Consider the following 115343-nt stretch of genomic DNA (forward strand, 5'->3'; position numbering starts at 1 on the left):
GTATTTCTAAGAAGGGTAGACTTATCAGGAGCCTTAAATAAATCTATAGTGGCCTGATTAACATCTAAAATTAAAATATCTTCTATACATTGGCGGACAAATTCAGGATGAACATCTAGAAAAGTTCTAAAATCTTCAATTCCTAATAGCCTAAGTTGATCAATTCTATTTTTTATACGACTGAAATCTTCGACCCAAAGAGAAGTCGGTGAGTAGATAAACATTGATTCAGCTAAGCGACGATTTTTTTCTTCCTGACGAAGTGCATTTTGATAGGGCGTAATATCTTCAGTAGTAATTAATACACGTTCAAAATTAGATTCAAAGCCAGGTAAAATAGAACCTCTGAGCTGAACATCAATGCGTTTGCCTGATAAAGTGTAATTCACTGTAGTACTTGAAAAATGAGTTTTACCATTCCAAAGTTCTTCTAGCTCATAAATATGTGATTCAAACATTTCTTTTTTGAAAATCAAATTTAAACTGGAGCATAATTCTTCTTGTGTTTCTGCTTCAAAAAGTTCTAATGTTTTTTGATTAACGCGAATTATTTTAATTTTATGGGCACATTCAGTAATTAAATTTTGATTTTGATTTAAAAATTCATGCAGGTTTTCAATGCCTTGATTTCTCCATAAATCAAATTGTTTTTTAACTTCACTGAAATCTTCAATCCACATTGGAATTGGGCTAAGGTCAAAAATCGAAGAATCTAAAGTTTCCATATGTTTCTTTAAGTATTCAGTTTGCCTTAAAGTATAATGAGAAAAATTAATATTTGGGAGGGTAAAGAGTTTAAATCTATTAGAATAATTAAAAATAAAAAGATTAAACGTAAGTAAAAATAAAATAATGAGAAAGCAGATTTGACCTGCTTAACTCATAATTTATAAGAAAACTTAACGATTAATCGGGTGATCAATATTTTTTTCGCCACGCCATAGTTTGATAAAATCTTGTTCATCAAAATCGTAAAGTTCCATAAGTGCAACAACAGCACTGACAAAAATCATGGCGCCTTCAGAATTTCCGTGAAGATTAAAAATTTTACCATTGAGCTTACCTAAAATATCACTAAGCTCATGATCACGGCCTCGTCCATAACGATCTCGTGGATACAACTCTTCATTTAAAACAATAAGAGCAATCGCTTTTTCAGCATCAGATAAATCAGTTTTATCTAAGGCTTCTTCAAAAGATTCACTGCCATGGTTAAAGTAAAAAATAACTTCATCGTTAATGAAACTTTGTACCATCTTTTGAGTTAAAGTCGGAAATTGAGATATCGCATTATCTTCAACATAAGGTTTAAAAGATTCCGGAAAAATAACGTTGTGATAAATACCTTTAAAAAGAGGAGCAATTTCCGAAACTTTGTAACCTGCAATACCACAACCTAAAGCAGTAACAAAATATTTCATTTTAGGATGGTTTTTTGCATAAATTTTGAAGTCTTCAACATAGTGCTCAATTTGGGAAAGTGGCATTTGTTGAATGTGTTCATTTAAAGTTGGAATTGCAAAGCTCTGTCCAGCCCAGCCACGACCTACACCTTCAACTGCTCCGAAGTGCTGACTTGCCACACGTGCTGCACCGCTACCGTGTTGTCCAGCAAGATTACTTCCAAATACAAAAACTGTATCTTCAGGAAGTTCGGTTACAATACTTTCATCATGATATTGATAGGTCATGGTTATACTTTTTGTTTAATGGATAGCTTCATGTTGCAACCGATTAGGGTATTGGTCAAGTGTTAAGATGCTTAATCTTTTACATTGAATTTCCAGCCCAATTTAGACTTTAAATTAAGATAAAAATCCCCATTAAAGGGTAAGACGTTAAATTAAATTTTTTCATAAAGAGAGATAACTTTGAACGAAAATCAACCTTTTGATTTGGTCACTCATTATCAGCCAGCAGGTGATCAGCCACAGGCCATTGAAAAGCTGGTAAATGGTATCGAGCATGGTTTTCGTAATCAGTTATTACTGGGTGTAACTGGCTCGGGTAAAACCTATACCATGGCAAATGTAATCGCTCAAACACAGCGACCTACAATTGTGATGGCCCATAACAAAACATTGGCTGCCCAGCTTTATGGAGAATTTAAAGCGTTCTTTCCCAATAATGCGGTTGAGTATTTCGTAAGTTATTATGATTACTACCAACCAGAGGCTTATGTCCCATCTTCAGATACTTTTATTGAAAAAGATGCGGCCATTAATGATCACATTGACCAGATGCGACTATCGGCAACACGAGCTTTATTAGAGCGTCGTGATGCAATTATTGTGGCTTCGGTATCTGCAATTTATGGTTTGGGCGACCCAAATGCCTATATGCAAATGTTATTGCATGTGGTTGAGGGCGACCGCGTAAGTCGTGATGAAATTATTCGTCGTTTGGTTGAAATGCAATATACGCGTAATGAACTTGAGTTCTTACGTGGTACCTATCGAATTCGTGGTGAAATTATTGACATTTTCCCTGCTGAATCTGATCAACATGCGATTCGTATTGAGCTATTCGATGATGAGGTTGATTCCATTCGTTGGTTTGACCCGCTAACAGGTAAAATGGTTCGTAAAGTTCCGCGCGTGACGATTTATCCAAAAAGCCATTATGTAACACCAAAAGACCATTTAACTCGTGCCATTGATACGATTAAAGATGAGTTACAAGATCAACTTAAATTCTTCCGTGAACATGACAAATTGTTAGAAGCTCAGCGTATTGAGCAGCGCACCCGCTATGATTTGGAAATGATGCAACAGTTGGGTTATACCAACGGTATCGAAAACTATTCACGACATTTGTCTGGTCGTCCGGCTGGTGAAGCACCTCCGACTTTATTTGATTATGTACCAGAAGATGCGCTACTGATTATTGATGAGTCACACGTTACTGTTCCGCAAATTGGAGCAATGTATAAAGGCGATCGATCACGTAAAGAAAATTTAGTGAATTATGGTTTCCGTTTACCAAGTGCACTTGATAATCGACCAATGAAATTTGAAGAGTGGGAGCGCATTGTACCAACGACCATTTTTGTAAGTGCGACACCAGCTAGATATGAGCTAGAAAAGTCTGAGCAAGTGGTTGAGCAAGTGGTACGTCCAACAGGATTAATCGACCCTGAAATTGAAGTTCGTCCTGTATTAACTCAAGTTGATGATGTTCTTTCTGAGATCAATATTCGTAAGAACCTAAATGAACGTGTATTGGTGACTACTTTAACAAAACGTATGGCAGAAGATCTGACTTCTTATTTAAAAGAATATGGGGTTAAAGTCGCTTACTTACACTCAGATATTGATACGGTTGAACGTGTCAAAATTATTCATGAGTTACGTACAGGTGTGTTCGATGTATTGGTCGGTATTAACTTGCTGCGTGAAGGTCTCGACATGCCAGAAGTTTCTTTAGTTGCTATTTTAGATGCAGATAAAGAAGGCTTTTTACGTTCAGAGCGTTCACTCATTCAAACGATTGGTCGTGCTGCGCGTAACGTGAAAGGTAAAGCAATTTTATATGCTGACCGAATCACTGATTCTATGCAAAAAGCAATAGATGAGACTGAGCGTCGTAGAGCTAAACAAATCGAGTTTAACGAGTTACATGGTATTACCCCACGTAGTGCTGTTCGTCAGGTCATCAAAGAAATTGATTCAGGTGAAGTACTTTCAGATGATGAGATTGATGAGAAGGTTCTTGAACAGGCACAAGCTTTAAGTGCGGATGAAAGACATATTCTCTCAGATCCAAAATTGTTTAGTAAGCATATTACTAAACTGGAAAAAGAGATGTTAAAGGCATCGAAAGATTTACAGTTTGAACAGGCAGCGCGAATACGTGATGAAATCCTTCGGTTAAAAGCGCAAATGTTGCAATAAACGAATACATAACGCTACATAATGTGTTTAAAAAACAAGCTAGTGTAGATAATTGAGTTCTTTGTATTCACAACTAATCGTTGAGGGCAACAATGGCATTTCAAAATAATGTTCCGCAAGCCAGCTGGCGTTTGGCTAAAATTGCGTTGGGCGGTGTCGTTTTGGCTGGTTTAGCTGTTGGAACCTATGTCTATGCTCAGCCGAAACCCTTGCAAACTGTCTATAAAGTTGAACTAGACCGATATTTAGGTGTTTGGTATGAAGTCGCCCGTAAACCGGCATTTTTCCAAAAAAAATGTGCTTACAACGTGTCTGCAACTTACACCTTAAATGAAAATGGAAATATAGTTGTAGATAACCGCTGCTACGATAACAGAAAACAATTACAGCAATCTGTTGGGGAAGCCTTTGTGGTTAACCCGCCATATAACACCAAATTGAAGGTAAGTTTTTTACCTGAAGCGGTAAGATGGATTCCAGTCATCCGTGGGGATTACTGGATTTTAAAAATTGATGAAGACTATCAGACGGTTTTAGTCGGGGAACCTTCACGTAAATATCTTTGGGTTCTATCAAGAACTCCTCATCCTGAGCAAGAAGTGGTAGATGAATATCTAAATTATGCAAAAACATTAGGTTTTGATATTCGAGATATTATCCGTACAGAACATAAAGAATAATGATGTATACCTGCTTAAGAAAAAACCATGTTTTTGCATGGTTTTTTCTTTTTTATAGTGGATAAATCAAGTATTGTAGTGAGCTATTTTTACTAAAGTCTAAGAGGTTGATGATGTTTAAGGGCGTGATCTTGTCTGTCATGGCATCATTCACTTTTGGTGTACTTTATTTTTATACTCAATTATTAAGTCAGCTTGATAGCGAACAAACTTTTGGATGGCGAATTATTGCAACACTACCATTCTTAACTTTGTTTATGTGGTGGAGTGGTGATTTAGCTTATATCAAAAATATCTATCAACGTATTCTGGCTAAACCTTCTTTATTATTGCTGCTCATCACGACCTCTATTTTAACCTCAGTACAGCTTTGGCTTTTTTTATGGGGGCCAATGCATGGGCGTGGACTACAAGTATCTTTAGGATATTTCCTATTACCGCTAGTTCTGGTCTTAGCTGGAAGTGTGTTGTATGGCGAAAAAATATCAAAATTTCAATGGGTGGCGATTGTTCTCGCAGTCATTGGGGTTAGCCATGAAATATGGCGTTTAGGAAGTATTGCTTGGGAAACAGCATTGGTTGCAGTTGGTTACTCTGCCTACTTTTTATTACGCAAGAAAATTAAAACAGACAACTTAGGTGGCTTCTGGTGGGATTTGGTCATTATCATGCCTGTTGCAATTTATTTAACGCATACAGGTTTACTGCCATATAGTAAGTTTTTTGATCAGCCGACGCTGAGTTTGGTGATTATAGGACTTGGAATTTTAAGTGCTATTGGGCTAGGAAGTTATATTTTAGCAAGCCGTTTTTTACCTTTAGTCGTATTTGGTTTATTAGGATATTTAGAACCAGTATTACTTGCTTTAGCTTCTTTAGTTTTAGGGGAGAGCATTGGTCAAGAAGAATGGTTCACTTATATTCCGATTTGGTGTGCTGTATTCGTACTCGTTTTAGAAGGGGCAATTCATCTTTATCAACAACAACAAAAGGCCAAAAATTTGCAGCTCAACATCGAGAAATATCAAAAAAGATTAAAAAATGATGAGTTTGATTAGGCCGTTAGAATCTAAAAAGTAAGAAAAAGCAAAAATTTAGCTGATTTAAACAATAAGATAATAAAAAATAATTATAGGTATTTTATGAATTTATGATGAATTTTAGGAAAATCTGGTCACTAACGTCAGCTTTTGATTCATTCTTGTCAATAATTCCATTACAATTACGGGGTTTTAAAAATCACGCCTAGATATAATTAATTAGAGGACGTATCTGTGAGCAAAGACACTATCATCGCCCTGCACGCTGAACACCAAGGCCGTTGGAAAAACCGTGAAGAAATCGCGGAACGTATGATTGCATTAATCGGTCAATTATACCGTGAAAAAAATATTGTCGTATCTGTTTACGGTCGCTCTTTAATTAACCGTTCTGTTATCCAAATTTTGAAAACTCACCGCCGTACACGTGTTGTAGACGTTGAGCTTTCTGTTGTAAATACTTTCCCAATTTTAGAAGCTTTAGCAAAAGTTGAAAACATTGGTTCTGCAGAAGTTGATATTGGTAAACTTGCTGTTGAATATAAAGAAAAAGGCGGTGATATTGATGCTTTTGTTGCTCAAGCTGTTGAGTCAATTCAAGGAAGCGCAACTTCTGAACAACCTAAAGATGTAGTTCTTTACGGTTTCGGTCGTATTGGTCGTATTTTGGCTCGTTTAATCATTAGCCAATCAGGTTTAGGTCGTGGTTTAAGCCTTAAAGCAATTGTTGTACGTAAGTCTTCTGACGGTGACTTGGCAAAACGTGCTTCTTTACTTCGTCGTGACTCTATTCACGGTACTTTCGCTGGTACAATTTCTGTTGATGAAGAAAACGAAGCAATCATTGCTAACGGTAACTTCATTAAAGTGATTTATGCATCTAGCCCAAGCGAAGTTGACTATACTGAATACGGTATTGAAAACGCACTTTTAATCGACAATACTGGTAAATGGCGTGATGCTGAAGGTCTAAGCCAACACTTGAAATGCCCAGGCGTTGCACGTGTTGTATTGACTGCACCAAGTAAAGGCGAAATGAAAAACGTTGTATTTGGCGTAAACAACTCAGATATCTTAGATGAAGATAAAATCATCTCTGCTGCAAGCTGTACAACCAATGCAATTACTCCAATTCTTAAAGTGTTGGATGACAAATATAAAGTTCTTAACGGTCATGTTGAAACTGTTCACTCATTTACAAATGACCAGAACTTAATCGATAACTACCATAAAGCAGATCGTCGTGGCCGTGCTGCTACTTTGAACATGGTAATTACAGAAACTGGTGCTGCTAAAGCAGTTGCTAAAGCATTACCTGCATTGAAAGGTAAGTTAACTGGTAACTCTGTACGTGTTCCTACACCAAACGTATCTCTTGCAATCTTGAACTTAACACTTGATAAAGAAGTTGATCGTGAAGAAGTGAACGAATACATTCGTCAAATCTCGATTAACTCTAGCCTTCAAGGTCAAATTGGTTATACCAACTCGACTGAAGTTGTATCGAGTGACTTTATCGGTTCTCGTACAGCAGGTGTATACGATGCTCAAGCAACGATTACTTCTGGTAACCGTTTAACTGCGTATGTTTGGTACGATAATGAAGTTGGTTATAGCTGTCAGGTATTACGTATTGCAGAACAAATGTGCGGCGTAAGCTACAAAAAAATTCCAGCAGAATTGAATGCTTAAGATCATTTAACGATCTATAAAAGTTCTTCACAAAAAGACCCAGTTTAGACTGGGTTTTTTTACAACCGTACAAAATATATGCTGACTAATCTTTATAAATAAATGAGAATACAAATTAAGGAAAAAAAGAAAATAGTAAGGGATAGGAATTGTCGCAGTTTAAACGTTTATTGGTCGTTTTTATATTCATCATTATTGCCAATTTATGTGGTGTTCTGATTGCAATATGGGTATTTAAGCATTTTAATATTTATATTCCATTGAAAAATCAAGCTGTTGCTATTGATTTACAAGAGCCTCTACAAGTTAAAGTTAAAGTACAAGATGCTTTAAATGTGGATGTAAAAGGTCGGGTAAATGCCAGTATTCCAATTGATGAGCAACTGAATATTCCATTAACACAAACATTAACTCCACGTGTTTATTTCGATAATATGGTGCCGATTAGCACCACTATTCCTGTCAAAGAAACATTAAAAGTTGAGCAAAATTTACCAATCGATACCAAGGTTCAGGTGAGAGTTTTGGGACGTGATATTACGTTACCATTAAAAGGCACAATTCCATTAAAACTTGATGTGCCAATTGATATTAAGGTTCCGCTTGAGCAAAAGGTTCATTTAAAATTTGATGCCCCAGTACGCACGGTATTAAAAGAAAATCTACATATTCCTTTAAAAGCGAGATTAGATACGAATATCCCAATTGAAGGTAATTTAAACGTACCTGTCAAAACAGCATTAAATGCTTCGGTTGATGTAAAAAATACTTTACCTGTTAAGATTGCAAATGGTGAGTTAAAAATTCCTCTGTCCACTATGCGATTAAATCGAGTAATAGGTTCAGAAACATCACAGAAAACAGCTGATCAATAGGGTGGATGCCAATGTTTCGTTCACTCAAGAGTATGGTAATCAGTTTCTTTTTAATGATGATTCTTGCGGCTATTATGTTTTGGGTGTATCTCAACATTCAGGCAAATTTAGTCGTTTCAGCTCATAATGCCGATATTAGTTTACCTGATTCTCTAGAAACAAAAATCCAAGTTGGCAATACTTTGCAAGTCCAGTCTATTGGTAAACTTGATACAACATTAGATATAGACCGCCAATTAACTTTACCTTTAAAAGGCAAATATTTAGCAGATTTAAATTTTGCTGTAGAAACACCAATTACGGTAAGTGTGGACTATTCAACAACTCTAAAAATTGATCAGGTTATGCCTTTGGAAACCACTACGGATTTGGTCTATCAAAGTAAATTTTTACCAAAATTTCCACTTAAATTAGATATTCCTATTAAGTTGGATGTACCTTTTAATTTAAAACGTAGTTATACCGTTCCCGTTAAAATTGTTTTTGATGGTCCTGTTTATTTTGAATTCGATGAGCCTGTAAATTTATCGGTGAAACATCAGTTTAAACCGAGCTTAAACGTGAATGACCCTATGGAAATGGGTAATGTCTCGTCATTTAATGCCATCATGTATAATTCTGTGCCAAAAACAAAAGCAAATCTTGATATGCAAATGACCTTACCTCTGCGTAATGTGCATCCTTGATAATTAAATAAATTGACTAAATTTTATTTTTTATGAAGATCCTATTTGCAAATCTAAAAGTATCTACTGGATTAAAGATAAAACAGCTCGTTATAAATGGAATAGTTCCATTTTCTATTCGAGAATTTTATGAAAATATGGCAGAATAGGCGGTTTTAGAGTTTTTAGAGGATTGGCAGATGCGCTTTGTTGATGAAGCAGTCATTACCGTAGAGGCTGGCGACGGTGGCAATGGCGTAGCCAGTTTTCGCCGTGAAAAATTTGTACCATTTGGTGGCCCAGATGGTGGTGATGGCGGACGTGGTGGAAGTATCTATATTCAAGCTGATGACGATACAAGTACGCTAGTCGATTACCGTTACACACGTAAATTCCGTGCTGAGCGCGGGAAGAACGGTGCAGGTGCTAACTGTACTGGACGTGGTGGTGAAGATGTGGTTTTAAAAGTACCCGTTGGTACAACAATTGTTGATACAGATTCAGGCGATATTATTGGCGATTTGGTTGAAGACGGCCAAAGAATTCTGGTTGCTGGTGGTGGCGAAGGTGGTTTGGGGAATACTCACTTTAAATCATCAACTAACCGAGCGCCGCGTAAATGTACGACTGGTACAAAAGGTGAGTTCCGCGAAATTCGCCTTGAATTAAAAGTATTGGCAGATGTTGGTCTATTGGGTATGCCAAATGCCGGTAAATCTACTTTCATTCGTGCTGTAAGTGCTGCAAAACCAAAAGTGGCAGATTATCCATTTACAACCATGGTTCCAAACTTGGGTGTAGTCGATGCTGACCGCCATCGTTCATTTGTAATGGCTGATATTCCTGGATTGATTGAAGGTGCAGCAGAAGGTGCAGGTTTAGGAATTCGCTTCCTTAAGCATTTGGCTCGTACGCGTATTCTTTTACACATTATTGATGTACAACCAATTGATGGTTCAGATCCAGCGCATAATGCAAAAGCAATTATGAATGAACTGGTTAAGTTTTCACCTACGTTGGCGAAATTACCAGTTGTTTTAGTACTTAATAAACTTGACCAGATTGCTGAAGAAAGTCGTGAAGAGTGGTGCCAGCATATTCTAGATGAACTGGAGTGGACTGGGCCTGTCTTTAAAACCTCAGGCTTATTAAGCGAAGGTACAAAAGAAGTTGTGTATTACTTAATGGATCAAATCGAACAACAACGTGAACGCGAAGTTGAAGATCCTGAATACGCAGCAGAAGTAAGAGCTTTCCGTGAACAGCTAGAAGTTGAAACACGTGAACAAACCATTGCGGCAAAAGAAGCATATCGTGCAATGCGTCGAGCACAACGTCTCGAAAGCATGATGGATGATGATGACGATTTTGACGATGATGAAGACGACAATGATGTAGAAGTCATCTACGTTCGTGACTAGAAAACCGAGGGAAACATGATAGAAGTGGTCGATGGGCAACGTCAGCTCAGTGAGTGTAAACGAATCGTTGTTAAAATCGGATCATCTTTACTTACAGCTAATGGGCAAGGTTTAGATCTGGACGCTATTTCGCATTGGGCGAAACAGATTGCAGATCTGCACAATGCCGGACACGAAATTATTTTAGTGTCTTCAGGAGCTGTAGCAGAAGGTATGGTTCGTATGAAGCTTGCGAGTCGACCCACCGATCTACCCAGTCTACAAGCCTGTGCTGCAATTGGGCAGATGGGCTTAATTCATACTTGGTCTAGTGTGCTTGAAAACCATGGTATTCGTACTGCTCAGGTTTTATTGACTCATGATGATTTGGCAGATCGTCGTCGTTATCTGAACTCGTGTGATGCTTTGCAAAACTTGATTGATTGGCGTGTGATTCCGGTCATTAATGAAAATGACACGGTGTCTACCGATGAGATCCGTTTTGGAGATAACGATACCTTAGCTGCGATGGTGGCAGGTCAGGTTCACGCAGAATTACTGATCATTTTAACGGATCAGCAAGGTATGTTTGACTCAGATCCGCGTCATAATCCTGAAGCTAAATTACTGTCTACCGTTCGTGCTATGGATGATGATTTATTCGATATGGCCGGTGGTGGTGGTGTACTCGGGCGAGGTGGAATGGTCACTAAAGTTCGTGCTGCACGTTTAGCTGCTAAATCGGGCTGTCCAACGCTCATCGCGAGTGGTGAAAGTGATAATGTTTTATCACGTGCGATGGCAGGTGAGATGCTAGGTACTTTGTTTACTACAGATAAAGATCGTATGACAGCTCATCAACAGTGGCTTGCTGCTCATTTACAAACAGCAGGGCGTCTTGTGATTGATGATGGTGCCGTTGAAGCGATTAAATTGAAGCATCGCAGTTTGCTCCCTGTTGGGGTTAAAAATGTTGAAGGGCATTTTGATCGTGGTGATGTGGTTGAATGTGTTGATAAACAAGGTAAACGTATTGCAGTAGGTCGAGTGAACTTTAGCTCACGCTCTGCTGAAATTATTAAAGGCTTAGCCTCAGATAAGGTTTATCAAGTATTAGGTGAGGCTCGTTCACTTGAAATGATTCATCGTGATCATATGGCAATTTATTAAGTTTTATTCAAATAAAAAAGCTCGCTTTATGCGAGCTTTTTTTCTGGGGTTAAACGGGGTAAAACACGATCTTCACCAACCATATAGGGATGCGTGGCAAGGCTCAGCATATCTAGGTCTTCTGAGCTATTACCATACGCATAAATCTGATGGTAATGTTGTAGCGTATATTGCTGATGTATTCTTAACTTCTTTTGTTCACTACTACAATCCGGAGTGGAATAGTAACCCGTCATCCTACCGTTTTTAATTTGAGTCTCGGTACAAATCAACTCGATATCTAGTAATTTACAAAGTGGAGCAAGATAGACATCAATTGAAGCTGAAACTAATACGACCTGATCACCACGCAATTGATGGTGTTGTAACTGAGTAAAAATTTCAGGTGAAAGTGCAGAGACTAACTCTTGTGCGTATTCTTCACCTAATCTTTGCAATTCAATTGCAGGGGTGTCTTTAAACATGCTACGGAATAACTTGGCACGCATAGCATGGGCCGGATAAAAGTTAAGATAGTAGGCTTGAATCCATGGCAGAATTTTCAAGCCTTGCTTAACAATGTGACGCTTAGATAAAGCATAAAAGATGAACCCTGTAAAACTATCTTTACTACACAAGGTTCCATCAAAATCGAACAGGGCGAGACTTTTTATAGTCTTATTCGTTTCGCTCGTTGCATACATGTTTCATATCGTCCGTTTACGCGGGTTGCATACCAATTGGTATTATAATCACGACTTAATTTAGGCCCAGAAATCACCACTTGAGGCATTATTGCATAGAGCGGCTCTTTACCAGTTTTTGATTTATAAAGTTTAGTCAGCGCAATATAAGTTTGAGTACTTTCAAACTTTTTCTCTTTTTCTAATTTAAGATCATCACGTATCTGTCTTGGTGTAACTAAGATATTATTTTTTGCAAATACTGTAATCAGTTCTTTTTCAGACTGGCTTTGAGCTGCACGCGGATCGCCATCTTTTGTGTAAAGAAGTAGATCACCATCCAGACTAATTTCGGTATCTGTTAGAGCTTTCAGCATACTTTGGAAAGCAGCATTACGGCTAGAATACATGCCTGAGTTATAGTCTGCAAATCGATAAATAGCTTTATCATAATTTGCTGGATAAACCATTAAACGATGTATGCCGTAATATAAACCGCCATATTCTGTGTATAAGTCATCACGAAGTGCAGCGGTGTTCATGCTTGAACGTTTATTGGCTTTCGCATAGTTAATATGAACTTGCATAGAACCCAGTGTGGTAATAGGGTTCATTTTCTCGCCAATATCTTGACCAACCAATTTGGCTGCACCTGTTAATGCGCTCACATGATAATGTTTAGCCATGAAATCGAAGATTTCTCGGTAAAGTAAGTCGAGTTCTTTCTCGGTTTTAACCTTACGCATTTGACTCATATAGTTGTTATCAGGAGAGGGCTGAGTTCTTAGCACTTCTTCAAAATAACCGGCAATTGTTCCGCCAATGGTTTTGCCCAGCTTATCTTCAAACTTTTCATTTAAGCGTGTGCTAACTTCTTCAACCGCCTTTTGACCTAATCCCGGCACTTGAGGGTTGGCAACAAAGTTAGATTCTTGATCAACTACAGCCACAATACTACAGACATTTTTCTTGGTTTTAGCAATATCCAAGTCTTTCATAATGTCATCAATATCTTTAGCCCATGACTCACGGTCATGCACACGCGATGGAATTAGACGTTTAATCTGTTGGCTTTCTAGTTCGGGCTCATCATCGTTTGACCACCAAGCTTTATCACCACAAGCAGCTAAACTCATGCATACGGCGACCATACCGAATGATTTTAATAAAAAACGGGAAGACAACGGTTTGTTCATGGCGAGGAAAGCACCTGCATAAAAAGATGAGCCGATTAAGCGGATGAAGTATACTATGTTGATCATCAATTGTATGAATATATATGTATATTGGTCCCTATCAACTGTCAAATAATTTAATTGTTGCTCCTATGGCCGGAGTCACAGACCGTCCATTTAGAACACTCTGCAAGTATTTTGGCGCAGGTCATGCAGTCAGTGAAATGATGACTGCTGATAAAACTTTGCGGATGAGCAAGAAAAGCCTTTACCGTGCGAACTTTGATGGCGAACTCGCTCCGATCTCTGCTCAAATTGCAGGTTCTGATCCTGAGCAATTAGCAGAGGCGGCACGCTATCAAGTCGCAAATGGTGCACAAATTGTTGATATCAATATGGGATGTCCTGCTAAGAAAGTATGTAACAAACTTGCTGGTTCAGCATTACTACAAGATGAAGACTTAGTGGCTCGTATTCTTGATGCAGTTGTCGCGGCTGTTGATGTTCCCGTGACTTTAAAAACCCGTTTGGGCTTTTTAAATGGTCAAGAAAATATTTTAAGAGTCGCAAAAAGGGCAGAAGAAGCGGGAATTGCTGCACTAGCCTTACATGGTCGTACCCGTGAAGACATGTATTTAAATACAGCACGTTATGATTTGATTAAACATGTCAAAGAATTAATAAATATTCCACTTATTGCGAACGGTGATATTGATAGTCCTGAAAAGGCGAAATATGTGCTCGACTATACTGGTGCCGATGCAATCATGATTGGTCGTGCTGCTCAAGGTCGACCCTGGATTTTTCGTGAAATTGCGCATTATTTAAAAACTGGAGAGCACTTAGCTGCGCCTAATATTGAAGAAGTCAAAGATGTACTTTTAGGACATTTGTCTGAGCTATATCAATTTTATGGCGAATACTCTGGATGTCGTATTGCCCGTAAACATATTGCTTGGTACACAAAAGGCTTACGTTCAAGTAACGAATTCCGCCAAAATATGTATAAAGTTGAAAGCACTGCTGAACAAGCATTAGTGGTCGAAAACTATTTTAATGAGTTATTGGCTGAAGGTAATTTAATGAGTGATGTGCAAGTTGAGCAGGTTAACTTATTGCAGACTCATTAAATAAAAAGCCAGTAAAAGTTTACTGGCTTTTTTAAATTTACTCATCTTCTAGCATTTCTACGACCAGTTGGTTAACCAGATCAGCAGCAGCTAATTCACGTATTTGTGAGACATTACTACCCGCCCAAAAAGCACCAAAGCCATAGTCTTTATTTTTGCTTGCAATTGCATTGAGCTGCTTAGCCAAATCATAGGTATATGGATATTCGGGTTGAAGAGGGCGACTAGGTAAATCAATTTGTGTGTGCCAATGGTTGAGCAGGCCGCGGGCAGGACGTCCAGAAAGACTGGCACTGATTTGCGTTACAGACTCATTAAATAAAGCTTTACGGTATTCGACAGATGCATTTGAAGATGGGCATTGAACGAAGGCAGTTCCGAGTTGAACAGCAGTAGCTCCTAAGCTCAACATATGTCGTGCTTGTGCTCCATTCATAATACCGCCAGCGGCTACCACAGGTCGTTTGCAATGTTGGACAATCAGATGTACTAAATCACTGGTTTTAATTGCTGCATCAAAGGTTTTATTAAAGATTCCACGATGTCCACCAGCTTCAATCCCTTGAGCAATAATAATATCAATACCAGCCGCTTCAATGGCTTGTGCTTCAACTAAATTGGTAGCAGATACCATAGTGATAATTCCGGCATCTTTTAACGCCTGAATTTGATGAGGATGGGGAATACCAAAATGAAAACTGACAGCTTTAGGTTTGGTTTCTAATACGACATTTAAAAAATCATCGTTATCAAGAAAACTTGGATAAATACAGTTTAAGTTTTGAGGAGGCTGTTCTCCGAACTTTTCAAATTGTGGACGTAAATATTCAATCCACTGTACTGATGTTTGAGGATTAAGTTGTTCGGGCTGATGGCAGAAAAAATTAACCTGAAATGATTTTTCTGTAAGTGTTTGGGTTTTTAAAATCTGTTCTCGAGCACTTTGCGCTGTATTGGCACCTAGACCTAAGGACCCCAGACCACCCTGATTAGAAACTTCTGCGGCAAGTTCAGGTGTAGATACACCTGCCATAGGAGCAAGAAAAATCGGATGTTTAATTTCAAGTTGTTGTAATAGGGTCATTTTATTCACCTCATTTCTTTATCTTCACCATAGCGTGAAAACCGAACCAAGCGCAAATAATATTGGGCATTTAGTTTTTAAATATTTATTTCTTAAATATTTAAAAGTTCTGATTTTTTAAAGTGGAGAAACATGAAATAAAGACCCGATCCAGCTTGAAAAAGCCATCGCTAAAATTCCCCACAAGGTAATGCGTAAACTTCCTTTAAGTTTAGACGTACCTGCGAAATGACTGGATAGCGCCCCTAAAAAAGCTAATGAAATAATGCCAAATATTAAAACTGTTTTTTCAACCCAAATTTCTGGACTGAGTAAAATAGCCAGCATGGGAAACAACGCCCCAAATGAAAATGAGCCAGCTGAGGCTAATGCGGCTTGGATAGGATTTGCTGCGGTATTTTCATGAATACCAATTTCATCGCGTGCGTGAGCACCTAAGGCATCATGATGTGTAAGTTGTGTAGCAACTTGTCGAGCTAAATCAGGCTCTAAACCTCGGGCTACATAAATTTGAGTGAGTTCATCCAGTTCACGTTGCGGATGCTTTTTAAGTTCTTGTGCTTCAAACTTTAAGTCCGCTTTTTCAATATCTTCTTGTGATTTTACTGAAATATACTCTCCGGCAGCCATAGAAGTTGCACCGGAAATTAAACCCGCAATGCAGGTAATAAGAAGCGTATGAGCAGTGGCTCCACTTGCAGCCATTCCCATGATTAGACTTGTAACAGAAATGATCCCGTCATTTGCACCTAAAACGGCTGCCCTTAACCAACCTGAGCGGTGAATAAAGTGATGTTCTGAGTGTTGGGAAAAGGACATGACTTTACCTTTTTTAGTTATAAATTTTTATCTTATCCTATAAGATTATTTACAATAATACGATTAAAAAATGTGTCATGATAGGAAAAACAAACAGATAAGTACTTTTTAAAACATAATATAAAAGGAGATAAAATGAACAACTTATGGAAGGCTTCTATAGACTTAAATAGTGCAATTTATGAGTTTAATTATAATACTTATTGATTAAATTTTAATTCTATTTCTACGCAAACATTCTATCTACTTTCAACTAGAGGTCTCAATGAATAGCAAAACAATAAAATCTCTAACCCGTTCCTTTATCGTTATAGGTTCGATCTGTCCAGCTTTAGGCCTCTTAAGTGTTGAGACTACCTTTGCCCAAGAGATTGTTACTCAAGAATATAAACCGGGTAATCCGATTTATGATAAGTGGGACCAATTTTATAAAATTGAAAAGACTCAACCTGAAAATGCCGAGAAGTTATTATTAGAACTTGGAGAGATGACACCGCAAGATATTAAAGTCTGGAAAAGCTTAACTTATTTACAGATTCAGCTAGGGAAACAAGAAGCTGCTTTGCAAAGTTTGAGAAAAGCAGAAGCATTGGACCCAGCAGATGATAATTTAAAATTACAAGAAGCCTATTTGCTCAATTCTCAAAAAAATAATAAAGAGGCTTTAGTGGTTTTTAAGGAGCTTACACAATCAAAAGATGCTGATATTGCCACCAAAGCGACACAGGCCGTAAAAAATCTAAGTGGAGGGGAAGCCAAAACTTATTTCCGAGATGTTTATTTTGCGCCTTCATATGAGTCACGTTATGACGATGTGATTTTCCCACTTAAAGCTCGCTATGGTAAGAACCTCGATAATGGTCGAGCACAGGTTTATGGTTTTTTAAATCTAAACCGTGATACTCAATCTCAAGGTGGTGTACGACCTGAAATTATTGATGAAAATGCAGTAACTCTAGGTGTGGGCGCTAATTATCAACCTTGGACTTCTATACCTGTGCGCATGTATTTAGAAGTGGGGGGAAGCTACGATCTGATTGATCGAAATAGAGATAAGTTTCGTGAAAGTGTTGTCGGTGGGGTGACAGGTTATCAAGAGTGGTATTCTCAAAATAGTTGTAATCAGTCACTTTGCTTTAATGATTACTTCACTGATTTATATGGCAATGCAGCGACTTATTCTAGAGAAGATTATAACGTTATTGGTGATTTGAGATTACGTACGGGTCTGAATGTCTATAAAGGCGAGAACGGAACTGTACAGGCTTATATGAAATTGCATGGCTTAGCTGACAGTAAAGATGAATATTACAATAATTTATTTGAATATGGCCCCGGCATTTCATGGCAGCCTTTTAATTATCAACCTATAAAATTACGTGTAGAACGATTATATGGCAATTACTTTAAAGATGTGCCAGTAAATACGAAAGATCATTACAACAATACTCGAGTAGAACTCGTTTTTTATAAGGATTTTTAAAATGAAGAAAGTTTTTATATCTATTGTATTTGGAACCCGTCCTGAATTAATCAAACTTGCTCCTGTTATTTTATTGGCAAAACAAGATCCTCGCTTTCAAGTTGAGGTAATTTTTACTGGACAACATGATGAATTGGTCAGAGATGCGATAGATTTCTTTGGGGTTGAAATTGACCACCGTCTTAAAATTATGAATGCTGGACAAAGTTTAAACCAGCTATTAATTCATGGTTTGAGTCAAATCGAGAATGTATACGCTGACGGACAAAAAAGAGATGCAATTGTTATTCAGGGGGATACAACAACTGTGTTAGCCGCTGGATTAGTCGCGTTTTCAATGAAAGTTCCTGTTGCGCATGTTGAAGCTGGTTTGCGTTCTTATGATTTGGATCATCCCTTTCCTGAAGAGGGAAATCGTCAGTTAGTTTCACGTATTACCAAATGGCATTTTGCCCCGACTGAACAATCAAAAAGAAATCTACTTAATGAACAAATTCCGCCAGAACTCATTACTGTTACAGGTAATACAGTTGTTGATGCGGTGTATTTAGGACGTAAGTTAATTTCCGAAAAATCGGATTTGAAGAATCAGCTTGAACCTTATGGAATTCAATTAAAGCAGGATGACAAAGTTGTACTTATTACTGCTCATCGTCGTGAAAACTTTGGTGGTGGAATTCAAAATATTTGCAATGCGGTTGAGCATTTAGCCCAAGACCATCCTGATTTACATTTTATTTGGCCAGTCCATTTAAACCCAGCAGTACATGATGTGGTTCATGATAAGTTTAAAAATCATTCGCAGATCCATCTGGTTAAACCATTAGACTATCCTAGTTTATTGGCAGTCATAGACCGATCTACTTTTATTTTGACGGACTCAGGTGGCTTACAAGAAGAGAGTCCATCATTTAATAAGCCAGTTTTAATCTTACGAGACACCACAGAGCGGCCTGAAGTTGTTGAAGTTGGGGCAGGTGTTTTAGTCGGTACAAACCAACAAAAAATTATTGAAGAAGCTGAAAAGCTGCTCACTGATCAACAGCACTATGAGAAAATGGCGCATGTAGAAAACCCATTTGGTGATGGGCAAGCTGCTCAACGTATTCTCGATCAAATTGCCAAATCTTATGAATTGGCGTAATGGTGAGTTAAGAATTCTTCTCACTTATGGATTTATTAACACCACCATAAGTGAGTCGGTACCATAAGCTCACAATATTAACGCACCAATGGCTCATGTAATGAGGACCATCAAAAATATAAACAGTTTTGCCTTCATACGCTTTTAGCTGAGAAATAATTTCCCAAGGATACGCGGCTCTAAATTGCCCATTCTTTTTTACCCTAAAAGCTTCTAACACTATAATTACTCTATCTTTCCCAAGCTTCTGTTCAAGTTGTTCTAAAATATGTTTGGCTTGTTGAGGGGAGCGGACACCCACGCCAACACCATCTTGAAAAAAAACTCCAGTATGGTCAGGTAGCCAGCTTTTAACCCATAAATCATAATGTTCAGGTTCGCTTTCGCCACTATAAATACTTACCCAGACTGGTGAGGGGAGTTTAGATAATACATGACCCAAAGCACTTACTCTTAGCCAAGTTGGATCTGCTTCTACTGGAAAATAATAACCTTTAGGTGCTATTTTTTGTTCTTTTATAATTTGGGTAGATTTTTCACCTAACTCAATGACATTAGCTCGAGCTTTAGGTTCATTATATTCACCTGCTAAGCCCAATATGATGTTTTTTGCCCAAGGTTCTTGTTTAATTTTTTCTAAATTAATAGCTTTTTCCCATTGTGGAAAATTTGATTCTTTCCACCATGATTTAGATTCAACCACAGACCATTGGGGAACAAAGGTATCCACACCTAAATAGTGCCAATTTCCCTCTGGTGGAGTTGTATCATTGTCGGGCTGCCAAAAAATGCCTTCAATATGAGGGGCTTGACCTTGATGTTTGAAAAGCCCCGCATATGCGATGACACTACATATAATTAAAATAATAAATGCAGCTATTTTAATTGGTATCTGTTTTCTCATTATTTCGTCTTAACCAGTACCACAAGAAGATAATTATTATCATAATTGCAGAGATAATCACAACTAATAAGAAGAAAGAAGACTGTTGGACTAAAGGAGCCTTTTGATTACCGACGATGAGTTTTTGTAAAACATAAATATTTCCATTTTCCGAAACTAACATTTTGGTCACGTTATTTGGAATTTTATGTTGGATCTTTTCCCAAAGGTGCATAAACGTTTGTGCACCACCTTCGGAATCAGTAATCACATCAAAGCGATTATTGTTATAACTAACAATGAAGCCATTCTGCGCAGCAGGTGCATAAATAATATCCTGATGCATTAATACCTGTTGCTGATAAATATCTTTATTCACACGGACATTTACGGATTGTGGCGCGTTCGGTGAATAACGGACTAGATTGAGAGGCATTGGTGCTTCTGTCAAAAGCATTTTTTTCGCCGTTTGACCTAATACAATAGCAATATTTAACGCACCTGATTGATCATCAATCGCAATAGTCGGAGTCGTTGCTAAAGTCATTGAAATTGCCGCTACCCCATTTTTGAGTTTATGAGGAAGCTTTACAGTAGATTTGGCTGTGTCAATCCAAAGTGAACCATGTGCATTAGGTAAACACTGAGAATTGGCAATGACCGAGTTTTCTAGCTTTAGACTAAAATTTGTTGTATTAGAAATGGCTTTTGCAAAAATATTGAACTGACGGTTTACCGGGTCGGAAGCCAGATCCGCCGTTTTCATACTTCCTGCAAGCCCGCCATCAATCCAAGCCGTAATATTAGAACCTTGTAATAAACCACTTTGAATACGAAGCGCAATTTGTCCTTGCAAAATATCAGTTGGTTGCCATACCGCAGGGAAATCAAGGAACAAGTTTTTTTCGGCGTGATTTAATCTGAAATCTTGAATGCCTAAATCAGCGAGTGTATCGATTTTTTTAAATTGAGCCCAAGTTGGATGGGATATCGTATTTGGGAAAAGTGCACTTCCTGTACTCAATTGTTGTACATAAGAAGGATTAATTAACCCATTTATTGCACTCGTTAAGTCTTGTTGCGTGTGGTAAGTAATGGAGAGTGTAGACACACCATCTACAGGTTTCGTAATTTGTACTAATGCTCCGCCTTTTAGTGGGGCTGGTGAGCGAATAATTTCAATAATAAAGTTTGTTTCCGGATTTAAATTTGTTTGACCTGAATCGACCCATTCAATAGGGGTTATTGAAGTCCATGAACTTGCCAATCTAGCGAGCATGGAAGCTTCTGTAATCTCATTACGATTATATTTTAAAATCCCCACAAAGGGAGTTGGACGTCTCGCTTGTGGGTTAAATAAAGCATCTGGCAAGTCTTTTAAACGGTATTCATTACGAATAGGTGTAAAGTCGAGTTGGGAATTGCTTAAATAAGTTAGGTGATCAATATCTTCTGTACAGAATGTTTCTCTGGTTTGATTAAGCGTAGATGGTTTCGCATATTGTTGAATAATAAAATCCAAACGATGAAAGCCACTCTGACTTGCGGGGATATCAAATTTGAATTGACCATCACCGCTCAACGTAGTGTTATAAATCAGTTTATCATCATATTTTACGAGTAAAGTTGTATCACTTTCCGTGGAATAATCACTTGAAAATTGAATGCTTTGCCACTGGGCACCTTTTCCAATATAGAAAAAATGTGGCTCGACTGTATATTTGGTTGAGGTACTAATATCGTCGAGTTTCCATGTGTACGCATGAGCAGACATGGCGAGTATAAGACTGGTGCTGGCAAGGAGCACTTGAGCTGTTTTATAAAGATCAAAAGTCTTTTTCATTTATTTTTTCTCCTTGCTACGTTCCGTTTTGTACCATTGAAGGGAATTACCCTGTATTTTATTTTTAAGCATGTCATATGCGGCTTTAAATACAATAAAAAGAAAGATTTGTGAGTAACTTACATAAGATATAACAGAGTAAAAGTAGAGTTCTGGTTTAACTTTTTCGAGCGAAAGGGTAAACCACATTTGTGCGACATATAGGCAAAATGAAAGCCCCCACAAAGTGGTAAATGGCCCCGGAACTGAAATACCTGCAATATCAAGCAACCCAAGAGTTAAAGTGATATGACTCCAGAATAAAGCGGGTACAAAAAGTATGTAGCACATAATGTTATTTAGAATTTCAATTCCGATAGGAAAAGGCGTTCTTAACGCTACGGGTAAATATTTACGAGTTACATAAAAATTACCTTGAGTCCAACGGGAGCGCTGTTTAACAAATACACTTAAAGAGGGTGGGTCTTGCTGCCAACCAATTGCATAAGGCACCCATTTAATCCGTTTTTGGCCGATAAAAATCCTAAAACTCATTTCCGTATCATCGACTAATGATTTTTCATCAAAACCACCCAAGGTTTCTAAAGCATCACGCCAAATGACATAGTTTGTGCCCATTAATGTCGATAATTCAAAACGTTGCCAACGCCCGCCTTGGAAAATCCATTGAAAAAAGATGAATTCGATTGCGATAAATCGGGTCAAAATACTATCTTGCCAGTTGCGCGTTCTTACTTTGCCATTCACAGCGACTAGCTTTTTATCGGCAAGAAGGGTTTGAGCGAGCAGGCGAACACAATCGGGTTCTGGTGTACTGTCCGCATCATAGACAACAATCAATTCGCCTTTGGCATGGGGAAGGCCATTATTCAGCGTTCTAGATTTACCTTTGCCCCCCATTCCTTTAGGAACATTGACAATTTTTATGCAAGGATAAATCTGTGCCAAATTTTCGGCAATTTCTAAGGTGTTATCTTTAGATCCATCATTAATCAGTAGAACTTCATATGCTTCGGCTGGGTAATCTTGTTGAGCAATTGCATGCAAAGTATCTTCAATCACAACGCCTTCATTGTAAGCAGGGATCAAGACACTCAGAACGGGCCACTTCTCTGGTATAGGAAGGTTTTGTAATTCTTTTTCCGCTGTTTTTGAATATTTCCAAGCTTGATAACTTAACCATGCCCAAAATGCTTGTGGAATCCAAATCCCTAAAAAACCAAATAAAAAGAGAATATCAATTGGAGCCATTTGTTCGTACCCTCCTGATAATAGAAGAGATGAGCAACAATAGTAAAATTAGCCCGACTACCAGTGAAAACCAAGATATATAACTACCAAATGTACCGAGAAGGTTTGGATAACTACTTGTTAAAATAAGGTCAAGCGGAACTACAACAGTGCTTAGCCCAATGAAAATATAGCCAAGAAGGCTTGTTTTTACTTCTTCGGGTGTACTTACATAATTGATATTATTAAATTTCCAAGAGATACCGAGTTGAGGGTATCGGATATTTGTTGTTGGTAAATCAGCAGGAGGATTAATAATAATTTCATAACCAGACATATGGTTATTAAAACTTTTAGCTGAGTAGAATAAATGTTGGCCTTGCAAGATTTCTCGTGAAGGTAGGGGAAGCTGTGCCGGATTAAATTGAATAATATAGCTACCCGCAGGTTGTGAAATTAAATTTTCATCCCAACCTGTTGAAACAAAAGCAGCCATGGGCCGTAAACCAATAGCAGTGGAAAATGTGGCTTTGGCCGCAAAATATTGAGGTTGCTCTGATTTATAGAGTGCAATCGGAATCGCGCCTTGGCTTACTGCTTCTTTGAGCAAGAAATAATGAGGAAATCCGAATACTTCATCCGGTAATATAATGCCAGGCTTAATTCCTTTGTGAATCAGCTGTTGAAAACTATCTGAACTGATTTGGTCAATTGTAAAAACAGGCCACCATGTATCTTGATATGGGAAAAACATAGAAAGATCATCTGTACTCTGAACTTCTTTTTTATTTTGTTCTGCTTTAATTTCACAATGATAATATTGGCGGTAGAACTGTTGTAAAGTAGCGTCTGGATATTGGCTAGAAGCAATAATAATTCCACAAATATTAAGAAGATTGGACATTAGTTCATCTCCTCAGGCGGAATAGGAATAACTTTATATTCCACCTCAAGACGTAGTGTCATAATTTCTCTTAATTTTTTAATAAAATCAGGTTCTTCATCCGTTTTTTGGTTGCGAATTACAATACTGTATATTTTTTCAAGATCATCATCGGCAAATTGGAAAATAATTTCTTGCGGCTGATGTTGGCTCAAAATTTTGATCATTTCATTTTGAGTGGTTTTCCATACATCATCACCTAACATTTCTTTAATTAAGCTTCGGTTGAGAATTTTGATTTCAAATACTTCATAGTCTTGTATTTGATGATGATCGAGAAGTTTAAAGAAACTACGTTGAAAGTACTTGAGTGCACTTAGCGGGAAAATATCACGTCGGTAATTACGGTCATAGCTTTGAATGTCACGGTACTTTTGGACATTAATTTCAATATTATGGCGTATAGCGCTAAGAAAAAGAGGAATAAGAGGGATAATAAAAAGTAAAAGAAGCTGCCTTTCAATATGGGTTTGTGCACTTAAATCAAGCAAGAAATATACAGCAACCCCTACGAAAGCGATTAGCCCAACGATTAAAGATGCACCAACTTGTAAAAAAGCTCCAGAAATTAAAAGAATAAGGATGAAAATCCAGCTTCCTCTAAAACTTACAGGCAACCACTCATACGCTACTATGCCCATAAATAGATGAGCTGCGATAATCCATAAGACGAGTGTTCTTCCAGGGTTCTTTTGTTGTTGTTGCATGTGAGCTATGGTTACCTTCTGGTAATGATAGTTTTTATACTTTTATTACTAAATGTGAGGTATTACGAAGTTATTGTTGTTTATGACCTTTTTAAGTATCTATTATGTTTATTTTTAGATCAAAGTCACCATTTAGTCAAATACTGTTATTATTTTTTAATTAAAAATAAACAGATAAGACCTAACTCTTATTTAAATACTCTTGAAAGTTTCAATTGCTTTAAGACGGGTTTCCTTTAAATCAACTATTGGTTTTGGATAATTTAACTGAGTATTCGTTTTGGTTGAGTAGGGCTCATGAATGGCTTTATTGTCTAGATGAGCTAATTCTTCAACCCATTGACGAATATAATCCCCATTTGGATCAAATTTCTTTGATTGAGCAATAGGATTAAAAATTCTAAAGTAAGGTACAGCATCGGTTCCTGTAGAAGCGCACCATTGCCAACCACCATTGTTTGCTGCTAAATCACCATCGATTAAATGCTCCATAAACCATTGTTCACCAATACGCCAATCTATCAGTAAGTTTTTACATAAAAACATGGCAGTAATCATGCGAACACGATTATGCATCCATCCTGTTTTGAGAAGTTGGCGCATTCCAGCATCAATAATCGGTATACCCGTCTGGCCAGTTTGCCATGCGGTGAGGTGCTCGGGATTATAATTCCATTTGATTTTCTGAGTATCCTTTTTAAATGGAATGTGTTTAGAAACATGGGGGAAATCAAATAAAATATGTTGATAAAATTCTCGCCAAAGCAGTTCATCTAGCCAAGTCTGCTGGCCTACATTCGTCAAATGAAAGTTGCCATGTTCAGTTCTAAAAAGGGCCTGTAAACACTGATGAATAGACAAAATTCCAAGGTTTAAATAGGGAGAAAGTTGACTAGTTCCTTTTACATGGGGAAAGTCACGCTCTAATTTATAGTCAGATAAATGATCTTTAATAAATACGTCGAGCTGCTCTAGAGCAAATCTCTCTCCAACTGGCCATAGGTCTTCTTGTTCTTTAGAAACAGATGAGTCAAAAAAAGCTTCGATATCTTCTAGAGTTAAGCTGTTTATTTTTGAAAAAGAAGTGGGGTAGTCATTTTGTTTTTCAGGAATCGGATAGCATTGAGGTAAACCGCTAATATCCAATTTTGAATAACAGGCTTTTTTGAATGCACCGAAAACCTGATAGGGCTGTTGTGACTGATTGCGAATAGAACGTAAAGGAAAAATTGTACGGTCATGGAATAAAAATAGTTCTTTACCTTGCTGATTTAAAACTTCCTGTACAGTTTTATCTCTTTTTAATTCATTAAAGCCGATCTCTATATTTGAATAGACGTTTTCAATATTGAGCTGATTTGTCAGTTTACCTATTAAGTCAGCAATACCTTTCCAGTAAGGAGTGACTTGGATAATAAGTGGAATATTAAGCTGTTCTAATTCTTTTTTGAGCTGTTGAAGCTGACGTAAATAGAAATTAATTTTTATAGGTGCGTCGTGGTGCGTTTGCCATTGTTCAGGCGATAAAATAATTAATCCAATACAAGGTCCTTGTTGAGAAGCATGCCATAAAGCAGCATGGTCTCGAACTCTTAAATCCTGACGAAACCAAACCAGCTGATTTACGTTTGACATGAAAAACGACCTTTATAAATTTAAGGGAGCGAGAGAATTATTATTAAAATAGTATATAAAAATAAAAATATAAAAAAAGCAAAGCCGAAGCTTTGCTCTTATTCATCTTTAAAGATGAATTAGTGGTGATGACCACCAGCACCGTGTACGTGACCGTGATCTAATTCTTCTTGAGAAGCATCACGGATTTCTACGATTTCAACTTCAAAAGTTAAATCTTGACCAGCAAGTGGGAAGTTAGCATCAACAACAACGTTGTCGCCTTCAACCGCTTTAACAGTAACGATCTGAACGCCGTCATCTGTTTGAGCTTGGAATTGCATACCAGGTTGGATGTTCTCAACACCTTGGAACATTTGAGCTGGAACTTCTTGCACTAGGTCTGGGTTGTATTCGCCATAACCTTCAGCAGCAGGTACGTTAACAGTAAATTTTTCACCAACAGTTTTACCTGTTAATGCATTTTCTAAACCAGGAATGATATTGCCTGCACCGTGCAAATAGGCAAGTGGTTCACCTTGAGATTGATCAAGTGTTTCACCCTCAGCGTTTGTTAATTTGTAGTGGAATGAAACCACGTGGTTATTTGCAATAGCAGTCATGTTTTTGATCCATTCAATCAATTGAAGCGTACATCATAAAGTGAAAAATAAATTTTGTAGACTACAAAATCTTAATCTTTGGCACTTTTTCTGATGCGTTTTTATATAAATAGGGACGAACTTAAAAAATTCAACTTAATACAGCTTAATTTTTGGACGTACACGTCTTGTAAGTAAATCTTTCATTGTGAGTATTCCAGCCTGAGTGTATCCGTGAATCGTTGCTTGATGTAAACGATATAAAGAGACATACATGGTTTTTGCAATGTAGCCTTGCACACTGACATCACCAAGTAATTCTCCAACGGCCTTATGACGACTTAAAGACACGAGAGAACCTTTGTCGTTAAATGTAAACATCGGCTGTGATCGGCCATTTAATCGAGCAGCCATAGCATCGACTAAGAAACTCGCTTGTTGACTTGCAACTTGAGCACGTGGGCCAAGTGGAGGTTGTCTTGCATCCAGTTGGCAATGAGCACAGTCACCAAACGCAAATACATTTGGATCGGAGTAGGTTTGCAACGTTGCATAGACCATCAGACGGTTAATATTATCACGTTTAAAATCGGTAAAACTTTCTAGAACCTTAGGTGCTTTTACGCCTGCCGCCCAAACAGTAATATCACTTTTTAATTGATTACTATTGCTAAAGTAGATGCAATGCTTATCAATTTTTTCAACGCGGTGTTGAGTTAAAATTTCAACGCCCATTTTTTTGAGCTGCTCAGCACTGTGGTCGGCAGTTTTATCACTTAGAGCAGGTAAAATACGTTCAGAAGCTTCAATCAGTGTAATTTTGACTTGGTTGGGATGAATTTTCTTTAGACCATATTTATAAAAGTTTTTAGTTGTTTCAATTAACTCAGCTGCAAGCTCTACACCTGTCGCTCCAGCTCCCACAATTCCAATATTTAAAGTTCGCTGATTAGGTTGATTTTGAGCCTCAATATAAAGATGTAATAAATCTTGCTGGAAAACATCGGCTTGTTTTCTGCTGTCGAGGAAATGGCAGTTTTCACGCACACCTGTTGTATTAAAGTCATTGGATACTGAACCAAGCGCTAAAATAAGCGTATCATAACTTAATTCTTGCGGATGATTTTGTTGTTCCTTAGACAGCTGAGGAGGAATTAACTCAATTAATTTTTTGTCTTTATTAACGCCAACTAATGTTCCGAGCACAAATTCATAATGATGTTTTTCTGAGTGTGCAAAATAGTTTGTTTGTTCTTCGTGCGGATTTAAAGAACCAGCAGCAATTTCGTGAAGTAAAGGTTTCCAAATATGGGTGAGGTTTTGGTCAACCAATGTAATCTTTGCTTTACGGTTTTTCCCAAAAGTTTCACCGAGTTGTGTGGCCAGTTCTAAGCCACCAGCTCCACCACCAACAATTACAATATGATGTAAATTTTGGGTCATTTTTTTCACCTAATTATTTTTCTATAAAAAAAGATGGCTAAATTATGCCATCTTTTATTTATAAAATTTATTGTGCGTCTGTGCACAATTTGATGTTTTTAGTGCGAATCTACAGGGTAGAGTTTTGCCGCGCTATGTTCACTTGATGAAAAAATAGAGAAGAGGCTAGAAAACCACATTGCGATTTTTTGGAAAATATTGGCTTCTTCAATATGTACGTTATCTTCAATTTGAAGACTACGGATCAGTTGATTATTTTGATAAATCGATACTGTTGCCAAGCTCATGACTTTCATTAACGGCGCAGTTAATTGTTTTTCATTCAGCTCAATGTTTACACGGGTTTGAGTCGTTTCGAGTGGAGCAATAATTTTTGGTTGCATGTTGCTGTCGAGGACTTGGACACGTTGAGTCACATTGTCAAAAGTATTTAAATCAATTGGTGTCGGGTCTGCATATAAAGACGTCGTTACAATGGTCGGTTGCTTTGTTTCTACCTTAAACATTTTTAAAGTCGATTTTACAACAGGCAGTTCAGCAATTAATTTTTGTTCAGGAATAATCACTTCATCACGTGTATAGGCATACGCAAGATTCATTAATTTATCTGCAATCTCAGCACGTTTTACTGCACTTGGCGTACCTAAAACGATTACTAATAAACGTCTTTGATTTAGGTTAGATGAGAATGAAGGACGTGAAGCCGTTAAAGCCAAGTTGTAACCTGCTGCCTTGGTATATCCCGTTTTTAAGCCATCTACAGATAGATCATATTTCAAAGCAAGATTAGTCGCGTGGTGGAAACGTTGGTTATAGCTAAAGCTTGGCATTTTTGAATAGTGTAAATATTCAGGGGTCTGCTTAATGACAGCCTGACTTAATAAGCTAAGGTCGTGTGCTGTAGTGAAATGATCAGGCATCGTAATTCCGGCAGGATTACTAAAGTGAGTATCTTTCATACCTAATGCCTGAGCTTCCTGATTCATACGTTGTACAAAGTGAGGAACATCACCAGAAATTTTTTCAGCTAAAGTCACGGCTGCATCATTCGCAGACATCACGATTAAACCTGCCAATAACTGATCAACCGAAATTTGTTCACCAGCTTTAAGATACATTTGTGATTCATCCCACTGCACAACACTAACCACTGGAGTCGCAGTAATGATTTCTTCTTTTTTCAATTTGCCAGCTTTAATCTCTTTTAAGGCAATATAGGCAACCATCATTTTGGTTAAAGATGCTGGTGCACGTTGCACATGGCTATTATGCTCAGCAATAATTTGACCCGATTGAGTATCTACAATAGTCCATGCAGCAGCTTCAACACTTTCAGGTGCAATATTGAGTAATGCAGCATGGGTTAGGGTAGTACAGAAAATACTAAAGAGGGTAAAAAGAGATAGAAAAAATTTCACGGATGACCTTAACTTTCACTGGCAAATACGGGACACAGATGCACAGCATGCTATGCCTTTTTTTCATGGAAGGCTAGTGGGAATTGTTGCCAAAAAATACATCTACGCAAGACGATACAAAAAAGTGATAATCTAATGTGAAGCCGTTCTTATTTTAAATTGAAGAATTTATGTTGCATTATCAAATTGAGTTCGATGATTACAAACAACACCTTGTTCACGTGACAATTCGTTTTTTAGCCAACCCGAATCAGGAACTTTGGTTACCAACGTGGATTCCGGGTAGTTATCTAATTCGAGAATTCTCAAAACATATTGAATCCGTTAAAGCTTATGATGAAGCTGGTCGTCTGCTAGACATTAAAAAAACGAGCAAGAATCGCTGGCGTTTATTTAATACAGACCACGAATTAATGACGATTGAATATGATGTGTATGCATATGATTTGTCGGTACGTGGTGCGTATGTCGATCAGACTCGTCTATATATCAATCCAGCATGTGTATGTTTGGCTTTAGAAGGGCAAGAGCAATCTGCATGTGAAGTGGAAGTTTTCTTGCCGGATGAATTAAAGCATTTTCAGTTAGCAACAGGCTTAGCTTCAAAAAGTTTAGTTAAAGGTCGATTTACTTTAAAAGCAGATCATTATGATCAACTGATCGATAGCCCATTTGAATTAGCTGACCAAACACGCTTTAGTTTTGAAACCCATGGCATTGAACATGAGTTCGTAATTTCTGGTTCGCATAATACGAATATTGATCGTCTAAAGGCAGATATTGAAAAGATTTGTGCAGCTGAAATAAATATGTTCGGTTCAGCACCATTTAAAAACTATACCTTCATGACCATGGCAACAGGGAATAGTTATGGTGGGTTAGAACATTGTAATAGTACAAGTTTGATCACACCACGTGACGATTTGCCAAAGTCGAATGAACCAACTGAACCTTCTAAAGACTATCAACGTTTTTTAGGCTTATGTAGTCATGAATATTTTCATTCATGGTTAGTCAAGTTCATCCGTCCAGAAAACTTTGCAAACTATAATTTGCATCAAGAAGGCTACACGTCTTTATTGTGGATATTTGAGGGTTTTACTTCATATTACGATGACTTGATTTTATTACGTAGCGGCGTGATTTCTCAAAAGTCTTATCTTGATTTACTCAAAGCACAAATTGATCGCTATTTACAAAACCCAGGCCGTTTTGTTCAAACAGTGGCCGAATCAAGTTTTGATGCTTGGATTAAATTTTATCGTCAAGATGAAAACTCAAATAACGCAGGTACGAGTTACTACAATAAAGGTTCATTGGTAGCATTATGCCTAGATTTAGGTTTACGCCTACGTGGTTCTAGTCTTGATGCTTTAATGCGTCGGTTATATGAAAATACTCAAAATGGTATGCAAGTAAATGAAAGAACCATTTTTGATTTATGTAAGGAACTGACGGGTGATAGCTGGATTGAACAAATTAATCATTTGATTAATACCACTGATGAGTTACCACTTGATCAATTGTTCCCTGAGTTTGGCTTAAGTTATAGAGTTAAAACGGACAAATCTTTGCCACTAGGTTTAAAACTTGTTGATAAGCCAGAAGGTGTACTCGTACAAAGTGCTCGTCGTGATGGCGCAGCAGCGAAAGCAGGTATTTCTGCTCATGATGTAATTATTGCAATTGATGGGTTAAAAGCGACCACTAAACTTGTTGAGAAGTATGCAAAGCAGGGTGGTACTTACACTATCTTTGCTTTCCGCCGCGATGAGTTACTAACTTTTGACGTTGAGTGTGCTACATCTGATTTAACTGAAGTTGAACTGGTGATTGAAGATCAGGCGAAAACCGATAAATGGTTAAAGGCTTAAATAGCAGTTAAATCGTTTATAAAAACCGATGTTTTGTACATCGGTTTTTCTTTTGAATGGCATAAAAAAATAGTCAAGCGCGTTATCTTTGAGTTTGTTTTGAATGAAAAGTATAATAATTGTCAGAACTCTGAAAGATATCTCATGTAATTTAAGAGTGTTCTATACCTAGAAGGTTGGTAAAGCTATATGTATGACCTTAAGTTAGGTATAAGAATATTATTAATAGATTTAAATTATGTATTATTTCACTACGAAATGTCGTTATCACTGGATATTTCGTTGACTGGAAGGCAATGAGAGCCGATACTCTCAGGGTTTTATTTAAGCATATCGGTTCGTAGGCACTGGGCCACAAGCTCGGTCCTCAACACTCAATCAAACGGAAGGGGCTATATATGGCTGGTGAAAAGTCAACTATTATTTACACACTGACTGATGAGGCGCCATTATTGGCGACCTATTCGCTACTGCCGATCATTGAGACCTTTACCAAGCCAGCTGGCATCGAGATTATTAAAAGTGACATCTCTGTAGCTGCACGCGTGCTCGCAGAATTCGCTGATTACCTAAGTGAAGAGCAAAAGGTATCTGACAACCTTGCAGAGCTAGGTCGTCTTACACAAGATCCAGATACAAACATTATCAAACTCCCGAACATTAGTGCGTCTGTTGCGCAATTAACTGCATGTATTAAAGAGCTTCAATCAAAAGGTTACGCAATTCCTGATTATCCGGAAAATCCGACGACTGAAGAAGAAAAATCAATCAAAGCTCGTTATGGTAAGTGCCTTGGTTCAGCAGTAAACCCTGTCCTTCGTGAAGGTAACTCTGACCGCCGTGCTCCTGCAGCAGTTAAAAACTATGCGAAAAAACACCCTCATTCAATGAGCGAGTGGAAACAGTGGTCACAAACTCACGTTTCACATATGGAAGAAGGTGACTTCTACCATGGTGAAAAATCAATGACACTTGATCGCGCGCGTAATGTGAAAATGGAACTTATCACTAACAGTGGTAAGAGCATTGTTCTTAAGCCAAAAGTTGCGCTTCAAGAAGGTGAAATCATTGATTCAATGTTCATGAGCAAGAAAGCACTTTGTGATTTCTATGAAAAAGAACTTGATGATTGTAAAGAAGCGGGAATTTTATTCTCTTTACACGTAAAAGCGACAATGATGAAAGTTTCACACCCGATCGTTTTCGGTCACTGTGTGAAAATCTATTACAAAGAAGCTTTCGAAAAACACGGTAAGTTATTTGACGAGTTAGGCATTAACGTAAATAACGGTATGGCTGGGTTATACGAGAAAATCGAAACTCTTCCTACTTCATTACGTGAAGAAATCATTGAAGACTTACATGCTTGTCAAGAACACCGTCCTGCACTTGCAATGGTTGACTCGGCAAAAGGCATCACTAACTTCCATTCACCAAACGACATCATCGTTGATGCTTCTATGCCAGCAATGATTCGTGCCGGTGGTAAAATGTGGGGTGCTGATGGTAAGCAATATGATGCTAAAGCTGTTATGCCAGAATCAACATTTGCCCGTATTTACCAAGAAATGATCAATTTCTGTAAATGGCATGGTAACTTCGATCCGAAGACTATGGGTACAGTACCAAACGTTGGTTTGATGGCTCAAAAAGCTGAAGAATACGGTTCTCACGACAAGACTTTTGAGATTTCAGAAGCAGGTATTGCGAACATTACCGATCTTGACACTGGTGAAGTGTTATTGACTCAAAATGTGGAAGAAGGCGATATCTGGCGTATGTGTCAGGTTAAAGATGCTCCGATTCGTGACTGGGTTAAACTTGCAGTAACTCGTGCACGTAATTCAGGCATGCCTGCAATCTTCTGGCTTGACCCGTACCGTCCACACGAAAACGAGTTGATCAAGAAAGTACAAAAGTACTTAAAAGATCATGATACAACTGGTCTTGATATCCAAATCATGTCTCAAGTACGTGCAATGCGTTACACACTTGAGCGTGTAGTACGTGGCCTAGACACGATTTCTGTGACTGGTAATATTTTACGTGACTACCTAACTGACTTGTTCCCAATTATGGAACTTGGTACTTCTGCAAAAATGTTGTCTATCGTTCCGCTAATGGCGGGTGGTGGTATGTACGAAACTGGTGCAGGTGGTTCAGCGCCAAAACACGTACAACAACTTGTTGAAGAAAACCACTTACGTTGGGATTCACTTGGTGAGTTCCTTGCACTTGCAGTATCTTTAGAAGAAATGGGTATTAAAGAAAATAATGCTCGTGCTAAGTTACTTGCGAAGACTCTTGATGAAGCGACTGGTAAATTGCTTGACAATGACAAGTCTCCATCACGTCGTACTGGTGAAATTGACAACCGTGGCAGCCACTTCTACTTGTCACTTTACTGGGCTGAAGCGCTTGCTGCTCAGAACGAAGATGCTGAGTTGAAAGCTAAATTTGCTCCTCTTGCTAAAGCTTTAGCTGAAAATGAAGAGAAGATCGTTGCTGAACTTGCGCAAGTACAAGGTAAACCAGCGGACATCGGTGGTTACTACGCAATTGATCCGACTAAAGTAAATGCTGTAATGCGTCCAAGTGCTACATTCAATGCAGCTCTTGCAACAGTTGAGGCTTAATTACTAACTCGTTAGTAAATAGCTTAAGAGCCGGTGCATATGCACCGGTTTTTTATTGCCTAAAAATAAAAGACATTAAAAAAGCCCACTGATGTGAGCTTTAAAACTTAAATGTGTTTATCGACCATTATTACGTCCACGACCACGTGGTGCTTTGGTATTTGGACGAGTTGTACCATTGGTCTTACGACGTGGTTTCTCGCTTTCATCCATTTGCCAAATACGTTTTGTACCAGACTTTTTCGCAGAACCATCTTTATTTTTGCGAACCATTGGCTTGCCGCCTGTACCACCTGGTTTTTTCACATATGAACGTGAACGATAAGGCTGTTCAGCTGGCACATCTTTAAAGTCAGGGTAGAGTAATGGTTCAATTTCTTTAACATCACCTGGTTTTAAGCCAAGTTGAACTAAGTCGATTGAGCCAATTTTAGTGCGAATTAAACGTAAAGTTGGAAAACCTACCGCAGAAGTCATACGACGAACTTGACGGTTACGCCCTTCGCAAATTGAAATCTCAATCCAAGATGTTGGAATATTTGCACGGTAACGTACTGGCGGATTACGTTCCCATAACCATTCAGGTTCACTGACTTTAATGGCTTTAGCTGGAAGCGTTATACCATCGTTCAGTTCTACACCTTTACGAAGTTGTTCAAGCGCTTCTTCGGTTACATCGCCATCAACTTGAACTAAATACGTTTTGTATTTTTTATTTGCAGGGTTGGTAATGAACTGATTCAGACCACCATGATCGGTTAAAAAAACTAAACCCTCAGAGTCCATATCAAGACGGCCTGCTAAGCGTAAAGTCGGGTCATCAACAAAGTCAGAGACGGTCATATGTGCTTCGTCTTTACGAAACTGGGAGAGAACGTCATATGGCTTGTTGAGAATCACAATTTTCATAAAAAATGGCTTCTTCTTTCAAATAACTAGAGTAAACATTGAGCTATATTTAAGTGTGAAATTTGCTTATTTCCCACATAAATCTCAAAAAGAATTAAATTCGATTAAGCTATTATGCGTTAATAAAAGTTGAAAGTATTGTTTATCGATAATTATTTTTAGTTAATTAAGTATTATAAAAGGGAGAATCTACACAATGGGTTATCAGAAGATCGTGGTTCCTGCCGACGGTGACAAAATCAAAGTAAATGCAGACCTATCACTGAGCGTACCAAATCATCCAATTATTCCCTTCATTGAAGGTGACGGTATTGGTGTGGATATTACACCAACAATGAAAGCAGTCGTAGATGCTGCGATTTTAAAAGCTTACGGTGGTAAACGCTCAATCGAATGGATGGAAGTGTATTGCGGCGAAAAAGCCAATAAAATTTATGGCAACTATATGCCTGAAGAAACTTTCGAAGCACTTCGCGAGTTTGTTGTATCCATCAAAGGTCCTTTAACCACACCAGTAGGTGGAGGCATTCGTTCACTCAACGTCGCTTTGCGCCAAGAACTAGATCTATATGTTTGCGTACGTCCAGTGCGTTGGTTTGAAGGTGTTCCATCACCCGTTCAACATCCCGAATTAACCGATATGGTGATTTTTCGTGAAAATTCGGAAGATATCTATGCCGGTATTGAATGGAAAGCTGATTCAGAAGAAGCTAAAAAAGTAATTAAGTTTCTTCAAGAAGAAATGGGTGTTACAAAAATTCGTTTCCCTGAAGGATGTGGTATTGGAATTAAACCAGTTTCAAAAGAAGGAACACAGCGTTTAGTCCGTAAAGCCATTCAGTTCGCAATTGAAAATGACAAACCTTCTGTGACGCTCGTTCACAAGGGTAATATTATGAAATACACCGAAGGCGCATTTAAAGAGTGGGGCTATGAATTGGCTCTAGATCGTTTCGGTGGAGAGCTAATTGATGGTGGTCCATGGGTTAAAATTAAAAACCCTAGAACTGGTAAAGACATCATTATTAAAGATGTCATTGCAGATGCGTTTTTACAACAGATCTTGATGCGTCCAGCCGATTACTCAGTGATTGCCACCCTAAATTTAAACGGGGACTATATTTCTGATGCTTTAGCAGCAGAAGTAGGCGGCATTGGTATTGCACCGGGTGCAAATATTGGTGGTGCAATAGCGGTTTATGAAGCGACCCATGGGACTGCGCCTAAATATGCAGGTCAGGATAAAGTAAACCCCGGTTCTATTATTCTTTCTGCCGAAATGATGCTACGCGATATGGGGTGGACAGAGGCTGCTGACCTGATCATTAAAGGGATTTCTGGAGCGATTGCTGCCAAAACCGTAACTTACGATTTTGAGCGCCTAATGCCGGGAGCAACCTTGTTACGTTGTTCTGAGTTTGGTGATGCGATTATCAAACACATGGAAGATTAAAATCTTATATAGGAAAGCCCTCGGTTCAATTCGAGGGCTTTTTTTATTGCATAAATTCGGGGTGTTTCGGAGTTTTAATAAAACCAGTTTTCTTTTGATAACTCTGGTCTAGGGCCTGAATAACAAGAACGAAAGCAACTAGAAATAATGGAAAGAGCAGAGTTTTCACGATTTGGTTTCTCCGAGAGTTGAGGTGAAAGACGGGCGTAGAGGCAGCAAAAGACAAATCGCAAAAAAGAGAACCATTCCGCCTAAAAGAAAAAGATGTGCATAAGACCAATGCAAATGATGCAAAGTACTAATGACAACACCTCCTAAAAGCTGAGTGCTAGCAAACCCAATAGTGGCAAGGCTCCAAAGCTTTTGATAACGTTGCTCATAAATCTGTAACAGACTATAAGAACTAATAAATACGGTTGCGGGAGTGAGTAAACCTGTCAGAAGCGAAGATAAGGCCAGTAAAGAAGTCATTTGTGAAAGGAAAGGTAAAACAACAGCTAGGCAGTAAATGGCATATAACCATTTAATAGTCTGTAGATATCCCATTATTCGGCTTAAGCCATAAGCAACAAGGGCACCAATACAGCTTCCCATTCCATAGAGAACCCAAAATAGATTTCTTTGCTGTAGGGGAAAATGCAGAGTTCCAGATAAATAATCCATCCAAAACAAAGAATGGGGAATATAGGCAAAGGCACTACACATATAGGCAATAATAATAACCAGACCCAAACGTGATTTTTGTGAAGCTTGTAGAGAGGTCGATTGCGATTTAATAATCTGGGCAGTATTGCGAGTTAATAATCGATAAAGAGTTAAGCTTCCTAATAGAGAAAGACCCGCAAAAATATCCCAAACATAATGTACGGGCATATTTTTAAGTAGGGGAATAATAATAGTGGCGGATAAAACGCCGACACCAATCCCGCTAAATCCTAAAAAATTAACTTTTAATCTTTGTGTGTTGGGAATGTATTTCATTGCAAAGCTAGGCGCCAAGATCATAAGTAAACCACCAGCAATACCTGAAATCGTACGCCAGACAATGAACCACACCAGAGGCATATCCATGAATGAACAGCATAGTAGGCTAAGGCTACCAGCTATAGCCGAAAGTACGATGAGGGAGGGGATGTACTTTTCTTTAATACTGGGCAGCGCCAATAAGGCACCCATGAGATATCCCAATAAATTTGCACTGCCTAAGTAGCTGGCAAAATCGTGATTCCAGTGGTACTGCTCGATCATGATGGGCATGAGCGCGGTATAGGAAAATCTAAAAACACCAATTCCCAAACAAGTTGCCAAAAAGACAATTAAGCTCATTCGATAAAACGTAGACATGAGAAGACGCTCAATTTTTTTATTATTAAAAACGAGTTTATCAATCATTAAAAATGATTTAATATGATGTTAATTATCTTATTTTGAGATAGTGGTATGTTACTTAAGTCTCTAGAGTTTTTTTTAGCTGTTGCAGAGAGTGGAAGTTTTTCATTGGCTGCACAAAAAATGTATACAGTTCAATCGAATATCACGAGCCATATAAAAAAACTTGAAGAAGAGTTGGGGGTTATTTTATTCAATCGTAATAACCCAGTGACCTTAACCAATGCCGGACAACAGCTACATAGTTATGCTGTTCAAATGATTGGGCTACATAATAAAGCTAAAAAAATCTTTCAAGAGGGTGATATTGATCCGAATGAAACCATTCGTTTGGGCAGTATGGAAACGACAGCAGCAATACGTCTTCCTCAATTACTCAATCAATGTATGCAGCAATATCCAAATTTACCGATTGAGTTACAAACCCACCCAACCCGATATTTGTTGAGTGCGGTGCAGCAAGGAGAGGTGGATTGTGCTTTCGTTGCTTCTAAATATGTGATTCCAGAGTTATATAGTTTTCCTGTCTGGCACGAAGAGCTGGTTCTGGTTTGTCCTAAGCGACAAGTGAGCTTTCCAGACAAGGCCACCCTTGCAAAGACTAGATTTATAGCATTTCGGCAGGGTTGCTCATATCGACATGCCATAGAGCTTTTCTTGAATGATTTTAGCGTTCCGCCTTCACAAATCATGGAAATGGGAAGCCTTGACGGAATCGTGAGTTGTGTGGAATTGGGTGTGGGTTTTGCCTTATTACCGAGGTCATATCTCACAAAAGTTGCAGATAAAGTTTCAGTCAATTGTTTTGGATTAAATACGGAATCTGCTTTTTTTACGACCTACTTGGTTGCTCAGTTACCAGAAACCTGGGGAACCAATTTAAAGCAGTTTATTCATTTTATTGAGCAACAATTTGAATTAAAGGTTGCTTAAGTAGAGGCTGATTTTTATACATAAATATCTTACGTAATTTATAAATTAAAAGTGATATATATGTATTTAAAAGTCATTTTATATTCTCACGCAGGTTTGTAATCATCTTGATGCTATAAAATTGTGGAAAAGGGTAGTTTATATAGGCCGGCTATGGTCAAATATGCCCCCTTGAAAGATGACACAAGCAATAATTTGGAGTTTGGGAATGAATATACCCTTAATCATCAATATTGTGGTTTTCGTCGGGTTAATATTTTTACTCGCCCAAACACGTAAAACAGATTGGAGCTTATCAAAAAAAGTTCTGGCTGGCTTAGTTCTAGGTGTGGTGTTTGGTTTAGGACTACATTTGATTTATGGCGGTGGCCATCCGATTCTTGCTGAATCTATTAGCTGGTTTAATATCGTTGGAAATGGCTATGTAAAACTTTTACAAATGGTTGTTATGCCTTTGGTATTTGTGTCTATTTTGGGAGCGGTTGCAAAATTACACCAAGCCTCATCTTTAGGCAAAATCAGTTTTTATACGATTGGTACATTACTCTTTACAACACTGATTGCTGCACTGGTAGGGGTATTTGTTACAAACCTGTTTGGCTTAACTGCTAAAGGTTTAGTGCAAGGTGCTGCTGAAACTGCACGTTTAACTGCGATTAATACAGACTACGTAGGTAAAGTTACCGATCTAAGTGTACCGCAATTTATTCTTTCCTTTATTCCAAGTAATCCATTTGCTGAATTAACTGGCGCCAATCCAACTTCAATTATTAGTGTGGTTATTTTTGCTGTCTTTTTAGGGATAGCAGCACTCAACCTAATGAAAGATGACACAGAGAAAGGCCAGCGTATTTTAACTGCAATTCAGACTTTGCAGTCTTGGGTAATGAAGCTGGTTCGTCTAGTGATGACACTTACACCGTATGGTGTTTTTGCACTTATGACAAAAGTTGTGGCAAGTTCGAATGTCGCAGATATCTTAAACCTTGGTGGTTTCTTGGTGGCATCTTATTTAGGTCTAGCGATCATGTTTGTCGTGCATGCCATTATCTTGACCCTGACAGGTGTTTCTCCGCTTAAATTCTTCAAAAAAGTTGCTCCTGTTTTGACGTTTGCATTTACCAGTCGTTCAAGCGCTGCAAGTATTCCGCTCAGTATCGAAACCCAAACTCGTCGTTTAGGTATTCCTGAATCTATTGCGAGTTTCTCAGCTTCTTTTGGGGCAACCATTGGTCAAAATGGTTGTGCAGGTTTATATCCAGCAATGCTCGCGGTGATGGTTGCGCCAACCATGGGGATTAATACTCTAGACCCAATGTGGATTGCATCGTTGGTTGGTATTGTAACTTTAAGTTCAATTGGAGTTGCCGGAGTAGGTGGTGGTGCGACTTTCGCTGCGCTAATCGTGCTTCCTGCTATGGGCTTGCCAGTGACTTTGGTTGCACTGCTTATTTCAATCGAGCCACTCATTGATATGGGGCGTACTGCCTTAAACGTAAATGGTTCAATGACAGCTGGTGTTGTGACCAGTCAATTGATGGGTCAGACCGATAAAGAAATATTAAATAGTGAAGATGAAATTGAGTTAACTCAACATCATTAAAAACTGATATTAAACGGCTCATCTACTCTGGATGAGCCGTTTTTTTATATGTGTAAATTGCCACTGTGATGTTAATTTTTAAAAAACTGTATCTGTTTTTCTTTTAAATAATTTTCGAAAATGAGTCTATTACAAAAGAGAGTACTATCATGAAAATGTATCAAGTTGACGCTTTTACAAAAGAGCTATTTCGTGGAAATCCGGCTGCTGTGATTGTTGAAAAAGAATGGCTGGATACAGATTTAATGCAGAAGATAGCACTTGAAAACAACTTGTCGGAAACTGCCTTTGTAAAAATTATAGATGCTGAAAATTATGAAATCCGTTGGTTTACGCCAACGGTTGAAGTTGATTTTTGTGGGCATGCCACACTTGCCAGTGCTTTTGTAATCTTTAAAGATTTTACTGATAAAAAGACAATTAATTTCCATGTACGAAATTTGGGGCTTTTTGTGGTACATCAAGATGAAGATGGCAAAATCAGAATGGATTTCCCGATTCGTAAAGCTCATCAAGTGGAAGATTATCCAGACATTTTACGTCAAGCTTTAACCAAACCTTTTAAAGCGGTTTATCAAAATGTTCAAGCCTATATTGTTGAGTATGAATCAGTACAAGATGTATTAGATGAGCAGCCTGACATGAATTTGCTCAAAGCTCTAGGTAAGAGAACTGCAATTACAACTGCAGCTATGGATGTTGTAATAACATCAAAAGCAGACCAGCAATATGATTGTGTATCGCGTTATTTTGCTCCTGTCGCGGGTATAGATGAAGACCCTGTGACAGGTTCAATTCATACCGCAATAGCGCCATTATGGGCAGAAAAACTCGCTAAAAATAATATTACGGCTTATCAGGCTTCTAGCCGCGGTGGGGTTTTATATTGCAATGTCCTGTCGGAGGAACGTATTGAAATCGCAGGATATGGAAAACTTTATATGCAAGCTGAAATTTTTCCTTAAAATATAAGGCCGTTTAAATAAACGGCTTTTTTTTCAAAACTTTACTATGAAAGTCAGCTTAAATTTTCTACTATAGTCCCACAACTATTGATTTTTTATTATTCAAATTAATTGGTATTTATATGTTTATGCAGTTTAAACAACTGACTCTCTCCCTGTGTATTCTTGGTTTAAGTGCTGCATCTTGGGCACAAACTACATTAGTAAAAAGTAAGCAAAATATTGAGGAATATAAATTAGATAATGGTTTTCGGATTGTTCTGGCACCGAATGCTAAAGAAAATAAAATCTTTATTAACACCATTTATTTAACTGGTTCATTAAATGACCCGCAAGGCAAAAGTGGCTTAGCTCATTTGCTTGAGCACTTGGCTTTTAAAGGGACTAAAAATGTTAAAGGGGAAGAATTCCAGCGCCGTTTAGATCAATATACATTGATGACAAACGCCAGCACGGATTACTATTCAACAAAATATACCAATATCGTTCGTCCAGAGAAAACTGCGCTTGATCAGGTGCTGTATCTTGAATCTGAACGTATGGATAAATTAGTTCTTCAAGAAAAATTTGTTCCTTCCGAAATTGAGATCGTAAAGCGCGAACGTGAAGTCCGTATGGATCAGCCATTTGCTGTGCTGATGGATCAAATGTGGAAGTCAGCTTACGGTAATCAATATCTAGGACGTTTACCGATTGGTGATTTGCCTGAGCTTAAATCTATTAAGATGCCTGAATTAAACCAGTTCTATCGTAGCTGGTATGCGCCTAATAATGCAGTCATGGTGATTTCAGGTAAGTTCGATAAAACAGATGTCTTAAAAACAATTGACCAATATTTTAGTCCAATTGCAGCACGAGAGGTTCCAAAGCCTGTACAGATTCCTGTGCTTGACTCTACAAAAATAAAAAATCGTCAGTTCATGGTGAAAAAGGGAAGTGATCTGGCTAAATTCCATATCTATATGAATGGTAAAAATACCAAAATTCAGCCAACACTCGCTTTAGCCCCTTTGTTATATACCATGCAGCCAAGTGGTCATTTATATCAGGACATGGTTGAAACGGGCATTACCACAAATGTAGAGTCTAGCACTTGGTTAGACCAAGATTTTAATGTGGTGTTTTTAGGCGCGATTTATTCACCAAGTAATGATCCTAAAAAAGTTGAAAGCTCTTTGCTAGCGGGTATTGAAAAAGGGAAGCCTTTTACCGAAGTTGAATTAAATCGTGTTAAAAGTTTAATGAAAACTCAAGGTGACCTAATTACGAAAGATGCGGTAGCACTGGGGTCGCGTTTAAGTGATTACACCGTTGCAGGCGGGCAGTGGGATCAATATTTTAAAGATTTAGATTCGGTAGAAAAAGTTAAGCTAGATGAAGTAAATCAAACTTTAAAACAGTTCCTTGTGGCTGAGCATCGTATTGATGGTGAAATTCTACCAACGCCTGAAGACCAGAAAAAAGCTCAACAGCAAAATTCAAAAGCGACCCCTAAAACTCTAGATCAGGTAGAAGTAAAAGCCGAGCCTTTAAAAGATCCAAAGGTATATCAACAAGAAGTTGCTGAGTTTTTAAAATCTTCTAAGCAATATGTTGAAAGTAATGAGAAAAAGATTATCCGTGGAAAACTGAAAAATGGAATGAAATATGCCTTATTCCCAGTTGAAACACGTGATGATCGTACTTATGCAACGATTACCATGGACTTCGGGACAGAAAAATCTTTATTTAATAAAGGTACGGTAGTTGATTTAACCTCATACTTATTGCTTCGTGGTTCTGATAAATATAGTTTGCAAGATATCGCTGATAAGTCGATTGATGCAGGCGGCGCGGCTTATGCAAGTGCTGACGGCAATGGCATGACGATTAACATTCAGTCTAAATCAGAAAAATTTGATGAGTTTTTCAAGTTTGTTCTTGATGTGATGAAAAATCCGAAATTTGAGCAATCTCAATTTGATTTAATTAAATCGCAAAGCTTATCAAGCCTTGATCGTCCTTATACCGAGCCAGATGTAGTAGCAGGCTTAACACTTTCACGTTTGCTTGAAGAATATCAACCGGGTGATTTGCGTTATCACTTTGAACCTGAACTGGCAAAACAGCAGTTGAAAAATGCAACTCAAGAGCAAGTGAAAGAGTTGTATGAGCGTTTCTTTGCAATGAACCACGCTCAAATTGCCATTACAGGCGAATTTGATGCGAAAAAGATGCAGAAATTACTGAATCAGGAGTTTGGTCGTTGGAACGGTAAACAGCCATATCAAAAAATCTTGATTGATCACGTTGATTTTCCAGCACAGAAAGTTCATGTTTTATCTGAGCAACGTGAATTTGGTAGCTACCAAAGCGTACTGTCACTGCCAGTTGGGAAAAACCATCCAGATGCACCTGCTCTCATTTTAATGAACTATATTTTAGGCGAATCTCAAATTTCATCACGTTTGGCTCAAGAGCTTCGTGAGAAAAATGCACTAGTTTATGGTTTTGGAAGTGGGCTGCAACTCGACCGTGATACAAATGTAGGGGCTTTGAGTATTAGTGCAAATTATACTTCGGGTCGTTCAGCCCAAGTGTCTGCATCAATACATAAAGTGTTAAATGACTTGGTAAAAAATGGGATAACTGAGCAAGAACTTGAAGCTGCTAAAGCAGATATCATGAAGAAACGAGTTACGGCATTAGAAGATGAACGTAATATTCATGGGATGTTAAATCTACAGCTTGAAACAGACAAAACATTGCAAGACCGAATTCGTCATGATCAAGAGTTAACTAAATTGACTATTGCGGACGTCAATAGAGTAATTAAAAAGTATATTAAACCTGAGCATTTGGTCGAAGTGATGGCTGATCAATATGGTCAGGCAGCAAAAAAATAAAGTCTTCTCGCAAATAAAAAGCCACTGAATCGTGGCTTTTTATTATTTGGGTTTTTAAATCATATTAATGATCGTGTTTATGTGCGTGAAAATCTTCATTTTTACGGAAACGTAAATAATTTTCGAATTGCTCACAATACTCATCGAAGTTATCTTCAAGCATCATTTGAAATTGTTGAAGAAGGTAAGACATGACCTGATCTTTCGCATCACGCATTTCATTGCCATCTTTAAAGTTATTTGCTGCTACCCATGTATTGAAGCGGGCAGTAGCAAACAACATTGCAGCACTCACTTGACCACGTAACTCAGCTGGATCTACTTTTTTATCTTTTGGCGGGCGACAAAAATCATTAGCCTGTTTAATAAACTCATCCGCACGCTCAAAGAAAACAGCATTTAACGCTTCTTCTTCAGTAATATCTGTTGCATTAATCTTTTGAGACATGACTTATTCCCGCAAAAATAGAGCTGCTTATTATAGGCAAACGCTTGCGGAAACAAAACCTTTGACTTAGTCTGTAAATAGCCTAAGTATTGATAGGAGAGAATAATATGCAAGATGCAATTGCGATTCAAAGTTTAAAGACAGATATTGCTTTATTACGACAGCATGTTTTCCCACCTCAATATTTAGAACATGTTGAAGGGTTGCCGATTTATTATGGCTTGCAAAAAGAAGTCGAAAATTATTACCAACAATGGCAGGGCCTAATTGAAAGGGCACAAGAGCTTTTTCAGCCATTTATGGAAGATGAATTACCAGATGCTATTCATTTACCAAGTCATTTAAATTTACCGCTGTTCTTTTTTCATGTAGACCGAATACGGATTAATAAAACACGCGCAAAAGAATCTAAAACTTTCCGCGGTGTAGCGAGTCTTATTGAAAAATGCGGACAGTTTGAAACAGACCAGATATTTACGATGCAAGAATGGTTGCAAAGCGATGATACCGCGGCTCTAGTCGCTCACCGTGAATTCATCGATTTAAGAACTTATGTGTTTCAACATGGGCAAAGTGAATATACCCGTTCACGGTTTTATACCAATGGTATTGTGCTAGGGGTTGAGCCGCATTTTAAATTGGTCGATGCTCGCGATAAACCAAGAAAGCAGCGCAGTGATAGCTATAGTGATCCGTTAGCAGATAACGGTGTATGGAAAGTATTTGGTAAGTATCGATAAAAAGTCGCTGCATGTTTACAGCGCCTTTTTATAAATTACCAGAAAGTTTCAGTCTGACTAAACGTTTGTAAAGCTTTTGCTGAACGCTTTTGTAGTTGCGGCTGTTTGGCTTTTACCCAGCCTAGAGCAAACCAGAAAGATGGGTCATTTTCGACAGCTTTATTGAAAATACCTTCTGCAATAAATAAGTCGTTATAGTGACCTAAAGTGTTTTGTACAGGTTGTAGCTGTTTTAAATATTGCTGTACTTTTTTGTTTAAATAAAGACTTGAAATAAATTCAACACAATAACGTAGCTGCTTAGCTTGCTTTCTTATTTTGTGCTGTTCAACAACTTCAAGCTCAGAGAAATGGTCAGCATGGCTAATCACTTTATGATGTAACTTATCTAAACTCTTTTTAATATGTTTTTTTAACCCACCAGTTTTGCTCTCTGAATCTTCTTCTGAATAAGCAAATGCTAATAAATCAAGTAATAGCTTAATCGTGTCCGCAGAGGTAAAGATTGTTGAAAGTTCTTTTGAGGGCTGGGTTGAAACTGGTAGTAAAAGTTCAGGTGAACCGTGTTGTTGAATAGTAGGTAGCACTTCGGTGCGAATAGCATCTTCATCACGAGTGTCTCCAAGCTTACGGAAAAGCTCAGCAATTTGTTCTTCCCAAAGTGGATTTAGCTCGCCTGACCAACCAGCGAAATGCTTAAGCGCACTACGTAAACGACGTAAGCTTACACGTGCCTGATGAATATGCTCAGCTTCAGCAACGCCATCGGCAATGACAGCCATATTTGGCAAAAATTGTTCTAAACAGTTTTCGACAATCTTTTTGAGAGCCTGTTCAGCAGTAATATCTTTATTTAGTGTCAGAGCTTTGGCATGAACAGCAGGTGAGGCAGCTTGCCCTAGTGCTAATAGGTTGCCACGCTCAGCTTTACTTCTTACATCAAGCCAAAGTGAATAACGATTAATCCATTGCTGTGCAAATTGAATAAGCGTTTTCACTGGACCTTGCTTGAGTTCAAATTCGACTTCGCAAATTACACTTTCTGCATCCGCCGTTTTTACCACACCATCATCTAAGCAAACTTCAATCGCCGTATTATCTGCTTCAAATACGTGGTAGGTACGATGTACATCCGTCTCAAACTGCAAACTCAATTTTTCAGCTTGTGTTCCTAAAGCTGTATTAATTAAATCCATGACTACTTTATTATCTTGATATAACTCAAGGTTTAAGTCAGGTTCTTGCTCACACTTACCTAAATGAATTTCTTCTTCAACACGGTGGAGATGGCTTTGACCTGCGGCTTTAAATGTTTGTACCCATTGATCATCTTCTTTACGTAGACGTAAGGCCATACCATTTTTTGCAAGCAGTCGATCAGGGGTATCGTAATACTTGGCCTGTAAGTGAATATTCTTTGCTTTGTGTTTTTTTAAGTATTGTTGGACAGTTTTTTTCTTCGATTCAGGTAACTGAAACTTTAGTTCAACTTCGACCATAATATATCTCCCTGAATCAGGTATTTAGACTATCTTGAATAAGTATAATAGCTTAGCGTTAAAAATAATGATTTTGATAGAGAAAGTTACAATCAAACATATGACGCTACACTTTTATTTAGGTGTACAATCAGGTGACGTTTTGATCAAATAAAAATCAGGAAGATGATCGTGAATGCACCAATAAACTTTAGCCATGAAGCTCAGCCAGAGTTTGAATTACCGATTAAAAACTATCAGGACTTTTATTGTTTTTATTTAACTGAACACCGTAACATCATGAGCAGACGCTTACATGTGGTGGGTAGCAGTATTGGCATATACTTTTTTTCAAAAGCAATTCGTAAGAAACAGGCCAAATATGTGCTCTATGGTTTGGTAGCTGGTTATGCAAATGCCTGGGTTGGACATTTTGTGTTTGAAAAAAATAAACCTGCCAGTTTTAAACAGCCTTTTTATAGTTTTATTTCTGATTGGCGAATGTTGACGGATGTTGCACGTGGCCGTTTGAGTTTGGTTGATCGTAAGTTTGATAAAATTCCGAGTTAATTTTTACTTTTATTCTCATTATACCGATTGGTACTGGTAGACCTAGATCAATCGGTACTTATGATGTCCTATAAATCCGTTATACTAGCCAAGTTTTTTAAAGCGAGAGTAGAGTATGCGCGGTTTATATCTCATTACCAACGATGACCCAATCCAACTATTATTAGAAAAATTAGATGCCGCGCTCGCAACTCGTCAGGTCGCAATTTTACAGTATCGTCGTAAAAAAGTAGACAAAGCAGATCAACCTGCTGAAGTTGAACACATCAAACTATTGTGTGAAAAATATCAGGTTCCTTTTGTGATTAATGACGATCTGAAACTAGCTGCTCAGTTTGGATTAGGTGTGCATTTAGGTCAAAGTGACGGTGAAATTACCGATGCAACATCGCAATTACCAGAAGGCGTCATTATTGGTCGTACTTGCCTGAACTCTTTAGAGCTTGCACAAAAAGCAATTGCCGATGGGGCGACTTATATTGCATTTGGTGCGGTTTACGCGACTTCTACAAAACCTGAAGCAGGTAATGTCGGTATTGAAGTGATTAAGCAAGCAGCAGCTCAATATGATGTACCAATTTGTGCGATTGGTGGTTTAACTGTTGAAAACTCACAACCTGTGATTGAGGCCGGGGCTGACCTCTGTGCAGTCATTAGTGATATATTAGGCCGATCAACTGCTGAAATTCCTGCCCGTGTACAGGCCTGGGCACAATTATTTTCTTAAGCTTTCAAAATTATTTTTTAGATATTTAAGACGAGCATTTCCATGAGTTTATCTCCAAAGCAAGAACAGTTATTTAAACAAGCCAGTAAACACATTCCAGGTGGTGTGAACTCTCCAGTACGTGCCTTTAATGGCGTTGGAGGAACACCAGTTTTCATCGAGAAAGCTAAAGGTGCTTATTTGTGGGATGTCGATGGTAAGCGTTATGTTGACTATGTTGGTTCTTGGGGACCAATGATTTTGGGTCATGCTCATCCAGAAATTATTAAAGCAGTACAAACAGCCGCAGAAGATGGCTTAAGTTTTGGTGCGCCGACTGTTCACGAAACAACGTTGGCAGATATTATTTGTGAAATCATGCCATCAATTGAATTGGTGCGTATGACGAACTCTGGTACAGAAGCGACCATGACCGCTATTCGTTTAGCACGTGGTTATACTGGCCGTGACAAGATTGTGAAGTTTGAAGGTTGTTACCATGGTCACTCAGACTCACTTTTAGTAAAAGCAGGTTCGGGCTTACTCACTTTAGGTGAGGGTGAGCCGACTTCGAAAGGTGTACCTGTTGATTTTGCTAAACACACCTTAACGCTGCCTTACAATGATATTGCTGCATTAAAAGAATGCTTTGCTAAATTTGGTCATGAAATTGCGGGCGTTATTATTGAGCCTGTCGCAGGTAACATGAATATGGTGAAACCAATTGATGGTTTCCTACAAGCCATTCGTGATATTTGTGATGAATATAAATCTGTATTCATTATTGATGAAGTGATGACAGGTTTCCGTGTTGCTTTAGGTGGTGCACAATCGGTTTATAACGTTAAACCTGATTTAACCACTTTAGGTAAAATTATTGGTGCAGGCTTACCTGTTGGTGCATTTGGTGGTAAGCGTGAAATCATGGAATGTATCGCGCCTTTAGGTGGCGTATACCAAGCAGGTACATTATCTGGTAACCCACTTGCTATGCGTGCTGGTATTGAGATGTTCAAACATCTTCGCCAACCAGACTTTTATAGCAACTTATCTGCTCAACTTGAAAAGTTACTTGCAGGCCTACAAGCTGCAGCTGATGAAGCGGGTATTCCATTTAAGACTCAGCAAGCTGGCGCAATGTTTGGTCTGTATTTTACCGACCAAGAAGATATTACAAGTTTTGACTCTATGTTGGCCTGTGACATTGAAGCTTTCAAAAAGTTCTTCCATGGTATGTTAAAACGTGGAGTCAACTTAGCACCGTCTGCGTTTGAAGCTGGCTTCATTTCATCTGCTCATTCAGACGAAGATATCGAGTTTACGATTCAGGCTGCGAAAGAAACATTTGCTGAAATGAAGTAAGCAAAAAGCCCGTGTTAAACGGGCTTTTTAATTTGAGCTATTTTTATATTTGTAGAGAATAATGTTTTACCCCTTACCTCGAAAAATCCAATTAGCAACAAGTACTTCAAATTGGTCAATTGAGTCTACGCAAAGTATATTGCTATTGGTTGGGCTCAATGAGCTTAGAGTACGACCAGATTGGTCTGAGCAACCATTGGCACACCATTTAGAACTGTTGAGTAAACGAGCGCAATCACTCGAAATTCCAGTTATTTTTATAGATACAGCTCAGCTTCAACAAACTATGTTGGAGCTTGGTCAGCGTTTGTCATCAAATACTCAGGCTCAAGTTATGATGGCAGGTGATTTGTCACCTCTATTTAAACAAGTCATGCAGCTTGTTTTATCGATTACAGATCAGGTCAGTGTGGTAAACGATGCAATCTTGGCGAGTAGCTTAGAGCAGCATATCCAATGGGTTGAAAAGATCAGTTTTGACTCCATTCAACATGTAAATACAAAGACTTTAATACGCTTATGGTCTTTAAGTGCGCCATCTTCCTATATCTTGTCTGATAAAGGAATTTTATTGGCAATTGCTGAACAGGTGGGGCGACATCCTATGGAGATCCATCCGGAAATTGATTTAAGAAACTACGGACTAGATCAGTCTGCTGTCAATTATCTGGTCGATCTATGGCGTGCAAATGGTGCGAGATTGAGCGCAGAAGAGTTAATGCAAGCACCGACATTGCAACAGATTATGCAGTTATTGAAGCAATGACTGTCGATAGGGGCGAAGTGATCCATATTATTTGCAAATTCTGCTGTTAATTTACCCGAACGGCATTGTAATTCGGACGTAAGCTTTTTATTATTGCCCGCTTGTTTTTCATCTTACCTTGGGAATACAACTTTGAGTGATTTTCTAAGTGAACATCTGATCTATCGTGATGATGATTTTATGGTGATTCATAAACCTTCGGACATTTTGAGTGTTCCTGGTAAAGGTGATTTACATGATAGCGTTTTGACAAGGTTGGTTGCGATTGAACCTAAAACCTTGCTCATTCATCGTCTAGACCGAGATACTTCAGGTATTTTAGTATTTGGTTTATCGAAACGCGGTCAAAGTGCAATTGCACGTCAATTTCAAGATCGTCAGACTTCAAAAATATACGAAGCGCTTGTCGCAGGTCATTTAGAAGGTGAAGGGACTGTAGATATTCCTGTCATCTATGACCCAAGTCGACCGCCTTTACATATTGTCGACGCTTCTCACAACAAACCTGCTTTAACACATTGGCAGGCCATAGAACATTTTCAAATTCAGGGACAACCTGTAACTCGTGTGAAATTAACACCAATTACGGGACGATCTCATCAACTCCGTGTACACATGCAATATCTTGGGCATCCAATTGTAGGTGACACGCTGTATGCGACACCGGAGCAGCAACTTGTTCCGCGTTTATGTTTGCATGCCAAACAGTTAAGTTTTAATCATCCTGTCACAGCAGAAACATTAACTTTTGACTGTCCTGTACCGTTTTAATGTAAAAACTTTTGATGAGTAATTTTTTGTAGCAAAGCGATTTAATTGGTTTTTGCTTCAAAATTTTGCTTTAAAGACTACATAAAAAGATGCAAAAATAAGCTAATTTGCATCGTACAATATGTAGTGCGAACTTGAGAGAAAGGTGGAAAAATTGCAGCAGTATGCTATTGGTCAACGTTGGCTATCAGACACAGAAACTGAACTCGGTTTAGGTGTGCTTATTGATGTAGATGAAAGATCTGTCAGCATTTTATTCCCCAAAAGTGATGAGACACGTGTATATGCACGTAACAATGCTCCACTATCTCGTATCATCTTCAATACCAATGATGAAGTTCAAGATCAAGAAGGCAAGAAGTGGATTGTTGAGTCTGTTGAAGACCGACATGGTGTTTTGCGTTATAACGTTGTTCGTACTTTAGAAAATGGCGAACAAGAGCGTAAAGCGCTCAATGAAACGCGTATTGGTGCGCAAATTCAATTATCTAAACCTTTAGATCGTTTGCTTGCAAGTCAGGTCGACTATAAAGAGTGGTATGACTTGCGTATTGAAGCAATGCTCATGCAAGCGCAAATGCAGACTAGCCCTTTACGTGGTATGGTTGGTGCACGTGTTGGCCTGATTCCTCATCAGCTTTATATCGCACATGAAGTTGGTAAACGTTTTGCTCCTCGTGTTTTACTTGCCGATGAAGTAGGTTTAGGTAAAACAATTGAAGCTGGTTTGATAATTCACCAGCAGCTTAAAACAGGACGTTCAGAACGAATTCTTATTTTAGTCCCTGATTCTCTACAGTATCAGTGGATGATTGAAATGCGTCGCCGTTTTAACTTGCAATTCTCTCTGTTTGATTTAACGCGTACTGCATCTATTAAAGAACATGATCCAGAGCTTAACCCGTTCTTGACTGAGCAATGTATTATTGCCAGCGTTGACTTAATGGTTGACCATGATGATTTACGTGAGCAAGCCATAGAAGCTGGCTTCGATTTGCTCGTGGTTGATGAAGCACATCATTTGATGTGGAGCGAAGAAGAAGGCGGTAATGATCGCTACGATTTAATTGAAGAGTTAGCTGAAAATACAGCAGGGGTGTTATTGCTTACTGCAACACCTGAACAATTAGGCGTAGAAAGCCATTTCGCTCGCTTGCGTTTACTTGATCCACAGCGTTTTAGTAGTTTAGAGCGCTTTTTAGATGAAGAGACTCAATATCAGCAAACTGCAAAAATTGCTGAAGTACTCATGTCTGATCAAGCTTTAACGCCAGAGCATTTATCTGCTTTAGAAGGTTTGTTAGGTCACACTATTGAAGACCAGCCTGATCAACGCTTTAGAGCTATTCACGAGTTATTAGACCGTCACGGTACTGGACGTATTTTATTCCGTAATACACGTGAAGCGATTCAGGGCTTCCCAGGTCGTGATTGTCAGCCAGCACCATTACCAGCACCAGAAGATTGGTCAAAAGACGGCAAACTGCGTGAGCAGATGTGGCCTGAAGAAGCGCAGATTGATGGTTCATGGATGCAAAATGATCCGCGTGTGCCATGGTTAATGGAAATTTTACGCAAAGATCTTAAGCATAAAAAAGTGCTTTTAATCGCGCGTAGCGGACCAGTGGTTGAGTCTTTAGAAAATGTGTTGCGTTTGCATGCAGGTATTCGTACCGCAATGTTCCATGAGGGCATGAGCTTACTTGAACGTGACCAAGCGGCTGCTTATTTCGCTGAAGAAAGCTATGGCGCACAAATTCTATTGTGTTCGGAAATTGGTTCGGAAGGCCGTAATTTCCAATTCGCCAGTGATCTAATTTTATTTGATTTACCAGCTAACCCAGATGTTTTAGAGCAGCGTATTGGGCGTCTAGACCGTATTGGTCAAGAAAACCGTATTCAGATTCATGTGCCATATCTTGTTGGAACAGCTCAAGAACGTATGTTCCGTTGGTATAACGAAGCACTTAATATTTTCAGCAATATTTCTCCAACAGCACAAACGCTGCAAGAGAACTTTATTGTTGAATTAAAAGACTGCTTACTTGCAGACCAAGGTCAAACATTTGAAGATTTGCTTGAAGAAGTGAATGCTCAACGTCAAGCCTTAGAAGCTGAACTTCAAGCTGGTCGAGACCGTTTACTTGAATATAATTCATGTCGTCCAATTGTGGCACAAGAAATTGTTCAGGCCCTTGAAGACTATGATGACAATACTACGCTACCAATGTTTGTGAAGCGTTTCATGTCATCAACCAATATCGACTTTGATGAGCAAAGTAATGGTACGGTGATTATTAAACCGACCGACCAAATGCAAGTGCAAGGTTTGGCTTTAGACGAAGAAGGTATGACCGCAACGTTCTATCGCGATCAAGCTCAGCTTCGTGAAGATGCTCAATATTTAACTTTAGAGCATCCATTCATTGAAAGTGTTATGGAAATGATCCGTACACAATCATTTGGTAGTACCAATGTTGCTGTGCTCAAATCGAATGCGTTAAAGCAGGGTTCAGTCTTAATTGAAGTCTGGTTTAAAGTGGATGTTGTTGCGCCGAAATCACTGAACTTACCATCGAGCTTACCTAAGCAGCTTATTCGCGTATTATTAAGTGAAAATGGCCAAGATTTGTCTGAAAAAATTGATCCGACAATTTTAAAACCTTATTTACATCACTTAGATGGTAATAGCTGTCGTCAGGTGGTTAAAGCTCGTCGTGATATCATTGAGCAGCGCTATAAACAAGCGTTAGAGATTGCGAAAGTTGATTTGCCGCAGCTTCAACAGCAAGCAAAAGAACATTATGGTAATAAATGGCAATATGAAATTGACCGTTTAACTTATCTAAAACAATTCAACCCAAGTATTCGTCAAGACGAAATTGAACGTTTACAGAAGTTGCAAAAAGAAGGTTTAAGCTTACTTGATGGCTTAACAGTTACACCAGAAGCGATTCAAGTGTTAGTTGTAGTTAAACCTTAACTTACTCAAAATAAAAAAAGCGCCTAGAGGGCGCTTTTTTATACATCGATTTTGAATTAGATGAGACCGGCATCTTTTAATTCTAATTTTAAATATGCATAGAAAATTGGAGCCGCGATTAAACCGCCTAAACCAAAAATGGACTCAAACACTAACATTGCCAATAAAATTTCCCATGCACTGGCATTGATTTTATGCCCAATAATTTTAGCATTAATAAAATATTCAAGCTTATGAACCAGAACCAGATAAAGTAATGCTGCACCTGCTAGTCCTAAGGAAACGGTAAGGGCAGCAATGAAGGTTAAAGTATTGGAAATAAGATTACCTAAAATTGGAATCAGACCAAACATGAAGGTCAAAATGGTTAAGGTTTTGGCAAAAGGGAGGTGAATTCCCCAAAGTGGTAATAAAATAAATGCAAATAAAATAAAGAGCAGTGTGTTAATAGCTGAAATTTTTATTTGTGCAAAAACAACATTTTTAAATGAAATCGATAGTTTTTGGATACGTTGAATCAGAAGAGACTTAAAAACAGGCTGAGGAGTACGGCGGTGAAAACCATGTATTGCTACCAAAATACCAATAATTAATCCCATCACCATAGTTACGAAGTTATGCAAAATATCGGAACTGGTATTTTTTAATGTAGTCACGTTATCTTTCATAAAAGCAAAGATTTCGTCTTTTAGATCTGTCACGCTATCGGGAATATAGCCTGGAAGATATTTTCCGATCTCTGCCTGCAAATGAAGTAGGGTTTGGTCAACTTTGCCATTAATACTATGTAAACCTACACCTTTTAGATCGTGTACAACAAAACTAATCAGGCTCGTAATGAAAAAACCAATAAGCGAAATGGTAACAATACTAAGTAAAATACTAATAAAAATACGGGCTCTTTGGCCGTCAATATAACGTTCTACAACTGAACTTAAGCTAATAATAATTTCATAAATGAGAAAGCCTGCAAAAAAACTTGCTAATAAATGTAAGGGGATAACCGAAAGCAAAAAGATGCCCATAAGAATGTAGCTTGCAATCAGACTTTGACGATTATTCAAATTTTGCATGTGGATCCCTGAGATCGTTGGGAATATAGGAGAAAGAGCAAATGGAATGATTATTTATACTCTGGCAAGCTATTAGCTTCAATTAGTGAATTATATTTTTATTGGAAAATAGAGGAGTTAGATTTAAAAATGGCCTGTTAATTAACAAGCCATTCATAAAACAATTTTAGCGAATTTTTGCTTCATCTAAATGACGTGCGCCTTCTAAAATCATCCGAATCATAATCATGGTTTGTTCAGCCACTTCTGCACGTTGATTCATTGGTAAATCAATAACTTTTGCACCCATGTGAAACACAAGTTGAGTAATTGCTTTTGCAACAAGGTCTGGATGGTAGAGGTGATTGTTATTTAAACGCTCAAGACGGATTAAATCTTCTTGTAGCTCTTGCTGAAAAAAGTTGAGTTGACGGTCTACGGCAGCTTTATAAGAAGCTGAACCTGTAAAACTTTCACGGAGTAGTAAACTTAAATTACCTTCATCAGCATCAAGCTGTTGAAGAAAAATATCGACAGAACTACGAATAATACTCTCTTGTAAAGAAGCACGTAGGCGAGCCTGACGGATGATTTTACGTAAAACAATACCTGCACGGTCAATTAAAGAAATTGCTAACTCATCAATATCTTTAAAGTGTCGATAGAAACTATTTGGTGCAATTCCTGCTTCTCGAGCTACTTCACGTAAACTCAGTGAAGCAATACTTTTTTGTGGGCCAATGAGATTTAAAGCCGCCTGAAAAAGTTCTTCTTTAGTAATTGTCGCTTTTCTTCCCACAGAACGCGTAGCTGTTTTAATTTCAATGACATCTTGTTGAAGAGGTGTGTCATTCAGGTTCTGAGAAAGTGAAGATTGGGTCATGCTGTTCAATATATTTGTAAACTCTCAGGATTATAGCCTTAGAAGCTGAACTTGTGAAATTGTAATTAAAAGTACGGGTGTATATACAAATATATATACATGTGTATAATAATTAAAAAAGAGCGACAGAGCCTCAGTTATGCAAGCAATCGAAAAGAGAAATTCTCTATTCAATTCATTGACACAAGCCATCTTTGATAAAGAAATGGCTAATTTCTGGCTACAAAAAGTTAATCCTTTATGGTCTGTAAAACATGGCCTTGTTCAAATTGTAAAAAAAGAATTTGTCGCTCACGACATGGTGAGCTTGACGCTAAAATGTAACCGCTTAGTGAAAATGGGCGTTGCAGGCCAGCATCATCCTGTAATTGTAGAAATTGCTGGTCGTCGCTATGAACGTACTTATAGTTTGACGCAAGTTGATGCGCAGCACTTACGTTTAACCGTAAAAAAAGTTGCGGATGGTATTGTCAGTAACTGGTTTATTGCTGAAAGCCAAATCGGTGATGTTTTTGAGCTTGGTCAACCTTATGGCGATATGCAACAAAACATCAAAACACCGAATTTAATTATGTTGGCAGCGGGTAGTGGAATTACCCCAATGTTGAGCTTGATTACTGCGATTAAACAAAGTCAGCAATTAGATAAAGTTCAAGTACAACTTTTATATTGGGTGAAACAACGTTCGGATGCCGCTTTTGTTGAATACTTTGAAAAAGTTGCACAGCAATACCCAAATTTTAGTTATCAGGTTTTCTATACCCAAGAAACCCCAAATGATGAACGTTTAAATGCAGAGCATTTAGCATTAGTTGATGATGTAGAAAACAGCACAATTTATGCGTGTGGACCTTCTGGTTTTGTGGCGACTGTTGAGCAGTTATTTGAAAAAGCTCCAGCCCTTTTAACAGAAGCATTTAGCTTAACACATGAAAGTTCTGCTGATGATATTGGTTATGTGAATGTCACATTAACCCAGTCTAATAAGGTGATTGCAATTCCTAAAGGCCAATCAATTTTGGTTAGCCTTGAACATGAAGGCGTTAAACCAACTCATGGTTGCCGTATGGGAATTTGCAATAAATGTGTGTGTAGTAAAACACAAGGTTCAACACGTAATTTACTCAACGGTAGTGAAAATACTGAACCAAGCCAATTACTCAAAATTTGTGTGAACTCAGCACAATCCGATCTAGTTATTGATCTTTAAGAGAGAACTCTTATGAATATGCCAGTGAAAGTCGAATATTTTAAAAATCCTAAAAATCGTGATTTGACTCCAGCAGAACTTGATGCATTTGCAAAAGAGCTTGATCAGATCAAACAAGAAGTATTGGATGATTTGGGTGAGAAAGATGCTAAATATATCCGCCGTGTGTATGCTGCAATTCGTTATAGTAGCTTTTTAGGCCGTGCATGTTTGTTTGCAGGTTGGTTCCCACCAGCATGGATTTTAGGAACAGGTCTATTAGGCTTTTCTAAAATTATGGAAAACATGGAACTCGGTCATAACGTGATGCATGGTCAATATGACTGGATGAACGATCCTAAGTTTAATGGCCAAACTTACGAATGGGATACTGTCGGTACTTCTGATAACTGGCGTCAAACGCATAACTATAAACATCACACCTATACCAATATTAAAGGTATTGATGATGACATTGGTTATGGTTTACTTCGTTTATTTCCAGAACAACGCTGGAAGCCAGGTTTCTTACTTCAACCCGTTTATAGCATCCCATTTTGTTTGTTGTTCCAGTGGGGCGTAGCCATTCAGAACCTTGAAATTGGACGTGTCCTTTATAAACGTAAGAGCATGGCAAAATTCTTGGAAGAATTAAAACCTGTTAATAAAAAGATTGGTACGCAACTTTTTAAAGACTATGTTTTCTTCCCATTAATTGCGGGTCCGGCAGCTTTACCTGTATTTACTGGTAATTTAGTTGCTAATGGTCTTCGTAATATCTGGACATTTACGATTATTTTCTGTGGTCACTTTACAAAAGATGCAGAAGTATTTCCAAAGTCCGTTTTACAAGAAGAGAGCCGTGGTCACTGGTATATGCGCCAGATTCGTGGTTCTTCTAACCTAAAAGGTTCAGAAGCATTACATATTTTAAGCGGACACTTGAGTCATCAGATCGAGCACCATTTATTCCCTGATATTCCAGCGCGTCGTTATCGCCAAATGGCTCCAAAAGTTGAAGCTGTATGTAAAAAATATGGTCTAAATTATAACAACGCGAGTCTAGCTAAACAGTTTGGACAGGTTGTAGGCCGTATCTTTAAATATGCTTTACCGTTTAAAAAATAAGATATTACTTTAACCCCGAAACGCACTACTGATTATTCAGGAGTGCGTTTTTTTATGGTTGGCACTAGCATGAAGAAGTAAGAGGAGCCTTATTGAGTATGCCCCATTGTTCAAACTGCTTTAAAGATAATGAAATTTCTTTTTCTATATCATTTTCATCTAATTGATTTGCATTAAAAACAATATGAGGTGTGTGCCAGTTTAATCTGCATCGACGTGCAGTAGCTTTTAAAGGTGCCATGAGCTCATCTAGGGTGAAGCCATTTTGTCCTTGTTTTTGATATGCCGAATTCAAATTGCCAACCGTAACATGTAGGTAAAGTGATTTACCTTCAATATTCTGACCTTCCTGTTCATAAAAAAGATAAAACATCCGTGTTAAAACCGCATCCATCCAAGTTTTGAAAATCGGAGGAACTGAATACCAATAGATAGGGAACTGGAAAATGATGTGTGAAGCAGAGATTAGACGTTGGGCTTCAATTGCACCGTCTTTCATTATATCCAGAGATCCGTTATATAACTCTTGAATATCAACAATATCGATTTGGTTTCGAAGCTGTAATGCTTCAACCAAAGCACGATTAACCTTGGACTGATTTAAATCGGGATGAAAGACCAGTAAAAGTGGCTTATTCATAGTATGTCTCCTTAATTTCTATGATGATTAATCACATGCATAAACAATATTCACATCATAAAAAAAGCAGACCTATAATAAAATTGACTAAATTAATTGAGCAGATGAAAGAATTTTGATGAACAAACAGACTTCTTGGGATGATCAGAAATTCTTTTTAGTGGTTTTAGAAGAGGGGAGTTTCTCGGCAGCCGCTCGTAAATTAGGAGTTACCCAACCCACTGTACGAACACGTATAGAACAGCTTGAAAATCAGTTGGGAACTGTTTTGTTTAGTCGTTCTGTTCATGGCTTGAAACCGACAGAACATGCTCTAGCTCTTGAACTGCCAGTTCGGGCTATGCAACGTGCTTCTGATCATTTTATGCGTACAGCAAGTGCCCCTCTAAATCTAATTGCAGGCAGTGTACGGGTAAGTGTATCGGAGTTCCTGGGCACGCTTGTTCTGCCTCAAATGCTCACAAAATTCCGTTCACTTTACCCGGAAGTTAATATCGAAATATCTTTAAACAATGCTTCTGCCAACTTACTAGAGCAAGAGGTTGATCTGGCAATCAGGATGTATCCTCCTGTTCAGGAAGCGCTTGTAGCCAAAAAGGTTGGTGAGGTGCCATTGGGGCTATATGCACATCGAGATTATATACAGCGTAAAGGTTCCCCTATCTGTCTAGCAGATTTAAGTCAGCATGATCTGATAGGACCTGACCGTAATCTTCTTGAAAGAGAAATGATGAGGATTTTTCTACCTGAAATAAAAAATGAACAATTCAAAATACGCACCGATAGTCATCCTGCTCAGTTCTCAGCAGTTAAAGCTGCTTTAGGAGTAGGTTTTATTCAGTGCCCTATAGCAAATCAATGCCCAGAGCTTGTTCAACTGCTTCCAGACCTAAAGATTCATCGCTATGATCTATGGCTGGTCATTCATGAAGACTTTAGACAAATTCCAAAAATCAGAGCGCTTTTTGATTATTTGGCTCAAGCTTTTGCAGAGTATTTAGATGGGGAAAGTTAGTTAATAAAAAGCCCAAGCAGTTATGTGCTTGGGCTGAAAAAGGTAATTTATTTAAACTGAATTGAACCGTTCGCATTTACAGTAATTTTAGATTCACCAGCTGCCATGTCTTGAGCTGGTGCAGCTTCGGCCATAGCGAACTTAGCCATGCTGGCACGCATTACAGGTTGTGGGAAATAGTTGTTGGTATTCAAGTTCAGATTAACCAATGTATATTGGTTTTTATTCCATGCTTGAGTCAACATTTGAGCGCGTTGTTGAAAGTTTTTAGATGCTTCTACCATTAACTCATTTTCAACTTTTTTACGTTGTTCATCAGAAACTGTAAAATTAATCGATTGAGTCTGGAAGTTTTGCTGTAATTCATTCACTAGCTGGCTAGCAGCTTTAAAGTCTTTACTTTCTAGACGGATTTCAGCGCGACCACGCCATTCTTTTAACTTATTGCTATCGTTATCGTAAATTGGATAAGTGCTTTGAGCACCTGTTTCCACTTTGACTTGAGGATATTTACGAGAAACGGTAAGCGCCTGATTCATTAATTGGTTAATTTGATTTGAAAGTTCGGCTGGTTGTTTGTTACTTTTTTCAATATATAAAGTTGCATGCATTTCATCGTTTGAAACTTGACGAGAAGCTTCAGCTTGTACATTTACAATATTGTAGTTCAAAGCATTATCATCCTGAGCAAAAACGAAAGGGCTAAGGAGGGAACCTAAAAGAAGGGTAGAGACGGCTAAAGTACGCATAAATTTTTCCTTTAAAAATTAATATAAATTTAATTTTTTTCATTAAGAAATGTTAAACATAACTTATGCATAACTTTTGCAGATTTTGTGGCGTATTTGTAATATTAAAATCAGGTTTTTTTAAATTTTGGTAAATATAAAGTTTTTAAAAAATAACAACTTAAAATTAAAGTGTTTCAATGTAACTTAAAAAATCAAACTAATATAAAAAAAGAATATTTTCTTTAGGTTGTCACATAGTATGATGATAATTCATCATAACTATTGGGATGATACATTTTTTCAATAAGATTAGATGAGTAAAGTACATAAAAGACGTTTTTTTTCTTGCAAAATTAGGTATCATCGCGCTCCTAGTTACAAGATATAAAATAAGTGTCTTTGCTAGTTCTATAAAGCACCGAGTCAAAGGACCAATCGTCACCAGACTTATTTCTTTCTACCCCTATCAGAGATGGTAATCCGATATGAGCGTTACTTCCGTTAACCCTGCCACTAATGCTACTAACGAATATTATTTGACTCGCCAAAGTCAAATGGAATCAAATGTTCGTAGCTATCCACGTAAATTACCGTTAGCGATAGCGAAAGCACAAGGATGCTGGGTTACTGATGTTGAAGGTACACAGTACCTTGATTGTTTAGCTGGGGCAGGTACATTGGCTTTAGGTCATAATCATCCTGCGGTGATTCAAAGTATTCAAGATACATTGGCAAGTGGTTTGCCATTGCATACTTTAGACTTAACCACACCTTTAAAAGATGCATTCACTGAAGCATTGTTAGCATATTTACCTGGTGGTAAAGAAGAATATTGCTTGCAGTTCTGTGGTCCTGCTGGTGCAGACGCAACTGAAGCAGCAATCAAACTTGCTAAGACTTACACTGGCCGTAGTTCAGTGATCAGTTTCTCTGGCGGTTACCATGGTATGACCCATGGTGCACTTGCTATGACTGGTAACTTAAGTGCAAAAAATGCAGTTAATGGTTTAATGCCAGGCGTACAATTCATGCCATATCCGCATGAATACCGTTGCCCACTTGGTTTAGGTGGTGAAGCAGGTGTTGATGCTTTAACTTACTACTTTGAAAACTTTATTGAAGATGTTGAAAGCGGTGTAACAAAACCGGCTGCTGTTATTCTTGAAGCGATTCAAGGGGAAGGCGGCGTAGTTACAGCTCCAGTAAAATGGTTGCAAAAAATCCGTGAAGTGACTGAAAAGCACAACATCGTTTTAATTTTAGACGAAGTTCAAGCTGGCTTTGCACGTTCAGGCAAAATGTTTGCATTTGAACATGCAGGTATTGAACCTGATGTTGTTGTAATGTCTAAAGCAGTAGGCGGTGGTTTACCACTTGCAGTATTAGGTATTAAACGTAAATTTGATGCTTGGCAACCTGCTGGTCACACGGGTACTTTCCGTGGTAACCAACTTGCTATGGGTACTGGTCTTGTTGTATTAAAAACGATTAATGAACAAAATCTTGCTCAAAATGCGCAAGAGCGTGGTGACTTCTTACAAGCTGAATTTAAAAAATTAGCGCAAGAATTCCCATGTATCGGTAACGTACGTGGTCGCGGTTTAATGATTGGTGTTGAGATTGTTGACGAGCGTAAACCAGCTGACCGTATTGGTTCGCATCCTGCTGACTCACAATTAGCTGCTGCAATTCAAACTGCTTGTTTCAACAATAAACTATTGCTTGAAAAAGGTGGTCGTAACGGTACAGTAATTCGTTTACTTTGCCCGCTTATCATCACTCAAGACGAGTGTGTTGAAGTAGTTGCTCGCTTTAAGAAAGCAATTGCAGAAGCATTGGTTGCAGTACGAGGCGCATAAGTATGGTGGATTTTGCAGAACATCGTAAAGCGTTACTCTGCAATGATGCACAATCCATTGCTGACTATGAGTCAGCAATGGGCGAAGCGGTAAAAGCCGTTTCAGCATGGTTGCAAAATGAAAAGATGTACACTGGCGGTAGCATTAAAGAATTGCGTTCAGCAATTTCTTTCCAACCTTCAAAAGAAGGGATGGGTGTACAAGAATCTCTTCAACGTATGATTGAGCTTTTCTTGAATAAAAGCTTGAAAGTACATCATCCACATTCATTAGCACATTTACACTGCCCAACCATGGTGATGAGCCAGATCGCGGAAGTGTTAATCAATGCAACTAACCAGTCTATGGACTCATGGGATCAAAGCCCTGCAGGTTCATTAATGGAAGTTCAGCTCATTGATTGGTTGCGTCAAAAAGTAGGTTATGGTTCTGGTCAGGCTGGTGTTTTCACTTCTGGCGGTACTCAATCTAACTTGATGGGTGTGTTGCTTGCTCGTGACTGGTGTATCTCGAAAAACTGGAAAGACGAAAATGGTAATCCATGGTCTGTACAGCGTGATGGTATTCCTGCCGATGCAATGAAAAACGTCAAAGTCATTTGTTCTGAAAATGCGCATTTCTCTGTGCAAAAGAACATGGCAATGATGGGTATGGGCTTCCAGTCAGTTGTAACTGTTCCTGTGAATGAAAATGCACAGATGGATGTAGATGCTCTCGAAAAAACGATGGCGCATCTTCAGTCTGAAGGCAAAGTTGTTGCTTGTGTCGTTGCGACAGCGGGTACAACCGATGCTGGTGCAATTGACCCATTGAAGAAAATCCGTGAAATTACCAATAAATATGGTTCATGGATGCACATCGATGCGGCATGGGGCGGCGCATTAATTCTTTCAAATGACTACCGTGCAATGCTTGATGGTATTGAGTTATCTGACTCGATCACCCTTGACTTCCATAAGCATTATTTCCAAAGCATTAGCTGTGGTGCGTTCTTGTTGAAAGATGAAGCGAACTATCGCTTTATGCACTACGAAGCTGAATACTTGAACTCTGCTTATGATGAAGAGCATGGTGTACCAAACCTTGTTTCTAAGTCGTTACAAACGACTCGTCGTTTTGATGCATTGAAATTGTGGATGACAATTGAATCACTTGGTGAAGACCTTTACGGTTCAATGATCGACCATGGTGTAAAACTTACTCGTGAAGTTGCAGATTACATCAAGGCAACTGACGGTTTAGAGCTTTTAGTTGAGCCTCAGTTTGCTTCGGTATTGTTCCGTGTTGTGCCACAAGGCTACCCAGTTGAGTTTATCGATAGCTTGAACCAAAACGTAGCGGACGAGTTGTTTGCACGTGGTGAAGCAAATATCGGTGTAACAAAAGTTGGTAATGTACAGTCATTGAAAATGACAACATTAAGCCCTGTTGTGACATTCGAAAATGTTAAAAACCTTTTAGGTCAAGTATTGGCTGAAGCTGACCGCATTAAAGATGCGATTGCTTCTGGTAATTATGTACCACCAATCGACTAATTGAGTTGATACCAAAAAAGCCCGGTTTATTGCCGGGCTTTTTTATTACATATTATTTTTATTTAAAATGTGCATCGAAATAGACTGATATGCACAAACCATGCATATTTTCAAAAAACAAAAATAATTATGCATGATTTATGGGGAGCAAATTTCTTATTGTATTGGTATGTCCCCAATGTTTGGTCACATTGATATATCAATACTGTACTTACTCTTTAAAAGACGCTGCTCAAATGGTCATAAGGTAAGAGGCTGTAATTACAATTAAGACAAGGAAGAAGAAATGCAACAAGTTAATGTGCTTAATGAATTTAAATTAATTATTAACGGTCAATCTTGTTCAGGTGAACAGGGTGAACTAGAAATTATTAACCCAGCTACAGGCTTAACTGCCGCACGCTGTGCAAAAGCATCGGTTGAGCAGGTGAATCAAGCAGTAAGTGCAGCTAAACAGGCCTCTAAAGCTTGGCAACAAGTTTCACACGATGAACGTAAATCGATCTTAAACAAAATTGCAGATGGTATTGAAAAGCACGCTGAAATGCTTGCAGAGTTAGTTGTACTTGAGCAAGGTAAGCCACTCGCACTTGCACAAATGGAAGTGCAGGGCGCAATTGGCTGGACGCGTTACGCGGCTGCTATGGATTTACCTATTGAAGTGATCGAAGACAGTGAAACCAAGCGCATTGAACGCCATCGCCAACCATTAGGAGTAGTAGCTTCAATTACTCCTTGGAATTGGCCACTGATGATTGCGGTTTGGCATATCATGCCTGCATTGCGTGCAGGTAATGTGGTTATTAGCAAACCTTCTGAATACACGCCACTCTCAACTTTGCGTTTATGTGAAATCATTCAGCAAGAAGTTCCACCAGGCGTGATCTCAATTGTGGTCGGTGCTGGTGAGATTGGTGAAGCATTATCTTCTCATCCAGATGTGCAGAAAGTTGTGTTTACAGGGTCAACTCGAACAGGTCAGCACATTATGGCTGGGGCAGCTCAACAGTTAAAACACCTAACTTTAGAGCTTGGTGGTAATGATGCTGGTATTGTATTACCAGATGCAAATATAGATGAAATTGCAGCTAAGATTTTTAATATGGCGTTCTTAAATGCAGGCCAAACATGCGCAGCATTAAAGCGTTTATATGTGCATGAAAGCCAATATGAAGCTTTATCTCAAAAGTTAGCTGATATTGCCAACGCTCAAGTTGTGGGTGACGGAATGGAATCTTCTACAACATTTGGCCCAGTACAAAACCAAATGCAATATAACAAGGTGAAAGCCCTTATTGCTGAAGCCATTGACCAAGGTGCAAAAGCACTTTCTGGTCAACAGCAATTACCAGAGCAAGGTTACTTTATTGCTCCTACTATTTTGACTGAAGTTTCTGACTCTTGCCGCGTGGTGCAAGAAGAACAGTTTGGTCCTGTGTTACCTGTTTTAAAATATACAGATATTAACGATGCAATTGCCCGCGCTAATGACAGTGAATTTGGTTTAGGCGGTTCAATCTGGTCGTCTGATATTAAAGCAGCACAGATTTACGCTAGTCAGCTTCAATGTGGGACTGTTTGGATTAATACCCATGCAGAAGTCCTGCCTCATGCACCGTTTGGTGGCTGGAAAATGTCAGGCTTAGGTGCTGAGTTCGGTTTAGAAGGTTTGCTTGAAAATACGATCGGGCAAACAGTTCATATTAGTAAAGTCTAAATATTAACTTTAAGGCGGATCTAGTATCCGCCTTTTTATTTTCACTTTTATGAGTGAAAAGCTGAGCTGTTTATTGGGAGTGATGATAACTCATGCTTTTAGGCTTGATTAAAAAATGATTCTGTTCTTTAATTTTTTTCAGAACAATGTAAGACTTTATATGACCAATAAAATTATAAGAAAGTAATCTTTCAGTCACAAATTGAGAGAGCTGTTCTAAGTTTTCGGCAACGACTTTTAAAATAAAATCCGCATCGCCACTAATTGAAAATGCATCTTGAATGTTATCTTCAGCTTCGATCAGTTCCTGAAAAGCCTGCTGTGATTTTGCTTCGTGTGTCCTTAAATTAATATGAATCATCGCTGTAACTTCCAGCCCTAGCGCCTGTTGTTGGATACGTGCGGAGTAACCTAAAATTATGCCTTTTTGCTCAAGTAACTGTCGTCGTCTTGAACATTGGGAAGCTGATAATCCGATTAAATCTCCAATTTCCTGATTGGTGAGCCGTCCATTCTTTTGTAGTGCCTGAATGATTTGCCAGTCGAACTTATCCATTGCATAAAATCCTTTTATGATACACAAATCATGTATTTTTATTAAAATGCGTTTTCATTATGCACGAAATCTAAAAGATAGATGAAATATTATTTTTCTATGGAATAAAAATTGGTCTCAAAGGATATAGAGCAATGTTCATAGAAATCGGTGAATTTTTAAATCTTCGTTTAAAACAAATGGGTATCCAACATCTTTTTGGAGTACCTGGTGATTTTAACCTTTCATATCTAGAACAAGTTGAAGCAGACCCACAACTCGAATTTATTGGAAATTGTAATGAATTAAATGCTGCTTATGCAGCAGACGGCTATGCACGAATTAACGGTTTTTCTGCCTTGGCAACCACTTATGGTGTAGGTGACTTAAGTGCGATTAATGGCATCGCAGGTGCCTATGCAGAAAATGTACCTCTTATTCATATTTCTGGTATTCCACCATTACATGCGGTTCAAAAGGGCACTTTAATACATCATACGCTTGTCGATGGTAACTATGACAATATTATGAACTGTATGAAAGAGTTCACAGTTGCCCAAACACGTTTAACTCCTGCAAATGCAGCTTTTGAAATTGACCGTGTATTACGTCAGTGTTTCCTTGAACGCCGTCCTGTACACATTCAACTACCAGGCGATATTACTCACGTTAAGATTGAAGTATCTGAACGTCCACTCGACCTAAGCTATCCAGCTGTTGAACCTGAATTATTGCAAAGTGTAGTAAGCAAACTCTGTAACATTATTGAGAATGCTCAAAGTCCAGCGCTTCTTATTGATAATGAAGCTTCGGTTTTTGGTGTAACGTCGCTTTTAAACGATTTATCACAAAAATGCTCAATTCCATTTGCAGGTATGAATACTGCAAAAAATATTATGGATGAAGGCTCACCTCGTTACATCGGAACTTATGTGGGTGGTGCAAGCCAACCACATGTGAAAAATATCATTGAACAATCTGACTGCTTAATTGGTGTTGGTGCACGCTTTACCGATGTTGGTTCGGCTGTATTTACTCATCAAATTGAAACCAAGAACTACATCGAAATTAAATCTTATGGCCTGAATATTTTTGGTCAGGATTTTCCGGGTATTGAGATTGGTCAGTTACTCGTTGAGCTAAATAAAAAAGTTGCACCACGTAAATCGACAACACCTCTTCTTGAAAAACAACCGCCGAAAGTAATAGAAGCTCCAGCTCAACAAAAGCTTAGCCAAGATGTGCTTTGGAATTACATTTCAGGTTTCTTAAAAGAAGATGATGTAATTATTGGTGAAGTCGGAACATCAAACTCAGCTTTGTCAGGAATAAAGCTTCCAGCTACAGCTAAATATATTGCTCAGCCACTTTGGGGTTCTATTGGTTACACCTTACCGGCTTTACTTGGTAGTTTGCTGGCCGCGCCTGAACGTCGTCAAATTTTATTTATTGGTGATGGTTCATTCCAACTTACGGTACAAGAACTCTCTACGATTATCCGTCACGGTTTAAAGCCAATCATTTTCTTGCTGAACAATGGCGGTTATACCATTGAGCGCTTAATTATGGGTGAAAACGCAGCCTATAACGATGTGCAAAACTGGAAATACACTGAAATCCCGGCTGTGTTTAACGGTAAAAAAGGCCATACAACTTATGTGGTTGAAACTGCTGGGCAACTGAAGAGTGTTTTAGATAACGTTCAGCAAAATGATCAGTTAACTTTTATTGAATTAAAACTACCAGCAATGGATGCACCAGTAAGTTTGAAAAAATTTGCTTCTGTGATTGCGCGTTTTGACTACGGTGATCGTGGCTACGAAATTTTAAAGGAACGTTCCCAACCGATTAAATGTAAGGATGCAATCTCTTTTTAAATAGAGGACAGGACACGTCTTCTCAAAAATTAAATGGACTCATATTAAAGCTATTTATGTCCGAAGGTCGGTTTCTGATCTTCGGATATGGTGCTGAATAAAGGTGTACAGGAAGTGACACCAACATTGGAGATAATGTTATGGATGCAAACAATAAGCACGAGTTAAAACAAGGCTTATCCAATCGGCATATTCAACTCATCGCACTCGGAGGGGCGATTGGAACAGGTTTATTCTTAGGTCTTTCTCAAACAATTAAACTGGCTGGTCCTTCAATCTTATTAGGATATGCAATTGCAGGCGTGATTGCCTTTTTGATTATGCGTCATTTAGGTGAAATGGTTGTTGAAGAACCGGTAAGCGGCTCTTTTAGCTATTTTGCGAACAAATACTGGGGCAAAATGGCTGGCTTTATGTCTGGCTGGAACTACTGGGTTTTGTATGTGCTGGTGAGCATGGCTGAATTGAGCGCAATTGGGACTTTTATACAGTTTTGGTGGCCTGAAATTCCGACATGGCTGACTGCTTTATTTTTCTTTATTTTAATTAACGGCATTAACTTGGTAAATGTCCGCTTTTTTGGGGAATCCGAGTTCTTATTTTCCTGCATTAAAATTGTTGCGATTTTAAGCATGATTGGCTTTGGTGCTTATCTGTTATTTTCAGGCTCAGCAGGTCCGCAAGCAGGTATTGCAAATTTATGGCAACACGGTGGTTTCTTCCCGCATGGGATTCACGGTTTTGTCATGGCTCTGGCTGTCATTATGTTTGCATTTGGTGGTTTGGAATTAATTGGTATTGCTGCAGCGGAAACGAAAAAACCTGAAACCACTATTCCAAAAGCAGTAAATCAGATTGTTTACCGTATCCTGATTTTTTATATCGGTGCGATCGGTATTCTTTTATGTCTTTATCCATGGAATATGGTGGCAGAAGGCGGTAGTCCATTTGTCATGATTTTCCAGTCACTCAATAGTAATGGTGTTGCGAACGTTCTAAACTTTGTGGTCTTGATTGCTGCTATTTCGGTTTATAACAGTTGTATCTATTGTAATAGTCGTATGTTGCATGGCTTGGCAGAGCAGGGCAATGCTCCGGCAATTTTGAAAAAAGTAAACAGCCGTGGTATTCCAGTACCGGCAGCAGTTGTTTCTGCATCTATTACAGCAATATGTGTCGTTGTGAATTATCTGATTCCTGGTCAAGCTTTTCAGCTCTTTATGATGTTGGTTGTCGCAGCACTTGTCATTAACTGGCTTATGATTTCAGTCACACATTTGAAATTTACTAAAGCGATGAAATTGCAAAAACGTCAAACTAAATTTCAAAGTATTCTTAGCCCATGGAGTAACTATTTAACCATTAGCTTTGTATGCTTTATTCTTATTATTATGGCGTTTACACCAGATATGAGGTTGGCTGTTATTTTAGGGCCAATCTGGCTTGCTGTTTTAGCTGTGATGTATTTCTTAAAATATCGCAAAAAAATGGTAGCGATGCCAGAAGTACAATCGAATTGATCGTCTAAATTGACAATGATATTGCGGTTACCTAATTTAAAGTCGGTAACCCTTTATCTTTTGTCATATTATTTTAATGTTACAAAGAAAATAATTATTTTTAGAAATTTTTAATCATATTTTTAAAAATAGGAAATATTTAAATCATAAAATTAATAACATCGTAAATTAGTGGATTTTAATATATTTATAATAAATTTTATTTTTATAATTTATAAATAACTATATTTTGGATTTTTAATCATTGTCATAATAAACATGATGACCTTCTGTAAAATAGGTGAGAAGTTTGAATTAAATAACTGATAATAAATAAAAAGAATAATATGACAATCGACATTATAAAAATCATTAAAGCGTCATCATACTGTAACTTATTTGTCATATTTTCTATTCACAATGCAGCTATCGAAGAGCGTACAAGCACTCAACAAAAAGTGACGTACAACCTATTGCATTAATGAGAGAGAACAGAATGCGCTTAAATCCACGTCAAATCGCAATTGCGTTAGCAGTAACTGGGGCAGCTGTAACAACGACTGCAAATGCAGCTCGTGATACGATTCAAATTGCTGGTTCTTCAACTGTATTACCGTTTGCCAGCGTTGTAGCTGAAGAGTTTGGTAATACATTCCCTCAATTTAAAACTCCTGTAGTGGGTTCTGGCGGTTCTTCTGCTGGTTTGAAACAATTCTGTCAAGGTGTTGGCGATAATACAATCGACGTTGCAAACGCTTCTCGTAAAATTAAAAGCACTGAAATTGAAGCCTGTAATAAAGCTGGTGTAAAACAAATCCAAGAAATTAAAATTGGTTACGACGGTATCGTATTTGCGTCTAACTCAAACAAAGCAGCTTATAAATTAAAACCTTACCATGTGTTCGCTGCTTTAGCTGCACAGTTACCTTCAAAAGGTAAATTGGTTCCAAACCCATATACAAACTGGAACCAAATTGATAAAACACTTCCAAATGAGCCGATTACTCTTGTAATCCCTGCATCTAACCATGGTACTCGTGAAGTTTTCCAAGAAAAAATGGTTGAAGCTGGTTGTGAAGCATATGAATACTTCAAGAGCTTAGACAAAGATGCTCAGAAGAAAGCATGTTCTACTTTCCGTAAAGATGGCCGTGTAATTGAAATCGCTGGCGACTATACAGAAACATTGGCTCGCTTAAAAACTTCTCCAAGTGCAGTAGGTGTGTTTGGTTTAAGTTTCTATGACATGAACCGTGACAAGTTACGTGTGGCAACAGTAAACAACGTTGTTCCATCTGAGAAGACAGTATTAAATGGTACATACCCTGTATCTCGTCCATTGTACTTCTACGTGAAAGGTGAACACTTAAAATCAGTTAAAGGCTTACCGAAATATGTAGAATATTTCGTAAGCAAAAAAGCGACTGGTAAAGGTTCTAAAGCTGAGCGTGATGGTTTAATCGCGATGTCTGATGCTGAACGTGCAAAAGTTTTGGCTGACTTTAAAGCAGGTAAAACTGTTAAATAAGTTAGTTTGAATGAAGGCTGGTGATCTTAAGGGTTCATCAGCCTTTTTGTCTAACTTGTTTTTCCAAATTATGACAATTGAGAAAACAGTGGAGAGTACATGAATCTGCTACTTATCGGTGTGTTGTTAGCCCTTGTGGCCATCGCATATCAACTTGGGCTGAGAAAGAGCCGTAACATAGCAGGTAAGGGAAGCAACTCGGCGACATTACATTCTCGTCCTGGTTATTATGGCGCACTGGTTGGTCTTTGGTGCGGTATCCCTGCTTTTTTAATTTTGATCATTTGGAACTTGGTTGAACCAAGTATTTTAAATCATATTATTTTTAATAATATTCCGGCGTCTGTAAGTGCTTCGCTTGATGAAGCAGGCAGAAGTGTACTGATTGATCGTGTTCAATCAATCGCTTCAGGTTTTGGTGTAAGTGATAAACCAGCTGCTTATGAATTAGCTGCTGCTCAACAGTTTGCAAAATTTCAAACCATTGGCTCTTTTGCCAAATTTGCTGTTGTCGTTTGTGCAGCTTTACTCGGTTTAGTGTGGGCAAAGAAAAAAATCAATCAACAATACCGTGCTCGTAACCAAGTTGAACGTGCCATTAACGTTGCTTTGATTTTATGTTCGGGTGTAGCGATTTTAACCACCATCGGTATCGTAATGTCGATGTTTGGCGAAGCAATGCACTTCTTCCGTTTTGTTAGCCCAGTAGACTTTTTCTTTGGTACAGAGTGGAATCCGGGCTTTAGTACTTCCGGTAATGCTGAAGGCAGTTATGGTTTATTACCATTGCTATGGGGTACGCTCATGGTCAGTGGTATAGCGCTACTCGTTGCTGTACCAGTTGGATTAATGATTGCAATTTATTTAGCTGAATATGCTTCACCATGGTTCCGTTCATGGGCGAAACCAGCAATTGAAGTATTAGCTGGTATTCCAACAATTGTTTATGGTGTATTTGCCATGATGATTATTGGACCATTCTTTAAAGCAGCAGGCGCTTCTATTGGTTTAGAGATTAATGCGACGAGTGCTTTAACTGCTGGTTTTGTGATGGGGATTATGATTATCCCGTTTGTTTCATCTTTGTCTGATGACATTATTACTCAAGTCCCGCGTGCACTGCGTGATGGTTCTTTAGGACTTGGTGCAACTAAGTCTGAAACAATTCGCCAAGTCGTATTACCAGCAGCTTTGCCGGGTATTACAGGTGCTTTCTTATTGGCAGTCTCTCGTGCTGTTGGGGAAACTATGATTGTGGTTTTAGCAGCAGGGAACAGTCCACTTTTACACGCAAATCCATTTGAAGCTGTTTCTACTGTGACCGTAACTATTGTAAAGCAGTTGACCGGAGATACAGACTTCTCAAGTCCACAAGCATTGGTTGCATTTGCGCTAGGTCTAACACTATTTGTGATTACCTTGGGATTAAACATTGTAGCACTGTACATTGTGCGTAAATACCGTGAGCAATACGAATGAGTACATCAAATACATCGTCTCCTATGGATCAGAACGTATTTGATCCGAAAGCTGCTGCTGAAACGCGTGAACGACGTAAACAGGTGATTGAAAAATCTTTGGCTAAACGCCATCGCAAAGAAAAAGCTTTCCGTTTTGCGGGTTTCTCGGCAGTTATTATTGGTCTTGCATTCGTTGCTCTCTTGTTCGGTAGCATTTTGGCAAAAGGTTTACCAGCTTTTTGGCAAACCAGTATGAATGTTCCAATTTACTTTGACCCTAAAGTCATTGATGCAGGGCCAGTACCTGTACGTACTCAAGGTGAAACACCGGCTCATTACCAAGAACGTTATGTTGATTGGCAAACTAAAATGGGTATGGTGGATTGGGATGGCATCATTGTAAATGGAATGATTGCTAAAGATCCTGCACTTGCATCACAACGCGATTATTTAAGTAGCTTATATGCAAGCTCAGAAGCTTATCGCTTACGTGATATGGTTTTTGCAGATCCATCACTCATTGGTAAAAAAGAAAATATTACTTTCTTGGGCGATGCGAATGTCGATGTTTGGTTAAAAGGTAATATTGATCGTTCATTGCCAGATGATCAGCAACAACTTGATCCAGAAGTGCGTAAGCTTGCAGATGATCTAAAAGCAAAAGGCGTTCTTGAAAGTACATTTAACTTGAACTTATTTAAGAACCCTGACTCACGTAGTTCACCAGCAATCAGTGGTCTTGCAGGTGCATTCATGGGTTCATTATTCATGATGCTGATTGTAATCATCATTGCGATTCCAATCGGTGTTGCTAGCGCAATCTATCTTGAAGAGTTTGCTCCAAAAAATGTTCTTACCGACATTATTGAAGTCAACATTAATAACCTTGCTGCTGTTCCTTCTATCGTATTTGGTTTACTTGGTGCTGCAATCTTCATTGGCTGGATGCACTTACCTCTATCAGCTCCGCTGGTAGGTGGATTGGTTTTAAGCTTAATGACATTACCGACAGTCATTATTACAACCCGTGCCTCATTAAAAGCAGTGCCACCTTCTATTCGACAAGCTGCACTTGGTTTAGGAGCTTCTAAGTTCCAAACTATTTTCCATCATGTTTTACCGTTGGCATTACCAGGCATTATGACAGGGGCAATTATTGGGGTTGCCCATGCACTTGGTGAAACCGCACCTTTACTTTTAATCGGGATGAGTGCATTCGTTGCAAGTATTCCAACAACACCATTTGATCAAGCAACTGCTTTACCTGTTCAAGTTTACTTATGGCAAGGTAATGAGTTGCGTAACTTCTTCGAAGGCCGTACTGCCGCTGCGATTATCGTACTACTTGCATTAATGATTGGTTTAAACAGTCTTGCAATTTGGTTACGTAAAAAGTTCGAAGTGCGTTGGTAATAGAGGATAAATCATGAATACTATTGATATTACGAATTCCTTAGAAAAGGATAAGTTAGTGAATACTGAACAATCGCAATTTACAGACAAACCGCTGAATCATGGCACTTCGTATGTTTCGCATTTTGAACCACAAACTTCAAAAAAGCAGAACTCAACCGAAATCAAGATTAGTGCACAAGATGCCCATGTTTACTATGGTGATTTTGAAGCCATTAAAGGTATTGATCTAGACATTTACCAAAACGAAGTAATTGCGTTTATTGGTCCGTCAGGTTGTGGTAAATCAACGTTTCTTCGTACTTTAAACCGTATGAATGACACCATTGATGGTTGCCGTGTAACAGGTAAAATTACCCTCGATAATCACAATATTTATGACCCAAATCTAGACGTAGTGCTATTGCGTGCTCAGGTGGGTATGGTGTTCCAAAAGCCAAATCCATTCCCTAAATCGATTTTTGACAACGTGGCTTATGGCCCAAAACTTCATGGTTTAGCACGTGATAAGTACGACCTAGAAGAAATCGTTGAAAATAGCTTACGTAAAGCTGGTTTGTGGGATGAGGTTAAAGACCGTTTGAATCAACCAGGCACAGGTTTATCAGGTGGTCAGCAACAGCGTTTATGTATTGCACGTACCATTGCTGTTAGTCCTGAAGTGATTTTAATGGATGAACCGTGTTCTGCACTCGATCCAATTGCGACAGCAAAAGTAGAAGAATTGATTTCTGAATTGTCGAATCAATATACGATCGTAATTGTGACTCACTCAATGCAGCAAGCTGCACGTGTTTCTGATCGTACTGCTTATTTCCATTTAGGTGATTTGATTGAAGTCAACTCAACTGAAAAAGTCTTTACTCAACCCGATCATCAGTTAACGGAAGCATATATTACTGGACGCTTCGGTTGATTAATCATCAATAAAAGAAAAAGAGCCAAGTGCTCTTTTTTATTTTATAAATGAAAATGACTCTATTTTGCAAAATCGCTATTGAATTTTAATCAAAAGGACCACATCTTAAGGCTATAAAGATAAACTTATGAGCTTAGAATTTTATGTTATTCCATTTGCCTAAACTCCCTGCGGAAATACGTGTTAGTCATTTAAATGCGCGTGTAAATGAACAGAGAAAAAAAATTGCACAAACTACGGCAAGCCGTTTAGAACTTTTACAATTAGCTCAACAACTTGCTAAAGAAGCTAAAATTCGCCGTAAAAATAATCAGAAGATTTTTGTTTTAGATTTCAAAGGCGATATTCAAGCTTCGGCAGTTGAGAACTTACGTGAAGAAATAACTCTTATTTTAGCAACTGCTAAAGCAGGGCGTGACCGTGTTGTCGTTCGTCTCGAAAGTCCAGGTGGTATGGTCCATGGTTATGGTCTGGCAGCAGCTCAATTGGTACGCTTACGCGATGCAGGTTTTCATTTAACGATTTGCGTAGACAAAGTAGCAGCAAGTGGCGGCTATATGATGGCATGTATTGCAAATGAAATTATTACTGCACCATTTGCAATTGTGGGTTCGATTGGAGTGGTAGCTCAAGTTCCAAACTTTAATCGTCTTTTGAAAGAGCATAATGTGGATTTTGAGCTTTACACAGCAGGGCAGTATAAGCGCACAGTCACCATGTTTGGCGAAAATACCCCAGAAGGTAAAGCGAAGTTCGAAGAAGAACTCCAACAAACACACGTTTTATTTAAACACTTTGTAGAAAAGTATCGCCCACAGCTGAATGTCGATAAGGTGGCTACAGGTGAACATTGGTATGGTGAAGATGCGCTAGATCTAAACCTTGTTGATAAATTACAAACATCTGATGAATATCTACTGGGTCTATTGCCTCAACATGATGTATACGTCATTAATACACGTAAGAAAGCGACCTTAGGTGAGAAGTTAGGTTTGCAAGCGGCACAAATGGCAGATGGTTTGATTCCTGCTGTAATGAGTAAAGTAATGGAGAGCCTTGCAAAAGCGAACACGACGCTTGTGCAAGTACGTGATCCAAAACTATAAGTTTATCTAGTTCTAATTTTATAAAAGGCCAGCTTAAATGCTGGTTTTTTTATAAAGTTAATATTCAAAGTTGTCTGGTTAAATATATTTAGATTTTTACTAGAAAGTAAAAAATAAATATTGATAAATATACTTTTTGAATTGTGATAAACACATGGTTTTGATATTTTAAGCAGCAATAAAATAGCTTTTAGATGAAACATTTAAAAAGTTAGACATTTAAAAATATAACTGAAATTTAGGACAGGAAATAATGACAAGAATAATTGTAGCATCCAAAGAGGGTTTGGACGTTCTGCAAGATGGTCAGCTCAGTAAAGTGGTTCTAAACCAACCTGCGATTATCCAGATTGGTGTGAGCCAACAAGATATTGCATCAATGGTTAAACAAGGTGGAAACTTAGTGATCCATTTGAAAAATGGTGAAACGCTTGTTTTAGAAAACTTCTTTAATGAAGCAAATAATACGACAGATCATTCACTTGTTTTTCCGACTGAACATGGAAAATTTGTCGAAGCACAATTTGATGCTAAGGGTAAGGTGATTGACTATACAGGTCTAAACCATGTCACAGATTTAGCCTATACCAGCACGAGCCAACCAGCTGCATCAATGGCAGTCGATGAGTCCCCAACTTTTTCGATGGGTAATGTCCTAAAAGCAGGCTTAGCAGTTTTAGCCGCTGAAGGTTTATACCTTTGGGCCTTTGATAAAGATGACAAAGACGACTCTTCAGGACCTGTAGATATCCTACCGCCTGCTGCACCGACGGCTACCGTTGCCGATGATACTGTTACGGTTAATGGTAAAGCAGAAGCTAATGCAAAAATTTATCTTAAAGATGCTGCTGGAAATACAGTCGCAACAGGTGTCGCAGATGCAAGTGGTAATTTTACAATTAAACTCGATAAACCTTTAGCAAATGGAAATAAATTAAATGTTTTTGCTGAGGATGCTGCTGGTAATATGTCTAAAGCAGGTACTGTGACTGGTAGTAAAGACACAATTGCTCCCGATGCCCCACAAGCCCAGTTAAGTGAAGATGGTTCATTGTTAACTGGTAAAGCTGAAGCAAATGCAAAAATTACTGTTTATGACGCTAGCGGTAAGATATTGGGTACTGTAACTGCGAATAAAGAGGGTATTTTTTCTTTAAAACTTACTTCTCCATTGACGAGTGAAGCAGGTGGAAAAGTTATTGCAGAAGACGCAGCCGGCAATAAATCTGAGCCAACTAAAATCATTGCAGGAAAAGATACTTTTGCTCCAGATGCTCCTTTAGTTGAAGTAAATAAAGAAGGCACCAAGGTTGAAGGACAAACTGAGCCTAATGCAAAAGTTCAAATAAAAGATGCTGATGGTAAAGTGATTGGAACCGGTACGGCAAACGCTCAAGGCGAGTTTCAAATTACGCTTTCTTCTGCTTTAAAAGAATCACAAAAGGTAACGGTTATTGTTGAAGATACAGCGGGTAATACATCTAAACCTTTAGAAATTTCCTCTGGCTATGACACTATAGCGCCAGATAAGCCTACCGCTCAAGTGAATGCGGATGGCACCTCTGTTACTGGTACAGCTGAACCCAATGCAAAAATCGAGATCAAAAACTCAGCTGATAAGGTTATCGGTACTGGTACAGCAGATGCAAATGGTAAATTTACAATTACGATTTCACCTGCTTTAACCGATAGCTCGAAAGGTTCTGTAATAGCAATCGACAGTTCAGGGAATAAGTCTACTGCGCTGGAAATTGTTGGCAGTGATAAAGATACGATTCCACCAGCTAAGCCTGTTTTAAAAAGTTTAGATGATGATGTGGGGGCTTTAAAGGGGGCAATCCTAGCTGGTTCTGAAACTGATGATGCCAAACCAAAATTTACTGTTCAAGTTGAATCCAATGCGACTTTGACTATTTACGATAATGGGGTAGCCATCTCAATTATTAAAGTAGGTGATTTAGGTACTAGTAAGACTTGGTCATTCACACTAGATAAAGATTTAGCCTTAGGGAAACATACCATTACTTTAATGCAAACAGATGCTGCAGGGCTTACAAGTGAAGTGAGTTCGCCATTTACGTTTTATGTGGTTGCTCCAAAGACTGCGAGCTTAAGTGATGCAGCAGTTGATACTGCTCATGCAGAAACTGTATCTGTTGCTGATAGCGTTGGCCTAAATACATTAAAGTTAGTCCAAAACACAACGAATGAAGCGGACAGTCAGCAGCATAAATCTGTACCAATAGATGATTTGTTAAAAAGTTCTGCCTCTAGTGAACCAGACCCAATTGAAACTCTTTTATCATCAACAGCACTAAAGCCTACACAAGTAAATGATCAAAGTGATATAACTACCAACGCTAACAATACGACAGCTCATCTTGAGCATGTTTTACCTGATACAACTTCTTCCGTTTTACAAAACCTCATAGAACAGACGAATCCTGTCGTTTAAATTGGTCTTAAGAAAAGCGCTCATTGAGCGCTTTTTTATTTATGAGTTATTTGTTTTAGAGGGAAGCACTAGTGCTGGAAGTCCATAGATAATTGCCCCAATCGTTGCTAATAGCATATCTTTATGTGCATCCCACATGTCACCTTGTTGCCCATTATAATTTTCGGCTTCTTCAGGTGATAATCCAATTGCAATTGCCCATTCAATAAGTTCATATAAAACGCTTGATGCCATTACGAATTGAACCACTAGTAAAAATAGACTAAATGGTTTTGCTGAGGGTAACCATACTTGAAAAACACGATAAATAAGAGGGTAGAGCAAAACGCCATAAACGAGGTGAACTAAACGATCATACATATTACGGGACCAACCCATATATTGATCTAAGTTGAAATGGAATACCTGCTGTATCCAATCATTGTACGGAACGTATGAATACAAATAGTGCGCACCGATAATATGGATGAGCAAAAACAGCAAATAAAAAGTAAAACTTAAAAAGTCGAGCCCAATCTTTTTAAAGATAACAAAGAGCAAAATTAACATGAAAACAGTGCCAGCTTGATGAAGTAAATAAGCTTCGAATTCAAGAGGCTGAATACCTGAGATGACAATTGCAATCAAAAGCAGGCCAAGAGCAATATAGTGTTTTAGTTTGAATTGTTTTTCGATCATTTTATGAAGGCTTTATTGTGATTTGTATCAGTGTAATAAAAAAGCGAAGCCTAAGCTCCGCTTTTTGTAAACTTTTTAATTAGATTTTGCTAATTAAATCGTTAATTTGTTTCGCTTGTTCAGCTGCATTACCTGTGTAAGTTGCAGGCGTAAGCTCAGCTAAACGTGCGCGTTCTTCGCTTGGTACTTGAGAAAGTTCGTCACCATTTACGAAATTAACCATCATGTCACGGGTCATTGCTTGACCACGAGTTAATGCTTTTAACTTCTCATATGGTTTTTCAATGTTGTAGCGACGCATTACAGTTTGAATTGGTTCAGCTAAAACTTCTTGAGCTTGGTCTAAATCTTCATTTAAACGGTTTGCATTTAACTCAAGTTTACCAACACCTTTTAAACACGCATCGAAAGCAATTAAGCTTTGCGCAAAACCGACACCCATATTACGTAATACAGTTGAGTCAGTTAAGTCACGCTGCCAGCGAGAAATTGGTAATTTTTCGCCTAAGTGAGCCAATACTGCATTTGCAATACCTAAGTTACCTTCAGAGTTTTCAAAGTCAATTGGGTTAACTTTGTGTGGCATTGTTGATGAACCAACTTCGCCTTCTTTCAATTTTTGTTTGAAGTAACCTAGAGAGATGTAGCCCCATACGTCACGGTTAAAGTCGATCAAAATCGTATTGAAACGACGTAACGCATCAAACAATTCTGCCATGTAGTCATGTGGTTCGATTTGTGTCGTGTAAGGGTTGAATGTTAAACCTAAAGATTCAACAAAAGCTTGAGCATGTGCAGCCCAGTCAACATCTGGATAAGCAGATAAGTGCGCGTTGTAGTTACCTACAGCACCATTGATTTTGCCAAGTAACTCAACATTTTTAAATTGTTTGATTTGACGAGCTAAACGGTATGCCACGTTTGCCATCTCTTTACCCAAAGTTGTTGGGCTAGCAGTTTGACCATGTGTACGAGACAACATTGGTTGTTCTGCATGAGTTGTTGCCAAAGCAGAGATCGCATTTAGGATTTGCTTCATGCTTGATACTAAAACTTCACGACCGTTTTTAAGCATAAGCGCATGAGACAAGTTATTGATGTCTTCTGATGTACATGCAAAGTGAATGAACTCGCCCGCATTTTGTAATTCAGCAATACCCGCAATCTTCTCTTTTAAGAAATACTCAACTGCTTTTACATCATGGTTAGTTGTACGTTCAATTTCTTTAATGCGGTTTGCATCTTCTTCAGAGAAGTTGCTAACAATTGCATCTAAAGCTGCGTTTGTTTCGTTTGAGAAAGGAGCAACTTCAACAATTTCTGGACGGTTAGAAAGTGCTTGTAACCAACGCACTTCTACAGTGACACGAGCATGGATTAAACCAAACTCAGAAAGAAAAGGGCGTAGCGCATCACATTTGCTGGCATAACGTCCATCTAATGGTGATAGAGCGGTTAAAGCGTTCATAACGATTCCTTAATGTTGGAATAAACATAAAACTAAAAAAATCTCGTTTATAGTCTTAAATGACTTGGTACTGTAAACGAGCAAGTGCTTGAATATCCTGTAGCAATTTACGTTTGCTAAAAATCATGTTCCATGAACTACCGCCGAGTTGTCGCCATAAATGGGCCATTTGCAAGCCAGTAAACAGACAAGCGCGGATGCGGTTAGTATGGTTGGTATCTTTAAATGCTTCTGCATTACCACGAACTAAAATGCGTGGATTAATCTGCCCGGCAGTATCAACATAAGTTTGTGCCAAATTGGCTAAAATGCTTGGATGTAAATAGTTATTATCAAAAAAAGAAAGCTGTTTTAAAATTTTCTGCTGAGCTTTCTCGATGATTGCGACATATTCAGGATTGCTATAAACCTTTTTCTCTAGCTGTAAAAGCGACATCGCGTAGGACATTGGAAGTTTGGCTGTGCCCATTTTTGGAAGTCGAGATTTAGGCATGTTTGAAAAAGGTTGAGTAATACAATTTTCGAGTGTTTTAAGCCCTAAAGAAATATCAGCCAACTGATTAAAAAAATCTAAGGTTTGAACACCATTATTGGCTGTAGGGCGAATATTTAAACTCGCTTTAATTAACAGCTCAAAATAGAAGTTACCACTTTCACCAATACTTTGTTGACCCGTCATCGCTGTCATATGAGTAAGCTGGGTGGCCTGAAATACCCCAGCCAAGGCAAGGGCACGGTTTTGTCGAACATTCAAGGCTTGTGATTGTTGAAATGGTAACTCCACCATGCCATTCATTCCCTTAAATAAAATTTGGTGTAGGGGCATTTGTATGGTGAATGACACCCCCGCCTAAGCAAACTTCATCTGAATAAAATACAACGCTTTGACCCGGTGTAACAGCACGCTGAGGTTCATCAAACTCTACGCGTACACCGTGTTCAGTGTTTTCATCAATAAAAATTGTACATGCCTGATCAGGTTGACGGTAGCGTGTTTTTGCTGTGCAGCGTAATCCTTCAACAGGAATATTTTGTTCACCCGCTACCCAGTCAATTGACTCACTCCAAAGCTGAGTGCTTTGCATGAGTGGATGTTCATGTCCCTGACCAACAACGAGGCGATTATTATCTAGATCTTTATGTAGTACGAACCATGCACCCTCAGCTGCACCTTTCAAACCACCTAGACCAATTCCACCACGCTGACCGAGCGTATAGTACATCAGACCGTGATGTTCACCAACTTCTTTACCTGTATCAAGTACAATTTTCCCCGGTTGAGCGGGCAAATATTGTTTAAGGAAGTCATTAAAACGACGTTCCCCAATAAAACAGATTCCTGTTGAGTCCTTTTTCTTAGCTGTAGCAAGATCAAGTTCTTCAGCAATTCGGCGAACTTCAGGTTTTTCGATTTCGCCTACAGGGAATAAAGTTTTATTAATTTCTCTACCATGAACAGCGTGCAAGAAATAGGTTTGGTCTTTATTGTTATCTACACCACGTAATAATGGGGCATATGCTTCGCCTTTAGAGTTATATGCAGTTTCACCACGACGTGCATAATGACCAGTCGCGATAAAGTCTGCACCTAAAGTCATAGCATGATCTAAAAATGCACGGAACTTAATTTCTTTATTACATAAAATATCTGGGTTTGGTGTGCGGCCAGCCGCATATTCAGCTAGGAAAAGTTCAAACACTCGATCCCAATATTCCATAGCAAAGTTTGCTGTGTGAAGCTTAATACCAATTTTATCAGCTACTGCTTGAGCATCGGCTAGGTCTTCCATTGCTGTACAGTATTCCGTGCCGTCGTCTTCCTCCCAGTTCTTCATGAAAAGACCTTCAACTTGATAACCCTGTTGAAGTAAAAGTGCTGCAGAAACAGAAGAGTCTACACCACCAGACATACCGACGATGACACGTTGTTGCATAGGACTAGGCATCCAAATGAGAAGTTAATGAGGGAGAGAAGGGGTGCTCATAAATAAGCGATAGAGGATAATGGTGGCCTTTCATGGCATCTTCAACTGCTTTTAGCACAAGAGGACTACGGGCACGGGCAGATTCTTTGAGCTCATCTGGTGTCATCCACACAGCAGCGACAATATCTGTATCAAGTTGAGGATTACTTTCAACTTGAGTCACATGCGCTAAAAAACAGAAGCGGTAATATGTGCGATCGGGAAACATGGGCGGGGTATAAGTATAAATACCAAGCAAGGCATCAATTTCAACATGATGACCTGTTTCTTCTAAGGTTTCACGAATAGCAGCTTCTGTTAATGACTCGCCACATTCCACATGACCGGCAGGTTGGTTAAATACTGTGTGTACAAAACCTTCGCTATGCTCTTCTACAAAAAGATAGCGTCCGTCTTTTTCTACGACTGTAGCAACAGTGACATGAGGAGTCCATGCGGCCATAAAAAAGCACCATGATTTAAAAGACGTATAATACGAAATTTAGGGGTTTTTGGCTATGGTGATCTGCTAAACGATATGAGCAATACTACAAAACCATATCGTTTAAAAAACAGAACTTTTACTACTTACCATCAAGATAGATAATTAATCTTGATTTGCCTGTGCAGCTTTATGATTATTTTGCACTTTTACATAATGTCTTGCTGAATAAGGAAGAAATGCGAGTTCTTTTTCAGTGAGTGGGCGCACTTGTTGTACAGGGCTTCCTACATAGAGATAACCACTTTTTAAGACTTTGCGTGGTGGCACTAAACTGCCTGCCCCAATCATTACATCATCTTCAATAACCACGTCATCTAGAATAACGGTGTTAATACCGACTAAAACACGGTTACCAATGGTGCAGCCATGCAACGTCACATGGTGGCCAACGGTTACATCTTCACCAATAATCAGAGGTGAACCATTGGGTTTTGCGTCATTTTTATGGCTAACATGCAACATACAATGGTCTTGGACGTTACTGTTTTTACCAATTTGAATACTATTTACGTCACCACGGATGACTGCAAAAGGCCAGACAGAGACATTTTCAGCTAAGCTAACGTCACCCACCACAACAGCCATGTCATCGATATAACAGGTTGCATCTACTTGAGGGTGGTGTTCAAGATAAGGACGAATGTTCTTTGCCATGATGAGTATCAAAATAAAATTTAGTCGAATTATAAAGTAAAAAAGCACTCAGGCTAAATAGCATGAGTGCTTAATTCACCTATTCAAAAATTAGAATAAGTTGCTGAAGAATTGTTTGATATGGTCGATTAAACGAGCAAAGAAGCTTGCTTCTTCAACTGGCTTTAATGCAACTAAAGGCTTTTCAGCAATTACTTTGCCATCTAGGCTAGCAACAAGTTTGCCCACAACCTGACCTTTTTGAAGTGGTGCATTTAAGTTAGGTTGAACCACTAACTGAGTTTTAATGCCATCAGCTTTACCTTTAGGCATAGTCACACTAAAGTTTTCAGCTAAACCAACTTGAACTTCATCTTCTTTACCAAACCAAACTTTTGCTTTTGCAAGAACTTGATTTGCTGGTTGAACATTTGCAGTTTCAAAGTTAGCAAAGCCCCAAGCCAGTAAGGTACGCGTTTGATCTGCACGTTCAGACATGCTTGGCGTACCAAAAATCACTGAAATTAAACGCATTGGACCACGTTTACTTGACGTTGTTAAGCAGTAGCCCGCTTCATCTGTATGGCCTGTTTTTAAACCATCTACACTTGGGTCGGTGTAAAGCAAGGCATTACGGTTACCTTGTTTGATACCGTTAAATGTGAATTCTTTTTCAGAGTAAATTGGATAGTATTTTGAGCTGTCTTTAATAATATGTTGCGCTAAGACAGCCATATCTTTTGCAGTTGAATAGTGACCTTCAGCAGGCATACCGGTTGAGTTAATAAACTGAGTGTTTACCATGCCGATACGTTTTGCTTCCTGATTCATCATATGAGCAAACGTGCCTTCATTTCCGGCAATATGTTCAGCCATTGCTTTCGATGCATCATTACCTGACTGAATAATAATACCGCGGAGCATTTCTAGAACAGTCGCTGTACCGTTTAAAGGGACATACATACATGATTCAGAACTACTTCCTTTACACCACGCAGACTCGTTCATACGAACCTGCTCATTTTCAGTCAGTTCACCTTTTAATAATTTTTGTTCAATGATGTAACTGGTCATCATTTTTGTCATAGAAGCAGGTGCAAGCTTTTCGTTTTCATTTTTAGAAGCGAGAATTTGTCCTGTCTCATAATCCATTAATACATAAGACTTATTATTTAATTCTGGCGGAGCTGATAAGACAGTTGCTGCATAAGAAAAACTTGGTAAGAGGAGTAGTGCAGCAATAGCGCTTTTTCGAGTCATTCTAGGTAATTCCAATATCTTGTATGAAGCAGAAGAGCCTAGCATTTTAGGATAAAGCAAAGCCGACTTCTATGGGGGAAGTCGGCTTTTTCAAACAGTATTGTAACTCAAGAGTTTTTTACTAATTTAGTTTTGCGATTGATATGCTTTCACGTCTTGGCAAACTAATGTATTTTGCTCATCACCCGCAGCTTTTGCATCTTTACGCGCTTCTTTTAAGTATTTTTTGAAACCTTTGTCTTTGCTACGTTTTTCTAATGCAGAAACGGCATCCGTTTCATTTGGTAGATAGTCTTTCACTAAGCGTTCATAGCCTTGAGCAAAATCGGTATCTTTTTTACCAATCAAACTTGGGCAAATTTCAGAAAGTACTTGAATTGCAGCTAATTCTTCAGGAGTTGTGCCTTGTTGTGGAGTCACTTCAACAACATTTTCATTTTCGGTTTTCTTCTCAGTTGTTTTTTTCTTATCAGCAGCGAAACCAACTGTTGCTATGCTCATAAGTAAAACCAAAGAGAGTGATTGAACTAAGCTTTTCTTCATAAACATCGATAACTCAAAATAAAATTTTTAAATATGCGGTTAGCTTAACCAATTTAGATTTTAAAAAAATGGAAAAAATGTATTGTTATGTTGGTTTTCTGCTTAATACCAAGCAGAAAACCAAAAATGAATAAATCCTTATATCTAAAAAGAGCAAGATCTATTCTTTATAATTGACAATCTCTTCGCAGAGCTCATGTTGTTCATGATGGTCCATTTGCTTTGCCGCAAGACGTGCTTCATTTAATAGAGTTTTAAATTCAGCATCGTTTTGTAGAGTATTTAAGGTCATTGATTTATTTGAATAACCACTTAGATACATTGCAATAATTTTTTGAGCATTTGACTCAAGTTTTTTATTTGTTCCGACGAAAGCTGGGCAGATTTCCTGTAAAACTTGCGTTGCGGCAATGTCATCTTTAATTAAGCTATCAGCCTCTTGTGTTGAAATGTCCTCATCTGCAAAAACCGCTTGCGTACACAATGTGATACTGATCCCCAATACCTGAAAAAAAGGAGCGAAAGTTTTCATTTTTTCACAATTTTATAATGCTATGGAGGCATAAATATATATAATTCAACAAATAATTCAATTGTGAAAACCTTTAGGTTTATTTGTAGAGAAAGATTTTAGTGAATATTTTGATAGCGAATGATGACGGTGTTTTTGCGCCAGGTATACAGGCTTTAGCTGAAGCATTAAGACCGCTTGGACGCGTGGTTGTGGTTGCACCGGAAAGTGAAAGAAGTGGTTTCTCAAGTGCATTAACCTTGGACCGACCATTACGCCCAATTCAAATTTCCGAAGATGTCTGGGCAGTAAATGGTACACCAGCAGATTGTGTTTATTTATCCATGAATGGTTTGTTTGATTTTGAGTTCGATTTGGTCGTAAGCGGAATCAATAGTGGCGCAAACTTGGGTGATGACGTTTTATATTCAGGAACGGTAGGGGCTGCATTTGAAGGCCGTTTAATGAAACAACCCGCAATTGCCGTGTCTTTAGCAGGTCCTGATGTGCGTGCCTATAACAATAAAGAAGATTATGCTCAGGCAGCGCAGTGGGTACATGATTTTATTGCAAGCGGTTTACCAGCTTTGCCTCCGCGACATATCTTTAATATCAATATTCCTGATGTGCCGCAGTTAAAAGGAGCACAGATTACGTATCAAGGACGTCGTGCTCAATCTAAACCGATTACTAGTCACGTCGATCCACGAGGCCGTCAAGTTTACTGGATTGGTTTAGCAGGTGAGGCAGTTACAGATCCGCAGCGTGTTTCAAGTCAGATTCAATCTGATTTTTTTGCGGTTGCAAATGGTTATGTAAGTGTTACACCGATTCAAATGGATGCAACAAATTACGCCGTTTTAGAAGATTTACAGCTCAGTCTGAGTCAATAATCTGCTTCAAATGTTATAACTTTGTGAATAAAGAAAAAGAGGAACGTGTTTCCTCTTACTTTTTTGGTACTCTTAGCCGAAATGATTTGTAGCATTTAGTGAGGGAGATCAATGCATTTAATTGGGCAACAAAGCAGAGTGCATATCCAAAAAGACAAAATAATGAAAATTATGATGTTGTCTGTAGCAGTAGGTTTTACTGCGGTTATGGCGGGATGTGCTTCTAAACCACAAATTAATAATAGTTCTCGCTATGCAATGGCCCCTAACTATTACACAGTTCGTTCAGGTGATACTTTAAGTGGTATCGCAATGCGTTATGGTCTGGACTATATCAGTATTGCCGAAATGAATGATATTGCTCCACCATATCGTATTTATGTTAATCAGTCTTTGCGTTTGAAGAAAGGTTCTTCACCAAGAACGGTATCTACACAAGTTATGGCGCAGCCTGAGCAAATCAAGCGTCAAACGATTGCTTTACCAACTACACAACCTGTTACCCCAGTAACTCCGCCTACAACGACCGCACCGTCAACAAATACGACAGTGACTTCAGTTGCACCAAATTCTAGCTTACGCTGGATAAAACCGACCAATGGACCAGTGATTCAAGGCTTTAATTTGGCAAATAATGTCAAAGGAATCCGTTATGGTGGAAATCAGGGCGATCCTATTTATGCCGCAGCGGATGGTCAAGTTGTGTACGCAGCGGATGGCTTAAAAGAATATGGTAATCTGGTTTTAATTAAGCATATTGATGGTTATATCAGTGCCTATGCTCACAATAGCAAGATGTTGGTGAAAAGCGGTGACAATGTAACTGCTGGACAAAAAATTGCCGAAATGGGTTCTACTGGGGCATCTCAGGTCATGCTTGAGTTCCAGATCCGTCTGGATGGAAAACCAATTAATCCTATAAATCTTTTACCAAAATAGCTAATGCATAAAACTTAGGTTTCCTCGTATAATATAATTGGTTGCTTTCATTACAACAATAAGCATTTTTTTATAAATTTAGAATTAGATTTGAGGAAACCTATGTTAGATCAGCTTCGTGCGATGGGTGTTTTTGCTTGTGTGGTTGAAAAAAGTTCATTCAGTGGTGCGGCACGTGAATTAGGAATTACAACAAGTGCGGTGAGCCAGCAGATTCGCTCCCTTGAGCATGAAATGGACGTAATTCTATTACACCGTTCCACTCGTAAACTTAGTTTGACAGAAGCCGGACAGGCTTTTTTTTCAAGCTGTCAAGAAATGTTGGCAGCTGCTGAAAGGGGAAAAATCAGAATTAATGAATTGAGGGATGACTTAATTGGGGATTTGCGTATCGCAACAACTCCTGATTTAGCAGTTCAACACCTCATTCCTGCATTATCTCACTGGATGTCAGCTCATCGCGGTTTATCTGTGCATTTTGAAGTTGGGCATCGTTATATCGACTTAATTGAAGAACGAATTGATATTGCAGTACGCATGAGTTCTACTCCGGTAGAAGAAAGTAGCTCTGTCATTCCAATGGCTTTTGTCGATCAAATTTTAGTAGCTTCTCCAAGTTATCTAAATCAATCGAGTCCAATTGTGCATCCTCATGATTTAAGAGATCACGAGCTGTTGTCGATTAATGTAATGAATGAATCACACAATTTCCATTTTCAGCATGTAAAAACGGGTGAAACGCTTAATGTTGAAATGCAAAGCCGTTTGCAGAGCAATAATTTACAAGTTGCAAAAGCGTTATGTCAGCAAGGCCATGGAATTGCCCGAATTTTATATTTAGATGCTCAAAAAGAGTTAAAAAATGGCTCTTTGATTGAACTCATGCCTGATTGGAAATTGCCAACTTTTACGTTGTATGCAGAAGTTGCCAAGCATGATCAACAACCCATGAAAATTCAGCGCTGTGTTGAAGCACTTAAACAATATTTTAGTCAGTTAGCAGGAGGCCGAGCGATCCAAATCGTCCGCTAATTTTCTAAGACTAAAAGTAAAAGGGCCTGTTTATTACAGGCCCTTTTTTATTACTTTTGTTTTAAGGTTGCAACTTCCTCTACACTTTCTTGCGGCAGATCTTCCGCAGTAAGCTCTTCATGCTTCTTGATTTTTTTCTTATTTTTCTTTTTCTTTTTTGATTCCTCTTCAACTTCAGCACCATCTTCGATTGCTTGCCAGTACTCAAGTTGTTCCATTACAGCCGCATAAATTGAGTGTTTGCTGTATTTACCTTTTTTATCAAGTGTACCTACTGGGCGAGCCATTAAGATTTCAAGTGCCTGATCAATCGTGTCAATCGCATGAATATGGAATTGGCCGCTTCGAACAGCATCGATTACATCTTGGCGTAACATTAAATGCTGCATGTTTTGACGAGGAATAATGACACCTTGCTTACCAGTCAATCCTTGTAATTTACAAGCATCATAGAAGCCTTCAATCTTTGCATTTACACCACCAATTGGCTGAACTTGTCCTAACTGGTTCATTGAGCCTGTAATTGCCCAAGATTGATCAATTGGTAACTGACTAATCGCAGAAATCAATGCTGAAAGCTCAGCTACAGTTGCGCTATCACCATCGACTTGACCGTAGCTTTGTTCAAATGCGAGGGCAGCAGAGAAGTGCAAAATTTGTTCACGACCAAAGTGAGCTTTTAAGAAGCTAGACATCAGCAACACGCCTTTTGCATGCAGTGAGCCACCGAGCTCTACACTACGCTCAATATCAAGAATATCACCACCACCTTGATAAACAGATGCCGTCAAACGTGAAGGTAAACCAAATTCAACATCTGCATAATGAATAACGGAGAGGGCATTGATCTGACCTAGACGGTAACCTGAAGTCTCAATTAATTGAGTACCACGTGAAAGATCTTGCCAGTAAAGCTCTCTTAAATAGCCTAAGCGATATTGTCGGTGTTGTAGCGCTAGGTTGATATGTTGTTCAGTAACGATCTTATCATCAGCTTTAAACGCATGGTGATGTGCTTCTCGAATGAGATCACCCAAAGTAGAAGCATGCAATGATAATGAGCTTTGATCTTCTGCTTGTCGGCTAGAATCAGTTAATAGAGCAGCCAAAGCACTACGGTCAAACGGTAATAATTTATCCGCTTGCACGTAGTCAGCAATCAACTGCATATAAGCTTGTTCATTGGTTTCGTTACGTTGCAGGGTATCGGTAAAATCTGCACGAATTTTAAAGACACTGCCAAGTTCTGGTTCTAACTCCAAAATTTCATAATAAATTTCAGGCTCAGCCATTAAAATCACTTTAATGTCGAGTGGGATTGCCGCTGGTTCAATCGAAATACTGCCTGTTAAGGTGAGCATGTGTTCGAGTGAAGACAATCTAAGTTGCCCAGATTTAAGAGCGCGTTTTAAACCTTGCCACGCATAAGGTTGCTCTAATAACTGCTCCGCCTCCAGCATTAAAAAGCCACCATTGGCTTGATGCAAAGAACCAGGACGAATTAAGGTGAAATCTGTGGTAATTGTGCCGTTATGAGTGAGCTGTTCAACATGACCTAGTAAATTATAATGCGTTGGAAAGTCTTCAAAAATAACAGGAGCACCACTATTTGGCTTGTTCGCTACAATGACATTGGCTTGATAACGTGCGGGTACACGATTGAACATTGAAGGAGCAAAGTCGTCTTCATCTTGTTCTAAAATTAGTTCAACATTCTCAATAATATCTTGAGCATATTGTTTTAAATAATCTTCAAGCCCTTTAACCTGACCATATTTATTTAAAATAAGGTCCATTCTTGGCATAACGACTTGTGTTGCAATGTCGCGATTTAAAACAGATACTTTGTCGCGAGCATCATCTTCTAAATCACCTAAATGTAAGCCAAGACGTTCCAGCTTTTTATCCATGTAGCGGATATTGGCTGCAATTTCGGCACGTTGCTTACTATTAAGTGCATCAATTTCTGTTTGGGTGAGCTCTTGAACCTGATCATCTTTTAACTGCACAGGTACAAAGCCATGCTTTTCATTACGAGAGATGAGTTTTAAGTCGAGCTCTTCGCCTTCTTTGGTTAACTCGACAAGCGCTTCTTGCTGTTCATCTCCAGTTTCCTGACGAATTCTTTCAATACGATTATGATAAGTCTCGGCGCTAAAACGGCGTTCGAGCTGTTTTAAAATAATTTGCCAAGCTTGATGAAGTGCTTGTTGAAACTTTGTTCCTTGACCTGCTGGAAAACGTAGCGCAATCGGTTGACGTGCCTGTTTAAAATTATAGACATACACCCAGTCATCAGGTGTTGGCATCGTTTTGGCGTGTTGTTGTAGCAAACGTTTAATCATAGTACGTTTGCCTAAACCGGCAGTTCCTACAGCAAATATGTTATAGCCTGAATAGGGCAAAGAAATTCCTGCCTCTACAGATGCTTTAGCACGATCTTGACCTAAAAAGTTATTAAGCGGTTTGATGCGTTTGGTTGAAGCTGGAATTTTTTCAAAATCTGGAATATGTGTTAGTTGTTCGGGTTTTAAGGCTGTCTTATCTAAGGTCATTTTTATATCAGGTTGCTCAAAAGCTGAAGGAAATGCATTTACTGTGACGTTTGTGGTGTTTGTTTTAGCGAGTGATAAAGTTGAGATAGTCACTTGATCAAGTTTTTGTGTCACTGTTGATATCCAGCAAAAGAAAACGAAGGTTGAAGCTTAAAGGTATACAGGTTTAGCATAAAATATCAAGCAAACTTGCCGTTTTTATCGCCAAAACCAAATTGATTGCATAAAGAATCTTGAAAGCAATTGTAAGAAGAGTTTGAATAGGCACATTTATAATTTATGGAAAATAAAAAACGAATGACCACACAAGCTTCGGGTTGGGTCTCGGCTTTTAAAGCATTTTTAGATCGCCGTGCATTAATTATGCTGTTTCTGGGTTTTTCTGCCGGAATTCCAATTTTATTAATTTTCTCAAGCCTTTCTTTATGGCTTGGTGAGGCGGGCATTGATAAAAGTGCAGTCACTTTTTTTAGCTGGGCGGCTCTTGGTTACTCTTTTAAATTCGTATGGGCTCCTCTTATTGATGAGCTACCTGTGCCAGTCTTAACCAAGATGTTAGGCCGAAGACGAGCTTGGTTATTGATTGCACAGTGTTTGATCGTTTTGGCTATTTGTATTATGGCTTTCTCTGATCCTGCTTTAGGTCAAAGTTATCTTGTTCAAATGGCGGTAGGTGCAGTATTACTTGGTTTCTCGGCAGCGACCCAAGATATTGTAATTGATGCTTATCGTATTGAATTAGCAGAAACTGAAATGCAAACGGTATTGGCATCTACCTATAATGCGGGTTACCGAATTGGGATGATTGTGGCTGGAGCGGGCGCATTGTTTTTAGCTGCCCACTTGGGAACGGCTAAAGGTAATTACATTTACGAAGCTTGGAAAACGACTTACCTAACTATGGCCGCCGTGATGTTGGTGGGTATTGTAACGACTCTGCTTGTTCGTGAACCTCAGGTAAATCGTGTTTATAAAAACTATAAGAGTAGTGATTACTACCGTTTGGTGATCGTATTTTTTATTGCCGTTATTTCATTCGTAGTGACTTATATTTATTCGGGGCAAGTTACCGAAGCAATTTCACAAGCTGGCAATATTAAAGACAGTGCTGCATTATTTGGCTTGGAAGCACTAAGGTTTTTAACAGCAACTGGTGCAGCCATTTTTGTGGGTTACCTACTCGTTAAAATCGGTGTGGTTAACCAGCAAATGGCTAAAGAGACGTGGATTGCACCAATTCTAGATTTCTTTAAACGTTATGGTGTCAAACTTGCATTAGTGTTGTTGCTACTTATTGGTTTCTTCCGTATTTCAGACATTATTGCTGGCGTCATCTCTAATGTGTTTTACCAAGACCTAAACTTTAGTAAAGAACAAATTGCAGAAGCAGTAAAAATCTATGGTGTGTTATTTAGTTTAGTCGGCGGTTTCTTAGGCGGACTTTTAGCACAGCGCATCAACATTATGAAACTCATGTTTGTTGGTGCTGTTTTGGCAAGCTCTACCAATTTAATTTTTATTGGACTGGTAAAATCTGGTCAGCCTTTAGATATGGTAGATGTAAAAGTTGGTGGACATAGTTATCAAGTCAAGCCAGATGAAGTCGGGTTATGGAAATTAGAAGTCCCAAGCTCTGCTTTTAGCGGAACAAAACAAATCGAAGTAAAAGCTGCTTATGCTGCACAAAATGATGTAGCACCTGTCATCCGTACTCAGCCATTACTTACGGCTGAGTCAGCTAAATTACCTCTACAAATTTTACCTGTCATGGGGAATGATCAGGTTTCACTTAAAGAGGGAGAGGGAAGTGTTGTCGTCCGTGGACAATATTTTGGTCAAGCTTTAACTCCTACCCAAAAAATTATTATTAGTCTTGATGGGCAAAATTTTGATGCAAAAATGACTGATCAAAAAGGTGTTTTTAGTGCAGCCATTGATGCGAAAAAATTAGTCGCATCGACCAGTAAAGAGCTTCAGGTAGCTGTAATAGAGGGTGAACAAAAAATACTTTCTGCATCTCATCCATATGCTGTTAACCCAAATCTAAAAGCACCAAGTGAACTTGATGTGAATATTGATCCGATATCGTATATTGATCCGCTTTCTGGTCAAACAGTTGAAATTAGCGGTAAGGTCATTAAACCATATAGTTCTTTATGGCTTTATTTTGCCATTATTGTCGATAATTTGGCTTCTGGTTTGGCTGGTGCAGCATTTATTGCATTCCTTTCAAGTTTAACCAGTGTTTCGTTCACAGCTGTTCAATATGCAATCTTTAGTTCACTCATGACACTTACACCAAAACTTTTGGGTGGATATTCAGGTACCATAGTGAGTAATATTGGTTACCCAAAATTCTTTTTGATGACAACTATTATTGGTATTCCAATCTTGATCTTAGTGGTTTGGGTTGGAAAACTGCTAAAAGATCATCAAGCACATGAATCAGAAAAGGCAGGTGAATAGACATGCGAATGCTTCATACAATGTTGCGAGTAGGCAATCTAGAACAATCTTTAAAGTTCTATACCGAAGTATTAGGGATGAAGTTACTTCGTAAGCGTGATTATGAAGAAGGGCGCTTTACACTGGCATTTGTTGGCTATGGCGATGAAGAAACCAATACCGTGCTTGAGCTTACCCATAACTGGGATACATCAAGTTATGATTTAGGCAATGCCTATGGTCATATTGCGATTGGTGTTGACGATGCTTACAAAGCGTGTGAAGAAATTAAAGCACGTGGTGGCAAAGTTGTGCGTGAAGCGGGTCCAATGAAAGGTGGTGTTACCGTGATTGCATTTGTTGAAGATCCGGACGGCTATAAAGTCGAATTGATTCAACAAGATGCTAATGCGACTAATAACTAAAAATTGACTGTGACGCTTTAAGATTTAGTTCTTAAAAGTCTAGCTTTATTTTTTTAGCCCAGTATGATGAAGGCTTGACCAAATGGTCAATTTATCAACTGGGTTTTTTATTTATCTAAAATAATCATAGGATATGGCTATGCTGAAGTTATTGGCGCTTGATCGATTTACAATTTTATTGGTTGGAATGGTACTACTCGCAACATTCTTTCCAGTCAGTGGTCAAGCAGCGCAATATTTCAATACACTGACCACAGTCGCGATTGCAATTTTATTCTTTTTACATGGTGCGAAACTATCAAGAGAGGCGGTGATTGAAGGCATTTTGCATTGGAAAATGCATGTACTTGTCTTTGCATTTACTTTCTTTATTTTTCCAGTAATTGGTTTATTGGCTAAGCCCATTCTGTTACCTCTATTAGGTCAGCAGTTGTACTGGGGTTTTTTATTTATGTGCTTTTTACCCTCTACAGTTCAATCCTCTATTGCATTTACATCAGTGGCAAAAGGGAATGTGGCTGGAGCGGTGTGTAGTGCATCTTTTTCCAATTTGATTGGTATGTTTATCACACCAGTATTGGTGAGCTTTTTTATTTTAGGTCAAAGCCAACATGGGTTCGATCCAACGGCTTCAATTATACAAATTACATTATTACTGTTAGTACCATTTATTTTAGGTCAATTATTACGTCCTTATATTTTCCCTTATATGGCAAAAGTTCCAAGTATTGTTAAAGCATTCGATCAAGGTTCAATTTTGATGGTGGTGTATGGTGCATTTAGTGGGGCTGTGGTTGCAGGGCTTTGGCATCAAGTGAGCTGGAAAACTTTACTCATTCTCACAATTGCATGTTCAGTGCTTTTAACGGTCATTATGCTATTAGCACTTTACCTACCGCGTGCTTTAGGTTTTAACCGAGCAGATCAAGTCACGGTTTTCTTTTGTAGCTCTAAAAAGACGTTGGCAAGTGGTGTTCCGATGGCGCAAATCTTATTTATTGGTCAGCCTTTAGGTATGATTGTGTTACCTATTATGATCTTTCACCAAATCCAATTAATGGTGTGTGGGGTGATCGCAAATTACTGGGCTAAATCGAAAGATTAATTCGCAAAAAGAAATTATTTGACGTATAATGTTGCCCACTTGTTGTGCTTAGCTCTAACCCTAGAGGTTTCGGTGGGCCAAAAGAATGGTCTGTTGTGGTGTTGATCTGCTCATTTTGAGCCTGTCCTCAACTGAAGTTGAGAGTGATCAATTGCGATGACAGCTTAAGCCTTTCTTCCAATTAGGAGTAATCGACGATGCGCGCCGATATTCACCCAAAATATGAAAAATTAGTTGCAACTTGTTCTTGCGGTAACGTAATCGAAACTCGTTCTGCTTTAGGTAAAGAAACTATCTACCTTGACGTATGTTCAGCTTGCCACCCATTCTACACTGGTAAGCAAAAGAATGTAGACACTGGTGGTCGTATCGACAAATTCAAACAACGTTTTGCTGGTATGTCTCGCTCTATCAAGCGTTAATACTGCAACACGAAACAAAAAACGGGCTTTATGCCCGTTTTTTGTTTTTAGCGTACCAGCCCATTATTGGTCTTGTACGTCCGTTAAACGATCAAGTTTTTTCTGAAAATATTGGCCTTGCAAGAAACGAGTTTCTACATTCCAAGCATTTGCAAATGAGTTCATGTCATTAAGTTCACTTAGTAAAATCCCGACTGGTTTTACAGTCAAATAGTTCAGAACCTTTTCTTGTAAGCGAGTTAGCCCATCATCTGAGTTTAACAGCTCGGTTTTCTTCGATTGCAGTTTTAAATATTGAACATCAAGTTGTTGCAATATTGATTCGCTATACATAGAAGAAGAGAAATCCCGAATCGAAATTTCTGCGCCATGTTGACGCAGGCGAGTTATGTGTTGCTGAGCAATTGCAAGATGAGGTTGAATCGCTTGTTCTGAAAATTGTAAAACCAATGGGCTTTCAAGCTTGCTACCAATAATGGTGAGTAGTTTTGAAATCAACTCAGGGAATGACTTATCTTTGAGCAAGATATCAATATTCAGGTTGATAATCAGTTTAGCTTTAGGGTACTGAGTAATAAAGTTATGTAGTTGCTTACACGCCTCGACCAAAATCCAGCGGTCTAATTGAATAGAAAGCTCACTGTCTTCTCTTAATTCAGCCAAGTCATTTATGTCATACCATTGTTCATCACTAATAAAACCACTAGTCACTTCATAGTTATGAGTTTCCTGATCATGCTTGTCGTAGATCTGCTGATATTTTAAATGAATTTCACTTCGCGTTAGTTGTTGCTTTAATTGCTGTAATACAGATGATTGCAGAGGAGCATCAACGTGTTGAAGGCTTAGATCAAGCGATATAGGCGAGTTGGCAGGCTCAGCAGTGACAATATCAATCGTTGGTGCTAACTCAATTTCTGACTTCGCCTTAGGTAACTCTTGTTGATGAGTTTGATCAAGTAACTTTGTAAAGCTATCTTCATTTAAAGGTTCAGTTATTGGGGCATAACTCAGCTTAAACTGGACCGAGTAGTTAAGCTCATTAATCTTTAATAAATGCTCTTTCTGCAAACTTTGCAGAGTAACCAGTTGAGAGTTAAGAACATTACTGTTTTCAGCTTGTAAAACGCCAACATACGCACCAAGTTCGATATTGAAAATCTGTATTTGCGCGTGCTCTTTTAAGAAACTTTGTAACTGGTTGAAATATTGTGCAGGGGTTTGCCAATCTTGTTGAAATACTCGTTCTGGGCACTGATTTAAGCGAAACAAAATTAATGTATTCGCTTGAGCTGGGTAGCTCGATAGATGTCGATTAATTTGTTGCCAAGCTGTTTGTACACCATCACTCTTTTCGGAAAAGAGTGTATTTGCTGGTGTTGTTAAATCCAGTTGGTAGTCAATAGTCAACTGTACGGCATCTTCTTCCTGACTAGGAATAAACTCTAGTTTTAGCGCGTTATTACCTGAAATTGCTGTATGTTGGCTTTGAATTTCAAAACGTGCCTGATCGAATTGGCCTAATGAAATTTTCTTAAATCTTTGTTTAAAAACATTTAAATCATTAGGTTGTAAAACATCTAAGATAGGTAGACCAATAATCTCATCTTCTTTTTTAAAGCCAAAAAGGTTGAGATATTCTGTATTTGCTTTGACATGCATGCCTTCTTGAAAAAGGGCAACTGCTTTATGGCTGTTATTGACCAATGTCTGTGTATGGGAGTGAATTGTTTCTAACTCATTGGTCAGACGTTGTTCGGTTTGTAATAAATGACTATATGACAAGGTCCGAATAAGAGTGATATAGAAATAATCTAATGGTTCTAATGGAACTACATCATAAATGCCTTTTTGAATATAAGCCTGATATTGCTGAGGTTGATAATCTTCAGGTTGTAATAATAAAACAGGTAAATTTGGCTGTTCAGATGCTTGAATGAGGGAGAGAGTTTGTTCAATTTTTAGATCATAAGCGCGACCAAAAATAATAGCATCCCACGGCGTATTTAACTGTTTTTCAAAACTTTTTAAATCATCAAGTAATAATGCCTGAACTTGATAATCATTCCCCAATAATAAATTTAAAATCTGGTTATAACGTAGCTGGTTGTCATCAATAATGAGTAAACGTGTTTCAGTACGTTTTAACTTTTTAGATAATAAAGAGTTTCTCACTTTAGTGCTTCCCATAAATCTTGGCTGCTAGAGTTATTACCCTTTTTCATCATGAACTGATCAAGCAGGCCTTGTTGCTGCTCATTCAAAAGTTCGAAATGAAATTGAATAAAACTTTGCGTAATGAGTTGTGCTTTGAGTAGATACACTTTGATTTCTTCTGTCCCCAATCGTAAATGAATTGTTTGTTGCTCTCTAAAAATTTGAGAGCCCGGTAAAATAAGCGTGTTTTGTATTTCTTCTAGATTTTGTGTTTGTAGTAATAGTGCGGGATGATAATTACGAGTATGGCGCTCTGCTTGAATATGCACTGCGCACGGGAACATGGCTTGTGACAAGATCTCTAAACCTAACTCTAGAGATTTTTCAGTTGATTGCTTAATCCAGCGAATCACGCCACCGCGCCATTGTCCGTGCAAAGTCTCTTTAACTAAAATGTATTCACCAGTTCTTAAGTTTTTCGGCGCTTCGCCAGACCATTTAATACGGTATCCATTGACACTAATATCAAGAACAGTGGTTTGATAAATGGTTTTGCTCTCACGACTCAAGCGTTGATAAAAGCTTGTTTGTTGTTCTTTTTTCTCTAAGTTAGATAAAACTTTAGATTCACTTTGTAAGTTATAGTTATGGTTAAGCTGTAATGTTTCTTCAAAGTTCTTTGCTTTTGATAGATAGAAGTGAGCAGTGCTTAAACCAAAACAAATTTGTAGTTCTGCATTGTACTCATAACGTTCATGACGACGTTGAGCTGTGGTTCCTAAAATCGTTTGGACATGAAACTTTAAAGCTGGGCTTAAATAAAACTTTTCATTCTTAGAAATATATTGAGCATTTTTATGCATGGTTGCAGTGACATGCTCAAGTAAGGCTTGCGTACCTATAAAGATGCTCGGATTAAAATTAGAGCTACGCTTGGTATTATAAACAGGTGGATGATCTTTATTTGGGTCGACGACGTATTTTGTTAATGCGGTATCTTTCGGCAAAATATGAATCATTCTTGCCCAGTCAAAACTACATTGAAATAATGCCTGAATCTCTGACTGACGAATCTGGTTGGTATTTAAAATATCGAGCAAAATCAGTTGAGCATAGGCCTGAGTGATATTTGCTAGCGGGTGGTGGATGCCCTGAATATGATTGATATTTGTCAGATGGTATTTGTGTTGAACAGCGGTTTCATAGAGCTGATGTGCAATTAACCATTGTCCTTTAAGAGGCTCGCTATAGAGCATATGTTGCTGATATAGAAGACTCGTTAACTGCTTTAAAGCATGAAAAGTTGATAGAGTACGCGCCGTTTGCAAATTCTTTTTTTGCTTATAGGCAAAGAGTGAAAACTTTTGATGCTGTAGTTGCTCATGACTATTTTGCGCAATATTCAAATAAATACTGGCGAAATAGCAGCGGAGCAACATTGCTAATTCAATAATATGTTCATTACGATCTGTACTAATAACACCTTGGTTAAAGAAGTTTTTTTCTAGGCTCGCAAGCACATTATTAATGGTTGGATGAAGCGTTTGTATGAGATCAAAACGTAGAGTCTCACTACATTTTAATTCATTGAGTTCTAAAATGGCTGTGAATAATGCTTTTGACGTATCACCGAGTTGCATAATAGAAAGGGTAGTGACCCATTCATTAAGATCTTTAATATTGGCTTCACAAAAGCTTAACCGTTCACGAGTGAGTGCGGTTTGATTGTGAAAAATGTCTGACAGCGCATTATTCATCATCACTTATTATATAACTCAAAATGTTGTGGCCCCAAAAAGCGGTGTTTTATTCTTTTCGCCCGCAATTTCCCTGACAAGTTTAGGAACCAAATACCCCGGTAGGTTCGCTAACACGTCACGATAGATCTCATCTATCTCAGATGAATCTAAATCAAAATGTTGTGCACCTTTTACTTTATCTAAAACATGTAAGTAATAAGGCATAACGCGAGCTTCAAATAAACGATAACTTAAATCGACTAAGGTCTGTGCAGAATCATTCACACCTTTTAGCAATACTGCCTGATTCAGTACAGTAATATGATGCTCAGATAACTGCAACAATTTTGAACAAGTGAAGTCATCGAGTTCAGAAGCATGATTTGAGTGTACCACCAGAACTATACGCAGCCTACTGTTTTTTAATAAAGAAATCAGCTCTTCGTCGATCCGATTAGGAATGACAATAGGGACTCGTGAATGAATTCTCAGAATCTTAATTTGTTTGAGAGATGATAGGCGTTCTAACCAAAGTGCCAATTTACGGTTAGAAAGTGTAAGGGGGTCGCCACCACTTAAAATGATTTCATTGATGTTCGGGTTTGCTTCAATATAATTTTTAATATTTAGCCAGTCTTCATTTTTCGGTAAGTTTTCTTGATAGGGGAAATGACGACGGAAGCAATAACGACAATGGACGGCGCAAGCACCTGTCAAAGTCAGTAAAAAGCGTGATTTATATTTATGTAATACACCCGGTAGTTGATTTGCTGCTTCTTCGCCCAATGGGTCAGTGACAAACTCCGGATGTTCTTCAAGCTCTAAATGATGAGGTAATACTTGTAGCAAAAGCGGGTCAAGCGGGTTTTTAGCGTTCATTTTTCCGACGAACGCGCGAGGAACACGCAATTTAAACTTTTCAGAAGCCAGAATCGCACCCGATAATAGCTGTTCTGAGGATAACTCGAGTAGGCTTAGCAATTCAGAAGGATCAGTAATAAGGTCACTCAGTTGAGATTGCCAGTTTTGCTCTTGGTATAAATAGTTTATCATTTGACACGATTAAGATAATGCAACAACGCATTATATCGCATAGTTGACTTGTTAAGTTTGGAGTGTGCCTTTCATGGCCTATTATTCTACAAATGATTTCAAAGCAGGCCTTAAGGTTATGCTTGATGGTAACCCATGTTCAATCATGGAAAACGAATATGTAAAACCAGGTAAAGGTCAAGCGTTCAACCGTGTAAAATTACGTAACCTTAAAACCGGTAAAGTATTAGAAAAAACTTTCAAATCAGGTGACTCTTTAGAAGCTGCTGATATTGTTGAAGTTGAAATGGATTATCTATACAACGATGGTGAAATGTGGAATTTCATGGATCCTGTATCTTTTGAGCAAATCGCTGCAGACAAAACTGCAATGGGCGATGCTGCTAAATGGTTAAAAGATGATTCAAATGAAAAATGTACAATTATGTTGTTCAACGGCGTACCTTTAACAGTAAACCCGCCGAACTTCGTAGTATTAAAAATTGTTGAAACTGATCCAGGCGTACGCGGTGATACTTCTGGCGGTGGCGGTAAACCAGCTAAGCTTGAAACAGGTGCGGTTGTTCGTGTTCCGTTATTTGTTCAGCAAGAAGAAAGCGTTCGTGTAGATACTCGTACTGGTGAGTATTTAGAGCGTGCATAATAGTTAAAAAATAAACTATTATCGAAGGGATGATGTAAATCATCCCTTTTTTTATGCGAAAGTATAAGAGGAAAAAAATTAAAGGAGGAGTAGAGTCACAAGGATTACGCAGAGAACAGTACATAACAATATAAAAATGCTGTAGTTATTTATTGAGAGGTTAAGAATGGACACAATGCAAGCGAAATCTACGCTTCCCTCCAAGCTGGTCTGGAGCCTAGTGGCAATTATAGGTGCAATTTCTTTTGGGATGCTGGCACTCAGCCGTGGTGAACATGTCAATGCGGTTTGGCTTGTACTCGCTGCAGCATGTGTATATAGCATCGCATATCGATTTTATAGTCTATTTATTGCAACTAAAGTATTTGAATTAAACCCAAGACGTTTAACCCCAGCACATCGTTTAGCCGATGGACTGGACTATGTACCCACCAATAAATATGTGCTTTTCGGTCACCACTTTGCTGCAATTGCAGGAGCGGGGCCGTTAGTTGGACCAATTTTGGCTGCACAAATGGGCTTTTTACCAGGAACGATCTGGTTACTGGTCGGTGTGGTTCTGGCGGGTGCGGTACAAGACTTTTTAGTTTTATTTATTTCAACGCGTCGAGACGGTCGATCGCTTGGTGAAATGGCAAAACAGGAATTAGGTTCTTTTGCCGGGATTGTCGTCATGCTCGGTGCGCTTGGGGTAATGATTATTATCCTTGCGGTACTGGCTTTAGTTGTGGTGAAAGCACTTGCCCATAGTCCATGGGGGGTTTTTAGTATTGCAGCGACGATTCCAATTGCATTATTTATGGGCGTTTACATGCGTTTTATCCGCCCGGGACGTATTGCTGAAGTTTCTATTATTGGCTTCGTCTTAATGATGCTTGCCATTGTTTATGGCGGACATGTTGCAGCAGATCCTTATTGGGGTGAATTTTTCACTTTAACAGGTACACAACTCACATGGTGCTTAATCATTTATGGATTTATTGCATCAGTTTTACCTGTCTGGTTATTGTTAGCACCACGTGATTATCTATCAACGTTCCTTAAAATTGGTGTCATTTTAGGTTTAGCAATCGGTATTGTCATTGCATTACCTGAATTGAAAATGCCGGCAGTGACTCATTTTATTGATGGTACTGGTCCTGTTTTCTCAGGTAGTTTATTTCCATTCCTATTTATTACCATTGCCTGTGGTGCTATTTCTGGCTTCCACGCACTTGTATCAAGTGGTACGACACCAAAACTCGTGAATAACGAAGCGGATATTCGTGTGATTGGTTATGGCGGCATGCTCATGGAATCTTTCGTCGGTATTATGGCGATGATCTGTGCAACTGTCTTAGATCCAGGTGTGTACTTTGCGATTAATGCTCCTGCGGCTGTGCTTGGTACAACTGTAGAATCTGCGGCAGAAGCTGTGCGCAATTTAGGCTTTGTCGTTACTCCTGAAATGCTAACTTTGTTGGCTCAAGAAGTAGGTGAAAGCTCAATTCTTTCACGTACGGGTGGTGCCCCTACATTTGCGATTGGTATGGCACATATCATTTCGGAAATTTTTAATAGCCGTGAAATGATGGCGTTCTGGTACCACTTTGCGATTTTATTTGAAGCATTATTCATTTTAACTGCTGTAGATGCAGGTACTCGTGCTTGTCGTTTTATGGTGCAAGACACGGTTGGTATTGTTATTCCGGCGGTTAAAGCATCAGGTTCATTCTTCGGTAACTTGGTCGGTACGGCAGTTGCTGTAGGTGGATGGGGCTTCTTCGTCTATCAAGGTGTGATTGATCCACTCGGTGGCGTTAACTCCTTATGGCCTTTATTTGGTGTTGGTAACCAAATGTTGGCTTCGATGGCACTCATTTTGGGTACAGTCATTCTGTTTAAAATGAAGAAAGAAAAATATGTTTGGGTGACAATCATCCCAACAATTTTCTTATTTGTAACCTGTATGACGGCGGGCTGGCAAAAGATTTTCCACGAAAATCCAAAGATTGGTTTCTTGGCTCAAGCTAATAAATTTTCAGATGCGATTGCTCGTGGTGAAATTCTTAAACCAGCCAAAACTATTGCTGAGATGCAAAATATTGTGATGTCAAATCAGATTAATGCTGCGCTTTGTGGCTTCTTTATGATTGTTTCGATTGTCATGATTATTGCTTCAATTGGTATTGTGCGCCGTGCTTTAGCAAGCCCTAAACCGACTGTAAACGAAGCGCCAGCTGTATATGCCGATCCGGAAGTGGTCACCCCACGAGGAGAGTAATGATGAATTTTAAATTTGCAAAAAATGGAACTGTCATTATTGCGAAAATCATCAAAATGACGGTGCTCTCGCAAAAAGAGCTATTGCTTTCTCCAAAGAACTGGTCGCGCATTGCAACCTTGTGGCAGCGTTTGCAGCAAAGTTTCCGACTGATGGTTGGTGTGCCAGATTATCAGACTTATCTGGAACACATGAAAGCTCATCATCCTGATTTAACTCCTATGGATGCGAAGACTTTCTACCGTCATTGTGTCGATGCGCGTTATCCATCGGCAGGCGGTACTTTGAAGAAATGTCCTTGTTAAGTTGAGAGTTAAATTCAGCTAAACAAAACGGTATGTGGTTAAACCATGTACCGTTTTTCTTTTTTTGAAAATGAAAAAGAGTTTGCTTAAAGTCTGCTCATTTGTATTTTTTTCAATTGAAAATCACTTGTTTTGCTTTTGAAAAATGAATATGATGCTTTCCATTCTAGGTGTATAGCTCAGTTGGTTAGAGCGCTACGTTGACATCGTAGAGGTCTCCAGTTCGAGTCTGGATATACCTACCAAGATATTAAAATCATATAAACTTGCATAGCTTTATTTGACCTAAAAAAGCCCTAAATTATAATGATTTAGGGCTTTTTTATTGCTTTATATAAACTAACATAAACTCATATAGCAGATCGATCCTTGTATCATCATGTGTATCATGATTCAATTACTGAACTCATGATACAAGCTTGTTTGCCATAATTTGTATGAAAAGAACTGCAATTAAGAAAAGACCCTTATCTGATACGACTTTGGCTAGTCTTGAGCCAGAAGATAAAGACTATAGAGAATTGGATAGTAATGGTCTGTATTTCCTCGTACAAATGAAAGGAAATAAATCATGGCAATTAAGATATAAAAAACCTGATGGCAAGTGGTCTTGGATGGGGCTAGGAGCTTATCCAGCTATTAGTGGAGCATTAGCCAGAAAGAAAGCAAATGAAATATTAAATAAGCTTTCTAATGGTGAGATGATACAAACCAAGGCAGATACAAGAAAACAGGCCATTGAGCGAGAAGCGCTGCTATTTAAAAATCTCATGTATGACTGGTTAAATACTAAAGAGCCAAATTGGGGATTTGATACTTTTGATAAAGCAAAGAAATCTATTGAAAGGCACATTATTCCTAAATTTGGAAATAGAGACTTTACTAGTATTTCACCTAAAGAATGGTTTGATTTCTTCCAAAGTCTACAGCGTGATTTAGGTATTTACACTCAGACTGAAAAGCTGACGTCTTATTGTCGTAATGCATATGATTGGGCAAAGTTCCAAGAGAAAATAAAATTTAATCCGCTAGAAGGTATAACAAAACATCTTGATAAAAATCAGGGCGGGAATATGAAGTTTGTCGATATTGATGAATTTCCTGCTTTGATTAGAGCTATCAGAAGTTATCCGAAACGGGATAAAGCAATTGGTTTGGAATTATTTGCTTTATTGTTTCCGCGTCCTGTCGAATTAAGATATGCCACTTGGGATCAATTCGATCTTGATAAAGCTGTATGGATTAAGCCAGCTGTAATCATGAAAAAAGATATTCCTCATGCGGTACCTTTACCTCGTCAGGCTATAGTACTTTTAAAAGAATTATTAACTTATAAAACTGAATCTAACTTTCTTTTCCCTGGAAGAGGAAGTTTAAGCGAACCCGTTTCAGACAATACATTTAATACAGCATTGAATCGATTGGGATATAAAGATAGACAAAATCCTCATGGCTTTAGACACATTGCCAGTACTCAGCTAAACAATAGATTTAGTGATAAAGAGCAGGTAGTAGAAGCCACACTGGCACATTTAAAGAAAGGCGTTAAAGGTGTCTATGACAAAGGAGCTCACTTTGAAGAGCGTGTAGTTATGATGCAGTGGTGGGCAGATGAAATTGATAGGATAGTTGAAAATGGCTAAAGACTGGATGTTCAAAGGTTTGTCTGGTGATGTTACACCTGAAGACGAAATAAGTACTTGCATAAATCAAGGCAAATTCATGATCGAAATTGCTGAAAAACTAAAAAATAATGAGCTGTTAACTGAGTGGGAAAGGGAGTGGGCTGTAGGTATTGTGGCAGCTAGAGGTAAGGATCAAATAATAAATCCTACAAAATATATTTCTAAAGATGAGAATGGAGCTCCAGCAGACCCTAGGAGATATGAAGCGGTTCTTACATATTATTCCTATCTAAAAATTCTAAAGGTTCAAAGACGAGCAATTGAATTAGTTTGTTATTCATACGAAGGTATTACATCAGATAATTTAAAGAGTTGGATAAAACAAGAGAAAGCAGCGGGCCATCCAATTAAAAAACAAGCAGATAATAGAATTATTAAAAATCCAGAAAGCATAATTATTAGCTATGAGAAGATTAAAGGGAAAAAGTAAAAAAAGTTTTTCCCTATTTTCTAAGGCTACCATGTGAATAATTAAGTACATCCCTGTTAATTCTGAAAGGATGTATTTAGATGACAAATAAAATTAACCAAGCCAGAAAAGTAGCTTCAGATTCAGTAAAGTCACGCCATAAAACATTGTTAGATGCGTTAAATGTAATTTTGAATATCATTCGTATTTTGCTTGAACTCATCAATGCTTTATTTCTATAGATTTCAAATTACTGTGCGACACGATTAGACGTATTACTTGGCTTTATATGTTCTTATTTGGTTTTTTATCACTTATATTTGTTTTGCTAAGCCTAGGTTAGCTCCCGAAAGTCAGATACCCAATCTGATTGGCTTAGCTATTTCTAAATGGGAATTTTGTGCTGTGGGAGGCATTATGGGATTGTTTTCTGAAAAAGAGAAAAATGTAGAAGAGAATTACATAAGATTATTGGATATTTTAGAAGTACTTTATCAACTTTCAGATAATGGATGGGAAGAGGTTGGGCATTTCTTATTTCAAAGTGATATAGATTCAATATGTACGTATGAATATTTTGATGATTATACTTCTGAAATAAGAGAATGTGAAAAAATTATAATTGAGCACGTCTATGAACATGACTCTGGTTGGGGAACTTTAAAACAGGCTTTAATACCTTTTATTTTTAATAATTGTGATTCTCTAGATGGTGAGCATTTAGAGAATAAAATAATTGCTGGAATTGAGCTAGAAAAAAGATTTGGACAATATTATTGGTCAAAAGAGGATGTTAAAAATTTTGATAAGTTTAAGAGGTTAAACTTAATAGAAATTTTAGAGTCTGGAAGGCCACTTAAGAAAAAAAAGAATAAAATAGGTATAACTGAAGCGATAAATCAAGAGAGTAAAAAATATATAGAATTAATTTGGTGTATTCAAAGCTTTTGCGAATCATTTAATCAACCAATTCAAAGTTTTGTTAAATTTTTGAAGAATACAAAATTTTATAGTCACTGTGATGTATATATCAGAGTAGGAGAAACAGACTTCATAAAATTGAATAAAATTAATTCTGATCAGTCAATTTCTTTTGTTCTTAATTTCTTTGACGATGAAAAATTTAATTCAACTGATTTTGGTTACGACGTAGATTATTATCATCTTAATCATATATTGATAGATGAAGATGATCTGCGCTACTTTGAACCATTAAAAGACTTAATTGTTGATGTGAAAATACGTCATGCTTTGTATACTGATATAAGATATGGAGATATAAAGCTTGATCAATTAGATGATTTTTCAAGATATATTGGTCAAGAAAGTGATAAATTATTTGATGCACATTGGAAAAAAATTCAAAATTCAAATACTGAGAAAGAAGATATAATTTTACTCGACCAAACTAATTTGAAGACCCATCCCTCGCTTGACCCTAACCATCCAAATCATGCTCCTGAACTATTAATAGCTATTGAAGCTTGGGAAGAAAAGTATTTACGTAATCAGTATCCATATCAAGAACATACCCCAGCTATAACTAATATTCTAAAGAACCGAGATATTACCCAAACAAATTTAGTTAAAAGAATTTGCGCAATTACTAATCCAAAAAAGTGATTGGTTATAAATACTTACTATGAGGTGACACTTTAAGGTACCACCTTTTTTCATAGAAGTGACACTTGTATGTCACCTTATTTGATTTGTTTCACTAGCTCCATCAAACACAACTGTATGGAGCTAAATAAATGCAACCAATCCGAGTTACATATAACCAAGCATGTGAGTTATTGAGTATTAAGCGTAATGCTTTACGTGAGCTCACCTTAAATGATCCAACTTTCCCTAAAGCGTATAAAGCCGGTACAACTCGCCAGGCTCCAGTCTATTTTGATTATGCACAACTAATTGAATGGCATAACAACCAAATCAAAAGCCAAACCAATGCAGAATTGGAGGCTTAACTCATGAATCAATTAGTTAATCCATCAATTCTTAAGATGACTAGTCTGGAAATTTCCGACTTGGTTCAATCTGAGCATAGAAATGTAAAAGTCTCAATTGAGAGACTCATGCAAAAAGGCGTGATTCGAAATACTCCAATGACGAATTTCGAAAGAATCAATAACTTAGGGCTTACTTCAAAAGTTGGGGTATATATTTTTGAAGGTGAACAAGGTAAACGAGACAGCATCATTGTCGTGGCCCAACTTTGTCCAGAGTTCACGGCGAGTTTAGTCGATCGTTGGCAAGAACTTGAATATAAAGTTAAGGATGAAGTGGTGGTAGATATTTCTAACCCTCATGCTTTACGCCGTGCTCTTTTGGACTATACAGAGCAAGTAATTCATCTTGAAACTCAGAACCAGTCTTTAGAAAAAACGATCAACACCATTACTCAAACACCTACTGGTGTGAAGTTTCAGCAAGCTTGCAAGATCTTAAATATTAAAAGGGAAGTATTGGCCAACTGGTTACGTAAACATGGCTGGGATCGCAAGCTTAACGGAGTACGTGCTTCAACTTACTACAGTCAGGAGCGCGGCTATTGCGAAACCAAGTATGAAGAAGTGGCTCGGATTCGACCTAATGGTGATCCATATACCTTTACCAAAATAGAGTTCTTCATCCTTCCTAAAGGTATGAATGTTCTAGCTAAACATTTTGGTAAGGGGGCTTAAGATGAAGAGTTTTGTTTTAGCTTCATATGCTCCGCTTACTGAAGAAGAAGATAAAACAGATTTGGTTGTGAATAATCAAGCCATGAAGTTTATTGAAATGCTCGCCATAAATGGCGAGCTTCAAGAAATTAAAGATACTCGAGAATTATTATTGCAAAAGCTTTGTGTGCAGGATGTCTTAGTACTGCACGCTGGCAGCCTTCAGGTATTGCTTACCAGCATTATGGGAGAACCACCCTATGGAAAAGCATAAGAATCTAATACCTATATTTTTAACAATACTTCTTGCAAGCTGTCATGTGCCTAGTTATGCTAAGGACGTTCATCAGAAAGCAGATGAGCTAACCTTGGCCGGTTATATCGCAAAAGGCGCACAGTCCGCTTATCGGGCTTTTTTTGTGCGTAAAATCTCTATGCACCTGCATGTTACGGCGGGGCTGGAGAGGGACACCTTCGGGTGTGCAGGTGACCTTTTGCGCCTGTCGGCCAACCCTTTTCAGCTTCGCCACCCTCACTTGGCCGTGAATGGTGAAGCTCCAAACTTGCAAAAGGAGCGCATTCATAATGCCTAATAACAACTCGTCTTTAAAAAATTCTCATATAGAGCTTGCTATAAAAACTTATGACGCTAGTGATGTGTCTGAAGGTTATGCATTGGCATATGAACAGGTTGCTGACCTCGCTGTAATGCTTGATTCCATTCGTAGTAAATATGAAAAAACAGCAGAGTACCTGCAACAAGTCTATAACGTGCCAGAAAGCGTATTTAAAGATTTAAAACGTCTTTTGAATATTACAGATAGCATGATTGATGAAAATCTGGAGTTTTCAAAAGCACAAGAAGATCAGTTTCAAAAAGAATATGAGGAGTCACAAGCATGACTAAACGTGACGCCTCAAACATGACACCAACTGAAGTTTTGGCTCATTGTCAGATATATACACCTAATCAAACTGAATATCTTCAGCATAAAATTATCCAGCGTTTTGGTGGACCAAATCAGTCTATCTATATTGATCCAAATAGAGTTGAGATAGATAGCGTTGAATACTCTAATCCCTTAATTCTACCGATCTATAACGGTGAATTGAGTATCATCCAATGTGCCGTTATGGAAAGTGGAAAAACTATTTCTGTCTTTCCTGAAGGGTTGGCCAGAGGGTTTGCTTGTTATGGTGAATTACAGCATGACAAGCCTGTAATTATTACTTATAGCCTTGAGTCTTTCTTTAAGATTGCTTCTAGTGGGTTATCTGTAGTGCTGGTCGTACTCAACAACTTATGTGCTTCACGCTTAGCAAAAACGCTTAAGGCTTTCGATTTTGAGCAGATCCAGTTTGTCATTAATCAATTGGCACAAGCTGGATTTAAAAAGCTTTACCTACCTGTACGACCTGAATATTTTAAAAATGATGCCTTCCAGAAGCTCGAGCAGAATACTGCTGTTCGCTTAATTAACCAGTACCAGAAAATTGACGAGACTGAATTTCTAATCGAACTGACTAAAGATGAAGATCCGGAAGAAGTTACGGCATTTTTAAAGGAAGCTATTGCCAGACTTCCTCATACTGAACCTTTACCAAAAGGCCATTTGGCCAAACCATTTAAATGGGGTGATGGACGGTTTCATCTTTTAGAAACAGGTTTGTACTTTTTAGAAACGAATAACAAGGGAGATGACTATAAGCGTTATATCTCTAGTCCAATTAAAGTTGTTGCTCTGACTCGAGATAATTCCAGTACCTCATGGGGACGGTTGCTCGAATGGTACGATCCAGATGGCATTAAACACCTACAAGCCGTGTCTATGGAGTTCTTCCAATCTGACGGCGTAGAACTACGGAAAGCACTTTCTTATCAAGGTATGACTATAGCGCCAGATGCTAAAGCAAGAAGCTTATTACAAAGCTATTTGATGAGTTATCCGGTCGAGCAGAGGGCCTTATGTGTCGATCGTGTGGGCTGGCATGATGAAGTGTATGTATTACCTCATTGTGAAGTTGGCCAAAGTAAAGATAACGATTTAATTGTCTATCAGGCTATTCACGGTTTAGATAATCGCTATCAAAGCAACGGCACATTAATTCAATGGAGAGAAGAGGTATCTAAACTCGCTCAGAACCATAGCAAATTAGTATGTGCCATTAGCACGGCGTTTGCTGGCCAGCTTTTAGGTCCACTTGAACAACAGAATGGAGCAGGCGTTCACTTTGTTGGTAAATCATCTAAAGGTAAATCAACGGCATTATTTTTAGGTTGTAGTGTATGGGGTAAACCGAGCCGTTTTTATCGTACATGGCGAGCTACTGGTAATGCTCTGGAACATACGGCCTATATGCACAATGATAGCTTTTTAGCTTTAGATGAGATTGGAGAAATTGCTAACCCTAAAGAGCTGGGCAACATTGTGTATATGCTGGCCAATGGATTGGGTAAGGCTCGTTTAAACAAGCAAATCACAGCTAAGCCTGCTTTTAACTGGAAGCTTATCTTTCTATCCAGTGGGGAAGAAGGACTCAAAGATATTATGGCCAAGCATGGTCAAAAGGCCAAACTAGGACAAGAGATCCGCTTAATTGATATTGATGTAGACCAATCAGAATATGGTGTGTTTGACAGTATTGATTTTGCTTCAGATGGAGCAATGCAATCTAGAATGTTAGTAGAGCATTCAAACATGTATTACGGCGAAGCAGGTATAGCGTGGCTTGAATATCTCTGTAGCGATAAAAATGAAATTATTAAACAAGCTCGACAGTTATGGGAACAATATCGAGAGCCATTAATTGATGGTCATTCAGAAGGCCATATTATCCGTGTAGCCAATACATTTGCTTTGATTGCTACAGCTGGTGAACTGGCAACACAAGCGGGAATAACTGGTTGGAAAGTCGGCACTGCATTTAATGCTATACGGGCTGTGTTTGAACAATGGTTAGGTAGCTTTGACCGAGTTGGAAATTATGAAGATCTGGAAATTCTGGCTCAGATAAAAGCTTTCTTTGAAGCACATGGTAACAGTCGTTTTGAATGTATGACACCAGATGCGGAACATCTAGATAAAGTTATTAATCGAGTAGGTTATTGGAAGATTGAGAACGGCGAAAAGAAATATCTGGTCTATCCGGAACAATTTAAAAAAGAGCTTTGCAAAGGACTAAATCCTAAACGTGTAGGCAAGTTACTTATACAACGTGGATGGCTGGATCATCTTAATAATGGCAAGTCTACAAAGCTCATCCGAGGTATAGATGGCATGCCTAAAGCTATTCCTATGTATGTATTTAATGAAAAGGTACTCACAGATGATCTGGATGAACACTAGGAGTTACCAAAAAACTGAGGTTACAAAGGTTACTGAGGTTACAGCCTTATGGAGCAAGGCTTTCAGGGTGTAACCTTTTAGAAAACTGAAAAGGTTACAGATTTCTGAGGTTACACAGATTTATCTAATTCATTAATACGTGGGCAATAAAATGACAATGAGTAAGAAAGAATTTTTAAGAATATTTGAGCAGCAAGAAGGGTACGCCGTGAATGAGTGGAAGTCTCTTAAGAAAGAGACTCCACCATATGGTCAACCCATTATTACCTTAGGTAAAGATGAGGAAGGGTACTTCTACCATACGAATAAAGAATTCATGAAAGGGGATGAGGAAATCCTTATAGAAATGGGAGTGACTGATTGGCAGATAGTTGTATTAAAATAATTGGTTAATTTTCTAGGTTCTTATAATTAAATAAAAGAATATCTGTCTCTTGAGAAGCATTAAAATAATTTATTGGACCAGTATAGGGTAATATTTGAAAAATCAAAGAATTAAATAAGTTAATACAAAGGAAAAAATTTTCCTTTTTTTGGTATTGTTTGGAAAGATTATAAACTTTAACTTTTGGGTGGGCTACCTCATTTCTAAGCACTTTCCAAGCTTCAATTTCTTCTTTTTTTAGAATTGCTGAATCTACTAGTAAAGATAGTGCTTTATTAGCAGTAATGTTTTTTAAATATGAAATAGAATTCATAAGCCTATCTTTATATGTCTGCTCTATCTCTAAATCTTTTATTATAGCTCTAATTTTATTAATATCATTTTCTAACTTATCATCTCTTTTGGTTCGCGATAAAATAGGTATAAATATATCATTCAATAAACCTTCAATTGCTGTTGTTAACGTAAGATTAGTGATGTCTTGCTCGGAATTATAAGAATACCAGACACGTTTCCATTGAGCATAAATACTACGGAAAATGTCTGGCTTTTCTTTACTCAATTGGATAGAACTTCTTAAAATATTAAAATGATATTCTCCATCTCTAAATATATCATTTCTCAATGAGTAAGGGATGGCTGGCATAAATTTTTTATTTAGATAAAGTTTATTAGTACTATATAATGTAATGGTTTCTTGATTGTTATAATTGCAAATTGAATAATAAGGTTGCAATAAAACCCCAGAAGTTAAACCGAGATAAAAGGCTAAACAGTCTATTAATGCTTCAGGATCTTCAGCACCTTCAACTACTATAAAATTTTGATTATCTTTATCATTGTTAACTATTCTTATTCTATAATTTTCTTTTTCAAAATTAATTATAGATTCATTCCATGATGATGAGCTAGTGCCTAAAGTAGAAGTGCTTTGATTTAGTTTGTTTCTAGGGATACTAATACTTTGATTAAACTCTAAATAAAGGTAATTTTTAGAACTAACTGAAGAAGGATTAGTAATTATTAGGTTAATTAATAGAATATGGTGAATAGATGTTTTAGCAATAGACAATACATTTAAAGTAAACCGAAATCCCTCACTTTTAAATATTTTTCCTTGTGTATCCGTTGCGTCCAAATAGCAAGTTTGAGACTCATCAAGCATGTCACTAGGAAGCTGTAAGTCCCATTTTATATGAGGAATATTTTTTTTCTTTAAGCAGACAAATTCTAAATAGAAAGTACCAAAATCATTAATTTTAATAATCCCATATCCCTCTAAAATCAAACCGTTCTTTTGGTAAATTTTGACTGAAGGGCAGTGGGTTTCAAATGTGAAATTCCGTATTTTTTCAAGAGCTTTATCTGAAATTGTATTTATCATTTATTATACCAATTGAAAATTAATATTTAATTCTTAACTAACTTTAAAGAACTATTCAAAATTTATTTAAAAAATAATGAAGAATAGTAATTTAGTTTGAAGGTAGACCTAGCTTATCAAAAAAAGCTCTATTCCTTTCTTTTGCAGAATTCACTAAGCGATCAAAGGATATAACTTCGATATAACAATTAATATTTTTTTTATAACCAAAAAATCCTAATTTATCTTCTGTTTCTGTTAAATCATGCACATCTCTACAACGTTCCTTCATAGAAGAAGTTAAATCACAAATTACATAACAAAAACCTGGTATATCTTTAGAATCAGGAATAGGACGCCCAGATGCTGTAGTTGTATTACCATTTCTAATTCTTTTTAGGTAACCAAAAACTTGCTCAACTGGATCTTTATCTTCTCCAGATGAAGTATCATTCCTCATTGGTCTTTTAATTTCAATAATTGTAAGGGTGGCTAAAGGAAGTTTTTTGCCCTCCGCGACTAGTAACGGTTCATCGTAAACATTCAAAGCACAAATATCGGGCTCTTTATTCTCTTTACTCTCTGTAATAGGCATAGAGTTTAAGGTCTTATCAGATGCTAAGAAATCATGAAAGGCGAGCCTCTCATTAATTAACCATAAATTGCAATTTTCTAGTAAAACTTCATCAGATGTTTTTCTCATAGGCATAATAAGTTGATGAATTAAGTCTTCCCGAGCATATTTACCATCAGGTCCACGTTGGATAGCTTTTTCAAGGATATCAAGGATGACTTTCCTGTTACATACATAACCTGCGAGATCTGATTTTTTTATATCATCAATTTTTTCCATATATTTTGTTATTTCAGTTTCATATTCATCCTTTTTACTAACAGTTTTATTTAATATCTCATGACCTTCAGCTAATACACTATTTTCAACTTCAGAGAGTTGTTTATGAAGAAGTAGATCTAAATCTTTATCTGATATTTCTGGATTCACAAAAAATAATGGTTCTGGTATGTATTTTAATATTGATCTATATCGGGGAGCTTTTTTAGCTACAAAGTCATTTACTCTTTTTTTTCCAAGCTCTTTACTCTCATTTAAATATTCATTGAGATAGGTGGAGATTTTGGCGTAAGCGGCTTCTCTAATTTTTGGCTCTGTTATGCCGGTTGCATACAAATCTTCATCATTAAGATTTGATAAATTGAAATCTATACGTTCAGGACGTACGTTTTCATCCAAAAACTTAGAAGTTAAGTAGCAACAGTAAGTAAAATCTTCACCCTTAGCTTGTATACGACCATGCAGACCAGGGATCTTTCCTGAGGTTATA

General features: G+C 38.2%; 99 protein-coding genes and 1 tRNA gene (2 of these 100 running past the window's edge). 60 read left to right on the forward strand and 40 right to left on the reverse strand.

The genetic code is table 11. The features are described from left to right. Positions 1 to 725, reverse strand: partial view of a sensor domain-containing diguanylate cyclase gene (gene yedQ, locus F931_RS04790; protein ID WP_016140302.1) — the 5' portion only. 712 nt of this gene lie to the left of the window's left edge; 725 of the gene's 1437 nt are visible here — the first part of the coding sequence; the start codon lies at positions 723 to 725; its stop codon lies beyond the left edge, outside the window. Between the two features lie 174 nt (positions 726 to 899). After that, complete coding sequence (locus F931_RS04795; protein WP_016140303.1) at positions 900 to 1691, reverse strand: A1S_2505 family phage non-structural protein; 792 nt, start codon at positions 1689 to 1691, stop codon at positions 900 to 902. A 180-nt stretch (positions 1692 to 1871) separates the two neighbouring features. On the opposite strand from F931_RS04795, the gene uvrB reads away from it, so the two are divergent. The 8 genes from uvrB (at position 1872) to proB (ending at position 11415) form a co-directional block, all read left to right on the forward strand. Next, positions 1872 to 3893: an excinuclease ABC subunit UvrB gene (gene uvrB / locus F931_RS04800; protein WP_016140304.1), complete on the forward strand. Its 2022-nt coding sequence runs from the start codon at positions 1872 to 1874 to the stop codon at positions 3891 to 3893. 92 nt (positions 3894 to 3985) lie between these two features. After that, entirely contained in the window at positions 3986 to 4573 is a 588-nt protein-coding gene (blc, locus tag F931_RS04805) for a lipocalin family protein (protein WP_016140305.1), read from the forward strand. A 110-nt stretch (positions 4574 to 4683) separates the two neighbouring features. Beyond that, on the forward strand, positions 4684 to 5631 hold the full coding sequence (rarD, locus tag F931_RS04810) for an EamA family transporter RarD (protein ID WP_080649430.1): 948 nt from the start codon (positions 4684 to 4686) through the stop codon (positions 5629 to 5631). 216 nt (positions 5632 to 5847) lie between these two features. Continuing rightward, positions 5848 to 7305 (forward strand): glyceraldehyde-3-phosphate dehydrogenase, encoded by a 1458-nt coding sequence (gene gap / locus F931_RS04815; protein ID WP_016140307.1) that lies wholly within the window; start codon positions 5848 to 5850, stop codon positions 7303 to 7305. A 149-nt stretch (positions 7306 to 7454) separates the two neighbouring features. Beyond that, positions 7455 to 8180, forward strand: a complete 726-nt coding sequence (locus F931_RS04820) for a hypothetical protein (RefSeq protein WP_016140308.1) — start codon at positions 7455 to 7457, stop codon at positions 8178 to 8180. Positions 8181 to 8191: 11 nt separating this feature from the next. Beyond that, on the forward strand, positions 8192 to 8866 hold the full coding sequence (locus tag F931_RS04825) for a hypothetical protein (protein WP_016140309.1): 675 nt from the start codon (positions 8192 to 8194) through the stop codon (positions 8864 to 8866). 179 nt (positions 8867 to 9045) lie between these two features. Beyond that, the gene (gene cgtA, locus F931_RS04830) at positions 9046 to 10266 is read left to right on the forward strand and encodes an Obg family GTPase CgtA (RefSeq protein WP_016140310.1); all 1221 of its coding nucleotides are present in this window, start codon (positions 9046 to 9048) and stop codon (positions 10264 to 10266) included. Positions 10267 to 10281: 15 nt separating this feature from the next. Beyond that, positions 10282 to 11415, forward strand: coding sequence for a glutamate 5-kinase (gene proB / locus F931_RS04835; RefSeq protein WP_016140311.1), 1134 nt, complete (start codon positions 10282 to 10284; stop codon positions 11413 to 11415). A 26-nt stretch (positions 11416 to 11441) separates the two neighbouring features. Here proB and cicA read toward each other — a convergent pair whose 3' ends face one another. Further along, a complete protein-coding gene (cicA, locus tag F931_RS04840; RefSeq protein ID WP_016140312.1) occupies positions 11442 to 12098 on the reverse strand; it encodes an HAD-IB family hydrolase in 657 nt (218 codons plus the stop codon). Next, complete coding sequence (locus F931_RS04845; protein ID WP_025470254.1) at positions 12065 to 13273, reverse strand: DUF1615 domain-containing protein; 1209 nt, start codon at positions 13271 to 13273, stop codon at positions 12065 to 12067. Before F931_RS04845 ends, cicA begins: the two co-directional genes overlap by 34 nt. 83 nt (positions 13274 to 13356) lie before the next feature. Here F931_RS04845 and dusB point away from each other — a divergent pair, with 83 nt between their 5' ends. Further along, complete coding sequence (gene dusB / locus F931_RS04850; RefSeq protein ID WP_016140314.1) at positions 13357 to 14382, forward strand: tRNA dihydrouridine synthase DusB; 1026 nt, start codon at positions 13357 to 13359, stop codon at positions 14380 to 14382. A gap of 37 nt (positions 14383 to 14419) precedes the next feature. Here dusB and F931_RS04855 read toward each other — a convergent pair whose 3' ends face one another. Beyond that, complete coding sequence (locus tag F931_RS04855) at positions 14420 to 15466, reverse strand: NAD(P)H-dependent flavin oxidoreductase (protein WP_016140315.1); 1047 nt, start codon at positions 15464 to 15466, stop codon at positions 14420 to 14422. A gap of 117 nt (positions 15467 to 15583) precedes the next feature. Next, the gene (locus F931_RS04860; protein WP_016140316.1) at positions 15584 to 16285 is read right to left on the reverse strand and encodes a VIT1/CCC1 transporter family protein; all 702 of its coding nucleotides are present in this window, start codon (positions 16283 to 16285) and stop codon (positions 15584 to 15586) included. Between the two features lie 265 nt (positions 16286 to 16550). Here F931_RS04860 and F931_RS04865 point away from each other — a divergent pair, with 265 nt between their 5' ends. Then, positions 16551 to 17768 carry a tetratricopeptide repeat protein gene (locus F931_RS04865; RefSeq protein WP_016140317.1) on the forward strand — a complete coding sequence of 406 codons (1218 nt, stop codon included), beginning with the start codon at positions 16551 to 16553 and terminating at the stop codon, positions 17766 to 17768. Position 17769: 1 nt separating this feature from the next. Then, the gene (gene wecB / locus F931_RS04870) at positions 17770 to 18912 is read left to right on the forward strand and encodes a non-hydrolyzing UDP-N-acetylglucosamine 2-epimerase (RefSeq protein ID WP_016140318.1); all 1143 of its coding nucleotides are present in this window, start codon (positions 17770 to 17772) and stop codon (positions 18910 to 18912) included. Between the two features lie 7 nt (positions 18913 to 18919). Here wecB and F931_RS04875 read toward each other — a convergent pair whose 3' ends face one another. From F931_RS04875 to dacD, 9 genes are all read right to left on the reverse strand, one after another. Continuing rightward, positions 18920 to 19816: an alpha-amylase family protein gene (locus tag F931_RS04875; RefSeq protein WP_016140319.1), complete on the reverse strand. Its 897-nt coding sequence runs from the start codon at positions 19814 to 19816 to the stop codon at positions 18920 to 18922. Beyond that, positions 19794 to 21638 (reverse strand): hypothetical protein, encoded by a 1845-nt coding sequence (locus tag F931_RS04880; protein WP_016140320.1) that lies wholly within the window; start codon positions 21636 to 21638, stop codon positions 19794 to 19796. The genes F931_RS04875 and F931_RS04880 overlap by 23 nt, the downstream gene beginning before the upstream one ends. Beyond that, a complete protein-coding gene (gene icaA, locus F931_RS04885) occupies positions 21639 to 22889 on the reverse strand; it encodes a glycosyltransferase family 2 protein (RefSeq protein ID WP_016140321.1) in 1251 nt (416 codons plus the stop codon). Continuing rightward, positions 22876 to 23772, reverse strand: a complete 897-nt coding sequence (locus tag F931_RS04890; RefSeq protein ID WP_016140322.1) for a hypothetical protein — start codon at positions 23770 to 23772, stop codon at positions 22876 to 22878. Before F931_RS04890 ends, icaA begins: the two co-directional genes overlap by 14 nt. Continuing rightward, a complete protein-coding gene (locus F931_RS04895) occupies positions 23772 to 24518 on the reverse strand; it encodes a hypothetical protein (protein ID WP_016140323.1) in 747 nt (248 codons plus the stop codon). The genes F931_RS04890 and F931_RS04895 overlap by 1 nt, the downstream gene beginning before the upstream one ends. A gap of 192 nt (positions 24519 to 24710) precedes the next feature. After that, positions 24711 to 26153, reverse strand: coding sequence for a cryptochrome/photolyase family protein (phrB, locus tag F931_RS04900; RefSeq protein ID WP_016140324.1), 1443 nt, complete (start codon positions 26151 to 26153; stop codon positions 24711 to 24713). 119 nt (positions 26154 to 26272) lie between these two features. Then, on the reverse strand, positions 26273 to 26755 hold the full coding sequence (gene slyD, locus F931_RS04905; protein WP_002118581.1) for an FKBP-type peptidyl-prolyl cis-trans isomerase: 483 nt from the start codon (positions 26753 to 26755) through the stop codon (positions 26273 to 26275). A 135-nt stretch (positions 26756 to 26890) separates the two neighbouring features. After that, positions 26891 to 28177, reverse strand: coding sequence for an NAD(P)/FAD-dependent oxidoreductase (gene ndh / locus F931_RS04910; protein WP_016140325.1), 1287 nt, complete (start codon positions 28175 to 28177; stop codon positions 26891 to 26893). Positions 28178 to 28275: 98 nt separating this feature from the next. Continuing rightward, positions 28276 to 29595 (reverse strand): D-alanyl-D-alanine carboxypeptidase PBP6B, encoded by a 1320-nt coding sequence (gene dacD, locus F931_RS04915; RefSeq protein WP_016140326.1) that lies wholly within the window; start codon positions 29593 to 29595, stop codon positions 28276 to 28278. Between the two features lie 170 nt (positions 29596 to 29765). Here dacD and F931_RS04920 point away from each other — a divergent pair, with 170 nt between their 5' ends. Both F931_RS04920 and F931_RS04925 read left to right on the forward strand, forming a co-directional pair. After that, a complete protein-coding gene (locus tag F931_RS04920; protein ID WP_016140327.1) occupies positions 29766 to 31469 on the forward strand; it encodes a M61 family metallopeptidase in 1704 nt (567 codons plus the stop codon). Between the two features lie 398 nt (positions 31470 to 31867). Then, positions 31868 to 34105, forward strand: a complete 2238-nt coding sequence (locus F931_RS04925) for an NADP-dependent isocitrate dehydrogenase (protein ID WP_002118624.1) — start codon at positions 31868 to 31870, stop codon at positions 34103 to 34105. A gap of 117 nt (positions 34106 to 34222) precedes the next feature. On the opposite strand, the gene rluE is transcribed toward F931_RS04925, so the two are convergent. Then, entirely contained in the window at positions 34223 to 35014 is a 792-nt protein-coding gene (gene rluE, locus F931_RS04930; protein ID WP_016140328.1) for an rRNA large subunit pseudouridine synthase E, read from the reverse strand. A gap of 196 nt (positions 35015 to 35210) precedes the next feature. Between rluE and icd the strand changes: the two genes are divergently transcribed. Beyond that, entirely contained in the window at positions 35211 to 36467 is a 1257-nt protein-coding gene (icd, locus tag F931_RS04935) for an NADP-dependent isocitrate dehydrogenase (protein WP_016140329.1), read from the forward strand. A gap of 43 nt (positions 36468 to 36510) precedes the next feature. Here icd and F931_RS21850 read toward each other — a convergent pair whose 3' ends face one another. After that, a complete protein-coding gene (locus F931_RS21850) occupies positions 36511 to 36636 on the reverse strand; it encodes a hypothetical protein (RefSeq protein ID WP_013197121.1) in 126 nt (41 codons plus the stop codon). Further along, entirely contained in the window at positions 36633 to 37811 is a 1179-nt protein-coding gene (locus F931_RS04940; RefSeq protein WP_025470255.1) for a YbfB/YjiJ family MFS transporter, read from the reverse strand. Before F931_RS04940 ends, F931_RS21850 begins: the two co-directional genes overlap by 4 nt. A gap of 96 nt (positions 37812 to 37907) precedes the next feature. Between F931_RS04940 and oxyR the strand changes: the two genes are divergently transcribed. The 4 genes from oxyR (at position 37908) to F931_RS04960 (ending at position 44242) form a co-directional block, all read left to right on the forward strand. Continuing rightward, complete coding sequence (gene oxyR / locus F931_RS04945; protein WP_016140331.1) at positions 37908 to 38789, forward strand: LysR family transcriptional regulator; 882 nt, start codon at positions 37908 to 37910, stop codon at positions 38787 to 38789. Positions 38790 to 38997: 208 nt separating this feature from the next. Beyond that, positions 38998 to 40392: an L-cystine transporter gene (gene ydjN / locus F931_RS04950; protein WP_016140332.1), complete on the forward strand. Its 1395-nt coding sequence runs from the start codon at positions 38998 to 39000 to the stop codon at positions 40390 to 40392. Between the two features lie 149 nt (positions 40393 to 40541). After that, the gene (locus F931_RS04955; RefSeq protein ID WP_016140333.1) at positions 40542 to 41357 is read left to right on the forward strand and encodes a PhzF family phenazine biosynthesis protein; all 816 of its coding nucleotides are present in this window, start codon (positions 40542 to 40544) and stop codon (positions 41355 to 41357) included. A 122-nt stretch (positions 41358 to 41479) separates the two neighbouring features. Then, a complete protein-coding gene (locus tag F931_RS04960; RefSeq protein ID WP_016140334.1) occupies positions 41480 to 44242 on the forward strand; it encodes a M16 family metallopeptidase in 2763 nt (920 codons plus the stop codon). Positions 44243 to 44306: 64 nt separating this feature from the next. Here F931_RS04960 and F931_RS04965 read toward each other — a convergent pair whose 3' ends face one another. Next, positions 44307 to 44690: a DUF3144 domain-containing protein gene (locus tag F931_RS04965; RefSeq protein ID WP_002118682.1), complete on the reverse strand. Its 384-nt coding sequence runs from the start codon at positions 44688 to 44690 to the stop codon at positions 44307 to 44309. Positions 44691 to 44797: 107 nt separating this feature from the next. Here F931_RS04965 and F931_RS04970 point away from each other — a divergent pair, with 107 nt between their 5' ends. Further along, the gene (locus tag F931_RS04970) at positions 44798 to 45430 is read left to right on the forward strand and encodes a hypothetical protein (RefSeq protein ID WP_016140335.1); all 633 of its coding nucleotides are present in this window, start codon (positions 44798 to 44800) and stop codon (positions 45428 to 45430) included. A gap of 35 nt (positions 45431 to 45465) precedes the next feature. Here F931_RS04970 and ygiF read toward each other — a convergent pair whose 3' ends face one another. After that, entirely contained in the window at positions 45466 to 46929 is a 1464-nt protein-coding gene (gene ygiF, locus F931_RS04975; RefSeq protein ID WP_016140336.1) for a CYTH and CHAD domain-containing protein, read from the reverse strand. A gap of 165 nt (positions 46930 to 47094) precedes the next feature. Here ygiF and F931_RS04980 point away from each other — a divergent pair, with 165 nt between their 5' ends. From F931_RS04980 to rapA, 6 genes are all read left to right on the forward strand, one after another. Further along, positions 47095 to 47478, forward strand: coding sequence for an Mpo1-like protein (locus F931_RS04980; protein WP_080649432.1), 384 nt, complete (start codon positions 47095 to 47097; stop codon positions 47476 to 47478). Between the two features lie 115 nt (positions 47479 to 47593). Next, on the forward strand, positions 47594 to 48205 hold the full coding sequence (gene thiE, locus F931_RS04985; RefSeq protein WP_016140338.1) for a thiamine phosphate synthase: 612 nt from the start codon (positions 47594 to 47596) through the stop codon (positions 48203 to 48205). Between the two features lie 42 nt (positions 48206 to 48247). Then, positions 48248 to 49546 (forward strand): glutamate-1-semialdehyde 2,1-aminomutase, encoded by a 1299-nt coding sequence (gene hemL, locus F931_RS04990; protein ID WP_016140339.1) that lies wholly within the window; start codon positions 48248 to 48250, stop codon positions 49544 to 49546. Positions 49547 to 49607: 61 nt separating this feature from the next. Beyond that, positions 49608 to 50312, forward strand: coding sequence for a phosphopantetheine-binding protein (locus F931_RS04995; protein ID WP_016140340.1), 705 nt, complete (start codon positions 49608 to 49610; stop codon positions 50310 to 50312). Positions 50313 to 50444: 132 nt separating this feature from the next. Next, positions 50445 to 51083 carry an RluA family pseudouridine synthase gene (rluA, locus tag F931_RS05000; protein ID WP_005307342.1) on the forward strand — a complete coding sequence of 213 codons (639 nt, stop codon included), beginning with the start codon at positions 50445 to 50447 and terminating at the stop codon, positions 51081 to 51083. A 145-nt stretch (positions 51084 to 51228) separates the two neighbouring features. Next, the gene (gene rapA / locus F931_RS05005) at positions 51229 to 54066 is read left to right on the forward strand and encodes an RNA polymerase-associated protein RapA (RefSeq protein WP_016140341.1); all 2838 of its coding nucleotides are present in this window, start codon (positions 51229 to 51231) and stop codon (positions 54064 to 54066) included. A 56-nt stretch (positions 54067 to 54122) separates the two neighbouring features. On the opposite strand, the gene F931_RS05010 is transcribed toward rapA, so the two are convergent. Next, a complete protein-coding gene (locus tag F931_RS05010; RefSeq protein WP_016140342.1) occupies positions 54123 to 55139 on the reverse strand; it encodes an AI-2E family transporter in 1017 nt (338 codons plus the stop codon). Positions 55140 to 55305: 166 nt separating this feature from the next. After that, positions 55306 to 56001 carry an HTH-type transcriptional repressor FabR gene (fabR, locus tag F931_RS05015; protein WP_016140343.1) on the reverse strand — a complete coding sequence of 232 codons (696 nt, stop codon included), beginning with the start codon at positions 55999 to 56001 and terminating at the stop codon, positions 55306 to 55308. A gap of 139 nt (positions 56002 to 56140) precedes the next feature. Here fabR and F931_RS05020 point away from each other — a divergent pair, with 139 nt between their 5' ends. Together F931_RS05020 and F931_RS05025 are read left to right on the forward strand one after the other, a co-directional pair. Then, entirely contained in the window at positions 56141 to 57211 is a 1071-nt protein-coding gene (locus F931_RS05020) for a ferredoxin reductase (RefSeq protein WP_016140344.1), read from the forward strand. 12 nt (positions 57212 to 57223) lie between these two features. Continuing rightward, entirely contained in the window at positions 57224 to 58318 is a 1095-nt protein-coding gene (locus tag F931_RS05025) for a fatty acid desaturase family protein (RefSeq protein ID WP_016140345.1), read from the forward strand. Between the two features lie 64 nt (positions 58319 to 58382). Here the strand turns inward: F931_RS05025 and F931_RS05030 are convergent, their stop codons facing one another. Beyond that, positions 58383 to 58958, reverse strand: coding sequence for an NAD(P)H-dependent oxidoreductase (locus F931_RS05030; RefSeq protein WP_016140346.1), 576 nt, complete (start codon positions 58956 to 58958; stop codon positions 58383 to 58385). 118 nt (positions 58959 to 59076) lie between these two features. Between F931_RS05030 and F931_RS05035 the strand changes: the two genes are divergently transcribed. Further along, positions 59077 to 59973, forward strand: a complete 897-nt coding sequence (locus tag F931_RS05035) for a LysR family transcriptional regulator (protein WP_016140347.1) — start codon at positions 59077 to 59079, stop codon at positions 59971 to 59973. A 47-nt stretch (positions 59974 to 60020) separates the two neighbouring features. Here F931_RS05035 and F931_RS05040 read toward each other — a convergent pair whose 3' ends face one another. Next, positions 60021 to 60722 (reverse strand): SIMPL domain-containing protein, encoded by a 702-nt coding sequence (locus tag F931_RS05040; protein WP_016140348.1) that lies wholly within the window; start codon positions 60720 to 60722, stop codon positions 60021 to 60023. Positions 60723 to 61189: 467 nt separating this feature from the next. Here F931_RS05040 and dat point away from each other — a divergent pair, with 467 nt between their 5' ends. From dat to F931_RS05055, 3 genes are all read left to right on the forward strand, one after another. Beyond that, positions 61190 to 62563: a diaminobutyrate--2-oxoglutarate transaminase gene (gene dat / locus F931_RS05045; protein ID WP_016140349.1), complete on the forward strand. Its 1374-nt coding sequence runs from the start codon at positions 61190 to 61192 to the stop codon at positions 62561 to 62563. Positions 62564 to 62565: 2 nt separating this feature from the next. Continuing rightward, complete coding sequence (gene ddc / locus F931_RS05050; protein WP_002118849.1) at positions 62566 to 64098, forward strand: pyridoxal phosphate-dependent decarboxylase family protein; 1533 nt, start codon at positions 62566 to 62568, stop codon at positions 64096 to 64098. A gap of 286 nt (positions 64099 to 64384) precedes the next feature. Next, positions 64385 to 65815 (forward strand): aldehyde dehydrogenase family protein, encoded by a 1431-nt coding sequence (locus F931_RS05055; RefSeq protein ID WP_016140350.1) that lies wholly within the window; start codon positions 64385 to 64387, stop codon positions 65813 to 65815. A 70-nt stretch (positions 65816 to 65885) separates the two neighbouring features. Here F931_RS05055 and F931_RS05060 read toward each other — a convergent pair whose 3' ends face one another. Continuing rightward, the gene (locus F931_RS05060) at positions 65886 to 66371 is read right to left on the reverse strand and encodes an Lrp/AsnC family transcriptional regulator (protein WP_016140351.1); all 486 of its coding nucleotides are present in this window, start codon (positions 66369 to 66371) and stop codon (positions 65886 to 65888) included. A 134-nt stretch (positions 66372 to 66505) separates the two neighbouring features. Between F931_RS05060 and F931_RS05065 the strand changes: the two genes are divergently transcribed. The 8 genes from F931_RS05065 (at position 66506) to blp2 (ending at position 78607) form a co-directional block, all read left to right on the forward strand. After that, positions 66506 to 68227 (forward strand): alpha-keto acid decarboxylase family protein, encoded by a 1722-nt coding sequence (locus tag F931_RS05065; protein WP_016140352.1) that lies wholly within the window; start codon positions 66506 to 66508, stop codon positions 68225 to 68227. Between the two features lie 140 nt (positions 68228 to 68367). Beyond that, complete coding sequence (locus F931_RS05070; protein ID WP_016140353.1) at positions 68368 to 69747, forward strand: amino acid permease; 1380 nt, start codon at positions 68368 to 68370, stop codon at positions 69745 to 69747. A 475-nt stretch (positions 69748 to 70222) separates the two neighbouring features. Next, on the forward strand, positions 70223 to 71254 hold the full coding sequence (gene sphX, locus F931_RS05075) for a substrate-binding domain-containing protein (protein ID WP_016140354.1): 1032 nt from the start codon (positions 70223 to 70225) through the stop codon (positions 71252 to 71254). Positions 71255 to 71353: 99 nt separating this feature from the next. Next, positions 71354 to 72733, forward strand: a complete 1380-nt coding sequence (pstC, locus tag F931_RS05080) for a phosphate ABC transporter permease subunit PstC (RefSeq protein ID WP_016140355.1) — start codon at positions 71354 to 71356, stop codon at positions 72731 to 72733. After that, the gene (pstA, locus tag F931_RS05085; RefSeq protein WP_016140356.1) at positions 72730 to 74127 is read left to right on the forward strand and encodes a phosphate ABC transporter permease PstA; all 1398 of its coding nucleotides are present in this window, start codon (positions 72730 to 72732) and stop codon (positions 74125 to 74127) included. Before pstC ends, pstA begins: the two co-directional genes overlap by 4 nt. A 13-nt stretch (positions 74128 to 74140) precedes the next feature. Then, on the forward strand, positions 74141 to 75043 hold the full coding sequence (gene pstB / locus F931_RS05090; protein ID WP_016140357.1) for a phosphate ABC transporter ATP-binding protein PstB: 903 nt from the start codon (positions 74141 to 74143) through the stop codon (positions 75041 to 75043). Positions 75044 to 75189: 146 nt separating this feature from the next. Then, entirely contained in the window at positions 75190 to 76152 is a 963-nt protein-coding gene (gene sohB / locus F931_RS05095) for a protease SohB (protein ID WP_016140358.1), read from the forward strand. Positions 76153 to 76405: 253 nt separating this feature from the next. Then, positions 76406 to 78607, forward strand: coding sequence for an Ig-like repeat protein Blp2 (gene blp2, locus F931_RS05100; RefSeq protein ID WP_016140359.1), 2202 nt, complete (start codon positions 76406 to 76408; stop codon positions 78605 to 78607). A 39-nt stretch (positions 78608 to 78646) separates the two neighbouring features. On the opposite strand, the gene yjdF is transcribed toward blp2, so the two are convergent. From yjdF to F931_RS05145, 9 genes are all read right to left on the reverse strand, one after another. Further along, a complete protein-coding gene (yjdF, locus tag F931_RS05105) occupies positions 78647 to 79285 on the reverse strand; it encodes a DUF2238 domain-containing protein (RefSeq protein ID WP_016140360.1) in 639 nt (212 codons plus the stop codon). A 79-nt stretch (positions 79286 to 79364) separates the two neighbouring features. Further along, positions 79365 to 80753, reverse strand: a complete 1389-nt coding sequence (gene purB / locus F931_RS05110) for an adenylosuccinate lyase (RefSeq protein WP_016140361.1) — start codon at positions 80751 to 80753, stop codon at positions 79365 to 79367. 55 nt (positions 80754 to 80808) lie between these two features. After that, positions 80809 to 81540: a high frequency lysogenization protein HflD gene (gene hflD, locus F931_RS05115; protein WP_016140362.1), complete on the reverse strand. Its 732-nt coding sequence runs from the start codon at positions 81538 to 81540 to the stop codon at positions 80809 to 80811. 13 nt (positions 81541 to 81553) lie between these two features. Continuing rightward, complete coding sequence (mnmA, locus tag F931_RS05120; RefSeq protein WP_005067972.1) at positions 81554 to 82687, reverse strand: tRNA 2-thiouridine(34) synthase MnmA; 1134 nt, start codon at positions 82685 to 82687, stop codon at positions 81554 to 81556. 4 nt (positions 82688 to 82691) lie between these two features. Further along, on the reverse strand, positions 82692 to 83180 hold the full coding sequence (gene nudJ / locus F931_RS05125) for an NUDIX hydrolase (RefSeq protein ID WP_016140363.1): 489 nt from the start codon (positions 83178 to 83180) through the stop codon (positions 82692 to 82694). A gap of 144 nt (positions 83181 to 83324) precedes the next feature. After that, positions 83325 to 83876 carry a gamma carbonic anhydrase family protein gene (gene yrdA / locus F931_RS05130; RefSeq protein ID WP_016140364.1) on the reverse strand — a complete coding sequence of 184 codons (552 nt, stop codon included), beginning with the start codon at positions 83874 to 83876 and terminating at the stop codon, positions 83325 to 83327. 90 nt (positions 83877 to 83966) lie between these two features. After that, a complete protein-coding gene (gene dacC, locus F931_RS05135) occupies positions 83967 to 85115 on the reverse strand; it encodes a D-alanyl-D-alanine carboxypeptidase PBP5/6 (protein ID WP_016140365.1) in 1149 nt (382 codons plus the stop codon). A 126-nt stretch (positions 85116 to 85241) separates the two neighbouring features. Next, positions 85242 to 85664, reverse strand: a complete 423-nt coding sequence (locus tag F931_RS05140; protein WP_016140366.1) for an MCR_0457 family protein — start codon at positions 85662 to 85664, stop codon at positions 85242 to 85244. Positions 85665 to 85818: 154 nt separating this feature from the next. Beyond that, positions 85819 to 86190, reverse strand: a complete 372-nt coding sequence (locus tag F931_RS05145; protein WP_016140367.1) for an MCR_0457 family protein — start codon at positions 86188 to 86190, stop codon at positions 85819 to 85821. 101 nt (positions 86191 to 86291) lie between these two features. Between F931_RS05145 and surE the strand changes: the two genes are divergently transcribed. The 3 genes from surE to aaeR all read left to right on the forward strand — a co-directional run bounded on the left by surE (position 86292) and on the right by aaeR (position 89033). Then, complete coding sequence (gene surE, locus F931_RS05150; protein ID WP_016140368.1) at positions 86292 to 87062, forward strand: 5'/3'-nucleotidase SurE; 771 nt, start codon at positions 86292 to 86294, stop codon at positions 87060 to 87062. Between the two features lie 111 nt (positions 87063 to 87173). Then, the gene (gene nlpD, locus F931_RS05155) at positions 87174 to 88001 is read left to right on the forward strand and encodes a peptidoglycan DD-metalloendopeptidase family protein (protein ID WP_016140369.1); all 828 of its coding nucleotides are present in this window, start codon (positions 87174 to 87176) and stop codon (positions 87999 to 88001) included. Between the two features lie 102 nt (positions 88002 to 88103). Next, complete coding sequence (gene aaeR / locus F931_RS05160; RefSeq protein ID WP_016140370.1) at positions 88104 to 89033, forward strand: LysR family transcriptional regulator; 930 nt, start codon at positions 88104 to 88106, stop codon at positions 89031 to 89033. 50 nt (positions 89034 to 89083) lie between these two features. On the opposite strand, the gene ycbZ is transcribed toward aaeR, so the two are convergent. Further along, a complete protein-coding gene (gene ycbZ / locus F931_RS05165; RefSeq protein WP_016140371.1) occupies positions 89084 to 91702 on the reverse strand; it encodes a Lon protease family protein in 2619 nt (872 codons plus the stop codon). Positions 91703 to 91867: 165 nt separating this feature from the next. Here ycbZ and F931_RS05170 point away from each other — a divergent pair, with 165 nt between their 5' ends. The 4 genes from F931_RS05170 (at position 91868) to rpmE (ending at position 95985) form a co-directional block, all read left to right on the forward strand. Then, positions 91868 to 94054, forward strand: coding sequence for an AmpG family muropeptide MFS transporter (locus F931_RS05170; protein ID WP_016140372.1), 2187 nt, complete (start codon positions 91868 to 91870; stop codon positions 94052 to 94054). Between the two features lie 2 nt (positions 94055 to 94056). Next, positions 94057 to 94458 (forward strand): lactoylglutathione lyase, encoded by a 402-nt coding sequence (gene gloA, locus F931_RS05175; protein WP_005067992.1) that lies wholly within the window; start codon positions 94057 to 94059, stop codon positions 94456 to 94458. A 133-nt stretch (positions 94459 to 94591) separates the two neighbouring features. Continuing rightward, positions 94592 to 95563, forward strand: coding sequence for a bile acid:sodium symporter family protein (locus F931_RS05180; protein WP_079284103.1), 972 nt, complete (start codon positions 94592 to 94594; stop codon positions 95561 to 95563). A 197-nt stretch (positions 95564 to 95760) separates the two neighbouring features. Further along, complete coding sequence (rpmE, locus tag F931_RS05185; RefSeq protein WP_001200845.1) at positions 95761 to 95985, forward strand: 50S ribosomal protein L31; 225 nt, start codon at positions 95761 to 95763, stop codon at positions 95983 to 95985. Positions 95986 to 96048: 63 nt separating this feature from the next. Here the strand turns inward: rpmE and F931_RS05190 are convergent, their stop codons facing one another. The 3 genes from F931_RS05190 to epmB are packed head-to-tail and all read right to left on the reverse strand — an operon-like array spanning position 96049 to position 100934. After that, a complete protein-coding gene (locus tag F931_RS05190; RefSeq protein ID WP_080649577.1) occupies positions 96049 to 98160 on the reverse strand; it encodes an EAL domain-containing protein in 2112 nt (703 codons plus the stop codon). Then, on the reverse strand, positions 98157 to 99902 hold the full coding sequence (locus F931_RS05195) for a hypothetical protein (RefSeq protein ID WP_016140375.1): 1746 nt from the start codon (positions 99900 to 99902) through the stop codon (positions 98157 to 98159). The genes F931_RS05190 and F931_RS05195 overlap by 4 nt, the downstream gene beginning before the upstream one ends. Before the next feature lie 15 nt (positions 99903 to 99917). Beyond that, positions 99918 to 100934, reverse strand: a complete 1017-nt coding sequence (epmB, locus tag F931_RS05200; protein WP_016140376.1) for an EF-P beta-lysylation protein EpmB — start codon at positions 100932 to 100934, stop codon at positions 99918 to 99920. Positions 100935 to 101007: 73 nt separating this feature from the next. On the opposite strand from epmB, the gene efp reads away from it, so the two are divergent. From efp to F931_RS05270, 14 genes are all read left to right on the forward strand, one after another. Next, positions 101008 to 101577, forward strand: coding sequence for an elongation factor P (gene efp, locus F931_RS05205; RefSeq protein WP_016140377.1), 570 nt, complete (start codon positions 101008 to 101010; stop codon positions 101575 to 101577). A 166-nt stretch (positions 101578 to 101743) separates the two neighbouring features. Continuing rightward, on the forward strand, positions 101744 to 103840 hold the full coding sequence (gene cstA / locus F931_RS05210) for a carbon starvation CstA family protein (protein WP_016140378.1): 2097 nt from the start codon (positions 101744 to 101746) through the stop codon (positions 103838 to 103840). Further along, positions 103840 to 104145 carry a YbdD/YjiX family protein gene (locus F931_RS05215; protein ID WP_016140379.1) on the forward strand — a complete coding sequence of 102 codons (306 nt, stop codon included), beginning with the start codon at positions 103840 to 103842 and terminating at the stop codon, positions 104143 to 104145. The genes cstA and F931_RS05215 overlap by 1 nt, the downstream gene beginning before the upstream one ends. 168 nt (positions 104146 to 104313) lie before the next feature. Further along, positions 104314 to 104390, forward strand: a tRNA-Val gene (locus F931_RS05220). Between the two features lie 192 nt (positions 104391 to 104582). Further along, positions 104583 to 105788: a tyrosine-type recombinase/integrase gene (locus F931_RS05225; protein WP_016140380.1), complete on the forward strand. Its 1206-nt coding sequence runs from the start codon at positions 104583 to 104585 to the stop codon at positions 105786 to 105788. Beyond that, a complete protein-coding gene (locus F931_RS05230) occupies positions 105781 to 106260 on the forward strand; it encodes a hypothetical protein (RefSeq protein WP_016140381.1) in 480 nt (159 codons plus the stop codon). Before F931_RS05225 ends, F931_RS05230 begins: the two co-directional genes overlap by 8 nt. A gap of 258 nt (positions 106261 to 106518) precedes the next feature. After that, complete coding sequence (locus F931_RS05235; RefSeq protein WP_025470257.1) at positions 106519 to 107862, forward strand: hypothetical protein; 1344 nt, start codon at positions 106519 to 106521, stop codon at positions 107860 to 107862. Positions 107863 to 107993: 131 nt separating this feature from the next. Then, the gene (locus F931_RS05240) at positions 107994 to 108209 is read left to right on the forward strand and encodes a hypothetical protein (RefSeq protein ID WP_016140384.1); all 216 of its coding nucleotides are present in this window, start codon (positions 107994 to 107996) and stop codon (positions 108207 to 108209) included. 3 nt (positions 108210 to 108212) lie between these two features. Next, positions 108213 to 108926, forward strand: a complete 714-nt coding sequence (locus tag F931_RS05245; protein ID WP_016140385.1) for a phage antirepressor KilAC domain-containing protein — start codon at positions 108213 to 108215, stop codon at positions 108924 to 108926. A 1-nt stretch (position 108927) separates the two neighbouring features. Then, the gene (locus F931_RS05250) at positions 108928 to 109179 is read left to right on the forward strand and encodes a hypothetical protein (RefSeq protein WP_016140386.1); all 252 of its coding nucleotides are present in this window, start codon (positions 108928 to 108930) and stop codon (positions 109177 to 109179) included. Then, positions 109166 to 109498, forward strand: coding sequence for a hypothetical protein (locus F931_RS05255; RefSeq protein WP_016140387.1), 333 nt, complete (start codon positions 109166 to 109168; stop codon positions 109496 to 109498). Before F931_RS05250 ends, F931_RS05255 begins: the two co-directional genes overlap by 14 nt. After that, entirely contained in the window at positions 109491 to 109808 is a 318-nt protein-coding gene (locus tag F931_RS05260) for a hypothetical protein (protein WP_016140388.1), read from the forward strand. The genes F931_RS05255 and F931_RS05260 overlap by 8 nt, the downstream gene beginning before the upstream one ends. Further along, a complete protein-coding gene (locus tag F931_RS05265; protein ID WP_016140389.1) occupies positions 109805 to 112252 on the forward strand; it encodes a DUF927 domain-containing protein in 2448 nt (815 codons plus the stop codon). The genes F931_RS05260 and F931_RS05265 overlap by 4 nt, the downstream gene beginning before the upstream one ends. A 157-nt stretch (positions 112253 to 112409) precedes the next feature. Then, positions 112410 to 112637 carry a hypothetical protein gene (locus F931_RS05270; protein WP_171500747.1) on the forward strand — a complete coding sequence of 76 codons (228 nt, stop codon included), beginning with the start codon at positions 112410 to 112412 and terminating at the stop codon, positions 112635 to 112637. A 4-nt stretch (positions 112638 to 112641) separates the two neighbouring features. Here the strand turns inward: F931_RS05270 and F931_RS05275 are convergent, their stop codons facing one another. Then, entirely contained in the window at positions 112642 to 114021 is a 1380-nt protein-coding gene (locus F931_RS05275) for a hypothetical protein (RefSeq protein WP_016140391.1), read from the reverse strand. Positions 114022 to 114112: 91 nt separating this feature from the next. Further along, a protein-coding gene (locus F931_RS05280) for a hypothetical protein (RefSeq protein WP_016140392.1) crosses the window boundary here: on the reverse strand, positions 114113 to 115343 show its 3' portion. It continues 806 nt past the right edge of the window; the window shows 1231 of its 2037 coding nt (coding positions 807-2037); its start codon lies off the right edge, out of view; it ends in the stop codon at positions 114113 to 114115.

This window comes from Acinetobacter pittii ANC 4050, from assembly GCF_000399685.1.
Classification (GTDB): domain Bacteria; phylum Pseudomonadota; class Gammaproteobacteria; order Pseudomonadales; family Moraxellaceae; genus Acinetobacter; species Acinetobacter pittii_E.

Bases quoted from the DNA above. Each gene is read 5' to 3' on its own strand.
- purB (WP_016140361.1), bottom strand. From the start codon at position 80,753: ATGAACGCTTTAACCGCTCTATCACCATTAGATGGACGTTATGCCAGC.
- F931_RS04860 (WP_016140316.1), bottom strand. From the start codon at position 16,285: ATGTCCTTTTCCCAACACTCAGAACATCACTTTATTCACCGCTCAGGT.
- mnmA (WP_005067972.1), bottom strand. From the start codon at position 82,687: ATGCAACAACGTGTCATCGTCGGTATGTCTGGTGGTGTAGACTCTTCT.
- icd (WP_016140329.1), top strand. From the start codon at position 35,211: ATGGGTTATCAGAAGATCGTGGTTCCTGCCGACGGTGACAAAATCAAA.
- F931_RS04875 (WP_016140319.1), bottom strand. From the start codon at position 19,816: ATGAGAAAACAGATACCAATTAAAATAGCTGCATTTATTATTTTAATT.
- hflD (WP_016140362.1), bottom strand. From the start codon at position 81,540: ATGGTGGAGTTACCATTTCAACAATCACAAGCCTTGAATGTTCGACAA.
- F931_RS04970 (WP_016140335.1), top strand. From the start codon at position 44,798: ATGCAAGATGCAATTGCGATTCAAAGTTTAAAGACAGATATTGCTTTA.
- aaeR (WP_016140370.1), top strand. From the start codon at position 88,104: ATGTTAGATCAGCTTCGTGCGATGGGTGTTTTTGCTTGTGTGGTTGAA.
- rpmE (WP_001200845.1), top strand. From the start codon at position 95,761: ATGCGCGCCGATATTCACCCAAAATATGAAAAATTAGTTGCAACTTGT.
- F931_RS05140 (WP_016140366.1), bottom strand. From the start codon at position 85,664: ATGTTTATGAAGAAAAGCTTAGTTCAATCACTCTCTTTGGTTTTACTT.
- phrB (WP_016140324.1), bottom strand. From the start codon at position 26,153: ATGTCAAACGTAAATCAGCTGGTTTGGTTTCGTCAGGATTTAAGAGTT.
- cgtA (WP_016140310.1), top strand. From the start codon at position 9,046: ATGCGCTTTGTTGATGAAGCAGTCATTACCGTAGAGGCTGGCGACGGT.
- F931_RS05035 (WP_016140347.1), top strand. From the start codon at position 59,077: ATGAACAAACAGACTTCTTGGGATGATCAGAAATTCTTTTTAGTGGTT.
- sohB (WP_016140358.1), top strand. From the start codon at position 75,190: ATGTTATTCCATTTGCCTAAACTCCCTGCGGAAATACGTGTTAGTCAT.
- F931_RS04940 (WP_025470255.1), bottom strand. From the start codon at position 37,811: ATGTCTACGTTTTATCGAATGAGCTTAATTGTCTTTTTGGCAACTTGT.
- F931_RS04955 (WP_016140333.1), top strand. From the start codon at position 40,542: ATGAAAATGTATCAAGTTGACGCTTTTACAAAAGAGCTATTTCGTGGA.
- F931_RS05025 (WP_016140345.1), top strand. From the start codon at position 57,224: ATGAATATGCCAGTGAAAGTCGAATATTTTAAAAATCCTAAAAATCGT.
- F931_RS05070 (WP_016140353.1), top strand. From the start codon at position 68,368: ATGGATGCAAACAATAAGCACGAGTTAAAACAAGGCTTATCCAATCGG.
- ydjN (WP_016140332.1), top strand. From the start codon at position 38,998: ATGAATATACCCTTAATCATCAATATTGTGGTTTTCGTCGGGTTAATA.
- F931_RS05145 (WP_016140367.1), bottom strand. From the start codon at position 86,190: ATGAAAACTTTCGCTCCTTTTTTTCAGGTATTGGGGATCAGTATCACA.
- F931_RS05250 (WP_016140386.1), top strand. From the start codon at position 108,928: ATGAAGAGTTTTGTTTTAGCTTCATATGCTCCGCTTACTGAAGAAGAA.
- blc (WP_016140305.1), top strand. From the start codon at position 3,986: ATGGCATTTCAAAATAATGTTCCGCAAGCCAGCTGGCGTTTGGCTAAA.
- nlpD (WP_016140369.1), top strand. From the start codon at position 87,174: ATGCATTTAATTGGGCAACAAAGCAGAGTGCATATCCAAAAAGACAAA.
- ndh (WP_016140325.1), bottom strand. From the start codon at position 28,177: ATGACCCAAAATTTACATCATATTGTAATTGTTGGTGGTGGAGCTGGT.
- F931_RS05255 (WP_016140387.1), top strand. From the start codon at position 109,166: ATGGAAAAGCATAAGAATCTAATACCTATATTTTTAACAATACTTCTT.
- F931_RS05055 (WP_016140350.1), top strand. From the start codon at position 64,385: ATGCAACAAGTTAATGTGCTTAATGAATTTAAATTAATTATTAACGGT.
- F931_RS04965 (WP_002118682.1), bottom strand. From the start codon at position 44,690: ATGTCTCAAAAGATTAATGCAACAGATATTACTGAAGAAGAAGCGTTA.
- pstB (WP_016140357.1), top strand. From the start codon at position 74,141: ATGAATACTATTGATATTACGAATTCCTTAGAAAAGGATAAGTTAGTG.
- F931_RS05030 (WP_016140346.1), bottom strand. From the start codon at position 58,958: ATGAATAAGCCACTTTTACTGGTCTTTCATCCCGATTTAAATCAGTCC.
- pstA (WP_016140356.1), top strand. From the start codon at position 72,730: ATGAGTACATCAAATACATCGTCTCCTATGGATCAGAACGTATTTGAT.
- F931_RS04855 (WP_016140315.1), bottom strand. From the start codon at position 15,466: ATGACCCTATTACAACAACTTGAAATTAAACATCCGATTTTTCTTGCT.
- F931_RS05170 (WP_016140372.1), top strand. From the start codon at position 91,868: ATGGAAAATAAAAAACGAATGACCACACAAGCTTCGGGTTGGGTCTCG.
- dacC (WP_016140365.1), bottom strand. From the start codon at position 85,115: ATGACTCGAAAAAGCGCTATTGCTGCACTACTCCTCTTACCAAGTTTT.
- gloA (WP_005067992.1), top strand. From the start codon at position 94,057: ATGCGAATGCTTCATACAATGTTGCGAGTAGGCAATCTAGAACAATCT.
- F931_RS05275 (WP_016140391.1), bottom strand. From the start codon at position 114,021: ATGATAAATACAATTTCAGATAAAGCTCTTGAAAAAATACGGAATTTC.
- F931_RS05180 (WP_079284103.1), top strand. From the start codon at position 94,592: ATGGCTATGCTGAAGTTATTGGCGCTTGATCGATTTACAATTTTATTG.
- icaA (WP_016140321.1), bottom strand. From the start codon at position 22,889: ATGGCTCCAATTGATATTCTCTTTTTATTTGGTTTTTTAGGGATTTGG.
- cicA (WP_016140312.1), bottom strand. From the start codon at position 12,098: ATGTATGCAACGAGCGAAACGAATAAGACTATAAAAAGTCTCGCCCTG.
- F931_RS05245 (WP_016140385.1), top strand. From the start codon at position 108,213: ATGAATCAATTAGTTAATCCATCAATTCTTAAGATGACTAGTCTGGAA.
- yjdF (WP_016140360.1), bottom strand. From the start codon at position 79,285: ATGATCGAAAAACAATTCAAACTAAAACACTATATTGCTCTTGGCCTG.
- cstA (WP_016140378.1), top strand. From the start codon at position 101,744: ATGGACACAATGCAAGCGAAATCTACGCTTCCCTCCAAGCTGGTCTGG.
- F931_RS04895 (WP_016140323.1), bottom strand. From the start codon at position 24,518: ATGCAACAACAACAAAAGAACCCTGGAAGAACACTCGTCTTATGGATT.
- F931_RS04890 (WP_016140322.1), bottom strand. From the start codon at position 23,772: ATGTCCAATCTTCTTAATATTTGTGGAATTATTATTGCTTCTAGCCAA.
- ddc (WP_002118849.1), top strand. From the start codon at position 62,566: ATGGTGGATTTTGCAGAACATCGTAAAGCGTTACTCTGCAATGATGCA.
- F931_RS04925 (WP_002118624.1), top strand. From the start codon at position 31,868: ATGGCTGGTGAAAAGTCAACTATTATTTACACACTGACTGATGAGGCG.
- F931_RS05215 (WP_016140379.1), top strand. From the start codon at position 103,840: ATGATGAATTTTAAATTTGCAAAAAATGGAACTGTCATTATTGCGAAA.
- F931_RS04880 (WP_016140320.1), bottom strand. From the start codon at position 21,638: ATGAAAAAGACTTTTGATCTTTATAAAACAGCTCAAGTGCTCCTTGCC.
- F931_RS04845 (WP_025470254.1), bottom strand. From the start codon at position 13,273: ATGAACAAACCGTTGTCTTCCCGTTTTTTATTAAAATCATTCGGTATG.
- blp2 (WP_016140359.1), top strand. From the start codon at position 76,406: ATGACAAGAATAATTGTAGCATCCAAAGAGGGTTTGGACGTTCTGCAA.
- F931_RS04865 (WP_016140317.1), top strand. From the start codon at position 16,551: ATGAATAGCAAAACAATAAAATCTCTAACCCGTTCCTTTATCGTTATA.
- rarD (WP_080649430.1), top strand. From the start codon at position 4,684: ATGATGTTTAAGGGCGTGATCTTGTCTGTCATGGCATCATTCACTTTT.
- F931_RS05265 (WP_016140389.1), top strand. From the start codon at position 109,805: ATGACTAAACGTGACGCCTCAAACATGACACCAACTGAAGTTTTGGCT.
- rluE (WP_016140328.1), bottom strand. From the start codon at position 35,014: ATGAAAATTGTGATTCTCAACAAGCCATATGACGTTCTCTCCCAGTTT.
- F931_RS05240 (WP_016140384.1), top strand. From the start codon at position 107,994: ATGCAACCAATCCGAGTTACATATAACCAAGCATGTGAGTTATTGAGT.
- F931_RS05010 (WP_016140342.1), bottom strand. From the start codon at position 55,139: ATGCAAAATTTGAATAATCGTCAAAGTCTGATTGCAAGCTACATTCTT.
- F931_RS05270 (WP_171500747.1), top strand. From the start codon at position 112,410: ATGAGTAAGAAAGAATTTTTAAGAATATTTGAGCAGCAAGAAGGGTAC.
- F931_RS04960 (WP_016140334.1), top strand. From the start codon at position 41,480: ATGTTTATGCAGTTTAAACAACTGACTCTCTCCCTGTGTATTCTTGGT.
- oxyR (WP_016140331.1), top strand. From the start codon at position 37,908: ATGTTACTTAAGTCTCTAGAGTTTTTTTTAGCTGTTGCAGAGAGTGGA.
- F931_RS05065 (WP_016140352.1), top strand. From the start codon at position 66,506: ATGTTCATAGAAATCGGTGAATTTTTAAATCTTCGTTTAAAACAAATG.
- F931_RS05195 (WP_016140375.1), bottom strand. From the start codon at position 99,902: ATGATGAATAATGCGCTGTCAGACATTTTTCACAATCAAACCGCACTC.
- ygiF (WP_016140336.1), bottom strand. From the start codon at position 46,929: ATGGTCGAAGTTGAACTAAAGTTTCAGTTACCTGAATCGAAGAAAAAA.
- wecB (WP_016140318.1), top strand. From the start codon at position 17,770: ATGAAGAAAGTTTTTATATCTATTGTATTTGGAACCCGTCCTGAATTA.
- dat (WP_016140349.1), top strand. From the start codon at position 61,190: ATGAGCGTTACTTCCGTTAACCCTGCCACTAATGCTACTAACGAATAT.
- dusB (WP_016140314.1), top strand. From the start codon at position 13,357: ATGTATATTGGTCCCTATCAACTGTCAAATAATTTAATTGTTGCTCCT.
- F931_RS04980 (WP_080649432.1), top strand. From the start codon at position 47,095: ATGATCGTGAATGCACCAATAAACTTTAGCCATGAAGCTCAGCCAGAG.
- F931_RS04995 (WP_016140340.1), top strand. From the start codon at position 49,608: ATGTTTTACCCCTTACCTCGAAAAATCCAATTAGCAACAAGTACTTCA.
- hemL (WP_016140339.1), top strand. From the start codon at position 48,248: ATGAGTTTATCTCCAAAGCAAGAACAGTTATTTAAACAAGCCAGTAAA.
- F931_RS04920 (WP_016140327.1), top strand. From the start codon at position 29,766: ATGTTGCATTATCAAATTGAGTTCGATGATTACAAACAACACCTTGTT.
- fabR (WP_016140343.1), bottom strand. From the start codon at position 56,001: ATGACCCAATCTTCACTTTCTCAGAACCTGAATGACACACCTCTTCAA.
- pstC (WP_016140355.1), top strand. From the start codon at position 71,354: ATGAATCTGCTACTTATCGGTGTGTTGTTAGCCCTTGTGGCCATCGCA.
- F931_RS05060 (WP_016140351.1), bottom strand. From the start codon at position 66,371: ATGGATAAGTTCGACTGGCAAATCATTCAGGCACTACAAAAGAATGGA.
- efp (WP_016140377.1), top strand. From the start codon at position 101,008: ATGGCCTATTATTCTACAAATGATTTCAAAGCAGGCCTTAAGGTTATG.
- epmB (WP_016140376.1), bottom strand. From the start codon at position 100,934: ATGATAAACTATTTATACCAAGAGCAAAACTGGCAATCTCAACTGAGT.
- sphX (WP_016140354.1), top strand. From the start codon at position 70,223: ATGCGCTTAAATCCACGTCAAATCGCAATTGCGTTAGCAGTAACTGGG.
- slyD (WP_002118581.1), bottom strand. From the start codon at position 26,755: ATGACTGCTATTGCAAATAACCACGTGGTTTCATTCCACTACAAATTA.
- F931_RS05040 (WP_016140348.1), bottom strand. From the start codon at position 60,722: ATGCGTACTTTAGCCGTCTCTACCCTTCTTTTAGGTTCCCTCCTTAGC.
- F931_RS04795 (WP_016140303.1), bottom strand. From the start codon at position 1,691: ATGACCTATCAATATCATGATGAAAGTATTGTAACCGAACTTCCTGAA.
- nudJ (WP_016140363.1), bottom strand. From the start codon at position 83,180: ATGGCCGCATGGACTCCTCATGTCACTGTTGCTACAGTCGTAGAAAAA.
- F931_RS05020 (WP_016140344.1), top strand. From the start codon at position 56,141: ATGCAAGCAATCGAAAAGAGAAATTCTCTATTCAATTCATTGACACAA.
- proB (WP_016140311.1), top strand. From the start codon at position 10,282: ATGATAGAAGTGGTCGATGGGCAACGTCAGCTCAGTGAGTGTAAACGA.
- F931_RS04825 (WP_016140309.1), top strand. From the start codon at position 8,192: ATGTTTCGTTCACTCAAGAGTATGGTAATCAGTTTCTTTTTAATGATG.
- F931_RS05225 (WP_016140380.1), top strand. From the start codon at position 104,583: ATGAAAAGAACTGCAATTAAGAAAAGACCCTTATCTGATACGACTTTG.
- F931_RS05260 (WP_016140388.1), top strand. From the start codon at position 109,491: ATGCCTAATAACAACTCGTCTTTAAAAAATTCTCATATAGAGCTTGCT.
- thiE (WP_016140338.1), top strand. From the start codon at position 47,594: ATGCGCGGTTTATATCTCATTACCAACGATGACCCAATCCAACTATTA.
- yrdA (WP_016140364.1), bottom strand. From the start codon at position 83,876: ATGGCAAAGAACATTCGTCCTTATCTTGAACACCACCCTCAAGTAGAT.
- F931_RS05230 (WP_016140381.1), top strand. From the start codon at position 105,781: ATGGCTAAAGACTGGATGTTCAAAGGTTTGTCTGGTGATGTTACACCT.